Annotated in this window: 93 protein-coding genes, 9 tRNA genes, 7 rRNA genes and 3 riboswitches (1 of these 112 cut by a window edge); of the genes, 69 read left to right on the forward strand and 40 right to left on the reverse strand. The window is 54.9% G+C overall.

Annotated elements, in window-relative coordinates:
• Positions 1 to 256: the 5' portion of a phosphomannomutase/phosphoglucomutase gene (locus ACT3RW_RS02510; protein WP_444612715.1), read on the reverse strand. It extends 1,169 nt beyond the left edge of the window; only the first 256 of its 1,425 coding nucleotides appear in the window; it begins with the start codon at positions 254 to 256; its stop codon lies beyond the left edge, outside the window.
• 175 nt (positions 257 to 431) lie between these two features.
• Here ACT3RW_RS02510 and ACT3RW_RS02515 point away from each other — a divergent pair, with 175 nt between their 5' ends.
• Positions 432 to 2,552 carry a RecQ family ATP-dependent DNA helicase gene (locus ACT3RW_RS02515; protein WP_444612716.1) on the forward strand — a complete coding sequence of 707 codons (2,121 nt, stop codon included), beginning with the start codon at positions 432 to 434 and terminating at the stop codon, positions 2,550 to 2,552.
• A gap of 30 nt (positions 2,553 to 2,582) precedes the next feature.
• Positions 2,583 to 3,497 (forward strand): hypothetical protein, encoded by a 915-nt coding sequence (locus ACT3RW_RS02520; RefSeq protein ID WP_444612717.1) that lies wholly within the window; start codon positions 2,583 to 2,585, stop codon positions 3,495 to 3,497.
• Between the two features lie 154 nt (positions 3,498 to 3,651).
• On the opposite strand, the gene ACT3RW_RS02525 is transcribed toward ACT3RW_RS02520, so the two are convergent.
• Both ACT3RW_RS02525 and ACT3RW_RS02530 read right to left on the reverse strand, forming a co-directional pair.
• Positions 3,652 to 3,743, reverse strand: a tRNA-Ser gene (locus ACT3RW_RS02525).
• A 63-nt stretch (positions 3,744 to 3,806) separates the two neighbouring features.
• Complete coding sequence (locus ACT3RW_RS02530) at positions 3,807 to 5,894, reverse strand: prolyl oligopeptidase family serine peptidase (protein ID WP_444612718.1); 2,088 nt, start codon at positions 5,892 to 5,894, stop codon at positions 3,807 to 3,809.
• A gap of 57 nt (positions 5,895 to 5,951) precedes the next feature.
• On the opposite strand from ACT3RW_RS02530, the gene ACT3RW_RS02535 reads away from it, so the two are divergent.
• Positions 5,952 to 7,967: an FAD/NAD(P)-binding protein gene (locus tag ACT3RW_RS02535; RefSeq protein WP_444612719.1), complete on the forward strand. Its 2,016-nt coding sequence runs from the start codon at positions 5,952 to 5,954 to the stop codon at positions 7,965 to 7,967.
• Between the two features lie 47 nt (positions 7,968 to 8,014).
• Here ACT3RW_RS02535 and ACT3RW_RS02540 read toward each other — a convergent pair.
• Positions 8,015 to 8,102, reverse strand: a tRNA-Ser gene (locus ACT3RW_RS02540).
• 62 nt (positions 8,103 to 8,164) lie between these two features.
• Here ACT3RW_RS02540 and ACT3RW_RS02545 point away from each other — a divergent pair.
• From ACT3RW_RS02545 to ACT3RW_RS02570, 6 genes are all read left to right on the forward strand, one after another.
• Positions 8,165 to 9,142: an NAD(P)H-quinone oxidoreductase gene (locus ACT3RW_RS02545; protein WP_444614604.1), complete on the forward strand. Its 978-nt coding sequence runs from the start codon at positions 8,165 to 8,167 to the stop codon at positions 9,140 to 9,142.
• 101 nt (positions 9,143 to 9,243) lie between these two features.
• The gene (locus ACT3RW_RS02550) at positions 9,244 to 11,487 is read left to right on the forward strand and encodes a carbon starvation CstA family protein (protein ID WP_444612720.1); all 2,244 of its coding nucleotides are present in this window, start codon (positions 9,244 to 9,246) and stop codon (positions 11,485 to 11,487) included.
• 2 nt (positions 11,488 to 11,489) lie between these two features.
• Positions 11,490 to 11,681, forward strand: a complete 192-nt coding sequence (locus tag ACT3RW_RS02555) for a YbdD/YjiX family protein (RefSeq protein ID WP_444612721.1) — start codon at positions 11,490 to 11,492, stop codon at positions 11,679 to 11,681.
• A gap of 147 nt (positions 11,682 to 11,828) precedes the next feature.
• Complete coding sequence (locus tag ACT3RW_RS02560) at positions 11,829 to 12,278, forward strand: hypothetical protein (protein ID WP_131090403.1); 450 nt, start codon at positions 11,829 to 11,831, stop codon at positions 12,276 to 12,278.
• A gap of 68 nt (positions 12,279 to 12,346) precedes the next feature.
• On the forward strand, positions 12,347 to 13,189 hold the full coding sequence (locus ACT3RW_RS02565; protein WP_444612722.1) for an aldo/keto reductase: 843 nt from the start codon (positions 12,347 to 12,349) through the stop codon (positions 13,187 to 13,189).
• Positions 13,190 to 13,288: 99 nt separating this feature from the next.
• The gene (locus tag ACT3RW_RS02570; RefSeq protein WP_444612723.1) at positions 13,289 to 13,609 is read left to right on the forward strand and encodes an EthD family reductase; all 321 of its coding nucleotides are present in this window, start codon (positions 13,289 to 13,291) and stop codon (positions 13,607 to 13,609) included.
• Positions 13,610 to 13,679: 70 nt separating this feature from the next.
• On the opposite strand, the gene ACT3RW_RS02575 is transcribed toward ACT3RW_RS02570, so the two are convergent.
• The 4 genes from ACT3RW_RS02575 to tmk form a co-directional block, all read right to left on the reverse strand.
• A tRNA-Thr gene (locus ACT3RW_RS02575) sits at positions 13,680 to 13,751 on the reverse strand.
• Between the two features lie 82 nt (positions 13,752 to 13,833).
• Positions 13,834 to 15,372: an alpha/beta hydrolase gene (locus ACT3RW_RS02580; RefSeq protein ID WP_444612724.1), complete on the reverse strand. Its 1,539-nt coding sequence runs from the start codon at positions 15,370 to 15,372 to the stop codon at positions 13,834 to 13,836.
• Positions 15,373 to 15,395: 23 nt separating this feature from the next.
• Positions 15,396 to 16,550: a DNA polymerase III subunit delta' gene (locus ACT3RW_RS02585; protein ID WP_262198445.1), complete on the reverse strand. Its 1,155-nt coding sequence runs from the start codon at positions 16,548 to 16,550 to the stop codon at positions 15,396 to 15,398.
• Complete coding sequence (gene tmk / locus ACT3RW_RS02590; protein ID WP_131090399.1) at positions 16,547 to 17,200, reverse strand: dTMP kinase; 654 nt, start codon at positions 17,198 to 17,200, stop codon at positions 16,547 to 16,549. The genes ACT3RW_RS02585 and tmk overlap by 4 nt, the downstream gene beginning before the upstream one ends.
• A gap of 123 nt (positions 17,201 to 17,323) precedes the next feature.
• Between tmk and ACT3RW_RS02595 the strand changes: the two genes are divergently transcribed.
• The 4 genes from ACT3RW_RS02595 to ACT3RW_RS02610 all read left to right on the forward strand — a co-directional run bounded on the left by ACT3RW_RS02595 (position 17,324) and on the right by ACT3RW_RS02610 (position 20,224).
• Complete coding sequence (locus tag ACT3RW_RS02595) at positions 17,324 to 18,481, forward strand: trans-sulfuration enzyme family protein (protein ID WP_444612725.1); 1,158 nt, start codon at positions 17,324 to 17,326, stop codon at positions 18,479 to 18,481.
• 54 nt (positions 18,482 to 18,535) lie between these two features.
• Positions 18,536 to 18,847, forward strand: a complete 312-nt coding sequence (locus tag ACT3RW_RS02600; protein WP_444612726.1) for a DUF2516 family protein — start codon at positions 18,536 to 18,538, stop codon at positions 18,845 to 18,847.
• Positions 18,848 to 18,976: 129 nt separating this feature from the next.
• Positions 18,977 to 19,723, forward strand: a complete 747-nt coding sequence (locus tag ACT3RW_RS02605; protein ID WP_131090396.1) for a phosphoglyceromutase — start codon at positions 18,977 to 18,979, stop codon at positions 19,721 to 19,723.
• Between the two features lie 198 nt (positions 19,724 to 19,921).
• Positions 19,922 to 20,224: a DUF4193 domain-containing protein gene (locus tag ACT3RW_RS02610; RefSeq protein ID WP_131090395.1), complete on the forward strand. Its 303-nt coding sequence runs from the start codon at positions 19,922 to 19,924 to the stop codon at positions 20,222 to 20,224.
• A 93-nt stretch (positions 20,225 to 20,317) separates the two neighbouring features.
• Here the strand turns inward: ACT3RW_RS02610 and phoU are convergent, their stop codons facing one another.
• Positions 20,318 to 20,971, reverse strand: a complete 654-nt coding sequence (gene phoU, locus ACT3RW_RS02615; protein WP_131090394.1) for a phosphate signaling complex protein PhoU — start codon at positions 20,969 to 20,971, stop codon at positions 20,318 to 20,320.
• Positions 20,972 to 21,198: 227 nt separating this feature from the next.
• On the opposite strand from phoU, the gene ACT3RW_RS02620 reads away from it, so the two are divergent.
• Entirely contained in the window at positions 21,199 to 22,413 is a 1,215-nt protein-coding gene (locus tag ACT3RW_RS02620; RefSeq protein ID WP_396268099.1) for a sensor histidine kinase, read from the forward strand.
• A complete protein-coding gene (locus ACT3RW_RS02625; RefSeq protein ID WP_131090393.1) occupies positions 22,410 to 23,090 on the forward strand; it encodes a response regulator transcription factor in 681 nt (226 codons plus the stop codon). The genes ACT3RW_RS02620 and ACT3RW_RS02625 overlap by 4 nt, the downstream gene beginning before the upstream one ends.
• A 90-nt stretch (positions 23,091 to 23,180) precedes the next feature.
• On the opposite strand, the gene ACT3RW_RS02630 is transcribed toward ACT3RW_RS02625, so the two are convergent.
• Complete coding sequence (locus ACT3RW_RS02630; RefSeq protein ID WP_131090392.1) at positions 23,181 to 23,720, reverse strand: DNA modification methylase; 540 nt, start codon at positions 23,718 to 23,720, stop codon at positions 23,181 to 23,183.
• 354 nt (positions 23,721 to 24,074) lie between these two features.
• On the opposite strand from ACT3RW_RS02630, the gene ACT3RW_RS02635 reads away from it, so the two are divergent.
• The 11 genes from ACT3RW_RS02635 to ACT3RW_RS02685 all read left to right on the forward strand — a co-directional run bounded on the left by ACT3RW_RS02635 (position 24,075) and on the right by ACT3RW_RS02685 (position 37,059).
• The gene (locus ACT3RW_RS02635; protein WP_022877089.1) at positions 24,075 to 24,560 is read left to right on the forward strand and encodes a CarD family transcriptional regulator; all 486 of its coding nucleotides are present in this window, start codon (positions 24,075 to 24,077) and stop codon (positions 24,558 to 24,560) included.
• 103 nt (positions 24,561 to 24,663) lie between these two features.
• On the forward strand, positions 24,664 to 25,896 hold the full coding sequence (gene ispD, locus ACT3RW_RS02640; RefSeq protein WP_444612727.1) for a 2-C-methyl-D-erythritol 4-phosphate cytidylyltransferase: 1,233 nt from the start codon (positions 24,664 to 24,666) through the stop codon (positions 25,894 to 25,896).
• Positions 25,897 to 25,989: 93 nt separating this feature from the next.
• Positions 25,990 to 27,441 (forward strand): cysteine--tRNA ligase, encoded by a 1,452-nt coding sequence (cysS, locus tag ACT3RW_RS02645; RefSeq protein WP_444612728.1) that lies wholly within the window; start codon positions 25,990 to 25,992, stop codon positions 27,439 to 27,441.
• Positions 27,442 to 27,486: 45 nt separating this feature from the next.
• Positions 27,487 to 28,434, forward strand: a complete 948-nt coding sequence (gene rlmB, locus ACT3RW_RS02650; RefSeq protein ID WP_131090389.1) for a 23S rRNA (guanosine(2251)-2'-O)-methyltransferase RlmB — start codon at positions 27,487 to 27,489, stop codon at positions 28,432 to 28,434.
• A 561-nt stretch (positions 28,435 to 28,995) separates the two neighbouring features.
• Positions 28,996 to 30,521 (forward strand): 16S ribosomal RNA (locus ACT3RW_RS02655).
• 676 nt (positions 30,522 to 31,197) lie between these two features.
• Positions 31,198 to 34,333, forward strand: a 23S ribosomal RNA gene (locus ACT3RW_RS02660).
• 165 nt (positions 34,334 to 34,498) lie between these two features.
• Positions 34,499 to 34,615 (forward strand): 5S ribosomal RNA (gene rrf, locus ACT3RW_RS02665).
• The 16S, 23S and 5S rRNA genes sit together here, the layout of an rRNA operon.
• Before the next feature lie 441 nt (positions 34,616 to 35,056).
• Entirely contained in the window at positions 35,057 to 36,433 is a 1,377-nt protein-coding gene (locus ACT3RW_RS02670; protein ID WP_444612729.1) for an FAD-binding oxidoreductase, read from the forward strand.
• Positions 36,434 to 36,539: 106 nt separating this feature from the next.
• Positions 36,540 to 36,613, forward strand: a tRNA-Pro gene (locus tag ACT3RW_RS02675).
• A gap of 253 nt (positions 36,614 to 36,866) precedes the next feature.
• A tRNA-Gln gene (locus ACT3RW_RS02680) sits at positions 36,867 to 36,938 on the forward strand.
• A 48-nt stretch (positions 36,939 to 36,986) separates the two neighbouring features.
• Positions 36,987 to 37,059, forward strand: a tRNA-Glu gene (locus ACT3RW_RS02685).
• 141 nt (positions 37,060 to 37,200) lie between these two features.
• On the opposite strand, the gene ACT3RW_RS02690 is transcribed toward ACT3RW_RS02685, so the two are convergent.
• Positions 37,201 to 38,355: an IS1249 family transposase gene (locus ACT3RW_RS02690; protein ID WP_444612730.1), complete on the reverse strand. Its 1,155-nt coding sequence runs from the start codon at positions 38,353 to 38,355 to the stop codon at positions 37,201 to 37,203.
• A 2,082-nt stretch (positions 38,356 to 40,437) separates the two neighbouring features.
• Here ACT3RW_RS02690 and ACT3RW_RS02695 point away from each other — a divergent pair.
• The 4 genes from ACT3RW_RS02695 to rrf (ACT3RW_RS02710) all read left to right on the forward strand — a co-directional run bounded on the left by ACT3RW_RS02695 (position 40,438) and on the right by rrf (ACT3RW_RS02710) (position 47,162).
• A 16S ribosomal RNA gene (locus ACT3RW_RS02695) occupies positions 40,438 to 41,963 on the forward strand.
• Between the two features lie 676 nt (positions 41,964 to 42,639).
• Positions 42,640 to 45,775 (forward strand): 23S ribosomal RNA (locus ACT3RW_RS02700).
• Positions 45,776 to 45,940: 165 nt separating this feature from the next.
• Positions 45,941 to 46,057 (forward strand): 5S ribosomal RNA (gene rrf, locus ACT3RW_RS02705).
• 988 nt (positions 46,058 to 47,045) lie between these two features.
• Positions 47,046 to 47,162 (forward strand): 5S ribosomal RNA (gene rrf / locus ACT3RW_RS02710).
• Between the two features lie 120 nt (positions 47,163 to 47,282).
• Here the strand turns inward: rrf (ACT3RW_RS02710) and ACT3RW_RS02715 are convergent.
• From ACT3RW_RS02715 to ACT3RW_RS02725, 3 genes are all read right to left on the reverse strand, one after another.
• Entirely contained in the window at positions 47,283 to 48,350 is a 1,068-nt protein-coding gene (locus ACT3RW_RS02715; protein WP_131090355.1) for an ABC transporter ATP-binding protein, read from the reverse strand.
• A gap of 65 nt (positions 48,351 to 48,415) precedes the next feature.
• Entirely contained in the window at positions 48,416 to 49,201 is a 786-nt protein-coding gene (gene otsB, locus ACT3RW_RS02720; RefSeq protein ID WP_165477381.1) for a trehalose-phosphatase, read from the reverse strand.
• Positions 49,202 to 49,235: 34 nt separating this feature from the next.
• A complete protein-coding gene (locus ACT3RW_RS02725; protein ID WP_444612731.1) occupies positions 49,236 to 50,699 on the reverse strand; it encodes an alpha,alpha-trehalose-phosphate synthase (UDP-forming) in 1,464 nt (487 codons plus the stop codon).
• A 398-nt stretch (positions 50,700 to 51,097) separates the two neighbouring features.
• Between ACT3RW_RS02725 and ACT3RW_RS02730 the strand changes: the two genes are divergently transcribed.
• The 5 genes from ACT3RW_RS02730 to ACT3RW_RS02750 all read left to right on the forward strand — a co-directional run bounded on the left by ACT3RW_RS02730 (position 51,098) and on the right by ACT3RW_RS02750 (position 55,525).
• Positions 51,098 to 51,964, forward strand: a complete 867-nt coding sequence (locus ACT3RW_RS02730; RefSeq protein WP_444612732.1) for a DsbA family protein — start codon at positions 51,098 to 51,100, stop codon at positions 51,962 to 51,964.
• Between the two features lie 168 nt (positions 51,965 to 52,132).
• Positions 52,133 to 52,206 (forward strand) — tRNA-Thr (locus ACT3RW_RS02735).
• Between the two features lie 265 nt (positions 52,207 to 52,471).
• On the forward strand, positions 52,472 to 52,726 hold the full coding sequence (locus ACT3RW_RS02740) for a helix-turn-helix domain-containing protein (protein ID WP_444612733.1): 255 nt from the start codon (positions 52,472 to 52,474) through the stop codon (positions 52,724 to 52,726).
• Complete coding sequence (locus ACT3RW_RS02745; RefSeq protein WP_444612734.1) at positions 52,726 to 53,958, forward strand: tyrosine-type recombinase/integrase; 1,233 nt, start codon at positions 52,726 to 52,728, stop codon at positions 53,956 to 53,958. The genes ACT3RW_RS02740 and ACT3RW_RS02745 overlap by 1 nt, the downstream gene beginning before the upstream one ends.
• Positions 53,959 to 54,952: 994 nt before the next feature.
• Positions 54,953 to 55,525 carry a S8 family serine peptidase gene (locus ACT3RW_RS02750; RefSeq protein ID WP_165477380.1) on the forward strand — a complete coding sequence of 191 codons (573 nt, stop codon included), beginning with the start codon at positions 54,953 to 54,955 and terminating at the stop codon, positions 55,523 to 55,525.
• Positions 55,526 to 55,546: 21 nt separating this feature from the next.
• Here ACT3RW_RS02750 and ACT3RW_RS02755 read toward each other — a convergent pair whose 3' ends face one another.
• The 4 genes from ACT3RW_RS02755 to ACT3RW_RS02770 form a co-directional block, all read right to left on the reverse strand.
• The gene (locus ACT3RW_RS02755; protein ID WP_444612735.1) at positions 55,547 to 56,155 is read right to left on the reverse strand and encodes a hypothetical protein; all 609 of its coding nucleotides are present in this window, start codon (positions 56,153 to 56,155) and stop codon (positions 55,547 to 55,549) included.
• On the reverse strand, positions 56,152 to 56,709 hold the full coding sequence (locus ACT3RW_RS02760) for a hypothetical protein (RefSeq protein ID WP_131090346.1): 558 nt from the start codon (positions 56,707 to 56,709) through the stop codon (positions 56,152 to 56,154). Before ACT3RW_RS02760 ends, ACT3RW_RS02755 begins: the two co-directional genes overlap by 4 nt.
• Before the next feature lie 73 nt (positions 56,710 to 56,782).
• Positions 56,783 to 57,685, reverse strand: coding sequence for a hypothetical protein (locus tag ACT3RW_RS02765; RefSeq protein WP_131090345.1), 903 nt, complete (start codon positions 57,683 to 57,685; stop codon positions 56,783 to 56,785).
• Between the two features lie 222 nt (positions 57,686 to 57,907).
• Positions 57,908 to 58,354 carry a hypothetical protein gene (locus tag ACT3RW_RS02770; RefSeq protein WP_444612736.1) on the reverse strand — a complete coding sequence of 149 codons (447 nt, stop codon included), beginning with the start codon at positions 58,352 to 58,354 and terminating at the stop codon, positions 57,908 to 57,910.
• Between the two features lie 36 nt (positions 58,355 to 58,390).
• On the opposite strand from ACT3RW_RS02770, the gene ACT3RW_RS02775 reads away from it, so the two are divergent.
• The 4 genes from ACT3RW_RS02775 (at position 58,391) to ACT3RW_RS02790 (ending at position 62,934) form a co-directional block, all read left to right on the forward strand.
• On the forward strand, positions 58,391 to 58,942 hold the full coding sequence (locus ACT3RW_RS02775; protein ID WP_444612737.1) for a helicase associated domain-containing protein: 552 nt from the start codon (positions 58,391 to 58,393) through the stop codon (positions 58,940 to 58,942).
• Between the two features lie 399 nt (positions 58,943 to 59,341).
• Positions 59,342 to 60,292 (forward strand): DUF808 domain-containing protein, encoded by a 951-nt coding sequence (locus ACT3RW_RS02780; protein WP_444612738.1) that lies wholly within the window; start codon positions 59,342 to 59,344, stop codon positions 60,290 to 60,292.
• Between the two features lie 66 nt (positions 60,293 to 60,358).
• On the forward strand, positions 60,359 to 62,005 hold the full coding sequence (locus ACT3RW_RS02785; RefSeq protein ID WP_131090388.1) for an HsdM family class I SAM-dependent methyltransferase: 1,647 nt from the start codon (positions 60,359 to 60,361) through the stop codon (positions 62,003 to 62,005).
• A gap of 2 nt (positions 62,006 to 62,007) precedes the next feature.
• Positions 62,008 to 62,934, forward strand: a complete 927-nt coding sequence (locus ACT3RW_RS02790; RefSeq protein WP_444612739.1) for a hypothetical protein — start codon at positions 62,008 to 62,010, stop codon at positions 62,932 to 62,934.
• Here ACT3RW_RS02790 and ACT3RW_RS02795 read toward each other — a convergent pair.
• Positions 62,828 to 63,454, reverse strand: coding sequence for a GNAT family N-acetyltransferase (locus ACT3RW_RS02795; RefSeq protein ID WP_262198414.1), 627 nt, complete (start codon positions 63,452 to 63,454; stop codon positions 62,828 to 62,830). The genes ACT3RW_RS02790 and ACT3RW_RS02795 overlap by 107 nt on opposite strands.
• A 354-nt stretch (positions 63,455 to 63,808) precedes the next feature.
• Between ACT3RW_RS02795 and ACT3RW_RS02800 the strand changes: the two genes are divergently transcribed.
• Positions 63,809 to 63,882: transfer RNA gene (locus tag ACT3RW_RS02800), tRNA-Val, on the forward strand.
• Positions 63,883 to 63,945: 63 nt separating this feature from the next.
• Here ACT3RW_RS02800 and ACT3RW_RS02805 read toward each other — a convergent pair.
• Positions 63,946 to 64,992, reverse strand: a complete 1,047-nt coding sequence (locus ACT3RW_RS02805; protein WP_444612740.1) for an LLM class flavin-dependent oxidoreductase — start codon at positions 64,990 to 64,992, stop codon at positions 63,946 to 63,948.
• A 201-nt stretch (positions 64,993 to 65,193) separates the two neighbouring features.
• Here ACT3RW_RS02805 and ACT3RW_RS02810 point away from each other — a divergent pair, with 201 nt between their 5' ends.
• Positions 65,194 to 66,864 (forward strand): threonine/serine ThrE exporter family protein, encoded by a 1,671-nt coding sequence (locus ACT3RW_RS02810; RefSeq protein ID WP_444612741.1) that lies wholly within the window; start codon positions 65,194 to 65,196, stop codon positions 66,862 to 66,864.
• On the opposite strand, the gene ACT3RW_RS02815 is transcribed toward ACT3RW_RS02810, so the two are convergent.
• Positions 66,861 to 67,625, reverse strand: coding sequence for a uracil-DNA glycosylase (locus ACT3RW_RS02815; protein WP_444612742.1), 765 nt, complete (start codon positions 67,623 to 67,625; stop codon positions 66,861 to 66,863). The genes ACT3RW_RS02810 and ACT3RW_RS02815 overlap by 4 nt on opposite strands.
• 165 nt (positions 67,626 to 67,790) lie before the next feature.
• Here ACT3RW_RS02815 and ACT3RW_RS02820 point away from each other — a divergent pair, with 165 nt between their 5' ends.
• The 3 genes from ACT3RW_RS02820 to groL all read left to right on the forward strand — a co-directional run bounded on the left by ACT3RW_RS02820 (position 67,791) and on the right by groL (position 70,656).
• Positions 67,791 to 68,081: a DUF3263 domain-containing protein gene (locus ACT3RW_RS02820; RefSeq protein ID WP_444612743.1), complete on the forward strand. Its 291-nt coding sequence runs from the start codon at positions 67,791 to 67,793 to the stop codon at positions 68,079 to 68,081.
• 42 nt (positions 68,082 to 68,123) lie between these two features.
• On the forward strand, positions 68,124 to 68,723 hold the full coding sequence (locus ACT3RW_RS02825; protein ID WP_444612744.1) for a LytR C-terminal domain-containing protein: 600 nt from the start codon (positions 68,124 to 68,126) through the stop codon (positions 68,721 to 68,723).
• Between the two features lie 295 nt (positions 68,724 to 69,018).
• Positions 69,019 to 70,656 carry a chaperonin GroEL gene (groL, locus tag ACT3RW_RS02830; protein WP_131090336.1) on the forward strand — a complete coding sequence of 546 codons (1,638 nt, stop codon included), beginning with the start codon at positions 69,019 to 69,021 and terminating at the stop codon, positions 70,654 to 70,656.
• Between the two features lie 98 nt (positions 70,657 to 70,754).
• Here groL and ACT3RW_RS02835 read toward each other — a convergent pair whose 3' ends face one another.
• The 5 genes from ACT3RW_RS02835 to ACT3RW_RS02855 form a co-directional block, all read right to left on the reverse strand.
• A complete protein-coding gene (locus ACT3RW_RS02835) occupies positions 70,755 to 71,645 on the reverse strand; it encodes a DUF4031 domain-containing protein (protein ID WP_444612745.1) in 891 nt (296 codons plus the stop codon).
• Positions 71,646 to 71,688: 43 nt separating this feature from the next.
• Entirely contained in the window at positions 71,689 to 71,979 is a 291-nt protein-coding gene (locus ACT3RW_RS02840; protein ID WP_444612746.1) for a WXG100 family type VII secretion target, read from the reverse strand.
• Positions 71,980 to 72,095: 116 nt separating this feature from the next.
• The gene (locus ACT3RW_RS02845) at positions 72,096 to 73,598 is read right to left on the reverse strand and encodes an ATP-binding protein (RefSeq protein WP_444612747.1); all 1,503 of its coding nucleotides are present in this window, start codon (positions 73,596 to 73,598) and stop codon (positions 72,096 to 72,098) included.
• Positions 73,599 to 73,674: 76 nt separating this feature from the next.
• Positions 73,675 to 74,382, reverse strand: a complete 708-nt coding sequence (locus ACT3RW_RS02850; protein ID WP_262198406.1) for a response regulator transcription factor — start codon at positions 74,380 to 74,382, stop codon at positions 73,675 to 73,677.
• A 58-nt stretch (positions 74,383 to 74,440) separates the two neighbouring features.
• Positions 74,441 to 74,659 carry a hypothetical protein gene (locus ACT3RW_RS02855; RefSeq protein WP_444612748.1) on the reverse strand — a complete coding sequence of 73 codons (219 nt, stop codon included), beginning with the start codon at positions 74,657 to 74,659 and terminating at the stop codon, positions 74,441 to 74,443.
• Positions 74,660 to 74,910: 251 nt separating this feature from the next.
• Between ACT3RW_RS02855 and ACT3RW_RS02860 the strand changes: the two genes are divergently transcribed.
• Entirely contained in the window at positions 74,911 to 75,294 is a 384-nt protein-coding gene (locus tag ACT3RW_RS02860) for a cold-shock protein (RefSeq protein ID WP_131090330.1), read from the forward strand.
• Between the two features lie 3 nt (positions 75,295 to 75,297).
• Entirely contained in the window at positions 75,298 to 75,903 is a 606-nt protein-coding gene (locus ACT3RW_RS02865) for a DUF3027 domain-containing protein (RefSeq protein WP_444612749.1), read from the forward strand.
• A 78-nt stretch (positions 75,904 to 75,981) separates the two neighbouring features.
• Here the strand turns inward: ACT3RW_RS02865 and serC are convergent, their stop codons facing one another.
• A complete protein-coding gene (gene serC, locus ACT3RW_RS02870; protein WP_131090328.1) occupies positions 75,982 to 77,103 on the reverse strand; it encodes a phosphoserine transaminase in 1,122 nt (373 codons plus the stop codon).
• 260 nt (positions 77,104 to 77,363) lie between these two features.
• Between serC and ACT3RW_RS02875 the strand changes: the two genes are divergently transcribed.
• The 4 genes from ACT3RW_RS02875 to ACT3RW_RS02890 all read left to right on the forward strand — a co-directional run bounded on the left by ACT3RW_RS02875 (position 77,364) and on the right by ACT3RW_RS02890 (position 81,312).
• Complete coding sequence (locus tag ACT3RW_RS02875; protein WP_131090327.1) at positions 77,364 to 78,059, forward strand: metal-dependent transcriptional regulator; 696 nt, start codon at positions 77,364 to 77,366, stop codon at positions 78,057 to 78,059.
• Positions 78,060 to 78,167: 108 nt separating this feature from the next.
• Positions 78,168 to 78,320: riboswitch (cyclic di-AMP (ydaO/yuaA leader) on the forward strand.
• A gap of 4 nt (positions 78,321 to 78,324) precedes the next feature.
• The gene (locus tag ACT3RW_RS02880; protein ID WP_444612750.1) at positions 78,325 to 79,371 is read left to right on the forward strand and encodes a M23 family metallopeptidase; all 1,047 of its coding nucleotides are present in this window, start codon (positions 78,325 to 78,327) and stop codon (positions 79,369 to 79,371) included.
• A 124-nt stretch (positions 79,372 to 79,495) separates the two neighbouring features.
• Positions 79,496 to 79,665: riboswitch (cyclic di-AMP (ydaO/yuaA leader) on the forward strand.
• Between the two features lie 3 nt (positions 79,666 to 79,668).
• Entirely contained in the window at positions 79,669 to 80,589 is a 921-nt protein-coding gene (locus tag ACT3RW_RS02885) for a C40 family peptidase (protein WP_262198397.1), read from the forward strand.
• A 228-nt stretch (positions 80,590 to 80,817) separates the two neighbouring features.
• On the forward strand, positions 80,818 to 81,312 hold the full coding sequence (locus ACT3RW_RS02890) for an HNH endonuclease (protein WP_131090325.1): 495 nt from the start codon (positions 80,818 to 80,820) through the stop codon (positions 81,310 to 81,312).
• Between the two features lie 43 nt (positions 81,313 to 81,355).
• Here ACT3RW_RS02890 and ACT3RW_RS02895 read toward each other — a convergent pair whose 3' ends face one another.
• Positions 81,356 to 81,766 carry an NUDIX hydrolase gene (locus ACT3RW_RS02895; RefSeq protein WP_444612751.1) on the reverse strand — a complete coding sequence of 137 codons (411 nt, stop codon included), beginning with the start codon at positions 81,764 to 81,766 and terminating at the stop codon, positions 81,356 to 81,358.
• Positions 81,767 to 81,952: 186 nt separating this feature from the next.
• Between ACT3RW_RS02895 and ACT3RW_RS02900 the strand changes: the two genes are divergently transcribed.
• Positions 81,953 to 83,182 carry an ROK family transcriptional regulator gene (locus tag ACT3RW_RS02900; RefSeq protein ID WP_262198393.1) on the forward strand — a complete coding sequence of 410 codons (1,230 nt, stop codon included), beginning with the start codon at positions 81,953 to 81,955 and terminating at the stop codon, positions 83,180 to 83,182.
• Positions 83,183 to 83,422: 240 nt separating this feature from the next.
• On the opposite strand, the gene ACT3RW_RS02905 is transcribed toward ACT3RW_RS02900, so the two are convergent.
• Positions 83,423 to 84,673, reverse strand: coding sequence for a tyrosine-type recombinase/integrase (locus ACT3RW_RS02905; RefSeq protein WP_444612752.1), 1,251 nt, complete (start codon positions 84,671 to 84,673; stop codon positions 83,423 to 83,425).
• 844 nt (positions 84,674 to 85,517) lie between these two features.
• Here ACT3RW_RS02905 and ACT3RW_RS02910 point away from each other — a divergent pair.
• The 6 genes from ACT3RW_RS02910 to ACT3RW_RS02935 all read left to right on the forward strand — a co-directional run bounded on the left by ACT3RW_RS02910 (position 85,518) and on the right by ACT3RW_RS02935 (position 89,554).
• Positions 85,518 to 85,760: a helix-turn-helix domain-containing protein gene (locus ACT3RW_RS02910; RefSeq protein ID WP_444612753.1), complete on the forward strand. Its 243-nt coding sequence runs from the start codon at positions 85,518 to 85,520 to the stop codon at positions 85,758 to 85,760.
• A 218-nt stretch (positions 85,761 to 85,978) separates the two neighbouring features.
• On the forward strand, positions 85,979 to 86,170 hold the full coding sequence (locus ACT3RW_RS02915) for a hypothetical protein (RefSeq protein WP_444612754.1): 192 nt from the start codon (positions 85,979 to 85,981) through the stop codon (positions 86,168 to 86,170).
• Between the two features lie 190 nt (positions 86,171 to 86,360).
• Positions 86,361 to 87,068, forward strand: coding sequence for a hypothetical protein (locus ACT3RW_RS02920; RefSeq protein ID WP_444612755.1), 708 nt, complete (start codon positions 86,361 to 86,363; stop codon positions 87,066 to 87,068).
• Between the two features lie 181 nt (positions 87,069 to 87,249).
• Positions 87,250 to 87,738 carry an HNH endonuclease gene (locus ACT3RW_RS02925; RefSeq protein WP_444612756.1) on the forward strand — a complete coding sequence of 163 codons (489 nt, stop codon included), beginning with the start codon at positions 87,250 to 87,252 and terminating at the stop codon, positions 87,736 to 87,738.
• 422 nt (positions 87,739 to 88,160) lie between these two features.
• Positions 88,161 to 88,589, forward strand: a complete 429-nt coding sequence (locus ACT3RW_RS02930) for a hypothetical protein (RefSeq protein WP_444612757.1) — start codon at positions 88,161 to 88,163, stop codon at positions 88,587 to 88,589.
• Positions 88,590 to 88,990: 401 nt separating this feature from the next.
• Positions 88,991 to 89,554 carry a recombinase family protein gene (locus tag ACT3RW_RS02935; RefSeq protein ID WP_444612758.1) on the forward strand — a complete coding sequence of 188 codons (564 nt, stop codon included), beginning with the start codon at positions 88,991 to 88,993 and terminating at the stop codon, positions 89,552 to 89,554.
• A 145-nt stretch (positions 89,555 to 89,699) separates the two neighbouring features.
• On the opposite strand, the gene ACT3RW_RS02940 is transcribed toward ACT3RW_RS02935, so the two are convergent.
• The 4 genes from ACT3RW_RS02940 to ACT3RW_RS02955 all read right to left on the reverse strand — a co-directional run bounded on the left by ACT3RW_RS02940 (position 89,700) and on the right by ACT3RW_RS02955 (position 91,140).
• Positions 89,700 to 89,924: a hypothetical protein gene (locus tag ACT3RW_RS02940; RefSeq protein ID WP_444612759.1), complete on the reverse strand. Its 225-nt coding sequence runs from the start codon at positions 89,922 to 89,924 to the stop codon at positions 89,700 to 89,702.
• 64 nt (positions 89,925 to 89,988) lie between these two features.
• Positions 89,989 to 90,126, reverse strand: a complete 138-nt coding sequence (locus ACT3RW_RS02945; RefSeq protein ID WP_444612760.1) for a hypothetical protein — start codon at positions 90,124 to 90,126, stop codon at positions 89,989 to 89,991.
• A 212-nt stretch (positions 90,127 to 90,338) separates the two neighbouring features.
• Positions 90,339 to 90,412: transfer RNA gene (locus tag ACT3RW_RS02950), tRNA-Arg, on the reverse strand.
• Positions 90,413 to 90,477: 65 nt separating this feature from the next.
• The gene (locus tag ACT3RW_RS02955) at positions 90,478 to 91,140 is read right to left on the reverse strand and encodes a hypothetical protein (RefSeq protein ID WP_131090322.1); all 663 of its coding nucleotides are present in this window, start codon (positions 91,138 to 91,140) and stop codon (positions 90,478 to 90,480) included.
• Between the two features lie 84 nt (positions 91,141 to 91,224).
• Here ACT3RW_RS02955 and pcrA point away from each other — a divergent pair, with 84 nt between their 5' ends.
• From pcrA to sucD, 3 genes are all read left to right on the forward strand, one after another.
• Positions 91,225 to 93,600, forward strand: a complete 2,376-nt coding sequence (gene pcrA, locus ACT3RW_RS02960; RefSeq protein WP_131090321.1) for a DNA helicase PcrA — start codon at positions 91,225 to 91,227, stop codon at positions 93,598 to 93,600.
• Between the two features lie 241 nt (positions 93,601 to 93,841).
• The gene (sucC, locus tag ACT3RW_RS02965; protein WP_131090320.1) at positions 93,842 to 95,014 is read left to right on the forward strand and encodes an ADP-forming succinate--CoA ligase subunit beta; all 1,173 of its coding nucleotides are present in this window, start codon (positions 93,842 to 93,844) and stop codon (positions 95,012 to 95,014) included.
• Between the two features lie 16 nt (positions 95,015 to 95,030).
• The gene (gene sucD, locus ACT3RW_RS02970) at positions 95,031 to 95,933 is read left to right on the forward strand and encodes a succinate--CoA ligase subunit alpha (protein WP_131090319.1); all 903 of its coding nucleotides are present in this window, start codon (positions 95,031 to 95,033) and stop codon (positions 95,931 to 95,933) included.
• 192 nt (positions 95,934 to 96,125) lie between these two features.
• On the opposite strand, the gene ACT3RW_RS02975 is transcribed toward sucD, so the two are convergent.
• From ACT3RW_RS02975 to ACT3RW_RS02985, 3 genes are all read right to left on the reverse strand, one after another.
• On the reverse strand, positions 96,126 to 97,676 hold the full coding sequence (locus tag ACT3RW_RS02975) for an MFS transporter (RefSeq protein ID WP_131090318.1): 1,551 nt from the start codon (positions 97,674 to 97,676) through the stop codon (positions 96,126 to 96,128).
• A gap of 540 nt (positions 97,677 to 98,216) precedes the next feature.
• Positions 98,217 to 98,507, reverse strand: a complete 291-nt coding sequence (locus tag ACT3RW_RS02980) for a hypothetical protein (protein ID WP_444612761.1) — start codon at positions 98,505 to 98,507, stop codon at positions 98,217 to 98,219.
• A 162-nt stretch (positions 98,508 to 98,669) separates the two neighbouring features.
• Positions 98,670 to 102,017 carry a DEAD/DEAH box helicase gene (locus ACT3RW_RS02985; RefSeq protein WP_444612762.1) on the reverse strand — a complete coding sequence of 1,116 codons (3,348 nt, stop codon included), beginning with the start codon at positions 102,015 to 102,017 and terminating at the stop codon, positions 98,670 to 98,672.
• A gap of 86 nt (positions 102,018 to 102,103) precedes the next feature.
• Here ACT3RW_RS02985 and ACT3RW_RS02990 point away from each other — a divergent pair, with 86 nt between their 5' ends.
• Positions 102,104 to 103,282: an LOG family protein gene (locus ACT3RW_RS02990; protein ID WP_444612763.1), complete on the forward strand. Its 1,179-nt coding sequence runs from the start codon at positions 102,104 to 102,106 to the stop codon at positions 103,280 to 103,282.
• 19 nt (positions 103,283 to 103,301) lie between these two features.
• Here the strand turns inward: ACT3RW_RS02990 and ACT3RW_RS02995 are convergent, their stop codons facing one another.
• The 3 genes from ACT3RW_RS02995 to ACT3RW_RS03005 all read right to left on the reverse strand — a co-directional run bounded on the left by ACT3RW_RS02995 (position 103,302) and on the right by ACT3RW_RS03005 (position 105,489).
• Entirely contained in the window at positions 103,302 to 104,405 is a 1,104-nt protein-coding gene (locus ACT3RW_RS02995) for a VIT1/CCC1 transporter family protein (protein ID WP_131090314.1), read from the reverse strand.
• Positions 104,406 to 104,436: 31 nt separating this feature from the next.
• On the reverse strand, positions 104,437 to 104,703 hold the full coding sequence (locus ACT3RW_RS03000; protein WP_262198378.1) for a hypothetical protein: 267 nt from the start codon (positions 104,701 to 104,703) through the stop codon (positions 104,437 to 104,439).
• 13 nt (positions 104,704 to 104,716) lie between these two features.
• Positions 104,717 to 104,830, reverse strand: a riboswitch (SAM riboswitch).
• Positions 104,831 to 104,874: 44 nt separating this feature from the next.
• Positions 104,875 to 105,489, reverse strand: coding sequence for a DinB family protein (locus ACT3RW_RS03005; RefSeq protein WP_444612764.1), 615 nt, complete (start codon positions 105,487 to 105,489; stop codon positions 104,875 to 104,877).
• 173 nt (positions 105,490 to 105,662) lie between these two features.
• On the opposite strand from ACT3RW_RS03005, the gene ACT3RW_RS03010 reads away from it, so the two are divergent.
• The 4 genes from ACT3RW_RS03010 to ACT3RW_RS03025 all read left to right on the forward strand — a co-directional run bounded on the left by ACT3RW_RS03010 (position 105,663) and on the right by ACT3RW_RS03025 (position 109,594).
• Positions 105,663 to 106,226: a helix-turn-helix domain-containing protein gene (locus tag ACT3RW_RS03010; protein WP_131090311.1), complete on the forward strand. Its 564-nt coding sequence runs from the start codon at positions 105,663 to 105,665 to the stop codon at positions 106,224 to 106,226.
• Positions 106,227 to 106,320: 94 nt separating this feature from the next.
• Positions 106,321 to 106,737 carry a hypothetical protein gene (locus ACT3RW_RS03015; protein ID WP_444612765.1) on the forward strand — a complete coding sequence of 139 codons (417 nt, stop codon included), beginning with the start codon at positions 106,321 to 106,323 and terminating at the stop codon, positions 106,735 to 106,737.
• Positions 106,738 to 106,964: 227 nt separating this feature from the next.
• A complete protein-coding gene (gene speB, locus ACT3RW_RS03020; RefSeq protein WP_444612766.1) occupies positions 106,965 to 107,951 on the forward strand; it encodes an agmatinase in 987 nt (328 codons plus the stop codon).
• The gene (locus ACT3RW_RS03025) at positions 107,951 to 109,594 is read left to right on the forward strand and encodes a thiamine pyrophosphate-binding protein (protein WP_131090308.1); all 1,644 of its coding nucleotides are present in this window, start codon (positions 107,951 to 107,953) and stop codon (positions 109,592 to 109,594) included. The genes speB and ACT3RW_RS03025 overlap by 1 nt, the downstream gene beginning before the upstream one ends.
• Before the next feature lie 119 nt (positions 109,595 to 109,713).
• On the opposite strand, the gene ACT3RW_RS03030 is transcribed toward ACT3RW_RS03025, so the two are convergent.
• On the reverse strand, positions 109,714 to 110,580 hold the full coding sequence (locus ACT3RW_RS03030) for an inositol monophosphatase family protein (RefSeq protein WP_444612767.1): 867 nt from the start codon (positions 110,578 to 110,580) through the stop codon (positions 109,714 to 109,716).
• Between the two features lie 80 nt (positions 110,581 to 110,660).
• Between ACT3RW_RS03030 and ACT3RW_RS03035 the strand changes: the two genes are divergently transcribed.
• The 4 genes from ACT3RW_RS03035 (at position 110,661) to ACT3RW_RS03050 (ending at position 115,322) form a co-directional block, all read left to right on the forward strand.
• Positions 110,661 to 111,380, forward strand: coding sequence for a GntR family transcriptional regulator (locus ACT3RW_RS03035; RefSeq protein ID WP_444612768.1), 720 nt, complete (start codon positions 110,661 to 110,663; stop codon positions 111,378 to 111,380).
• 108 nt (positions 111,381 to 111,488) lie between these two features.
• On the forward strand, positions 111,489 to 112,634 hold the full coding sequence (locus tag ACT3RW_RS03040; RefSeq protein WP_444612769.1) for a CaiB/BaiF CoA transferase family protein: 1,146 nt from the start codon (positions 111,489 to 111,491) through the stop codon (positions 112,632 to 112,634).
• 15 nt (positions 112,635 to 112,649) lie between these two features.
• Entirely contained in the window at positions 112,650 to 113,828 is a 1,179-nt protein-coding gene (locus ACT3RW_RS03045; RefSeq protein WP_444612770.1) for an acyl-CoA dehydrogenase family protein, read from the forward strand.
• Positions 113,829 to 113,864: 36 nt separating this feature from the next.
• On the forward strand, positions 113,865 to 115,322 hold the full coding sequence (locus ACT3RW_RS03050; protein ID WP_444612771.1) for an aldehyde dehydrogenase family protein: 1,458 nt from the start codon (positions 113,865 to 113,867) through the stop codon (positions 115,320 to 115,322).
• The last annotated feature ends 21 nt before the right edge of the window (positions 115,323 to 115,343 follow it).

The raw sequence follows: 115,343 nt of genomic DNA on the forward strand, positions 1-115,343 counted from the left end.
GCTCGTCGGTGGAGATCAAGCCGAGCATGATGACATTAGCGCCACGGTAGGTAGCACCACGGGCGAACGCCTGGGCAAATTCTGCAGAGGATGGGCGCATGTCGCCACCCACCAATACGTCCTTGCCCGACAGGGACAAGACATCAACAAAGGCCGCGCCAATAGCTTCGATTGCTTCGGCGTTCAGGCTTTCGCCGACTACGCCGCGGACGTCGTAGGCCTTAAAGCTCTGATTAAGATCAATTTCTTCACTCACATCATTCAGCCTACCGGTTTGACTGATTCAAATCAGCGAGAATGGGGCGATTGTGGATGGGAAATGCCTAACACTTCCGCTAAAACGGGCTCTGGATGCTGTCCAAAACGTTGTTAGTGCACAAATCGCCACGTCTGGATCCTAATTCAGGGGAGGAAACTGAAATACTGAAGTCATGGATGGCTCAATGCAAGTGGATCTGAAAACCCTGGCTCTGCAGAAACTGCGCGCTCTGGTGCAAAACCCCGAGGCACAATTCCACGACGGCCAGTATGAAGCAATCGAAGCTTTGGTGGCCGAACGTCGTCGTGCCCTGGTTGTACAGCGCACCGGTTGGGGAAAGTCAGCGGTCTACTTCATCGCATCACTCCTTTTGCGTGAGCAGGGTTATGGGCCCACCTTGATCGTGTCTCCATTGCTGGCTCTCATGCGTGATCAGGTGGCCGCGGCCGAGCGTGCAGGGGTACGGGCCGCCGCCATCAACTCAGCCAACGTGCTCGAATGGCGCGAGATTCTTGAAAAGCTGCAACGCAACGAACTTGATGTGCTGCTGGTGTCGCCAGAACGCCTGAATAATCCATCATTCCGCGAGCAACAGCTACCAATGCTGATGCAACGACTAGGTCTGCTGGTTATTGACGAAGCCCACTGCATCTCAGACTGGGGCCATGATTTCCGTCCCGACTATCGGCGTATCCGAGACTTGATTGCCAAGTTGCCTAAGGGCCTTCCTGTTCTTGCCACTACCGCAACTGCCAACAGTCGCGTCGTAGAAGATGTGGCTGAACAACTGGCCGGCGGGACCGAGCAAGTTTTCACCTTGCGTGGCACCCTTGCGCGAGATTCACTTCGACTTGGCGTACTGAGATTGCCTTCTCCACGGATGCAATTGGCCTGGTTGCTCAGCCATATCAATGATTTTAACGGCTCAGGCATCATCTACACGCTGACCGTTTCTGCAGCCGAAGATATTGCTCGGCTGTTGCGCGAAGCTGGTCATGAAGTCGCGGCCTATACCGGGCGCACCGACCTAGAGGAACGCGAACGGCTAGAACAAGCACTAAAAAACAATGAGGTTAAGGCGCTGATCGCAACTAGCGCCCTTGGTATGGGCTTTGACAAGCCAGACCTCGGATTTGTGCTGCACATTGGCGCACCCAGCTCTCCGGTGGCCTACTACCAGCAGGTGGGTCGTGCCGGTCGTGGCAGTGTGAATGCGGATGTTCTATTGCTTCCTGGCCCAGATGACTCGGAGATCTGGGAGTACTTTGCGACCAGTTCCATGCCGGACCAAGTCCGTGCCACCCAAGTACTAGAAGCGCTAGCAGGCACCGACGGGGCGATGAGCGTGCCGGCGTTGGAAAGCGCAGTGAATCTGCGCCGTTCTCCTCTGGAGCTGTTGCTCAAGGTACTAGCAGTTGATGGCGCGGTGGAACGTGTTGCAGGCGGATGGATGCGCACCGACATGCCGTGGAGCTACGACGCGGAACGATACAAGCGTGTGGCCCAGAGCCGGGTGCACGAACAAACGCTGATGGTCACCTACGAAAATACTCGTGGGTGCCGCATGCAATTCTTGACCGAAGCCTTGGATGATCCGCGTTCGGTGCCGTGTGGACGCTGCGATAACTGTGCCGGTGTCTGGTTTGACGATCATATTCCTGAAGACTCTAAGGACAGCGCCCAAGCGGCGCTGGGCCGCGTGGGAATCCCGATTGAACCACGTAAGCTCTACCCATCGGGTTTGGACCGCTTGGGATACACGCTCAAGGGAAAAATTCCGGTTGATGAGCAGATCTCCAATGGACGGGCATTGGCTCGTCTTACCGACCTCGGGTGGGGCAATCGACTGCGTCAACTATTTGCCGACCCCACCGATAATCCCATTGATAAGCCAATGTTGGATGCCTGCATCAAGGTACTAGCCGAATGGAATTGGGAAGAACGGCCCGTTGGTGTGGTTGCCATGCCGTCAGATAAGCGGCCACAACTCATTACCTCGTTGGCTCAGAACCTTGCAGAGGTTGGCCGGTTGCGCTATCTAGGTCAGCTTGAGTACCGCGGCTCCGGCCCACAAAATGGCTCCGGAGGTAACTCGGCATTCCGCGTTGCTGCGGTGGCAGATGCCTTTGAACTTCCAGCTGCGTTGGAACAATTGGTTTCGGGTGCGCCGGGTCCGGTTTTGCTCGTGGATGATCTTGTTGATTCGCGCTGGTCGATCGCTATGGCTGGGCGGGCTTTACGAATTGCTGGCGCGCCGGGTGTCCTGCCTTTCACTTTGGGCGTAGCCGGGTAATTGCACAGTTAAAAGAAGTAGTCTGGAGGTATGGAAATTATCATCTGGCTCGTTGTCATCATCGCAGTGATTGCCTTGGGTTACTTCGGTCTGCAGGCATTACGGAAGAAAAACTCTGCGCAGGTTGCGCAAGCTATCTCCCGTGAAGTGGCTGAAGCTGCCAACGCGAAACTAGATGATTCTGCCCGCAATTCCGTCTACCGCAATCTTGCTAAAGGCGACGTGAGGGGGGCCGTGCAAAACTATCGCGCGGCTACCGGTGAATCGGTGAAAGACTGCGTCATCGCGGTTCGCAGCCTCGATAAATACCCTCAGGTTGCCCCTGCTAAGGAGCTACCATCGGACGACGCTGAAATTCAGGCCTTGAGCGACAAGCTGGAAGCTCAGGTTGAACGGGAAGACCGAGAAGCTGCTAGCGGTAATGAGCAAGAGGCCACACTAGGTTCGGACGCTGATACCTGGGTTGTACCTAGCGATTGGAGTGAACAGTTCGGTTCCGAAAACGAGCCAAGTGCGACTCACTTCAAAATGGCCTTCGAATTTGACGGCGAAAGCCGTGAATTCTCCAGCGAACAGCTTCCGCCCAATGAGTATGATCAGCTCTTCTCCATGCTCCGCGATTCAAACTTTGAAGAAGCGGCAAAGATTTTGCACGGCTACACCGGTTTGCCAGTTGATGACTTGGAGCGGATGATAGCGACCTCGCCAATGTCCGGTGCCAGTGCCAACGGCAATGTTGCTGATTTCAAATTCGAAGGACAGGGCCCAGACGGTCCCGTTCACTTTGACGCGGCGGAACTGCCTGAAGCTGACCGTGAAGCCTTATTTGAAGCCATTGCCGATACGGACCTTGATCGCATGTCAGAAATTATCGTCCGTCATACCTCGCTACCTAAGGATATTGTGCAGAACATGCTGCAGACCTTCGTGAAGCGCAATGACTGATTTAGGCACTGGCGGCCGAAGCCGTTAACCCTCAAAGGACGCCTCTGAGCATGATGCTCGGAGGCGTCCTTTTTGGTATCAAGTAATTGTTGGTGCAGGCGCGTATCGCGATGCCCTGCAGAAACAAAAAACCCCTACCTAAGTAGGGGTTTTATGGCGGACACGGGGGGATTTGAACCCCCGGTCGAGTTTTAGCCCGACCCTTCATTAGCAGTGAAGTCCATTCGGCCGCTCTGGCACGTGTCCATCCGCTGTTTCCAGCAGAATCTAGCCTACCTGAAGATAGGCGAGTGTTCCAAAACGAGAGAGCTAATGCACTTTTCGCCACAGGAATTCGTAACTTGTGGCGAGCATTTTCGCCGTTGATTCATTGTCCGTCGAACCTGCATGGCCACCGCCTTCAGGCTCGTGATACCGCACATTTTTGATGCCTAGGTCCATCATCTTGGCGGCCATGATGCGCGCCTGCGAGGGGCCGACCCGGTCATCAGAAGTTGTGGTCCAAATCAAAGTCGCTGGATAGTCATCAACCGGATGTGGTTGGTCACTGAGTCGATGCACCGGGGAGAAAGTACGTAAGAACTCCCAATCCTCGGGTTTCTCTGGATCGCCATATTCAGCGATCCATGAATGACCCGCTGCCAGCTGTGTGTAACGCTTCATATCCAAAAGCGGTACACCGCAAGAAATAGCACCAAATAGTTGCGGGTAGCCAGCAATCATGTTGCCCATCAGCAATCCGCCATTGGAGCGTCCTGTGGCCGATAGATGCTCGCGGCTGGTTACGCCACGTGCCACTAGGTCCTCTGCGATGGCCGCAAAATCTTCATAGGCACGGTGACGCTTTTCCCGAAGAGCCGCACGGTGCCACGTTGGACCGTATTCGCCGCCTCCTCGAATATTGGTCATTACGTAGATCGCACGGCGGTCGGTTTCATTCGTGCGCGAAAGCCAACCTACGCCCATAGCTGCGGCATAACCCGGAGTCATACTGTGTTGGAATCCACCGTAGCCATCCATGAGCACAGGATTTTTCCCGTCAAGAACCAAATTTTCCGGTGCTACCTGGAAATATGGAACCTTTGTCCCGTCCGCCGACGTTGCGAAGTGCTGTGTGACTTCCAGACCTGTTGCATCAAAACGATCAGGCGATCTTTTCACTACGGTGCCGTGGGAGCCCACAGTCCCACGTAACAAGGTGGTGGGAGTGATGAACCCGGTGATGGTCATCCAGTAGTCATCTACGGCGGTCTCATCTTCGTCATCAACGGCTCCAACGGAAATATTGAGCATCGGGTCCGCTAGGGGCATCAGCGTTTCATTGAAATTCTCTGTCAGGCTGATGACTCGAACCTGCGACGCAACATCTTGCAACACAGTAAGCAAAAGGTAATTCGCGGTGAAGCTCAGTCCTTCAAGGGCATTGCTCCCGTCAGGGACGAATAGCACCTTGTCGATGGTTCCGTCTTCAAGAAATGTCTCTAGCCGGGCAATGGCCAACGAACCTGCAACCAAGATCTGGCCTTGGTGCTCCCAATCGGTCTGCGGCGCGAACAGAACCCACTGGCGGTGCAAGCTCACCTGAACATCATCGGGAACCTGAATTACGTGGTGTGCGCCCTCTAGGATGAAACCGGTGCGCGAACGGTAGAAGTCGATGGCGTCGGTGGTGATCACACGCTCAAAACCGGGTGTGGAATCGAAGTAGCCGAACGCCGCAACATGGTCCTTTTTGACCTCGAAAATCACCGGGGCGTCTTCAATTTTTACGCCTCGGCCCACCCGGCGCAGGGTGCTGGCATAAGTGGAGCGGGTAGTGAATTGCTCACTGCCCGCAGAGCCAACAAGCAAGGTATCCCGGTCAATCCAGGAAGCATGAGTTTTGGCCACGGGAAAATCAAACCCGTCTTCAACAAAAGACTTGCTGCTCAAATCGAATTCTCGAATGCGTACCTGGTCGCCGCCGTCGGGGCTCAGACGCAGTAGCGCGCGCTCATAAGGTTCCGCGCCCTGGGGGCGCAGCAATGAGGAACCGGCAAAGTGCCATTCCTGTCCTTCGCTGATCGCCAAGGCGTCAAGATCCAACAAGATTTCCCACTGTGGTTCGTCGCTGAGGTAGGACTGCCAAGTGGTGCGGCGCCACAAGCCCAAGCGGTGTTCTGAAGCGCGCCAAAAGTTGTAATAGTACTCGCCACGCTTGCTCACCATGGGAATGCGGTCCTGAGCGTCGAGCACCGTTTTGATCTGCTGAACCTGCTGATCGAATGAAGTGTCATAGAGTTCAGATTCAGTTCGCGCCGTCTGCTCACGCACCCAACTCAGCGCGGTCTCGTCGTGGATTGCCTCAAGCCAAGAATATGGATCGGTACCGGTTACATCAGAAACTTGGTCAGTCATGGGCACAGTCTATGCGTTAGGGCTCGTGAGCTGCCCTAAAGGTAATAACCTATAGGGGTGAGCACCAAAATGCAGAACCCCAAGAATGAGTACACCCTGGCTGTCGTCGGGGCCGGTCCGCGCGGTACTAGTGTCGTGGAAAGGTTTGCTGACCTGTCCTCGAAGCTAGCGCCCAAAGACGGCAATCTCAAGATCGTGGTTTTGGATCCCTTCCGTCCCGGCTCAGGGCACGTCTGGAATCCGCACCAGTCCGAGAACTTCTGGATGAACACCCCAGCTTCGTTCCCTACGGTGGCTCCAGAACGTACCTCAGTCGAGCCTGGGTTGAGCTTTCAACAGTTTGTGGAACTGCACGGTGACGGACGGAAACTCACCGAAGAGCATGCCAAGAGCATCAAGAACATAGATGCCGGCACTTACCCGTCACGAGCCATCTACGGCGAGTACCTCGAACACGTTTTTGACAGCAGTTGTGCTGCCCTTCAAGCGCACGAGTCGTTCAGCGTAGAACATGTGGCAGCTGAAGTTTTGGCTGTGAGGCCAGAAGGTAGCGGATATCAGCTGGAGTTCCAAAGAACTGCTGGTAGTTCTGAAGTGCAGATGATGGCGGTTGACGCAGTTGTCCTTGCTTTGGGGCACCAAAGTGCTGACCTGAATCCATGGCAGAAGCAGCTGCAAGAAGCAGCAACTACATCCGGGGCTGTATACCTTGGTCCTAATGTTCCTGCCGATATGGACTTTGATCAATTTGCCCCCGGTCAGCCTGCGCTGATCCGCGGATTGGGGTTAAATTTCTTTGACACCATGGCAGAGCTAACGCTGGGGCGCGGTGGGCTTTTCCGTGAGGTTTCCACTGATCCAGGTCACCGGTTGGGATACGTCGCCGCGGGAAGAGAACCAGAACTAATTGTTGCTTCCAGACGTGGCACTCCGTACTGGGGTAAGCCAGTAGTTGATCAGTTCATCCCAGAAGAAATCGAGCTACGGTTCTTTGACGTGCCGGACTTGATCGGTCATCTGGCCGAGCTGAGGTCCACCAATCCGCAGGCCACTTTGGAGTTCTCCCGTCATATCTGGCCCAACCTGCATCGAGATGTGCTCTTTGCCTACTATCAACAGAGCGCCCAAAGTTGTGGAGTCCCTGAGGGTTTCTCGGCCGAAGGATTTATTGAACAAGTAGATAACATCTTGTCTGCCGAACACCGAGAAGGTAGCCAAGTATGGCTGGGAGAATTGCGGAAGTTCATTGCGCAATTCCCCGAAATTCAGTGGTTGGACGTCCCGAAGCTCGCAAAGCCTTTTGAAGAGATCGGGTTTGCCTCCAACGAGGAGTACCAGAAGGCTGTACAAGACTATCTAGTTGACAACGCACAGCACAGCGCCGGAGGACTGGAGGATCCATTGTCGTGCGCGATCATGACAATGAATGCGGGACGAATGCTGGTCAAGGAACTGATCGTCAACGGCGTAGTTGATGAGCAGTCCAGAATTGAAGAAATCCAAGCTCACTTTGAACCGTTGGTGGAGGGGCTGGCCTCCGGCCCACCGCTAGAACGCATTGAACAGTTACTAGCACTCTCACGTGCTGGGGTCGTGACCTTTGTTGGCCCGGAACCTGAATTCACCTTTGACGAAGTTTCTGGCCAATTCACCGCGTCGTCGCCGTGGGTTGATGCCGAAGTGCATACTGCCCGAACCATGTGCGAAGCGATGATGCCAAGCAACAGAGTGTTACAAAACAACACCCCCCTGATTAAACAATTGCTTAGCGATCATGTGGGACGTGTGCACACGTGGCGTAACTCAGAAGGTGAAACCCTTCCGGGGTCCGGCTTTGACGTAGTTGGCGAACCGTACCGTCTGGTCAACTCCGAAGGCCTAGCTCACCGCGGTATTTTTGTGCTGGGCCTGCAATTGTCCTCAGCTCAGTGGGGGACAGCGATTGCTGCTCAAGCAGGAGACCTGAACAATCCCGCAGCTAGAACGCTGAAAGACGCCACCAATGTGGCCAACGAAGTAGCGCGTCTGGCAGGATTCTTGGTAGGAGAAGGCTTGCCGACAGAACGAATTTAAACAGTGAGGCGGGCTGATCCTAAGATCAGCCCGCCTCACTCAATACGCGGATGGTATGGGATTTGAACCCATGAGACGGGGTTACCGCCTACTGGTTTTCAAGACCAGCTCCTTCGGCCGCTCGGACAACCATCCAACCCGAAAAAGTATACGGCATGAACCCCCGATGAAAGGAATTGAGATCCGTGAGTGAATCGATGAAGGCTTATATCTACAACGGTGGTGGCGGACCAGAGGTTATCGAACTCACCGAAAGGTCGATTCCAAAGGTAGGCGCAGGTGAGGTGCTGATCAAGGTTGAAGCATTCGGCCTGAACCGTGCCGACGTGCAACAGCGCAAGGGCGTCTACCCGCCACCTGCCGGGGCTAGTGACATCCCTGGTCTGGAGGTCTCCGGGACGATCGTGGAACTCGGAGAGGGCGTCATCGGCTGGAGCGCAGGAACGCGCGTGGCGGCTTTGTTAGCCGGTGGGGGCTACGCCCAGTACGTCAACGTGCCCGCCGAGCTGCTCATCAATATCCCAGAGAATCTTTCGAGCACCGATGCAGCGGCGCTACCCGAGGTTGCCGCAACGGTAGTTTCTAACCTCTTCATCGAGGGCGGTCTAGCTGAAGGCCAAACCTTGCTGATCCACGGCGGGGCCGGCGGCATTGGTTCCATGGCCATCCAGCTGGCCAAAGCGGCCGGCGCCCGAGTCTTTGTTACCGCATCCTCAGCAGAAAAGCTGGAGTACTGCGCACAGCTTGGAGCGGATGAGGGAATCAATTACCGCGAAGAAGATTTTGAACAGCGGGTCAAAGAACTGACCGACGGGGCAGGTGTGGACCTGATTCTTGACGTTATCGGCGCCAAGTACCTAGAGAGTAATATCAAGGCGCTCGCCGTTGGAGGCAGAGTAGTCGTGATCGGACTTCAGGGTGGTACCAAGGCTGAACTGAATCTGGGGATGATGCTGGCTAAGCGCGCACGGGTGATCGCCACGACGCTTCGCGCTCGACCGCTGGATGAAAAGACTCAGATCATTAAGCAGACCGTCGCACGGGTACTGCCGTTGGTCGAAGCGGACAAACTGTCTATCAACGTCTCCAAGACCTTCGAGTTCTCCGATCTGACCAGTGCACATGAGTATTTCGACTCGGGTGAGCACACCGGAAAAATCGTCGTTAAGGTTTAGCCGAAACTTCCTCAGGCGCGTAAAGTGACACAGTAGTCATAACGGTGTGACCGGTCTGATAAAGGGCAGTCACGCACATCACTTGCTAAGTCTTGAGGAGGATGCTCGCATTGAGTGCCCAAAATACCTTGCCCCCAGCAGGCGTTGATCTCGAAGTTGCCCAACACGAAGAAAAACGTTGGACTCCTTTGCGGATCGCCGTCTGGATCGCTATCGCACTGGTCGGTGGCATCGCCTGGTCAATCCTCGCGTTTTCGCGCGGGGAAACCATCAACGCAATCTGGTTTGTTTTTGCAGCCGTTGCTACCTATTTGATCGCTTACCGTTTTTATTCGAAATTCATCGAGCGCAAGATTACAAAGCCTGATGACTTCCGTGCGACCCCCGCGGAGACCGTAAACAACGGTCGTGACTTTGTGCCAACCGACCGCCGAGTGCTCTTTGGTCACCACTTTGCGGCTATCGCTGGTGCTGGACCACTGGTCGGCCCGATCTTGGCAGCCCAAATGGGCTACCTGCCAGGCACCATCTGGATCATTGTTGGTGTGGTGCTCGCCGGTGCGGTGCAGGACTACCTGGTGATGTTCTTCTCGATGCGTCGCGGTGGACGTTCGCTGGGTCAGATGGCCCGCGAAGAGCTTGGACTAGTTGGTGGCACGGCGGCCTTGATTGCCACCTTGACCATCATGATCATCATTACCGCCATCTTGGCGCTGGTTGTGGTTAATGCACTAGGCGAATCGGCATGGGGCGTTTACTCTGTGGGCCTGACCATCCCGATTGCCCTGTTCATGGGTATTTACCTGCGCTTCATCCGCCCGGGCAAGGTTTTGGAAATCTCCGTCATCGGCTTTGCGCTGTTGATGTTCGCAATCGTCTCCGGTCGCTGGATTGCTGAATCGCCGTGGGGTGCTGAATTCTTCCACTTGGATCGCACCACCATTGCTTGGGCCATCATCATCTACGGTATTATCGCCGCAGTGTTGCCCGTGTGGTTGCTGTTGGCTCCACGCGACTACCTCTCCACCTTCATGAAAATCGGTGTGATTGGTCTGCTGGCTCTGGCCATCATCATTGTTCGCCCTGAAATCTCCGTTCCAGCATTTTCCGAGTACGCCGGACGCGCCGACGGACCGGTGGTTAGCGGACACATCTTCCCATTCCTGTTTGTCACCATCGCCTGTGGTGCTTTGTCTGGCTTCCACGCATTGATCGCCTCGGGAACCACCCCGAAGCTCGTCGAGAAGGAGAAGCAGACCCGCTTCTTGGGCTACGGTGGCATGCTCATGGAATCCATGGTTGCCATCATGGCTCTGGTCGCTGCGATCTCGATTGACCGTGGTGTGTACTTCGCGATGAACTCGTCGGTGGCTGCCACTGGTGGGACCGTGGAAACCGCGGTAGCTTTTGTGAACTCGCTGGGGCTATCCGGCGTCAACCTGCAGCCCAATACGCTGACCGAACTGGCTACCAACGTCGGTGAAACCAACGTGGTTTCGCGTACCGGTGGCGCTCCAACCTTGGCAGTGGGCATTGCGCACATCATGCATCAGTGGTTCGGCGGCACCGCGATGATGGGCTTCTGGTATCACTTCGCAATCATGTTTGAAGCACTGTTCATCCTCACCGCAGTGGATGCTGGTACCCGTGTAGCGCGCTTCATGCTGCAGGACACCATCGGTAACTTCTTCCCTAAGTTCAAGAACACCTCATGGCGTCCCGGGGTGTGGATCTGCACGCTAATCATGGTGGCCGGCTGGGGATACATCCTTATCCTCGGCGTGACCGATCCGCTGGGCGGCATCAATACCTTCTTCCCACTGTTCGGTATCGCTAACCAGCTCCTAGCCGCCATTGCCTTGGCAGTGGTTATGGCGATCATCGCCAAGCAGAACAAATTTAAGTACCTATGGGTTGTTGCTGTTCCGTTGGTCTTCACCGTCGCAGTCACCTTCGTTGCGAGCTGGCAGAAGATCTTCTCGACCAACACCAAGGTGGGCTACTTCGCGAACCACAACGCCTACAAAGAGGCGCTGGCCAACGGCGAAACCTCGCTGGGAACGGCCAAGACTGTTGAAGCCATGGAAGCAGTGGTACGCAACACCGGAGTTCAGGGATGGCTTTCGGTATTGTTCTTGCTGCTCACTGCGATTGTGATCGTTTCTGCGGTTCTCACCACCATCAAGGCAAAGCGCAACGGCGGCGGAAACAATACCGAAGATCGCGCTGTGCCATCGAAGATGTACGCACCAGCTGGTCTGATTTCTTCACCTGCTGAGAAGGAACTGGAGAAGGCTTGGAAGCAAGTTCCGGCCGAAGCTCAAATTCAGCGCGGCGGACACTAGTCATGGCCTCGTTATTGGAGCGATTGGGACAGGCCAAAAGATTTGTTGATGGGGTTCTTGGTGCCGATAAATATCAGCACTACCTGGAGTACCACCAACGTAATCATCCTGATCAGCAACCAATGAACGAGCGCGAGTTCTGGAAGGACTACACCGACTGGCAAGAAAAAAACCCTGAAGGGCGTTGCTGCTAGGTGCACTGCGTGCCGGCCTCGATCTATCTGCATTGGCGGATGGATCGAGGCCGGTTTCGTTTTATGTCGTTTTCACAAGCTTGCTGGTGCTCCGCTCCCGGTAGGCTAGAAGCGTTGATCTTTGTTCATCTCTGGTAGAGAAGTGTCATGGCGTTCTTTTCACGACTTCGCGCGCAGCGCGCAGCCACTCGCGAACTTGGCGAGGGCGTCTGGCGTCGCGCCCACGACCGGTTCCAGCGTTCATTGGATCGGGTCTTCCAAGTGATCGAGGGAATTGCAGATGACCAGGTGTATAACCAGCTGGTGAAAGAGGCCAATGAGATGGCCGACCTGTTGCCAACGGTTCGTCAGATCTGTTCTACCGCTCAGCGAATCACGCCGAGCGACGACGAGCAGATCCCGCAAGCCACCGCAGGCGTTCACCGCAGTCTCACCAAGTCGGCCAACGATTTGGCCACCACCGCACAGGTCATTGCGATGATGAGAATGCAGGCCGAAGCCGGAGGGCAAATTGATATCAACTCGGTGCAACACCGTGCACGGTTGGTTAAGGAAGATGTCAGCCGAGCGGCCCAAATGTTCGCTAATAATGAATAATTGAGAATTACCGATCAGTTCAGCGGTGATCCTAGAATTTGGGTCGATTCGTGAACTAAGTTGGTTGCATGACCCAATCAATACCATCAAGTAAGTTCCTCGACGGAAACACCATCGATCAGCTGGGCTTCGGCGTTTGGCAGGTTGCAGACGAAGAAGCAGAAGTTGCTGTCGGCAAGGCGCTGAAAGCTGGATACCGTCACATCGACACCGCGAAGATCTACGGAAACGAAGCCGGCGTAGGCCGTGCCGTTGCCGCTAGCTCAATTGCTCGTGAAGAACTTTTCATCACCACCAAGGTCTGGAACGCAGATCAGGGATATGACAAGACCATCGCTGCAGCAGACGCATCGCTGGAACGTCTTGGCTTGGAATATGTAGACCTGTACCTGATTCACTGGTTGCAGCCCAAGCGTGGCACTTACGTGGATACTTGGAAGGCACTGATCCAGCTTCAGAAGGACGGCAAGGCCAAGTCCATTGGTGTTTGCAACTTCACCAAGGAAGCACTTGAAGAGCTGTACACCGAAACCGGTGTTCGCCCAGTGATCAACCAGGTTGAAACCCACCCATACTTCCCGCAGGCAGAACTTCGTGCCTACGAAGCAGAGCATGGCATCCTGCACCAGTCGTGGTCCCCGCTGGGCCAGGGCGGAGACCTGCTCAAGGAACCACTGCTTGCCGAGATCGCTAAAAAGCACGAAGCAACGGTGGCACAGGTAGTCATCGCTTGGCACCTGGCATTGGGTAACGTGGTGATCCCTAAGTCGGTGACTGACTCACGCATCGTGGAGAACTTCGAATCTTTGAACGTGAAGCTTGACGCTGAAGATATCGAAGCAATTGCTACCTTGGACCGAGGTGCAGAAGGTCGTATTGCAGCCGATCCAGCAACCGCTGACTTCGAGTAAAGCTCAGTCCTAAGTAACTATGCGGTCCTTGGCTTCATCTGAAGCCAAGGACCACATTTACACCATCGCTCAAACCAGCGCTCATGAGGAGAAAACACCATGCATAAGCTCATCGTTCTATATCCCGAGCCGGTAGATCGCGCCGCGTTCATCGAGTACTACGAGTCGACTCACCTGCCACTAGCTACGAAGCTTCCGGGGTTGCGTTCATGGCGTTACACAACGAATGTTTCGCCAGATGCCAAGGGAAAACCTGCCCCGTACTTCGCTGTTTTTGAGGCCGAGTTTAACGATGTAGATGACTTCCGAGCAGCTATGAGTTCTCCTGAAGGTCAGGCTGTTGCCGCAGACGTTCCCAACTACGCAACCGGTGGAACGATTACGCTCGACTACACTGTTTCTGGCGGTAGCAACGTCTGAGATTGACGTCTTTTAGAAAGCGAAAAACCCGGAATCGTGCACCGCACGATTCCGGGTTTTTCGTCACATGAGCCCCCTGCCGGATTTGAACCGGCGACCTGCTCTTTACGAGGGAGCTGCTCTACCCCTGAGCTAAGGAGGCCTGTACCTGCAAACAGGCACCACGTCACTTTATCCGAGGAATTGTCTGATCGTCAAAACGAGAATGACACGAACATGCCCAATCAGCACTGAGAATTTGCTGCTGGAACCTTCCCATCGATGAGGTAGCCATCAACGGCGTCAGTAATGCAGTCGTTGGACCGACCGTAGGCGGTGTGACCATGACCTTCGTAGGTCAACAACGTCGCATTATCTAGCTGCTTGGCCAACGACTGCGACCACTTATACGGGGTTGCCGGGTCTCCGGTGGTACCAACGACCAGAATCTCATTTGAACCCGGAGCATTCAGCTCTTCAGCATGTCCCGAGGCCTTGTGATCCCACACGTCGCATGCGATTTCACCGTAAGAAAGGTACTTGCCAAGCGTGGGGGCCACGCGCATCAGCTCGGTGGCTTCCTCGCTCATGGCATCGCTATTGGCGTTCATTGGACGGTCCAAGCAATTGATGGCGGTAAAAGCGTCTGAAGAATTTGACGAGTAAGTTCCGTCGATTTGGCGGTCAGCAGCTATATCGGCGAAGCCCAGAATGCTATCAACGTTGCCGTCATTAACAGCCGAAGCCATCGCCTCGGTCAGGTATGGCCAATTTGAATTGTCATAGAGCGGCAAGATGAAACCGTTAACAAAGTCGATGATTGGAACGGTGCGGCCATCGCTGGAGACCATAGGCTGGTTTTCCACCTGAGCGAAGAACTGCTGTAGTTGAACCTTCGCCTCGGCGACGCTTCCACTGAACGGGCAATCCTCCGACTCAACACACTGGGCAAGCCATGCGTCGATCTCGTTTTCAAATCCAACAGCTTGTGCCTTGGTCAGATCAGATGCCTGGCTGGTTGGGTCCATGGCGCCGTCGAGCACAAAGCGTCCAACCTTCTTAGGGAAGAGATCCGCATAGGTTGAGCCCAAGAACGTCCCGTAGGAGAACCCTAGGTAGTCCAGCTGCTTATCACCCAGTGCTGCTCGGATGACGTCCATGTCTTTAGCCGCCGAAACGGTGTCAACATGTCCCAAGAGATCGCCGGTGTTGGCCGTGCAGTCCGCCGCGTAGTCATCGGTTTCTTCGATGATTTGGGTTTGATCCTCGGGCAACCAAGCACGCAAGTTCTCTTGGCGGCCCTGATCAATTTCGGCATCGGTTTGGCAGGTCACCGGGGAGCTCTTACCCACACCACGTGGATCAAATCCGATGATGTTGTAAGCGGCCTGCAGATCCTCACTGAACATGGACTGGACCGAAGATTCGACCATGTCCAAGCCTGAGCCACCAGGGCCACCTGGGTTAATCAGCAAATTCGCCGAGGCGTTTTCTGCGGCGCGACGGTTCAACGAAAGCTCGATGCTCTTGCCCGAGGGGTCGGAGTAATCCAGCGGAACTTTGAGCGTTGCACATTCAAGTACATCTCCGCAGTCTTTCCAGTCGAGCTTCTGGGAGTAGTAGGTTTCCAGCCCCTTGGGGGCCGCTGCGCTACTTGCGCTCGGTGCTGCGTTGGTTTCATCGGCTTCTGGAGCGGATGATCCGGCTGAGCAGCTGGTTAGACCGATCAGGGCGAGAACGGACCCCACGGCTGCTAACTGCATTTTGAGCGAGCGTACAGGCACTTTAAGTGTCTCCTTGAGTGGGGTTAGCGGCGGCCCGGCTGCGGTAGCAACCGGGTCATCAAGGCTTCAAGTGCCATGAGTTGATTAACGTTGGCAGCCAGACGGCTACGCGTCTGATTGATCGCGTCGAGCTGTGCCAATGATTTCTCGGTGTTTTGTCCGCGAGCGTAGTTTTCAAGTTTTTCGCGAAGATGTTCGTTAATCAGCTCAATACCGGTGCCAAGCTGAATGCTCAAGACGTCACGGAAAAACGTAGTTAAGTCGGTCAACGTTCGGTCCAGCGCATCAAAACTGGCACGTCGAGCAAAGCGCTTAGCGTCCTCTTCCAAGGACTTAAACTGGCTACGCAACCCTGGGGGAATGGTCTCTTCAGGACCAATTCCGTTGGCGTGACGAAGCTGTTCAGTTTTGCGTTGCAGATCGGTGCCGGTGATATTTTCGGCACGCTCGGTGGCAAGCTTGGAGATTTCCGCGGCAGCGGCCATTGCCTGAGGCAGGGTGGTGGTGCGCAACGGTAGGGTGACTACCTTTTCGCGCTGGATGCGGGCCTGCTCGTCCCGAGCCAACAACCGGGCAACACCAATATGCGACTGCGAAACCCTGGCGGCAAACATGGCTTGTTGCTCATCGAGCCCATCGCGGCGCACCAAAAGGTCCGCCACATCTTGGGTTGAAGGAACGGAAAGGTTTACCGCACGGCAACGCGACCTGATGGTCACCAGTACGTCAGCCGGGGACGGAGCGCAGAGGATCCAGATCATCCGTGCTGGAGGCTCTTCGATGGCCTTAAGCAGGACGTTGGTGCTTCGTTCAGACATACGATCGGCATCTTCGATGATGATGATTCGCCAGCGTCCGGTGCTAGTGCTTTCCTGCGCCCGGGTGATCAGGTGACGGACATCGGCGATCTGGTACTCGAACTTGTCCGTAGAAATAAAGGACACGTCCGGGTGTCCCGAAGACTGCACTAGTTTGCAGCTTTCGCACTCACCACAACCAGCAGGGCTGTTCGTGCACTGCAGCGCAGCGGCAAAGGCGCGAGCGGCGGTGGTACGGCCTGACCCGGGAGGGCCAGTGACTAGCCAAGCGTGGGTGGGATTACCTCGGTCAACTTCGGCGGTAAGGGTCTGAATAACCCGCTGCTGCCCGGCGAGATCTGCAAATACCGGCCGACTCACAACAGGCTCGCTAAGTACGTGGTGATAGCAAGGTGCAGCTCTTCGACGGTACCGGTGGCATCTAGTACCAGGTAACGATCTGGTTCGCGAGCAGCCAAGTCCAAGAAGGCGTTGCGGATGCGTTCGTGGAAGTCGTCGGGCTCAGCTTCCAGACGGTCCGCGGCCTCCACACCACCACCGGCAGCGACCCGTCGAGCACGACCGTCAGCGGCAGAAATATCCAAAATGATCGTCACATCGGGCTTAAGCCCGTTGGTAGCAAAGTCATTAATCTGGGCCACGGCCTCAAAGCCAAGAGCTCGGCCCATTCCCTGATAAGCCAAGGAAGAATCAACAAAACGGTCGCAAATAACGTGGCTGCCGGCAGTTAGCGCCGGGGTGATCAGCTGTTGTACGTGGGCGGCACGGGCCGCCGAATAAATCAGTGCCTCGGTGCGAGAATCGATCTCACCGTGGCCATGTTCGAGTACCAAAGAGCGCAGTGACTCGCTAATTTGGGTTCCACCTGGCTCACGGGTGGTGATGACCTTTGACCCTCGGGCTTCAAGCCATTGCTGGGCCATGGCCACCTGCGTGGACTTGCCCGCTCCGTCGCCACCTTCAAATACGATGAACAGCCCAGGGGTCGGCGCGCTCGATTTGTTACTCACCCCTCTAGCCTATCCAAGGTCAAGCCAATCATTGACATGCGCCCACATGCTGTGGACGGTAAATCTCGAAATGTAATGAAACCGATCCGTGGACGTGCCCGTGCTGAGCGTAAAGTTTTTCTCATGAACTTCAGCAGCACGCCATCAGCATCCCGCCCAGCGTGGGACCCAAAGACCCTCATCGTTGCAGGTGGCCGACCGGCTCACGCCGTTGACGCCCCGGTGAATTACCCGGTGACTTTCACCTCCACGTATCACTCCCAGGGTCTGGCGGCTGCTGACGAACGTGTTTACGCACGATTCTCCAACCCGAGCTGGGATCCCTTTGAAGAAGTATTGGGTCAGCTGGAAGCTGCCGCGCGACCGGCTCTGGTTTTCTCTTCGGGTATGGCCGCGATCGCTGCCGCCTTGAACTTGGTTCCAGCCGGGGGAGTGCTGGTTATGCCAAAGCACTCCTATAACGGTTCGCTGGCGTTAACCTCCGAGCTGGAGGCCGCTGGTCGTTTGATCGTCCGCCCGGTAGACATCGCCGATACCGACGAGGTCATCGCCGCGCTGGAAGGCGCGCACGTGCTCTGGGTTGAATCGCCGACCAACCCTATGCTTGAAGTTGCAGACCTCCCGGTACTTCTTGCAGAAACCAAGGCGCGTGGAATCTTGTCTATCGTGGACAATACTTTTGCCACCCCACTGTTGCAGCAGCCGTTGACCCAAGGGGCCGATGTAGTAGTCCACTCGGTGACCAAGTACCTCTCGGGCCACTCCGATGTCATCATGGGTGCGGTAGTCACCAGTGATGAAAAGCTGCACAACACCGTGCACGGTTACCGAACCCTGCACGGGTCTATCGCTTCACCGATGGATACCTTCTTAGCCTTGCGTGGTGTGCGCACCATGGCGGTGCGTCTGGATCGTTCACAGAGTAACAGCCAGATCCTTGCCGAACGTTTGAGCGAACACCCCAACGTTCAAGCCGTGCGTTACCCCGGACTTAAACAAGACCCGGGGCACCAACGCGCAGCAAAACTTATGAGTGGCTTTGGTGCGGTCATCGCCTTCCAAGTCGGTGGCAGCGCTGACGGCGCCGACAAGGTCATCGGTGCATTTAAGCTGATCACCGGCGCAACATCGCTGGGCGGGGTGGAGACCCTGGCTGAACGTCGGGCCCGGCACGCCTCAGAACCGGTGAGTGTTCCAGAAAACCTGATCCGACTTTCGGTGGGTATCGAAGATGTTGAGGACCTCTGGGCTGATCTTTCGCAGGCGCTGGAACAGCTCTGAGGTGTGGCAGTGCCCAAAATCGACAAAGGCCAAAGGTAGAGTGAAGGTATGTCAATGATGTTTGTCGCTCAAAGCATTGAGCAGTACCTGATGTTGGCCCTGAGCGTAGTTATTTTAGTCCTTGCGCTGTGGGCGCTCATCGATTGCCTACGCCAAGGTACACAGCGCTTTGCCCAAGAAGGCAAACGAACCAAGGGCTTCTGGACCGGGCTGACCATCGCCAGCGTCGTAGTTTCCTTGCTTGGCGTTTTCAGCGCTGGCGGAATCGGTTTCCTTCAGCTCATCGGTGCCTGCATTGCGTGTGTTTACCTTGCCGATGTAAAGCCTGCCGTGAGTGGCAAAGGCGGCGGCTGGTACAACTACTAGAGCCAGCTGAGTAACCAAAGATTTTTGAAGACCCGTACCCCGTCAAAACGGTGGTGCGGGTCTTCTCAATTATTGAGTAGTCCTTAACCTTGGCGCATCCGGGTACCAGTATTGGCTAGGATAGATTGTATGAGTCACACTTTGATCTTGCTTCGCCACGGGCAGAGCGAATGGAACGAAAAGAATCTATTCACCGGTTGGTACGACGTATCACTGACCGAACAGGGCCGCGCTGAAGCTTCGCGCGGTGGCGAACTACTTGCAGAAGCAGGGTACAAGCCAGAGGTACTGCATACCTCGTTGCTCACCCGCGCAATTGTCACCGCTAACCTTGCGTTGGAAGCTGCTGGCCGTTCCTGGATTCCAGTGAACCGCGACTGGCGCCTGAACGAGCGTCACTACGGTGCGCTGCAGGGTAAGGACAAGGCTCAGACCTTGGCAGAATACGGTGAAGAGCAGTTCATGGAATGGCGTCGTAGCTACGACACCCCACCACCAGTACTTGATGATTCCTCGGAATTCAGCCAGATCAACGATGAGCGTTATGCCGATCTGGGCGATAACGCTCCGCGGACCGAATGCCTCAAGGATGTTCTTGACCGCATGCTTCCTTACTGGGAAGAAAACATCAAGGCTGATCTGAGCGCTGGCAAGACCGTTATGGTCACCGCACACGGCAACTCGCTGCGCGCGCTGGTTAAGCACTTGGACGGCATTAGCGATGCGGATATCGCTGGGCTGAACATCCCAACCGGTATCCCATTGGTTTATGAGTTGGACGACAACTTCAAGCCGGTCACCGCTGGCGGAACCTACCTCGATCCTGCAGCAGCAGCTGACGCCATCAAGGCAGTCGCGAACCAGGGTCGCAAGTAAAACGCACTTTTCGGCGGCACCGAGACTCAAGGGCTTAGGCTTTTGAACTTCGGTGCCGCCGTTCTGACTTTAAGTCGGCAAGAGGTGCGGAACAACGGCTGTGAGCGAAACAACTGCACACGATTGTATTTTTGGCATTAGTATGCTGTAATCTCCTATTTCGAATAGGCTCAATGGCTCACGTTAGGAATGCAATTCGTGGCAACTGATTACGATGAAGTCCGCCCAGACGTTGCTGAGGCACGTAAGGCTTCTCTGGATGCGGTTAAGTCCGCAAACGCACCGGACGCAAAGTCCGTGGTGCGCGAGCTCGACGAAGCCGATCACACTGATGGAATGGATCTGCCAGGTGCAGATTTGTCCAACGAGGAATTGACGGTCACCGTCATTCCACAGAAAGAGGACGAGTTCATTTGTGGCTCGTGCTTCTTAATTCGCCACCGCTCCCAGCTGGTACGCGAAGAAGGCAACGTAGGTTTCTGCGTAGAGTGCGAAGGCTAAAAGCCGCTCTACGCTGGCGCTAATAATGCGCTGGAATGCTAAAGGCAGCCCACCAATTGGTGGGCTGCCTTCGCTTTTAAGCAAATACGCTGTTTAGGCGTCGGACGGATCCCATTCGCCGGTCACCAGGTAGGTGACCTTGCGGGCCACGGAGACACCATGATCGCCGAAGCGCTCTAGATAGCGGCTGGTCAACGAAACATCCACGGTGGTTGGTGCGGTGGCGTCCCAATCATCGGCAGCAATCTGCGTGAAGACGCTGGAGTGCAAACGGTCCACCTCATGGTTCAGCTCAATAATCTTGGCCGCAATGGCCAAATCACGAGTATCAAGAAGCGTGGCAACTTCCTTGGCGATCTGAATATCAATCGCAGCCATCTGAGCAAAGGTTGCAGAAATCTTCTCTGGGATGGCTGGCTGTGGGAAGCGCAAGCGGGCTAGCTGAGCCAAGTGGCGTGCGAGGTCACCCATGCGCTCAAGCGAAGCGCTCATTCGCAGCGAGCCGACGATCATGCGTAGATCGCTGGCTACCGGTCCCTGAAGTGCGAGGGTATCGATGGCACGTTCATCTAGTTGGTTCTGGAGGAAATCAATTTTCGCGTCAGCCGCGATGACTTCCTGGGCTAGATCCACATCGGCATTGGCCAACGAATCCCATGCGTGATCCATAGCGGTAGCGACCTGATTGGCCATCTCAATGAGTTCTTCGCCGATTTGTTGTAGATCTGCCTGAAAAACCTTGCGCATAGCAGTTCCTTTCGAGTGTCGGTCCCATGCCAACCGGTGGCCTGCATGCACGGGCCAACCGCCCCAAAACAGATTTATGGCATGGTGGAGGGTCTTACTCCACCCTGTCAGCGGGTGATTAACGAATATGCCACTAAACGTGAACGTTTGGTGAACAGCGCGCCGATTTGGCCAAAATTGCGTCATTTAGGCGGGAAGGAACCCATAGGTGAAGTTAGGCTAAAAGGGTGAACGATGTGATCTCGACTCTGATAGCCGGTGTCCTCGGTCTTGCCCTAGGAATCGTTGGCGTGATCGCTTTTCGAATTTCCCAACGCAGGACCGCTAGGCTGCCGCAGGTTGACGAGCCTGCACTCCCAGAAGGTGCAGCTGCCGTCTTGTCCGTCATTGGTCGCGCCTTCGTGATCTTGGACGACGTAGATGGCGTTGTGCGGGCCAATCCTGCCTCCTACGCCTATGGGCTGGTGCGCGGGCACACCCTCGTGCACAATGAGCTTCTGGCCTTGGTACGCCAGGTGCGTGCAGACGGCGTGATTGCCGAAAGCCAATATGAATTACAACGCTCCACGCTCGGCGCCGGTCAGCTGATCGTCCATGTGCGAGTGGCCCCACTGGGCGATGAATATATTTTGCTGCTGGCCGATGACCGCACCGAAATCACCCGCACTGAAGCCATGCGAAATGACTTTGTGGCTAACGTATCCCACGAACTGAAAACTCCGGTCGGAGCTATTTCCCTGCTTTCCGAAGCAATCTCCGAAGCAGCAGATGATCCGACCGCGGTGCTTCGATTCTCCACTCGGATGCACAAGGAATCACGCAGGCTTGCCGCGCTGGTCCAGGACATCATTGAGCTCTCCCGGCTTCAGGCCAGCGATGCAATTGTGCAGGGCAAGGAAGTGAACATCGACAGTGTGGTGGCCGAGGCCGTGGACCGCAGTCACCTATTGGCCGAAGAGAAGGGCATCGACATTACCGTCGGCGGCCATCTGAGCGAACCAATTCTTGGCGACCCGGACCTGCTGATGACCGCGGTGCGCAACTTGATCGACAACGCGATTCGCTACTCGCCAGAAAACACCAAAGTGGGCGTTGGTATCCGCCAGCGTGATGGCTACGCGCAGATCTCGGTCACCGACCAAGGCCCAGGCATTTCGGCCGAGGAACAAGAGCGAGTCTTCGAGCGCTTCTACCGCGTCGACTCGGCCCGCTCACGACAAACCGGCGGTACCGGCCTGGGGCTGAGCATCGTCAAGCACGTGCTGGCCAACCATGGCGGCGAAGTATCGCTGTGGTCGCAGCCCGGCCATGGCTCCACATTTACCCTTAGACTTCCCCTAGCGGATGAAGAACCGGCCAGATCTAATGCTCTTGCCGATGAGATGATGAAGGAACAAGCAGTCGAGGCTCGAACCTCAGACCGCAAAGGAGGACGACGATGACCCGCATATTGATCGTAGAGGATGAGGAATCGCTCTCTGACCCGCTGTCTTTCCTCTTGGAACGCGAAGGATTCGAAGTACGAATCGCTGATGACGGACTGGTCGCCGTCACTGAATTTGAACGCCACGGCGCCGATCTGGTGCTGCTGGATTTGATGTTGCCGGGCCAACCGGGCACCGAGGTGATTCGCCAGATTCGCCTGAACTCTCAGGTTCCGGTCATCATGCTCACCGCCAAGGATTCGGAAATCGACAAGGTGGTTGGCCTGGAGCTCGGCGCCGATGACTATGTCACCAAGCCATACTCATCGCGAGAATTACTCGCACGCATCCGTGCGGTACTTCGCCGTCAGGGCGAGGCCGAAGAACTGATCAGCAATGTGGTGACCGCTGGACCGGTGCGCATGGATGTGGAACGGCACATGGTCTCGGTGGATAACACCGAGGTATCGATGCCGCTCAAGGAATTTGAATTGCTAGAAATGCTCCTGCGCAATGCCGGGCGCGTGCTTACCCGTGGCCAGCTGATCGACCGCGTGTGGGGTAGCGACTACGTGGGGGATACCAAGACGTTGGATGTCCACGTGAAGCGTCTTCGTTCAAAGATCGAGCCAGATCCTGCCACGCCAGAGCATCTGGTGACGGTGCGAGGTTTGGGCTACAAGTTCGTGGTCTAGCACTGCTCACCCCGCGCGTAACCGCTTAAAGCGAAAGGGCCTCGGGAAAGAATCCATAGATTCTTTCCCGAGGCCCTTTATCGTTGGTGCTTAGTGCTCCGAGGTCGCGTGGCTCTCGGTTGCCTTCAGGTGTTCGGTTACCTTTGCATCGGAACCGCCTGGTACGAAGTCACGGTATTCGGCAAGGGTGCCGTCTACGACTGGGACGCTGAAGTCCACGGTGTCTCCGTTGGAAGTGAAGGTAGTCTCGGCATGCTCGCCGGCTTTGACACCAAGGCCAGAAATGACCTTCTGGTTAGCGTCATCTTCTAGCTTCAGGGACTTGTCGGTTGGAACCGAGATGGTCACTGGCGTAGCGCTAGCGGCTTTGACGGACAGGGTCAAAGCAGAATCGCTGTCGTTGACCACGGTGCCGATCAGGCGGGCTTTGCTGCCATCGCTGTTGGTAACGAACATCAGGTTACGAACCTGTGCTTTGGCGACGTCGACGTTGATGCCATCGCTGGCAGCGTAGTCGGTGTTGGTGGCCTGCTCGTTGATGGCGCCACAGCTGGTGACACCGAATGCCAGGGCAGCCACAGCGAGGGACGCGGCAATGCGACGTCCAGCGGTCATGCGTGCGGTGATCACGACACTAACTCCTCGGTGAGAATAATGAGTTGCTTCGGTTCATGGTCTACCGAATCGACTCCACCTAGGGTGAGGAGCAACTCGCGAAAAAGACCACGATTACCTCTAAGCCTAGCTGTTTTTCACACAAAGACGCGATTTAGCGACGTGCAACACACGCTTTTCGACAAGAAGTAGAGAACCAAGTTTGGGATAAGAGGTATGGAACTTCGATCGCCGTACTCTCTTCCTACCATGTTTCTCTTGCGAATGGAAGAGGTGATTCCCCGTGAATTCGCGGTTATATCGGGCACAAACGCAAGTTCGTCGAGAGCAAACATGTTAGACTAGTCAATGGGAAAGGGGTTTATCCACATGGTTTTTGAGGTTGGCGAGACTGTTGTCTACCCGCATCACGGCGCCGCAATGATCGAAGAGATCAAAATGCGCAAGATCAAGGGCGAAGAGAAAATGTATCTCAAGCTCAAGGTGGCTCAGGGTGACTTGACCATCGAAGTTCCAGCAGAGAACGTTGATCTTGTTGGCGTACGTGACGTGGTAGGTCAGGAAGGCTTGGACCATGTGTTCGATGTCCTTCGTGCTGAATTTACCGAAGAGCCGACCAACTGGTCGCGCCGCTACAAGGCAAATGTCGAGAAGCTAGCTTCCGGCGATGTCATCAAGGTTGCCGAGGTCGTTCGTGACCTATGGCGTCGAGAAAATGATCGTGGTCTGTCCGCTGGCGAAAAGCGCATGCTGGCTAAGGCTCGTCAGGTATTGATCAGCGAATTGGCTCTGGCCAAGGACCTGGATGAGACCAAGGCCGAAGGCCTGTTGGATGAGGTTTTGGCTTCGGCTTAAACAAAACTCCTACGCGCATCTTGCCGTGAAACGTTTAAACGTTTCACGGCTGTTGCCGTTAAAGCCCCAATGAAGCGCCGATCCACGCGATAAGCTGAGCGGTGTGAAGCAAACACCATCGCATCCTTCGAGCTTGATCTTGGTCGCAGCCGGCATGGGCACACGGCTAGGCGCCGGCATGCCAAAAGCACTGGTTCAAGTAGCCGGCAAATCTTTGGCGGAACATGCCATCGACCGGATCCTGCAAGTGGCGCAGATTAACGAAATCATCGTGGTTACCCCACCAGATGATCAGCGCATGCAATCAGCACTCGCGGGTTATGGAAGCAAACTTCGCACCGTGCCCGGGGGAGCAAGCCGAGCAGACTCGGTGCGCCGCGGCCTTCAACTGGTCAGCGATGAGGCAGCCACCATTCTTGTTCACGATGCCGCCCGAGCCTTCGCGCCGGTGGAACTGTATCAACGTGTGCTTCAAGCGCTGGAAGCGCCCGAGACAAAGGCCGTGATCCCTGCCTTGGCAGTGACCGACACAATCTCTGTTGTTGCCCAACAAGACGGTCATGGCCCCGAATTTATCGAGCAGACTCCCGCACGCTCCACCTTGCGCGCGGTGCAAACGCCCCAGGGATTTGACGCAGAGGTACTGCGCGCAGCTCATGCTCAACTTGATCACTACACCGAAGCCGAGCTGGAGAAAGTCACCGACGACGCTTCGATCGTGCGCGCTTACGGAACAACTGTTCAGGTGGTGGCCGGTGAACAACAGGCCCTGAAAGTCACGCACCCAGAAGATCTAGAAGTGGTCAGCAAACTGGTTACGCCAACAACGCCCGCACTTCACATTGCAAGGGAAGCCATGGATCTGCCACGTATCGGAAATGGTATCGATGTCCACGCGGTCAGCGATGACCCGTCCCGACCCATGTGGTTGGCGGGCCTGCACTTCCCAGATGACATTGGGCTCTCCGGTCACTCAGATGGGGACGCGGTAGCCCACGCAGCCTGCGATGCACTGTTCTCGGCAGCGGGAATCGGAGACTTAGGAACCCACTTTGGGGTGGATCGACCGGAATTTGCTGGGGCCAGTGGTGTGAGCCTGATTGCAGAAGCAGCCCGCTTGGTGCGCGAAGCAGGGTTTGAAATTGGCAACATTGCCGTGCAGTTTGTGGGGCGCCGACCACGCTTTGCAGCACGTCGTGAGGAAGCAAGCCAAGTGCTCAGCGCTGCGGTAGGAGCCCCGGTCAGCGTCATTGCAACCACCAGCGACGGCCTGGGTTACGAGGGTGAAGGCACCGGGTTGACCGCCTACGCCACCGCGCTGGTCTACCCCAGATAGGACGGCGCTGGGTCGGCTTGGTTGACGGGCCATATCACCGAGCGCATCACAAGTGAAATACAAAGGCTGCATCCATCGGATAACCTTAACGACGTGAGCCTGCGATTCTATGACACCAAAACAGCATCTGTACGTGACTTCCAGCCGTTAAACGACGGCGAAGTCAAGCTGTACTACTGTGGCGCCACCGTGCAAGGAATGCCGCACGTGGGCCATGTTCGTAGCGCTATCGTTTTTGATGTTTTGGTCCGCTGGCTTGAATACCGTGGCTTCGCAGTAACCACGGTGCGCAACGTGACCGACATCGACGACAAGATCTTGGAAAAATCGGCGAAGTCTTTTGCCGAGGATTTCCAGGCCGATGAGTACTACCAGCCGCGCGAAGAATGGTTCGCTCTGGCCTACCGCTTTGAACAAGAATTTGCCCGCGCGTACCAAGCGTTGGGTGTACGTCGTCCGACCTATGAGCCACGCGCCACCGGGCACATCACCGAAATGCACGAGCTGATCGCCACGTTGATCGAGCGCGGACATGCTTACCCGGCAACCGATGACTCCGGGGACGTCTATTTTGATGTGCGCTCCTTTGCCCCCTACGGTGCGCTGACTCGTCAGAACATCAACGACATGCAGGGCGCTACCGACGCGGACCCACGTGGCAAAAAGGATGCTCGCGACTTTGCCCTGTGGAAGGGCCATAAAGAGTCCGACCCAGCTACCGCATCCTGGCCAAGTCCATGGGGACGCGGTCGTCCCGGCTGGCACCTAGAGTGCTCGGCGATGGCCGGCAAGTACCTCGGTACCGAATTCGACATCCACGGTGGGGGATTGGATCTACGATTCCCGCACCATGAGAACGAGATGGCGCAGTCCAACGCGGCCGGTCACGGTTTTGCGAACTTCTGGATGCACAACGGCATGGTCACCTACGAGGGTGAAAAGATGTCCAAGTCGATCGGCAACACCATCTCGCCCGAAGAAATGCTGGCCCTGGCCGACGCCCGCGTGGTGCGCTACTTCCTTGGGCAAGCACAGTACCGTTCCATGCTGGACTACCGTCCGGATTCGCTGGCTGAAGCACGGGCCGCGGTGGAACGGATCAATACTTTCATGTCCAATGCACAGTATCGTTTGGGCGCTGGCGCCGATTCGATTCAGGCTACGCAAGTGCCAGCGGCCTTTGGCGCCGCAATGGATGATGACCTCAACGTTCCCATGGCATTAGCCGCACTGCACGAAGCGGTTCGTCAGGGCAACGCATCCCTAGAAGCCCACGACAATGCAGCGACCGAGCAAGCGCTCGGACAGGTGTTGGCCATGACCCAGGTTCTGGGCTTAGACGATGCAGGGAACACCAAAAACTCGCAGGCAAGCGCGGAGCACGAAGCATTGGATCAGTTGATCCAGTCGCAGCTGGCAGAACGTGCGCAGGCTCGCGCGGCCAAGGACTGGTCACGCTCGGACGCTATCCGTGACGCATTGGCCTCCGCTGGCATCATCGTTGCTGACTCAGCAGACGGTGCCCGCTGGACATTAGACAACTAGCCGTTTCAACGGCTGAACCAAAACTCAACTTTAAGGACAAACACCATGAGTAAAAAGGGCCCAACCAAGGGTAGTGGCGGCAAGGGACGCAGTTCCCTAGAGGGTCGCGGCCCAACTCCCAAGGCCGAAGACCGTCCGTACCACAAGGCGTACCGAAGCAAGCAGCTTGCTGAACGTTCGGCCGCTAAGCGCTCCACGGCCAAGCGCACCGACCGCATCAAGGTCAACGCAGAATTTGTCACCGGTCGAAACTCTGTTGTTGAAGCACTGCGCGCTGGCATCCCGGTCAAGGCACTGCACGTGGCGATCCGCATCGAGGTTGATGACCGCGTGCGCGAATCGCTCAAGCTTGCTGCAGCTCAGGGCATTCCCTTGATGGAAGCTTCAAAGCCAGAGCTTGATCGCATGACCGACGGCGCGATCCACCAGGGCATGGCCCTGCAGATCCCTGCCTACGAGTACAAGGACGCCGTTCAGTTGGCAACCAAAACCATCAAGGATTACGACCGTGGCTACACCACGTCGCAGCCACTGTTGCTGGCCTTGGATGGCATCACCGATCCACGTAACCTCGGTGCGATCGTTCGTTCGGCTTCGGCCTTCGGCGCCGACGGTGTCATCATTCCGGAACGCCGAAGTGTTGGCATGACTGCCTCCGCTTGGAAGACCAGTGCGGGTGCTGCAGTTCGCGTACCAGTAGCTAAGTGCACTAATTTGACCAGCGCACTGAAGGAAATCAAGGCCGCTGGTATCTTCGTGATCGGCCTTGACGCCGGCGGAGATATGGATCTGCCTAACTTCGAGTTAGCCACCGGCCCACTGTGCATCGTTGTTGGTTCTGAGGGGAAGGGTCTTTCACGACTGGTCCGCGAGAACTGCGACGCAATCGTTTCCATCCCGATCGATTCGGCCATGGAGTCGTTGAACGCTTCGATGGCCGTAGGCATCTCGCTTTACGAGGTCTCTCGCTTGCGCAAGGCACAAGCGAAGTAGCCTGCCACGATCCTCAATGGGTTGTCACTTGTCCTGGACAAGTGACAACCCATTTTGTGTAGGGTGACCCGCTTCATAACAACAAATTTCAGTTGTTTTTGAGCAGAGTTCACCTCGGAGAGCTCTAAAAGCGCGAAATATCGGCGTTTTTGGGTCCTAAATGGGTTGTACTGGCCGATTTTGCGCCGGGTGGGAATCCGTGTAGAGTCTTATCTCGCGCCGCTGATCCGGACGGGCCGAAAAGGTCTGAAAGAAACAGTGGGGTAAACAAGCTGGAAACGTCGAGTTGACTTTGGTTAGCGCGGTGGTAAGCTTGAAAAGTTGCTCCGGAGCGAAGCAGTCACTGAGAAATGGTGGTTGTGGTGTCGAGAGTGTTTGTTGTTTGAGAACTCAATAGTGTGCCAAGTTTGTTGATACCGAATATTTATTTTATTTGGTGAATACATAACATTTGCTTGAGGCATTGCACCCCCGTGTGATGTTCTTGAGTGTTTTTTATTCGCCAGGACTTCATTGGTTTCGCCCTTATTTTCCGAGGGGTTGCTGATGGCTTTTTATTTTTTTATGGAGAGTTTGATCCTGGCTCAGGATGAACGCTGGCGGCGTGCTTAACACATGCAAGTCGAACGATGACCCCGTGCTTGCACGGGTGATTAGTGGCGAACGGGTGAGTAACACGTGAGTAACCTGCCCCCGACTTTGGGATAAGCCCGGGAAACTGGGTCTAATACCGGATATGACTTCTTACCGCATGGTGGGTTGTTGAAAGATTTATCGGTGGGGGATGGACTCGCGGCCTATCAGCTTGTTGGTGAGGTAATGGCTCACCAAGGCGACGACGGGTAGCCGGCCTGAGAGGGTGACCGGCCACACTGGGACTGAGACACGGCCCAGACTCCTACGGGAGGCAGCAGTGGGGAATATTGCACAATGGGCGAAAGCCTGATGCAGCGACGCCGCGTGAGGGATGACGGCCTTCGGGTTGTAAACCTCTTTCAGTAGGGAAGAAGCGAAAGTGACGGTACCTGCAGAAGAAGCGCCGGCTAACTACGTGCCAGCAGCCGCGGTAATACGTAGGGCGCAAGCGTTATCCGGATTTATTGGGCGTAAAGAGCTCGTAGGCGGTTTGTCGCGTCTGCCGTGAAAGTCCGAGGCTCAACCTCGGATCTGCGGTGGGTACGGGCAGACTAGAGTGATGTAGGGGAGACTGGAATTCCTGGTGTAGCGGTGAAATGCGCAGATATCAGGAGGAACACCGATGGCGAAGGCAGGTCTCTGGGCATTTACTGACGCTGAGGAGCGAAAGCATGGGGAGCGAACAGGATTAGATACCCTGGTAGTCCATGCCGTAAACGTTGGGCACTAGGTGTGGGGGACATTCCACGTTTTCCGCGCCGTAGCTAACGCATTAAGTGCCCCGCCTGGGGAGTACGGCCGCAAGGCTAAAACTCAAAGGAATTGACGGGGGCCCGCACAAGCGGCGGAGCATGCGGATTAATTCGATGCAACGCGAAGAACCTTACCAAGGCTTGACATGTGCCAGACCGCCTCAGAGATGGGGTTTCCCTTCGGGGCTGGTTCACAGGTGGTGCATGGTTGTCGTCAGCTCGTGTCGTGAGATGTTGGGTTAAGTCCCGCAACGAGCGCAACCCTCGTTCCATGTTGCCAGCACGTAGTGGTGGGGACTCATGGGAGACTGCCGGGGTCAACTCGGAGGAAGGTGGGGATGACGTCAAATCATCATGCCCCTTATGTCTTGGGCTTCACGCATGCTACAATGGCCGGTACAATGGGTTGCGATACTGTGAGGTGGAGCTAATCCCTAAAAGCCGGTCTCAGTTCGGATTGGGGTCTGCAACTCGACCCCATGAAGTCGGAGTCGCTAGTAATCGCAGATCAGCAACGCTGCGGTGAATACGTTCCCGGGCCTTGTACACACCGCCCGTCAAGTCACGAAAGTTGGTAACACCCGAAGCCGATGGCCTAACCACCTTGTGTGGGGGGAGTCGTCGAAGGTGGGACTGGCGATTGGGACTAAGTCGTAACAAGGTAGCCGTACCGGAAGGTGCGGCTGGATCACCTCCTTTCTAAGGAGCTAACCATTATTATGGTTGCCCATGTCTGTGCACGAGTGTTGTACGGGTGGGTTGCTCATGGGTGGAATATCAATGAACTCAATACTGGAAAACGTGCGCACGCTGGTCCTCATTATGAGTGGTTGGGGTGTGTGTCGGGGTATTGGCTGTGGCTGTATGGTGTTGGTGCTTGCGAGTACGCATTGTTACTTCACATGAGTGAATCCGTCCTTTTGGGTGGGTTTGTTGGTGTGTGGTGGTGGTGTTGGAATGTGGGTGTTGATGGTGTGTGGTTTGTATGGTTTGGCATGCTGTTGGGTTTTGAGGCAACAAGCCTCCGTCCCTGGTGGATGATTTGATCAAGTGTTGTGGTGCTGGCCTTTTGGGGTTGGTGTTGTGATGGTTGGTTGATTGTCTTCTTGGGTGGCGGGGTTCTTGGTGTTTCGGTGTTTGTCCTGTGTTTGCTGCAGGCATGCTCGGTACGAGCAATAGTCCTTTTGGGTTGTTGTTGGTGGGTGTGTTTGTGGGGGTGTGGGGTTGTTGTTTGGGAACTGTATAGTGAACGCGAGCATCTTGCAGATGAGATGAGTCTTATGACCCTTTTTCCTTGGGTTGTAGGGTGTTTGAGTCTTGTCTGTGTGATTTTGTTAGATTGTTTTATTGCTCAATTCTGAGAACTTTGTTTTGTGTTGAAGTTTTTAAGGGCGCACGGTGGATGCCTTGGCATCAAGAGCCGATGAAGGACGTGGGAATCTGCGATAAGCCTGGTGGAGTCGATAACCGGACGTTGAGACCAGGATTTCCGAATGGGGGAACCCCGCACCATGTTATGTGGTGTGACCTGCAGCTGAATGTATAGGCTGTGTGGAGGGAACGCGGGGAAGTGAAACATCTCAGTACCCGCAGGAAGAGAAAACAATAGTGATTCCGTTAGTAGTGGCGAGCGAACGCGGATGGGGCTAAACCGGTTGGTGTGTGATAGCGGATAGGCGTTGCATCATCGGGGTTGTGGGGTTGACATGTACCAGCGCTATCTTGCTGGTGGGATGAGGTGCAGGCGTATAGGTGAATCGGTTGGAATGCCGGACCATAGAGGGTGATAGTCCCGTAGGTGTAATGCGTGTCTGCCGTTCTAGTGTTGATACCCGAGTAGCACGGGGCCCGTGAAACCTTGTGTGAATCTGCCAGGACCACCTGGTAAGCCTGAATACTACTTGATGACCGATAGTGAATCAGTACCGTGAGGGAATGGTGAAAAGTACCCCGGGAGGGGAGTGAAATAGTACCTGAAACCGTGCGCTTACAATCCGTTAGAGCCTGGGACTTGTTCCTGGGTGATGGCGTGCCTTTTGAAGAATGAGCCTGCGAGTTAGTGTTACGTCGCGAGGTTAACCCGTGTGGGGAAGCCGTAGCGAAAGCGAGTCTGAATAGGGCGTTTGAGTGGCGTGATCTAGACCCGAAGCGAAGTGATCTACCCATGGCCAGGTTGAAGCGCGTGTAAGAGCGTGTGGAGGACCGAACCCACTTCAGTTGAAAATGGAGGGGATGAGCTGTGGGTAGGGGTGAAAGGCCAATCAAACTTCGTGATAGCTGGTTCTCCCCGAAATGCATTTAGGTGCAGCGTTACGTGTTTCTTACCGGAGGTAGAGCTACTGGATAGCTAATGGGCCCTACAAGGTTACTGACGTTAGCCAAACTCCGAATGCCGGTAAGTGAGAGCGTAGCAGTGAGACTGTGGGGGATAAGCTTCATAGTCGAGAGGGAAACAGCCCAGAACGCCAACTAAGGCCCCTAAGCGTGTGCTAAGTGGGAAAGGATGTGGAGTTGCTTTGACAACCAGGAGGTTGGCTTAGAAGCAGCCACCCTTGAAAGAGTGCGTAATAGCTCACTGGTCAAGTGATTCCGCGCCGATAATGTAGCGGGGCTCAAGCACACCGCCGAAGTTGCGTCATTCAAATATTTGCTTGGTCTTCGGATTGGGCGTTTGGATGGGTAGGGGAGCGTCGTATAGCGGGTGAAGTCGCGGTGTAAACCAGCGGTGGACGCTATACGAGTGAGAATGCAGGCATGAGTAGCGAATGACGGGTGAGAAACCCGTCCGCCGAATGATCAAGGGTTCCAGGGTTAAGCTAATCTGCCCTGGGTTAGTCGGGGCCTAAGGCGAGGCCGACAGGCGTAGTCGATGGATAACGGGTTGATATTCCCGTACCGGCGAAGGACCGCCCATACTGAGCTGTTGATGCTAACCATGATGGATTCCAACTGTTGATGCCTTCGGGTGTTTTTGTTGGTTGATGTGGTGGGAACCGATGCAGTGAGGTCAGCGTATTAACAGGTGTGACGCAGGAAGGTAGCCGAGCCAGGCAATGGAATTGACCTGGTCCAAGGGTGTAGGACGAGTCGTAGGTAAATCCGCGGTTCATGATGTCTGAGACCTGATAGGCGCCCACTTTGGTGGGTGATTCGGTGATCCTATGCTGCCTAGAAAAGCATCGGCGCGAGGTCCTAGCCGCCCGTACCCCAAACCGACACAGGTGATCAGGTAGAGAATACTAAGGCGATCGAGAGAATCATGGTTAAGGAACTCGGCAAAATGCCCCCGTAACTTCGGAAGAAGGGGGGCCTGCCCCGTGATCAGCTCTTGCAGTTGTGAGCGGGTGTGGGCCGCAGAGACCAGGGGGAAGCGACTGTTTACTAAAAACACAGGTCCGTGCGAAGTCGCAAGACGATGTATACGGACTGACTCCTGCCCGGTGCTGGAAGGTTAAGAGGACCGGTTAGCAACTTGTTGCGAAGCTGAGAATTTAAGCCCCAGTAAACGGCGGTGGTAACTATAACCATCCTAAGGTAGCGAAATTCCTTGTCGGGTAAGTTCCGACCTGCACGAATGGAGTAACGACTTCCCCGCTGTCTCAACCATGAACTCGGCGAAATTGCAGTACGAGTAAAGATGCTCGTTACGCGCAGCAGGACGGAAAGACCCCGAGACCTTTACTATAGTTTGGTATTGGTGTTCGGTGCAGCTTGTGTAGGATAGGTGGGAGACTGTGAAGCTTGGACGCTAGTTCAGGTGGAGTCATCGTTGAAATACCACTCTGGCTGTACCGGTCACCTAACTTCGGACCATGATCTGGTTCAGGGACAGTGCCTGATGGGTAGTTTAACTGGGGCGGTTGCCTCCTAAAATGTAACGGAGGCGCCCAAAGGTTCCCTCAGCCTGGTTGGCAATCAGGTGTCGAGTGTAAGTGCACAAGGGAGCTTGACTGTGAGAGTGACAGCTCGAGCAGGGACGAAAGTCGGGACTAGTGATCCGGCGGCACCTCGTGGAAGGGCCGTCGCTCAACGGATAAAAGGTACCTCGGGGATAACAGGCTGATCTTGCCCAAGAGTCCATATCGACGGCATGGTTTGGCACCTCGATGTCGGCTCGTCGCATCCTGGGGCTGGAGTAGGTCCCAAGGGTTGGGCTGTTCGCCCATTAAAGCGGTACGCGAGCTGGGTTTAGAACGTCGTGAGACAGTTCGGTCCCTATCCGCTGCGCGCGTTGGAAATTTGAGAAGGGCTGTCCTTAGTACGAGAGGACCGGGACGGACTAACCTCTGGTGTGTCAGTTGTACTGCCAAGTGCATCGCTGATTAGCTACGTTGGGAAGGGATAACCGCTGAAAGCATCTAAGCGGGAAGCCTGCTTCGAGATGAGATTTCCATGCACCTTGAGTGTGTGAGGCCCCCAGCTAGACCACTGGGTTGATAGGCAGGATGTGGAAGCAAGGACTAAAGACTTGTGTAGCTGACCTGTACTAATAGGCCGATGACTTTCAACACACAATATATACAATAATGACTAATAAGATCATTGCTGTTCGCGTTCACTATGCGGTTACGAGACAACAACTCGACAACCGAAACTAAACATGAGACTTGACAAGTAGTTTTTGTCGCATCGTTTCATACAACACCAGAAAATTGGTTTGTGTGCTTCGTGATTGTTACGGCGGTCATAGCGTGGGGGAAACGCCCGGTCCCGTACCGAACCCGGAAGCTAAGGCCCACTGCGCCGATGGTACTGCACTCGTGAGGGTGTGGGAGAGTAGGTCACCGCCGGACTTAACTTAATAAAGATGAATGTTGGTTTGAGGCCCTAACCTTTTGGTTGGGGCCTCACCTGTTTAACCAGCAGAGCTGGTGGGTGGGGGTGAGCTGAAGCTCGACCCCCTTTTTCCTGTTTAACGACTAGATTGGGTTGCCTGCTACCGCAGTCGACCGAGGCTGAGGGGCCGGCAGGCTCAAGGAACCACAGGTCGATTGCAAATGGCGGCTAGTTGACCGGTGCCAGGAAGCAGACGACAGATTTTCCACTCGGTTCCATGAGTGCGCTGCGATTTGCTTTCATCGCGTACGTAACCAGAATGTATGTCTCAATGGATTGATGTCCTGCACTTTCGACAACGGCTAATGCTGACACGTCCAGTCACGAACTTAACGAGCAATTGTCTTTGGCCGTAGCCTCTGGGTAGGTTAGAAACCCCCACTGCTATGGAGACAATGATGTCTGATGTTCAAACGAAATTGATCGAGATGCTACAAACAGCGTTGCCTCCAGGCTTGGTAGTTCTGGACGATGCAGCGCTGCTTGAGAATTCAAGAGACTTCGGACAGCTAGCAGTACAACCAACATTGCCACTAGTCGTTGTTTTCCCTACGGAAGTTTCACACGTTCAGGATGTGATGCGTGTAGCGACAGAGTTGCGCGTTCCAGTCATCAGCCGTGGTGCTGGTACTGGTGTCTCGGGAGGCGTTCATGTTCGTGGGGATGCCATAATTCTGAACCTGGCTCGGATGAACAAGATTATCGAAGTCCGTCCCGACGATGAAGTGGCCATCGTTGAACCTGGTGTTGTCAACCATGAACTGAATTCTGCTGTTGAGCAGTTCGGACTGATGTATGCTCCAGATCCAGCGAGTTACAAGATGTCGACCTTAGGTGGCAACATTGCAACGAATGCTGGCGGTTTGCGGTGCGCTAAGTATGGGGTAACCCGAGACTCGGTTCTTTCCTTAGATATCGTGCTCTCAGACGGACGCCTGATTCGGGTAGGCAAGAATACTTTCAAAGGTGTAGCCGGATATGATCTAACGGCTCTATTTACTGGTTCCGAAGGAACCCTTGGAGTTGTAGTGCGGGCAGTTCTCAGATTGCGCTATCTTCCCGTGGATGAATGCGACATCTCGCTGCTCTTTACAACTCTCGAGGAGGCGGTTCATGGTGTCCAACTCATTGCACGCGCACGGATCCAGCCGGCGATTCTTGAACTGGTAGACAATTCGACTCTTCGAGTACTAGATGAGCAGTATTCAACTGACTATGCGAAGGCCGGCGGGGCGATGGTGCTCGCCCGGCTAGATGGCTACGGTGCTATCCGCGAGGAGGATGCGATCCGTAAGGTGTTCCACGGAAACAACGTCGAGTTGAGCCTTTCGGGTGCGGAGGCAGCTACCAAGCTAATTGAGATGCGTCGAACTAGTCGAGGCGATAATAAGGATGATGCCTACCGTACCGGCGAGGATGTCGCCATTCCAAAGAGCAAGATGGTCGAGTACGTGCACAGATTACAAGCCGTTGCACAGGCCGAACATGTAGATATGCGCATGATTTCTCATGTTGGTGATGGCAATCTGCACCCTACTTTTTCCGTAGACCCCGACGAGGGGGAAAATCCGTTGGAACGTCTTGAACGTGCAGTTGAGAGCTCCGTTCGAATTGCTCTCGAACTTGGCGGCACCATTACCGGTGAGCATGGCATCGGCTTGATCAAGAAAGACTGGCTTCCGTGGGAACAGTCTGCTGAGGTTATCCAGCTACAACGATCGATCAAGGCGCTGTTGGATCCATTGAATATTCTCAATCCAGGCAAGGGGATTTAGTCGCAGTCCTCGATCGAGAATTAGGAGTATATACACCTAGTTTGAACCGCTGAATTGATTATGTGTCCAGGATGCTCGAGGTGTAGAGTAAAAACGATCTTGATCACGGGATATGGCGCAGTTTGGTAGCGCGCGTCGTTCGGGACGACGAGGTCGCAGGTTTAAATCCTGTTATCCCGACTAAAGGCAAGATTGTGGGACCCAGTTCAGTTGAACTGGGTCCCACTGCTCTAGAACGGTGGATCGTCGAGCGAGTGAGCCGCGGATGAAACGGTGGCGCAGGGTAAGTGACAAGCCAACGAGCTGCAGATCACTCGAGGTTGACCCCCTCAGAATGTGCGTTCGTGGAAGTTTTTAGGTATAGTTATATCTCGTGCTAAGGCATTCGTTGTTGGCAGGTATTCCTGATCAACCAACGAAGACTAAAGCGCATTGGGATATGGTGTAATTGGCAACACAGCAGTTTCTGGTTCTGTCGTTCTAGGTTCGAGTCCTGGTATCCCAGCGCTTCACCAAAGCAATTTGGTGAGTTGAAGATGCGTCTTCAGCATACGGCCCCATCGTATAGCGGCCTAGTACTCCGCCCTCTCACGGCGGCAACACGGGTTCAAATCCCGTTGGGGTCACATATCAAATATCGCAGAGCAGATGCTCTGCGATATTTTTGTTTAAGCACTGACGGTTGAGGCATCGGTAACGGGGCCTATAGCCCGACCCAAGGGGGTTATGTGCCAAAAAGTGTGTACAGATGAAGCGCTGAAGTGGAATCATCGACGCCCTCCCCACCCTCTTTGCACTCCATTACCGTCATCCCAACTGAAGTGCCTGTCGTAAAGCACCGGCCCAATAGGCTCATCCTTGATGATCTTCGGCGACGGTTTCTCGGCCCAATGCCGCTGCTGCACGAATGACCACGGATCCTTCGGGGTTTCGACGTGTCGATACAAATACCAGCGCACGAGCGCTATCGAATGCTCCGGCGTCAGCCCTCGATGCAGTCGTAGCTGGTCCTTGATCCCTGCGTTGATACCGCCTTCGAGCGGGCTCGTGGTCCGAGGCAACACCTCGCCTTCTAATGCCAGGTCCAACCACTGAAAAAGTTGACCTTTCTTCAACAGGCTGTCGAAGAGTTTCTCGCCGCGACGCAGATTGATATGGGTGTACCACCATGTTTGATTTGGTCTGACGTACCAAGGCCGAGGCTCAGATTTTCCTTTGGCATAGGTTCGTTCTTTGAGCGTGACTGCGTGCATGGACTGCCACTGATAGAACTGCTCGGTCCAGTGCTCGGCTTGTTCCTTCGTCTCAACCTTCATCAATGCCCGGGTCAAAGTAAGTAGCTGCTGACCTGGGACTGTGCGCGGGTTCAGGGTGAGGTGTTTGATCATGGTTTGACGGATATGGAAGAAGCAACGCTGGATCTTCACCTCTGGCCAGAGTGCGGTGATCACGGATTCCAAGGCGCCGTTCCCGTCGATGACGGCAATTTGTGATGGTGTCATGCGTTGGAGCATGAGGGTCCACGAGGCGACCTTTTCACGGTTGCAGAATTGCCAGTCGATGATGTGTTTTCCGTTGAAAGCGGTCAGGGCGCAGTAGCCGTTGAAGTAGGTGCCATCGAGCATGAGGTATCGATGTTGTTCGCCGGTTTGTTCCAGATGTGGCTGGACTTGCCAGCACCATGCGGTGGTGCGGTGGAAGGTGCGCCGAGGGATTCCCAGTTCGGCGATGCTGTGCTTCCCGGTGGCCCAGTGGTAGAAGCCGGTGAATTGTGCTTTCGCGATGATATCGGGTCGGGAAACAGTGCTGGACGCGCCGCAGTTCTTGCACCGCCAGCGGGTGCGTCCAGCGCCTGTTTTCCCGTTCTTGACCAGCTTGTTTCCGCATACATCACAACGGGGTTGGTTTGCAATTGTTGCCACGGTACATGCTTTCAAAGCATGTGTTCGTGGTGTTATTCCTAGTGATTACATGTTTTGAGTGGTTTCTATACACACTTTTTGGCACTTAACCCACCCAAGGGCCAGATTGGGCGTCTGGCCCGGTAAATCAATGGAGCTACGCTGCCGGTGTAAGCCGTAGAACATGTGTTCGTCGTGTTATTCCTAGTGGTTACATGTTTTAGGTGCTTTCTGTACACCTTTTTGGCACTTAATCAGCCCTTTGGGAAATTGATCCCCACCGTATGGTGCCCCGGCAATGCAGCGCCGCATGAAGGCAACGATGTCGGACACTGATGTGTTTGGCGCTCGTATATAGGTGAAAGCAGACCGGTAGTTCCACCGCAGTCTAGTAGCGGCGAGATGTTTGTCCGGAGAAGCTGAATTTCCTGTGGAAGGCTAGAACGTCGCTAACGTTTATGGCTTGTATCGATGGCAGTGGCTGCCCCCAAGAGGAGCCTCCGTTCATCTTTGAAACGCGGAGGGCCTCGCTACGGGAAAGCTAATACTCTGAGGGGTTTCAGAATCGAAGATACATATCCTGCGTCTAGAGCTTCGCAGCAGAGTGGAAACTATTGCGCCAGATATAGGGTGAAGCGAAGAATGACGACCTTTGCTCCCCAGATTCGTTCTCCTCCCCAGATTCGTTCTCGCTGGCTGTTGCTGAAGAATCAGAATTGTAGATTCGTTGCCCCAGGGCTCTTGCCGTTGATAGCTTGCGCCGTAAGCCGTAAGCCGTAAGCCGTAAGCCGTAAGCCGTAAGCCGTAAGCCGTAAGCCGTAAGCCGTAAGCCGTAAGCCGTAAGCCGTAAGCCGTAAGCCGTAAGCCGTAAGCACTGAAGTGGATCCATACAGGAAAAGTCTGGCGCATAGTTGTCGAGACAGACATCCTGTCTCTGACTCGTTGTCGTGTAAGAACCCTTAGGCACGTGGCACTCTTTTTATGATTACGCTAAGTCGCTGCGCTAGAGAGTATGTGTTTCTCAAGCAGCGGTAAGTGACTCAAGATTGGCTTGACAGGATTTGCGGAACCAAGCAGCCAGTTTGTTGCAGTAGAGAATCTAACTTCAATGGAGTCCTGCTGTTCTAAGTCTGCTTCAACTTCGTTGGGGCAGACCCTCTTACCCAGAAGCACTTGTGGCGCCATGCTCGGGCCGTCGGGTCTATCGGATCGGGCCGCGCTAAGCCGGCGTTTTATGAGTATGGCTAGATCAGATATTCCAGCGGTCGGCCAACCGACAGGTACGCACGTTCTACTCGCTGGGAATTGAATTGATGTGTACGGACCGTAATGCCAGCAGCTGCTGAGACAAGTTGGCCACCGGTGAGCACCACTGTGTGTAGCCCAATTGTCGATGATGGAGCAGGAGCCAGTTGATCCTGATGTCCGCTAAAGAACCGCGCATGTCACTAAACGAGCACTGCGGCAACGAATTAACATCAACTTCTGCTTTTTAGGGATGCCCCTGGTTTGTAGTGAGAGACCATGAGCGAATGAAGCTTCAGCCGTGTTCGCTTTACGTCGACTGCTAGAGGCCGGCTAATAATGACGATCTTTGCGTGCAGTGGCACAAGCTGATGTAGGCACATTTTGCTTCGAAGAAGTATCAAGGGCGGGCAAGTTCGGGTGCGTCAGAAACGGGCAAGAACGGATGTAACCACAGTCACCTTAAAACAAGCCATCCGATTTGTAACCTCTCGGATTCCCGTGTATAGTTTTTATTTGTCGCCGCAACGAGGTCAGCTTCAAAGCTGGTACCGATTCGGGCGACAATCACTCAGAAAAAGCTCAAGTATTTTTGAGCGTCTAATTTCTGAAAAATATAACGCTGGACGATAACATAATCCAATTATGGATTTATGGAGAACCGGTAAGTGTTTGTTGTTTGAGAACTCAATAGTGTGCCAAGTTTGTTGATACCGAATATTTATTTTATTTGGTGAATACATAACATTTGCTTGAGGCATTGCACCCCCGTGTGATGTTCTTGAGTGTTTTTTATTCGCCAGGACTTCATTGGTTTCGCCCTTATTTTCCGAGGGGTTGCTGATGGCTTTTTATTTTTTTATGGAGAGTTTGATCCTGGCTCAGGATGAACGCTGGCGGCGTGCTTAACACATGCAAGTCGAACGATGACCCCGTGCTTGCACGGGTGATTAGTGGCGAACGGGTGAGTAACACGTGAGTAACCTGCCCCCGACTTTGGGATAAGCCCGGGAAACTGGGTCTAATACCGGATATGACTTCTTACCGCATGGTGGGTTGTTGAAAGATTTATCGGTGGGGGATGGACTCGCGGCCTATCAGCTTGTTGGTGAGGTAATGGCTCACCAAGGCGACGACGGGTAGCCGGCCTGAGAGGGTGACCGGCCACACTGGGACTGAGACACGGCCCAGACTCCTACGGGAGGCAGCAGTGGGGAATATTGCACAATGGGCGAAAGCCTGATGCAGCGACGCCGCGTGAGGGATGACGGCCTTCGGGTTGTAAACCTCTTTCAGTAGGGAAGAAGCGAAAGTGACGGTACCTGCAGAAGAAGCGCCGGCTAACTACGTGCCAGCAGCCGCGGTAATACGTAGGGCGCAAGCGTTATCCGGATTTATTGGGCGTAAAGAGCTCGTAGGCGGTTTGTCGCGTCTGCCGTGAAAGTCCGAGGCTCAACCTCGGATCTGCGGTGGGTACGGGCAGACTAGAGTGATGTAGGGGAGACTGGAATTCCTGGTGTAGCGGTGAAATGCGCAGATATCAGGAGGAACACCGATGGCGAAGGCAGGTCTCTGGGCATTTACTGACGCTGAGGAGCGAAAGCATGGGGAGCGAACAGGATTAGATACCCTGGTAGTCCATGCCGTAAACGTTGGGCACTAGGTGTGGGGGACATTCCACGTTTTCCGCGCCGTAGCTAACGCATTAAGTGCCCCGCCTGGGGAGTACGGCCGCAAGGCTAAAACTCAAAGGAATTGACGGGGGCCCGCACAAGCGGCGGAGCATGCGGATTAATTCGATGCAACGCGAAGAACCTTACCAAGGCTTGACATGTGCCAGACCGCCTCAGAGATGGGGTTTCCCTTCGGGGCTGGTTCACAGGTGGTGCATGGTTGTCGTCAGCTCGTGTCGTGAGATGTTGGGTTAAGTCCCGCAACGAGCGCAACCCTCGTTCCATGTTGCCAGCACGTAGTGGTGGGGACTCATGGGAGACTGCCGGGGTCAACTCGGAGGAAGGTGGGGATGACGTCAAATCATCATGCCCCTTATGTCTTGGGCTTCACGCATGCTACAATGGCCGGTACAATGGGTTGCGATACTGTGAGGTGGAGCTAATCCCTAAAAGCCGGTCTCAGTTCGGATTGGGGTCTGCAACTCGACCCCATGAAGTCGGAGTCGCTAGTAATCGCAGATCAGCAACGCTGCGGTGAATACGTTCCCGGGCCTTGTACACACCGCCCGTCAAGTCACGAAAGTTGGTAACACCCGAAGCCGATGGCCTAACCACCTTGTGTGGGGGGAGTCGTCGAAGGTGGGACTGGCGATTGGGACTAAGTCGTAACAAGGTAGCCGTACCGGAAGGTGCGGCTGGATCACCTCCTTTCTAAGGAGCTAACCATTATTATGGTTGCCCATGTCTGTGCACGAGTGTTGTACGGGTGGGTTGCTCATGGGTGGAATATCAATGAACTCAATACTGGAAAACGTGCGCACGCTGGTCCTCATTATGAGTGGTTGGGGTGTGTGTCGGGGTATTGGCTGTGGCTGTATGGTGTTGGTGCTTGCGAGTACGCATTGTTACTTCACATGAGTGAATCCGTCCTTTTGGGTGGGTTTGTTGGTGTGTGGTGGTGGTGTTGGAATGTGGGTGTTGATGGTGTGTGGTTTGTATGGTTTGGCATGCTGTTGGGTTTTGAGGCAACAAGCCTCCGTCCCTGGTGGATGATTTGATCAAGTGTTGTGGTGCTGGCCTTTTGGGGTTGGTGTTGTGATGGTTGGTTGATTGTCTTCTTGGGTGGCGGGGTTCTTGGTGTTTCGGTGTTTGTCCTGTGTTTGCTGCAGGCATGCTCGGTACGAGCAATAGTCCTTTTGGGTTGTTGTTGGTGGGTGTGTTTGTGGGGGTGTGGGGTTGTTGTTTGGGAACTGTATAGTGAACGCGAGCATCTTGCAGATGAGATGAGTCTTATGACCCTTTTTCCTTGGGTTGTAGGGTGTTTGAGTCTTGTCTGTGTGATTTTGTTAGATTGTTTTATTGCTCAATTCTGAGAACTTTGTTTTGTGTTGAAGTTTTTAAGGGCGCACGGTGGATGCCTTGGCATCAAGAGCCGATGAAGGACGTGGGAATCTGCGATAAGCCTGGTGGAGTCGATAACCGGACGTTGAGACCAGGATTTCCGAATGGGGGAACCCCGCACCATGTTATGTGGTGTGACCTGCAGCTGAATGTATAGGCTGTGTGGAGGGAACGCGGGGAAGTGAAACATCTCAGTACCCGCAGGAAGAGAAAACAATAGTGATTCCGTTAGTAGTGGCGAGCGAACGCGGATGGGGCTAAACCGGTTGGTGTGTGATAGCGGATAGGCGTTGCATCATCGGGGTTGTGGGGTTGACATGTACCAGCGCTATCTTGCTGGTGGGATGAGGTGCAGGCGTATAGGTGAATCGGTTGGAATGCCGGACCATAGAGGGTGATAGTCCCGTAGGTGTAATGCGTGTCTGCCGTTCTAGTGTTGATACCCGAGTAGCACGGGGCCCGTGAAACCTTGTGTGAATCTGCCAGGACCACCTGGTAAGCCTGAATACTACTTGATGACCGATAGTGAATCAGTACCGTGAGGGAATGGTGAAAAGTACCCCGGGAGGGGAGTGAAATAGTACCTGAAACCGTGCGCTTACAATCCGTTAGAGCCTGGGACTTGTTCCTGGGTGATGGCGTGCCTTTTGAAGAATGAGCCTGCGAGTTAGTGTTACGTCGCGAGGTTAACCCGTGTGGGGAAGCCGTAGCGAAAGCGAGTCTGAATAGGGCGTTTGAGTGGCGTGATCTAGACCCGAAGCGAAGTGATCTACCCATGGCCAGGTTGAAGCGCGTGTAAGAGCGTGTGGAGGACCGAACCCACTTCAGTTGAAAATGGAGGGGATGAGCTGTGGGTAGGGGTGAAAGGCCAATCAAACTTCGTGATAGCTGGTTCTCCCCGAAATGCATTTAGGTGCAGCGTTACGTGTTTCTTACCGGAGGTAGAGCTACTGGATAGCTAATGGGCCCTACAAGGTTACTGACGTTAGCCAAACTCCGAATGCCGGTAAGTGAGAGCGTAGCAGTGAGACTGTGGGGGATAAGCTTCATAGTCGAGAGGGAAACAGCCCAGAACGCCAACTAAGGCCCCTAAGCGTGTGCTAAGTGGGAAAGGATGTGGAGTTGCTTTGACAACCAGGAGGTTGGCTTAGAAGCAGCCACCCTTGAAAGAGTGCGTAATAGCTCACTGGTCAAGTGATTCCGCGCCGATAATGTAGCGGGGCTCAAGCACACCGCCGAAGTTGCGTCATTCAAATATTTGCTTGGTCTTCGGATTGGGCGTTTGGATGGGTAGGGGAGCGTCGTATAGCGGGTGAAGTCGCGGTGTAAACCAGCGGTGGACGCTATACGAGTGAGAATGCAGGCATGAGTAGCGAATGACGGGTGAGAAACCCGTCCGCCGAATGATCAAGGGTTCCAGGGTTAAGCTAATCTGCCCTGGGTTAGTCGGGGCCTAAGGCGAGGCCGACAGGCGTAGTCGATGGATAACGGGTTGATATTCCCGTACCGGCGAAGGACCGCCCATACTGAGCTGTTGATGCTAACCATGATGGATTCCAACTGTTGATGCCTTCGGGTGTTTTTGTTGGTTGATGTGGTGGGAACCGATGCAGTGAGGTCAGCGTATTAACAGGTGTGACGCAGGAAGGTAGCCGAGCCAGGCAATGGAATTGACCTGGTCCAAGGGTGTAGGACGAGTCGTAGGTAAATCCGCGGTTCATGATGTCTGAGACCTGATAGGCGCCCACTTTGGTGGGTGATTCGGTGATCCTATGCTGCCTAGAAAAGCATCGGCGCGAGGTCCTAGCCGCCCGTACCCCAAACCGACACAGGTGATCAGGTAGAGAATACTAAGGCGATCGAGAGAATCATGGTTAAGGAACTCGGCAAAATGCCCCCGTAACTTCGGAAGAAGGGGGGCCTGCCCCGTGATCAGCTCTTGCAGTTGTGAGCGGGTGTGGGCCGCAGAGACCAGGGGGAAGCGACTGTTTACTAAAAACACAGGTCCGTGCGAAGTCGCAAGACGATGTATACGGACTGACTCCTGCCCGGTGCTGGAAGGTTAAGAGGACCGGTTAGCAACTTGTTGCGAAGCTGAGAATTTAAGCCCCAGTAAACGGCGGTGGTAACTATAACCATCCTAAGGTAGCGAAATTCCTTGTCGGGTAAGTTCCGACCTGCACGAATGGAGTAACGACTTCCCCGCTGTCTCAACCATGAACTCGGCGAAATTGCAGTACGAGTAAAGATGCTCGTTACGCGCAGCAGGACGGAAAGACCCCGAGACCTTTACTATAGTTTGGTATTGGTGTTCGGTGCAGCTTGTGTAGGATAGGTGGGAGACTGTGAAGCTTGGACGCTAGTTCAGGTGGAGTCATCGTTGAAATACCACTCTGGCTGTACCGGTCACCTAACTTCGGACCATGATCTGGTTCAGGGACAGTGCCTGATGGGTAGTTTAACTGGGGCGGTTGCCTCCTAAAATGTAACGGAGGCGCCCAAAGGTTCCCTCAGCCTGGTTGGCAATCAGGTGTCGAGTGTAAGTGCACAAGGGAGCTTGACTGTGAGAGTGACAGCTCGAGCAGGGACGAAAGTCGGGACTAGTGATCCGGCGGCACCTCGTGGAAGGGCCGTCGCTCAACGGATAAAAGGTACCTCGGGGATAACAGGCTGATCTTGCCCAAGAGTCCATATCGACGGCATGGTTTGGCACCTCGATGTCGGCTCGTCGCATCCTGGGGCTGGAGTAGGTCCCAAGGGTTGGGCTGTTCGCCCATTAAAGCGGTACGCGAGCTGGGTTTAGAACGTCGTGAGACAGTTCGGTCCCTATCCGCTGCGCGCGTTGGAAATTTGAGAAGGGCTGTCCTTAGTACGAGAGGACCGGGACGGACTAACCTCTGGTGTGTCAGTTGTACTGCCAAGTGCATCGCTGATTAGCTACGTTGGGAAGGGATAACCGCTGAAAGCATCTAAGCGGGAAGCCTGCTTCGAGATGAGATTTCCATGCACCTTGAGTGTGTGAGGCCCCCAGCTAGACCACTGGGTTGATAGGCAGGATGTGGAAGCAAGGACTAAAGACTTGTGTAGCTGACCTGTACTAATAGGCCGATGACTTTCAACACACAATATATACAATAATGACTAATAAGATCATTGCTGTTCGCGTTCACTATGCGGTTACGAGACAACAACTCGACAACCGAAACTAAACATGAGACTTGACAAGTAGTTTTTGTCGCACTGTTTCATACAACACCAGAAAATTGGTTTGTGTGCTTCGTGATTGTTACGGCGGTCATAGCGTGGGGGAAACGCCCGGTCCCATACCGAACCCGGAAGCTAAGGCCCACTGCGCCGATGGTACTGCACTCGTGAGGGTGTGGGAGAGTAGGTCACCGCCGGACTTAACTTAATAAAGATGAATGTTGGTTTGAGGCCCTAACCTTTTGGTTGGGGCCTCACCTGTTTAACCAGCAGAGCTGGTGGGTGGGGGTGAGCTGAAGCTCGACCCCCTTTTTCCTGTTTAACGACTAGATTGGGTTGCCTGCTACCGCAGTCGACCGAGGCTGAGGGGCATGCACCCACTGCAGACCAGGACGACACAGGCAGCAGGTGGGTATCGTCCCTGTTGCGATCTATCCTCTGCTGGGATCCATGCAGGCAGGCTGTACACGAGCAGAGATGTTGGATGCACCCACATGTCAGGACCTTGCTGGTTTCTGCGCACGAGGCTGGCCGGTACTGCGCACAGTACTTAGCTAAATCAGCCCTTCGGTAGAGTCGACTTCTTCTCTAAGAGCAATCGAGCTGGCTAGTTCCTTCTTGAAGAATCGATGCCGTTACTCTTTCGTTGTTGGCGTGAGCAGCACTTGGAGTGGCTTGCGTACCTTTCCTGACTGCACCTATCATCGCGAGGCTACGGCGCCATGCGTGAGAGCTGCCCTCTGGTGGGTTTCACTGAGGCGTAGGAGCCTGACGGATGCCATAGGTGTCGCGCGGTGGAACGCATGTCTGGCTAACGCTGTTCGTATCAGCTTGCCAATCGCCGCAGGAGCCTCTGGGCAGCCGTAGTCTGGCCCGCCTGTCACCATGTTTGTTGTACGGCACTACAGCTAGACTCCAGAGTCGCTATGGTCGCTCCGGATCTAAATGATGCGTGCTGCTAGTTCGTGATTCTCGGGCTGTCCGCGTAGCTTGGCTGCGTGGAGGGCGTCCGTTCGATGAAGTGTGTACAGAGTGTGAACAAGATGCCTGCGCCGTCCTGTGGTCAAGGCCACCAAGCCAGGACGGCCTTGAATTGGTACTGCGGCAAACCGGCTGATATAGTTATGGAGTTGTCGCAATCGCGGATGACACCGTAGTTTTCCCATGGTTCGCCATGAGGTATAGAGTTACGGCGATCATAGCGTGGGGGAAACGCCCGGTCCCATACCGAACCCGGAAGCTAAGACCCACAGCGCCGATGGTACTGCACTCGGGAGGGTGTGGGAGAGTAGGTCATCGCCGGGCATAATTTGCCGAAGGCCCCGAATTTGATTCGGGGCCTTCGATGTCTGACTTGTGTTTTTGCCCAAAAGAAAAGCAGGCGGTAAGAAAGTTTCCTTTCTTACCGCCTGCTTTTCTGATTCTTTAGGCTTCGTCTAGACGAGCGCCACTCTCGGTATCAAAGAGGTGGATGTGCTGCAGACGTGGAGCGATATTTAGTCGCTGCCCACGTGCTGGGGGAGTACGTCCATCAACACGAACCACGACGATCTGCGTTTCGCCAGCAAGTTCTGCCGAACCGTAGATGTACGCGTCAGCGCCGAGCTCTTCAACAACGTCCACGATGATCTCCACGCCCTCGCCGGCGCCGACAATGTCGATGTCTTCGGGACGGAAGCCCAAGGTGGTGCCGCCGTTTGCACCGGCAACCTGGATCAGCGCGTTGCCAAAAGCAACCTGTCCGTTTACGGCCTCCAACTTGACCAAGTTCATTGCAGGAGAGCCAATGAAACCAGCAACAAAAACGTTGCGTGGGCGGTCGTAGAGTTCGCGAGGAGTGCCAACCTGCTGCAGTTCGCCGTCCTTGAGAACCGCAACGCGGTCACCCATGGTCAAGGCTTCCACCTGATCGTGAGTCACGTATACGGTCGTAACGCCGAGGCGTCGAGTCAAAGAAGCAATCTGTGTACGAGTCTGTACACGCAACTTGGCGTCCAAGTTAGACAGCGGCTCATCCATCAAGAACACCTGCGGTGAACGAACGATAGCGCGGCCCATGGCCACACGCTGACGCTGACCACCGGAGAGTGCCTTTGGCTTACGAGTCAAGTACTGCTCAAGGTCCAGAAGCTTCGCCGCTTCAAGCACGCGACGGTTGCGCTCTTCCTTGTCCACACCGGCGATCTTCAGGGCAAAGCCCATGTTTTCAGCGACGGTCATATGTGGGTACAACGCATAGTTCTGGAAAACCATTGCGATGTCGCGGTCCTTGGGCGGAACGTTGGTAACGTCCTTATCGCCGATGAGAATCCGACCCGAATCCACTTCTTCCAGTCCTGCAAGCATGCGCAGGGTGGTCGACTTACCGCAGCCTGAAGGGCCAACGAGTACGAGGAATTCCCCGTCTTGGATTTCGAGGTCGATTGCATCTACTGAGGGAACTAGCGCGCCTGGGTAGATACGGGTGGCCTTATCAAAGGTCACAGTTGCCATGATGACAATCCTTTCACGGGCAGGTACGTGCCCGACGATCCATAGTGAAAGTGAGTTAGGACACTTTAGTTTCGCATGGAAATCAGAATTTGCAAAAGATGTGGCAAATCTTGGGGCGTGGCTATACGATGTCGGGCCAATGTTTCGCCTGGACCGACCTTAATGCCGAGATCACTGGACGTCAGAACCCTAAACCCGTTTTCGTCGGTCACATCATCACCCACAAAGAGCACGGCGTCGACGTGTAACAATTCTCGAAGCCACGTTAAGCTCTCGCCTTTATCGCCCTGATGCACTGAAGCTTCCAAGACAGATTTGCCCTCAAGGAGCTTGACCCCGGGGATCGAACTCAAGGCCAACTTGGCTTCTGCAATCGCAGCAATGCCCACCTCGGGCTGTGCGCGACGCACATGGAGAACCGTTGCCGAGGGCTTATATTCCAAGGTGACGTCCTTGTGCATTTGGGCGATCGTCTCTAGCGCAGTGCTCAGCTGCTTCAGCCGATCTAGTTGCACGGCGCTAAGCGGTTGCTCCTCCCAGTCCGCGCTGAATTCTTGAGGCACGCGCCGTTCTGCGCCATGGGAACCAATGCAGATCTCGGGCACCGGTTCTGGATACACGGCCGCGAGGGAGGCAAGATTGCGTCCAGAAACCAAAGCTGCGTAGATCCCGGGGCGCTGGCTAAGGCTCTGGAAAGCTAGCGCAGAGTCGGGCAATGGGCGGGCATCTTCGGGCCGGTCTACCAGCGGAGACATGGTTCCGTCGAAGTCCAACGCCACAAGGACGCGTTCATGGGCGGCAAACGCTGCCAGCGCTGCGCGCAGGTCGTTGTCGATCTCAGGCAAGGTCAAGTTCGTTCCTGTGTTCACCGGAGCTAACTCCGGATTAGCGGGTGCCGGCATTGGCAGAGGTGGTGGCGCTGATTTCGGCGAGCTCGGCGAGGAACACCTCGGACCAGCGGGTTACGTCATTAACCTTTAGGTGTCGGTTCATGCGACGCATCCGCTTTTCCTGTTCGGCCTCGTTCATTTTCACTGCGGTGATGATCTTGTCCTTCATGCCGTCGATGTCGTGAGGGTTCACCAGAACAGCCTGCGTGAGCTGGTCTGCGGCGCCGGTGTATTCGGAGAGCACCAGCACACCGCGGCCATCTTGATGCGCTGCGACGTATTCCTTGGCAACCAAGTTCATACCGTCGCGCAGCGCGGTCACGAGCAGAACGTCGGCGGCCAGATACATCGCGATCATTTCGCGCAACGGGTAGGACTGGTGCAAGTAGCGCAGCGTGGTGTGGCTCAGGGTGTCATGCTGACCGGTGATTTGACCGACCATGAGCTCCACCTGATCACGTAACTCCATGTAGGTGTCCACGTTTTCGCGGCTGGGGCTGGCTACCTGAATTAGGCACACGTCGCCTGCGCGCAATTGTTCGTCGGCCAAAAGTTCGCCGTAGGCCTTGAGCCGGTGACGGATGCCCTTGGTGTAGTCGAGTCGGTCCACGCCAAGAATGACAGTCTTCGGGTTGCCCAGTTCATTACGGATCTGGGCGGCCCTGGCAATGATCTGCGGATCACGGGACAGTTTGGCAATTTGCTCGGTATCGATGGAGATCGGGTGTGCCTTGGCCCGGCACAAGTTCTGCATCTGATTGCTCGCTGAAGGGGTAGCAACGTCGCCCTTGGTTGAGTAGTCAGTGAAACGGCGCAGGCAACGAAGGAAGTTTGACGCATCAGTCTCGCGTTGGAAACCCACGAGGTCCGCGCCGGCGAGGCCCTGCAGGATCTGTGTACGCCAAGGCAACTGTGAGAAGAGGCTAGCGGCCGGGAACGGAATGTGCAGGAAGAAGCCGATCTTCAAATCGGGGCGGGCAACGCGGATCATCTGCGGGACCAGCTGCAGCTGGTAATCGTGGACCCAGACGGTGGCGTTAGGCGCGGCAATTTTTAGCACGGCGTCGGCGAACCGCTGATTGATTTTCTTGTAGCGGTCCCACCAGGTGCGGTGGTACTCCGGCGGGACGATGACGTCGTGGTAAAGCGGCCAAAGGGTGGAGTTGGAGAAGCCCTCATAGTAAAGGGTTAGATCGTCTTCACTTAGTGGCACTGGGGCCAGGTGGATGTTGTCCTTGTCGAAGCTATCTAACTCTTCGTCGACTCCACCATGCCAGCCGACCCATGCTCCATCGGAGGCGGCCATGATGGGAGCTAAAGCGGTGACCAAACCACCGGGCGAACGTCTGAAACCTTGTGACCCGTCCGGATTGGTGATCCGGTCTACGGGTAGTCGGTTGGCTACGACCACTAGGTCGTAATTCTGCTCGGTGTTGTGGTTTGGTTCTGCGGTACCCACTTTAAACCTCCTGGTTTGATCAAACTGCGCACCTTGATGGTGCTGACTCGTCGGTTCTGAGTGAATGACTATGTATTCAGTTTTTCATTGCGCTTAGTAACGACCCTAGTGAAAAGTCGGTCTGATGAAAATCATACTGAAGTTTGGTTAGTTATGTGAGGTGACGCACGTTTCGTGACGTGGTGCAGCGAGGCGTAGATAATGCTCGAGCAGTTCCCCAAGTGACTTGGTTGAATGATCAAGTACAGTGTTTGATACTGCTTTGGGTGCTGTATGCGGAAGTTATGTGAGTCCTGTGAAGGGCGAGCAATCTCCTCTATTCAAGGATATTTGCCTGAAGGATTGGCTAAGCTTGATCCAGATGACCGTTCTCCGCTGACTGAGGAACCACCAAATTTATGTCTACTAATAATCCGCGCCCAACAAAAGCGCAGCGCAACGCGAGTGCACGCGAAAAAGCAGCTCAGCTTCGCGTTACCGAAGAGGCAGCTAAAAAGCGCAAATCGCTGATCGTGAAGCTCGGAGTTTTGGCTGCTGTCATTTTGGTGATTGCGCTAGTAGTTACGTTGATCGTGCGCAACAACAACGGCAAAGTCGCAGACGCTGGTTCGACGCCTCAGGGCGCAACTGCTGCTGGTGGCATTGTTGTCACTTCCTCGGATACGGTCGCTAAGAAGACCACTGAAGAAGTGAAGATCGACGAACTGAAGCAGCCTGAGACGGCACCGGAGACCCCAGAGCCACGAGATCTGACCGTGGCCAAGAAGGGTGATCCGATCAATATCACCATGTACGTGGATGCCAACTGTGTTCACTGTGCTGACTTCGAAGCAACCTACGGGGACCAGATCGATGACTGGTTGGCCAGCGGAGATGTAAATATCGAGTACCGCAACGTTGGCTACCTCGATGGTGGATCTCCAACCAACTACTCCTCACGTGGCGCCAACGCCCTAGCTTGTGTTGCTGACGTGAGCCCAACGGCCTACATGAAGTTCGTCAAGGCACTGTGGGGTCACTACCCAGAGGGCGAAATGAAGAACTCCGAGTTGGCTCAGATGGCGATCGACAACGGCGCTGACGAATCGGTGAAAGATTGCATCGACAGCGACAAGTTCCGTCCATTCGTAAAGTACGCGACCACTGCAGGTCAGTACGACGGTGTTAAGGGAACCCCTTCGATTTTCATCCAGGGTAAGGAATTCGTCCTGGGTACCGATGACTTCCCAACCGAGGTCAACGCAGCAATCAAGGCCAACAAGTAATCCCTGTTTGCTCTAGACAACTTGGCGAGATCAGGTAGTATTCGATATTGATCTCGCACCACGATAAAGGGGAAGAAAGCCATAAACGGCTTTCTTCCCCTTTGCGTTGCATCGAGGTAACACCCGATTCGCAGTCCACCGGTGTTTTCGGATATTCTTATCCGGTACGCCCCCTTAGCTCAGCTGGCCAGAGCGTCTGTCTTGTAAACTGAAGGTCACCGGTTCGAATCCGGTAGGGGGCTCGAACAGATCCTCGGAGCACATGGTTTTTCGCCTGTGTTTCCGGGGACTTTCTCTATTAACGTCCAGTCGGTCGATCTAAATCAGATACCGCTTTGTTGCGCAGGGTGTCGTTTAGGTGTCCTTTTGAAATCAAGGTGCCTTTTTAGCGGGTGAAATGAACACCGATTAGCCCGCACGCAGCGGTTGGACCGGCTCGTACTCATGGACGTTCCAGGCGTGAAATTTCCGCCCTGAGCGAACAAGGGTCCGTTTCGGGCATTTTGCGTGAACAGGAAGCATATTAACCTACACCCGGTAAGTATGACCGAAGAAATCATTAGCCTCACGGCGCCTGAAACCGAGCTGCTGCTCACCCGAGCTGAAGCAGCACTGATCCTGCGAACTTCGCCCAAAACACTGGCCAACTGGGCTAGCGCAGGCATCGGGCCACGAAGCCGCAGGTGCGGACGCACTGCCGTGTACCTGCGCAGCGAAATCGAAAGCTACGTCGCCAACCTCTTCGAGAAGGAGGCTGCCTAATGGGACGCCGCCGACTAGAACCAGGCGAGCTGGGAGAGATCTCATACAAGACCGTCACCCGAGCCGACGGTCGATCAATGATCAAAGCACGGAGCCGCTACCGTGATTCGGGTGGCGTTACCAAGCGCCTGAGCGCCGAAGGCAAGACGAGAGCCGCTGCTAAGAATTCACTGAAGCTGAAGCACAAAGATCTGCTGAACAGCGGGGCTGCCCTGGGCGCAGAAGCACCCACCGTTGCCCAAGCAGTGGAAAACTACTTGAGCACCTTGCAGATTCAGGACCTGGAACACAAAGTCCGTGGAGCTCGCTACGTCACTCAAGGCACAATGCGACAATACAATCGATCGGCAGCCATAGCCACCAAAGTCCTTGGCGATGTGCGACTGGGAGACCTGACGGTGCAATATGCGCAGAGGCAGCTTGAAGCCCTTGTGGATCCAGTAACTCTGGAAGGCGCAGCCGCAGCAAAACAGGCCAAGAACCTACTGATGCGTGCAATTGCTGACGCGCAGCGCCTCGGGCACATCGCAGGAAACCCCATTCAGGCGGTACAGTTGCCAACCAAGGGGCGCGCGCCTGTCAATGCTCCGACCTCGGACGACCTTACTGCTTGGCGTGCAGCTTTCGGATGGTACTTCGATGACAAGCAAGGTGCGACGACCAAGCGAATGGATGAGCGCGTGCGCTGGGTAACGGAACTGCTGCTGGCAACGGGCATGCGCATCGGTGAAGCCATGGCCCTGCGCTGGCAAGACATTGATTTCCAGAACCGGCGTGTGAAGATCACGGGCACCCTCGTTGAGAATGGTGCTCTGGCGCGTCAAGGGTATCCGAAAACAGAGTCCTCCACCGGATCTCTAGCCTTGCCCGACAAAACGGTAGGCATGCTGATCAAGCTGCATAGCCGCACGAAGTGGAAGGCTGCCAGTGACCCAGTCTTTGCCACCCGGACAGGCAATTATGCGGCACCCACCTCGATCCGCCGGTCTTTACGCCGGATCAGCGAGCTGTACCCGAAAAACTTGCCGATGCCGGACCTAGCGCCACACGATCTTCGCCGTGCTGTGGCCACGCATATTGCTGAAGTGGCAGGGATTGAGTCCGCCTCAAAGCAGCTTCGACATGCGAGCCAGCGACGACTATTGCACATTATATTAAGCGGGCGGAAGATGTTGCCGACTACACTGGTGCAGTCGAAGGATTGTACGCGAATACAATCGCGGGCGACTTAGCTGACCAAAAGTATGCGTTTCCAAGATTTCATGCGAATACGAGGTTACCAAACTCCGTTAGTGAGCTGCTTTAGCTCATCGTGAGTTTGCGCGGGATTCTCAAGCCCCTCAGGCGAGTGTCGCATTGTACAAGTGATTAATGAGATAACAATAAGGCCAAACGTCTCCGATTGGCCGGGAAAGTTCTTGGAAACGAATTGATGACTCAAGCGAGAGTGAGAGCCGGAGCGCCACTAGACGCAGCTGAAGACAGGGCAAATAAGAAACCTGTTGCTGACGTTGTCAGGCGAATCGAGGACTTTCAGAACCAGTTTCTAGGTGGAACCTTTGGCATGACACGAAAAATCTTGCAGGAATCGCTAGACATGTTAACGCCAGAACTTCTAATATCTGTAGTTGCTGCCGGCTCTGTGCCGAGCATGGAAAAACTTCGTATACGTCTTGCAACCTAGAAGGAAGCTGCAAGGCTATAGGTGTTCCAGCGCCTCATCAAGCGAATCGTGGATGGAGGATATATCGCCAGTTAGGTCAATTAGTCTCACGCGGATCGGATACTCACCAAGGGTGAAGTTGAGATTTCTACCCAGCCCGTCCTCGGTGTGAACGGCAAGCAGAACACCTTTCGGTGCCCAGCTCAGGTTCTTTCGCAGCTGAGCTGTCACACAGTACGAATACAACTGGTCCGGGTTTCGTTTCAGCACCCACCCAATCGCGTGCATTAGAGTTCTAACAGTGCCACTTTCACCGACACACCTTGTAAAAACGGTGAACTTGAAACACACGCCCAACCGACTCTGACCAGACGTTACACGATGGTTGCACCCGAACAGGTAGATTATTGCATTCGATGATGAAGAAAAACGCTGCCATATCAGTTGCGCTGCTGAGTGCCAGCTTCATGCTTACAGGATGCCAGCGGCCTCCCGCGCACATAGACATTGCGCTGATTGACAGCGGACAAACTGTACTCGCGCAATTTTCCAAGTATGACATCGTGAACCACGGAGCAAACACACCCTCCGAGCACGGCACCATGATGATGTCCTCCATCTTGGGTGTAAATTCAGACTCCCAACTGGACCCTGCGTCCCTAACGATGCACTCATATGACATTGGCGACGCTCCAAGCGCCTCAGACATAGCCAATGCTATTGAAGCCGCCGTTGCGGACAACGCGCGAATCATCAACATCAGCCTTGGTGTCAGGCGTCCACACGCTGAAATTGAGAAAGCCCTGAAATCGGCCAAGGATGCCGGAGCATTCGTTGTCGCCGCAACTGGCAACGTGAGATCTCTGGCCCCCGATTACCCGGCACGCTATGACACAGCGCTTTCAGTTGCAGCAACTGACGCCAACGGCGAATGCTGGACGGAAAACCCCTGCGACAAAGCTGACCTCACAGAGGCAGGAGTGGACATTCCAGTGTCCAAATCCAACGGCAAGGTAGTTGAAGAATCGGGATCTTCCATTGCAGCTTCTGAAACGACCAGAAAGATAGTTGAAGGAATACTTTCTGGACGCATTAAGGATGCAAGCAAATTCGAGTCCAGCCAGCTGGACGGCTAAGCCGCAACACATGGGAGCGGGCTACCGCTGAAGAAAAACTTGTAGCCCGCTTCCTCGTGTGAACCCCAGCTTTTCGTATCGCGCCACCATGGTTTCATCCGCAGCTACAGAGGCCACTACGGATTTAGCCGGCAAGCCCAATAGAGCTGAGCGAAGATCTGCTAGCACCCCTGAGCTTGAACCTGGCATTTGAGCAAGAGAAGAAAGAATGTAGAGGTCACCTTCGGGTAGTCCGCGGATGTCCAGAGCTACTTCTCTCTGTCGTGCCACAATTGCCATGCCGGCAGCCAACCAGATCATCAGCAAGGCGCTGATGCCGAATCCGGCAATTTGAACCCAGGCACTCCCAATGTGCAGGTAGCGGACGGCTAGAGCCAGTAAAGCTGGAACGCACAACGCTACAAGGAACAAGCACAAGCGCAGCAGAGTCTGCACCGGCCTGTTACGAAGCAGCACGAAAACACCCAAACGGTTGCCAGTTAGGTGCACGTGACGGGCTCCCGCGGAAACCACTGAGAGCAGTTGCGCAAGGAAAATAACTGCGGCACCAGCCGTGCCCTTGCCGAAGGCACGACTGGTGATGCAAGCAGCTTGGAAAGTGTCTCGGATTGACCCGACAATACTCGTCAATCGATTGGGTCTGGTTCGCAACCTGGCCGTCCCTGCATCGCAAAAGCCTTCTCATACAGAGTGGCGCTCTCATCCGGCCAGCCTGGATCTCGCGGAACGACACCGGTAGCAGCCCAGAGCGTCTCCCTTAGCCACTGTGCGAATCCAGCTACACGGAAGTTGCCTACAGCGCCTGCATCCCCTTCAGCATGCTCAAGCAAGACAATTGCTCGCCTCATCCCACCGAGCTCGTCCTGAATGACGTTCCACAACTCTTCATCCTTAGTGAACACAACGTCGTAGCTGTCTTCATCTTCTTCGGGAGGCCATTCCATCATTTCGCGTTCAACCGGCAATGACCGGGAAGCAAGGAGCTCTGGGTCGGAAATATCGTAGGCTGCAACTACACGTGCCGAGTCTACGTATTCATCGATGAGGTTGCCGGCGAACCTGGAGTAGTCGAAGGTCTTGCCACCCAACGAGGTGAGAAGTGCTGCAGCTTCCGACACGCGTGGAGCAGCGCCAACCCCGTAGTGTGCACGAGCAGCCTGCAAGAGTTCTTGGTAGTCAGTCATAGTTCCTTAATTCAAACACGATTGGTGCCGCCAACAGTAGCTAGCGACACCAATACCTCGTGCAGATTATTTCTTAGGTCATGCTTCCGTAGAAGAGGTGAACGCTAGGTGTCCGATTGTTGGGATGGTAGTGCCACATGTATCCCTTCTTGCCTCCACCACTGATTTCAGGGCCAACAGCCGATTTGCCGTTCTTAATAGAGACAGCTAAGGATTTCGCCTTGCTCTTGGACAAAGCCCAAACGTCATTTCCCTTACCCTTCTTGCCACGAGTTACAGCCTGGGCCTTTGTAAGCCCCTTCGCGCTGATGAACACTTTATTGCTCTTAAGCGTCGCTGGGTAGTAATCGCGCTTCTTCGACTTACTCTTCCTGCTGTTCTCCTTGATGATCTTGGAAATAGCCTTCCCTGCTTCAAGAGCAAGGGCTCCGCCAATCACAATCGCGGCACCGACAGCAAGGTAGTAAAGTGCAGTGCTGATGGAGATTGCGCCAAAAGCAAGAGGTATCACGAAAGCAACTGAAGAAGATGCTTCAGCTGAGTCGTGCTCGTAGATTTCGCCAGTCTTCGGGTTCGTTAGGGTGAAAACTGTGCGCTCAACAGTAGACTCCTGAATGTCGATGTCGTAGGTTTCGGTGACGATTTCACCGTCAATCTTGTCGGTGAAGGTTACTTCGCCACTGGCTTTTCCAGCGTCGAGTTCAAGGGCGAATTCGAATGGATCGTTGGCAGCAGCTGCTTCTGCCTCAATTTCGATTCCCGCGGTGCTGACGTCAACTTGTTCAAGCTCTAAGCCTTCTTCGGCCAGACCTTCTTCGACGATTTCTTCAGAGCTGTATCCAGCATATTGCGCCTGGAGCTCTTGGGTGGTGGAAGCTGTCGGGGCGGCTGCCTCAGTTGCGGGTTCTGGCGGGGATTGTACAGATCCGAGCGAAAGTGCGGATGCAACCGCTATAGCGGTAACTATTTTGATCATGGTCTTCTTTCGAAGTCGGTGCGGATGTGACCATAACCAATGAACCATATCTGAGCAGACACTAAATCATCCTTAAGAGTTATTTAGACTCGATTCACCCTCCGCCTGCGTTACTCTGCACGTATCCAGCTTGCGCGTAAATGAAGAAGCCGAATAAGTGGGAACAAGAAAGAACCCGATGTTACGAACATCGGGTTCTTGTCTCAGAGAGAACTACTTGCGCTAGTATCCCAGGAAACCGCGAGCATCGAACCCGTTGAGAGTCACATAGCGTTGATCCCACCAATTCTGCTGCATGGTTTTTCCGTTGTATCGCACGCCCACATGACCGTAGCTAGACACGATATTTTTGTACGGACCCCAAACTAGGATGTCTTCATCCCTGAAATCCCTGTCCGTGTGCCACTCAAATCCTGCGGCCTTGAGCTTGTTTCCAGCTGTGCCACCTGACTTGTAAGCGATTGCATGTCCCCAATGGTTGGTTCTTAGGCCACGCACTTGCAGCAAGTACTGGGAAACCAGGCTGACGCATTCCCCTCTGCCTGTTCCGTCAGCGTTCACAAGCGAAGTTCCGGCAACCTTGTTGTAGAACTTTGCAATCGATGTTGCTGCCTTTGGTGCGCTGCCGCACTTTTTGGCTACAACTGGATTGTTGCTGCGTGTCGCCATGTCCACATCGGCCGAGTAGGTTCCGTGCGTGGTTTTGTGCCAAAGGCTGTCCCAGTCGCCTCTGATTCCAGGGCTGCCCTGGGGTATGCTCGGGCACGGCGAACTGCCGAAGAAGCTGGCACAAATGTACGATTTGCCGGTCGAGGCCCGGACCGTCCGTCCACAAGATGGAGGTCAAGGCTCGCTGAGGTCAAGCAGTTTGTAGCCGACTACGGCAAGCTGCCTGAATCTAATGGCGACAAAACCGAGGCGTCCTTGCATGGGTGGCTTCTGGAGCAGCGGCGTTCCTATAGGCGACAGCAGATGTCCTACCCGAAGATCGTTCTGCTGGAAGAACTGACCGGATGGAACTGCGACAGTCACCAAGAAAGCCTTGATCGGCAGTGGGAAGACAAGCTCGCCCAGCTGGAAACCTACGTCAACCAGCATGGCGGGATGCCCCGGTATAGGACTTTCGCGTCCGAAGACGAGCGAGCGTTTGGCGTCTGGTTGCATAAGCAACACCAGCGTCGTGCAGAGGGGAAGATCGCCGGGTGGCGGCACGTCGCGCTAGATGGAGCAGTGCTTGGCTGGCGTAGCCGAGCTTAGGCGCCCCGGATCTCTACACCCCTCGGACAGAGTGACTTTTACTTGCCCTTTTCAAAAGGCGACTGCGGGAAAAACCGCGAATCTACGGGAAGTATTAGTCACCCAACAAGACTCCTTACTCCCCAGTAGCGCCCATGTACACGCGAAATTATCAGTGTTTTGCGAAAGTGCCTTGTAAACTGAAGGTCACCGGTTCGAATCCGGTAGGGGGCTCCACTAGATCCTCGGATTGGCGGCAGCTTTGCTGGTGATTCCGAGGATTTTCTGTATCGGGCTATCACTGCTCCTCGCGTCGAGCCTGCAGAAGGCAAATAGCTGTCGCCGGTAGAATTATTGCAAGACCACAATCCATGAGCCGGGGCCAACGGGCCAAGTGCTCAGCTTTTGAAGGAGCCAAAAATGGCCGGAGGCCTTGTAGCACTGTTGGACGACGTAGCTGCGTTGGTGAAAGTCACTGCGGCGTCCATGGATGACATCGCCCTCGGCGCCGCAAAAGCCAGCACCAAGGCCATGGGTGTGGTGGTTGATGACGCGGCGGTCACCCCACAGTATGTGGAAGGCCTGTCTCCCAAACGCGAGCTACCCATCATCTGGAAAATTGCGGTGGGTTCCATCCGCAACAAGTTGCTGTTCATTCTGCCTGTCGCACTTTTGCTTTCGTACTTTGCACCGTGGGCATTGACCCCCATCCTGATGCTCGGCGGCACCTACCTCGTATTCGAAGGTGCAGAGAAACTTCTTGAAGCCCTTGGCTGGATCAAGCACCACGGTTCAGGCGAAGAAGGCAAAGAACGCGATGAAAAAAGCATTATCAGTTCGGCAGTACGCACCGACCTGGTGCTCTCCGCCGAAATCTTGGTGATCTCGCTGAACGAAGTAGCTCACGAGCCAATCCTCACCCGAGCACTGATCCTGATCACCGTGGCCGTGCTGATGACCGTGGTGGTCTACGGAGCGGTCGGGCTCATTGTGAAGATGGATGACATCGGCCTGCATATGGCTGATAAGTCTCGCAAGCTCACCCAGAAAATCGGCCGCGGCCTGGTCAAGGGGATGCCTATTGTCATGTCCGTGCTGGGCAAGGTCGGCGTGGTCGCGATGCTTTGGGTCGGTGGACACCTGATTCTTGTTGGCATGGATGAGCTTGGCTTGCATGCGCCCTACGGCTTTGTGCACCACCTCGAAGAGCAGGTGCATCATGCAACCGGTGCTGCCGGTGCGGTGCTTGGCTGGTGCGTTAATACTGCGCTGTGCTGCGTGGCTGGCTTTATTTTGGGCAGCATCGTCACGGTTATCGTTCTGGGATTCGGAAAGCTTAAAAACAAGGGTAAGACCGAAGCCGCCCACTAGGGCTAGAAATCTCGGTCATTTGCGTCCAGCCAAACTGTCTGGCCGCCATGGAAAGATCAATGCGTGTTGAGTAAAGAAGCAAAAGAACAGGCCACCGCCCGCCATGCGCGCGGTGCCTACTTCACCCCGGAACCTTTGGCTGCATTTATGGCGCACTGGGCGCTAGAGGGCCACGGGACCAGAATTCTGGAGCCCTCCTGCGGCGAGGCGCAATTCCTTGAAACGGCCCACAAAGAACTGGCCGGTACCGGGGCATCGGCGCAGCTCGTAGGTTATGAACTGCACGAACCAACCGTTAAACAGGCTCGGGTACGTCTTGGGGCGCAGGGGATCAATGCCCAGATCGCACAGGCGAACTTTTTTGAGCTAGCTGGCACCAGCGACTTTGACGTGGTGATCGGCAACCCGCCGTACGTCAGATACCAACTGCACCGCGGAGTAGACCGCCAGCGTTCCAGAGCTGCGGCCAAAGAAGCCGGAGTGGAACTGAACGAACTGGCCAGCATCTGGGCGGCCTTTGTGGTTCATGCAACCAGCTTCTTGGCTCAGGGTGGCCGGATGGCGTTTGTGTTGCCTGCTGAGCTGATGTTTGTGAACTATGCCGGGTCGGTGCGCCAGATGTTGCTCGAACGTTTTGCCAACGTACATTTGGTGGTTTTTGAGCAGCGCCTTTTTGCTGACGCGCAAGAAGAAGTAGTGCTGCTGCTGGCCGAGGGGTATCAGCAAGGACCCACAGCTCACTTCAACCTGCATCAATTCCGCAACGCTGAAGACCTGGCGCAGTTGGGCGCCGGAACCCAGCATGCCCCGGTACAAAAAGCGGAGCGCTGGACCGGCTCATTGGTGGGCATCGAAGCCCAATCAATCCTTTCCTCCGCTTTGGCCCACGGGCATTTGTCCACGCTCAAGGCGTGGGGCGAAACCTCACTGGGAGCGGTAACCGGCAATAACAAATGGTTTACCCTGAGCCGTGAACGAGTCCAAGAACTAGGTTTGGCTGAGCAGGATTTGATTCGTATCTCCCCACCAGGTTCCAGGCACTTACGTGGCCTAGAACTTGACGAGGCGATGTGGCAGCGCTTGGGCGAACACGGTTCGGCAACCTATCTCTTTAGGCCGGCAGCTAACCCGAGCACCGCTGGTGAAAGCTTTATCGCCAGTGGTGAATTGGAGGCGGTGGACCAAGCTTACAAATGCCGGGTGCGCTCGCCGTGGTGGCGGGTTCCAGTGCTTTCGGTTCCTGACCTGTTCATGACGTACATGAATGCTGATACACCACGGCTGACAACCAACCAAGCCGGAGTGCACCACATCAACTCAATCCACGGCGTATACCTCGGCGCCGATGTGCGTGAGTTGGGCCGTGAGCTCTTGCCGTTGGCATCGCTAAATACACTGACCATGTTGGGTGCAGAAATCATCGGGCGTTCCTACGGCGGTGGCATTTTGAAGGTTGAACCGCGAGAAGCCGACGTGCTTCCGGTTCCTTCAATCACCATGGTGCAGGCCCACACACACGAATTGCGATCCATCAAAGATACGGTTCGCCAGCTGCTGGCCCAAGGCCACAAACAAGAAGCAACAGACCTGGTTGACCAGATCGTGCTAGGAAGCATGCTTGAGCTGGATAAGGACGCAGTTCAAGCGCTGCGTGCCGCAAGGCAGCACATGCTGGAGCGACGCAAGGCAAGAAGCAAAGCGGTGAAGGGATAAACGTGGCTAATCCGACGGTCGAAAAGACCCTGGCATTTGCGGAGTTTGATACAACGCTGATGTCGGCGGCAAAAGATTCACCGTGGTTGAATAACGGGGCAGTCACCGAAGAATTCAACCCGTCCTACGCCGTACTTGAAAAGCTTTTGAGCATTCCGGTACGGACCAAAGCGGTAACCCGTTCGGGCCGCTTCGCCCAAGGCGTTGACGCCTGGTTGGCGCATGAATTACGTCGCGCCGGATTTGACGCGGACCTCGTCTGGCCGCGGCCCGAAGCACCACGAGTCCTCTCCAGCGATATCTTGGACCTACTTCGCAAGCTGCCTGAACGCCTAGCCGATGAAGTCCACGAATCGATCATGAACGGCAAAGCCGGAAGTACCGACGCGAGAATTTTAGGTCGCGCCTATATGAAGCAGACCGACGTGGTGATGACCCATTGGTCCACCGGACCGGAACTGCTGCTGAGCACCAAGGCCATGGCCTCCTCCTTCGGCAAGAACCTATCTAACCGGTATGAGGAAGCCTATGGTGACGCTGCGAATCTACGGGCCCGTTATCCGTTGGCGGCTGTAGGGTTCTTCTTTGTACAACGGGCAACCATCCTCGAAAGTGAACCGGCAGCCTTCCGTCGAACCGTGGATATGATTCGAAAGCTGCGCGACTTTGGCGACGGCTTTGGGTACACCGCCACCGGCTTGTTGCTGGTGGACTGGGACGATGAGGCACAAGACCCCGAAGTTCGTTGTGTGCACCCGGCGGTGCCCCAAGACATTGCAGCACCACAGTTCCTGAACGCCGTGGTGGACGCGGTACTCAAAGTTACACCCATCGACCTGCATGAAGCAGCTCGCGCTCGCCGAGCGGGTGAAGTGGCTCCGCTGCCAGGGCACGAATGGGTGGATGAGCAACAAGACGCACTGTTCTAGGCCTCGGGGTGTAGCTGAGAATACGTGCCTCACGCTCGGCGGCCTGAGGCAAAGAGTCCACCCACCCGCGCGCAGCTTGCGTTGCCCGGTAGATGAATTTCAGTCGGCCGTCTTGCTCAAAACTACGCTCGCGTTCCCATAAGTCGGAACGCTCATAAAAGGCCCACGAAGCCGGGTTCTGCGCATCGATGACACTGATGGGCGTTTTCCCAGAACGCACCGCAAATTCAAGACGCAGGTTGGTGACATGCTGGCGAATTCCTCTGCGACGGTATTCGGGCCGCACTGCCATACAGCCGAGCTCTACCGCGTCCATGACCTCGGTGGGAGCCAGGATCGAGTCGTGAACTAACCCTGCAGCGATCAAGGTGCCTTGATCGCGCACGGTAACCAGTAGTTCCAGACGATCAAATTTCTGTTGCCAGCGCTGGTCAATGACCGGGTACAGCAGTGCCAGCTCGGCGAGTTGCGCCGAATCGAGGCGCAACGGTGACAAAGAGAAGTTCAGATTTTCAAACACTGGGTGTGGTCCTAGAAGAAAAGAACGAACGAAAAGAAGGCTTTGGCTCAGCGGTCAGTAACCGCTGTGCCGATTCGTTGGCCTTGATAGGACCGATGCCGGTGGCTTCCGGCAACTTCCTTGTAGGGTCCAGTTTGCGCTCGATGAGCTAGGAAAATTATGCGGTCTGAACTGTGCCGTTCACAAGTGCTTTTTGGTACTTTTTTGGTGAAGAGAAAAGAAACGATCTGATGAGTGTTTTTGCTGTGCTTCGTAGCTTGTGATTGGCGCCCGGAGTTGGTGCGCGATTTGGTGCAGGGGTATGAAAAGGCTAAGATCGTTGAGGTGCTTGACCCCGTGGTCAGAGCGCAATATGGATCTTTAGCTCAGTTGGTTAGAGCGTTCGCCTCACACGCGAAAGGTCGCTGGTTCGAGTCCAGTAAGATCCACGAAAAAGCCACCGGTGACGGTGGCTTTTTTGCTGTTCTAGCAGTTGGTGGCGAGGCCCGGGATTAGGCGCTCAGTAATTCATGAACCCGTGGTTTTACTTCTTGGCCCAGGAGCTTGATGCTGTGCATCATCGTTTCATGCGGCAAGGTGCCGGCGGAGTACTTAATGTCTGCGCGCGAGAGTCCCAGAAGTTTTGTTGCCGAGGCGATCTTTGCGGCCACGGTTTCTACGCTTCCGGCCATCATGGCACCACGTGGGCCCATCGCTGCCTGGAGGGTCATCTTGCTTGCCGGTGGCCATCCGCGCTCGGAGCCCAAGCGGTTCATGGTGCGCTGGTAATGCGGCCAGAGTGTTTCAAGTGCTTCTTCATCACTGTCGGCAACAAGTCCGTGGAAATGTGCCGCCACTGGTTGCTCGCTATGGCCGTATTCCTTTAGCGCACGATGGTACAGATCAACCAGACCGGTAAATGCCGCAGGCTGTCCACCGATGATTGCCAAGAATAGCGGTAGGCCATGGCGTGCGGCTCGAACCACCGATTGTGGAGAGCCACCCACACCAACCCAGGTAGTCAGAGGCTTATCTTCCAACAGTGGGTAGACCTGAGTATTGCGCAGAGCGGCGCGATGTTGGCCATGCCAAACCACTGGGTTGCCGTGGCGCAATTTGGCCATGAGATCCAGCTTCTCTTCGAAGAGCTTCTCGTAGTCGTCGAGGTTCAGCCCAAACAGTGGGAAGGATTCAACAAAGGAACCGCGTCCGGCGATGAGCTCGCTGCGTGAATTGGAAATGGCATCAAGAGTGGCAAAACGTTCATAAACTCTGACCGGGTCATCGCTGGAAAGTACGGTCACCGCGGTTCCTAGCTTGATCCGTTCGGTGGTGCTGGCCAGTGCGGCCAGGACGATTTCTGGTGAGGAAACCGCGTAGTCGTCACGGTGGTGTTCGCCAACGCCGAAGAAGTCTAGGTTGGCGGCCTCAGCTGCTTGTCCTTCAGCAATGACATTGCGGATGACCTGTGCGTGGCTGAGCAGGTTGCCTTCGGCGTCCTGAGTAATGTCACCAAAAGTTTCGACGCCGATCTCCGGCAAGAGCAGCTTGTCGCTCATGAGTACCTTTCAAATTGCATGCAAACACATCTAAGTTCATTGTCTCTCAACCACCGCGCGACCGGGGATATTCCGCAGCTAAAAAACAGTGCAAAATGTGTTCGGCGCTACCTAGTGATTTATGCCCGTTCGGCACAACTTATTGCCCATCGGTTGTATCGTAAATTGCATGGGAAATCTTAGGCTGAGGGGGCAAGATTAGTGGCGCATCGATCTGACGAAGAGCACGGCGTACCGTCAGGGCAGATGGGTGATGATCCAGCGCCATCGGCGGCTGCGTTGCCACGGATATCCACCAGTGAAATCAACCTGGGATTCCACCCGGATGAGCCTATCGAAGAACAGCCCACCGCTTCTGAACTACCGCTAAATACGGCGGTTAGTGCCAGCGTTTCGGCAGCTGCCGCTTCAGATATTGAGTGGCGCACCGGTCAGGTGCACACTACCGACGACGGCATTACCTTGATGCCTACCCGTGCCAACCCTGTGGCACGTCGGTTGCTGGCTAAAATGTGGATTTCGGACACACCTCCAACTCAGGCGCTGAACATTGTTGAACGCCTGCAGGGTACGCCCTATGCCAATCCAAAGGTCAACGACCAGCAGGATGCCTCTTCTCGGCGCACCATGGAGTTTGCACTGGACCTCGGGGAGACCCTGATTCGTTATGGTGCCGGTGCCTTGGAAGTGGAGACCAGCATCATCGCGGTCACCGCTGCCCTGGGCCTGAGCCACCTAGACGTTGACATCACCAACCAGTCGCTGCATCTGAACTACAGCCCACCAGACGCCGAAAGTTACTCGGTGCTGCGCGTAGTACGTTCATATACGTCCAATTATGCAGGCTTGGTCTTGGTCCACGAGCTGGTCTCGGACATCATTGCTGGCGGCGTATCGCGTAGCGCTTCGGCCAAGAGGCTGAAGGAAATTACCCGTCGTCCAAAACCGTTCCCACGCTGGATCGTGGCTGGCGGACGCGCGCTGTTCGCGGCAGCATTTGTGCTTTTTATCGGCGGCTCGTGGGCTGGCGCGTTGGTGGCTATCGTGTCATCGAGTGTGGTCACCCAGATCGGTCGTTATGGCTCGCGTTGGCGGGTTCCGGAGTTCTTCACCATCGCAACCTCAACCATGGTGATTACCGGAATCGCGTTGATCGGGTATCAGCTTCATGCGCCGTTGGACCCCGCGCTCGTGGTCTCAGGAGGCATCCTGCTCTTGCTTCCTTCCGGACGGTTTGTCTCGGCACTGCAAGATGCCATCAATGGGTTCCCGGTGACCGCTGTAGGGCGATTGTTCTCAGCAAGTTTGACCTACGGCGCGATTCTTAGCGGAATTGCTGCGGCGTTGGTTGTTTCGGATCTGCTCGGCGGCGAAGAGGTTGACGTACACCAAATTGTCACCACCGAGTATCCAGCCTGGTTATTGCTGCTGCTCGTTGCGGTGGCCATTGTGGCCGGTGCAATTTCTGAACAGAGCGCTGTGCGTCTGCTTTTGCCGACTGCCGGTATTGCTATCGGCGGTTATCTGGTCCAGATGTTGGCTGAGAGCATGGGGCTTGGAGATCGTGCGGTTCCAGCACTCGTGGCCACGGTGGTCGGCTTTGCTGCACGTTTGGCCGCGGACAAGTTGCGTACTCCGCAGCTAGTTCTTGCGGCCCCAGCGGTAATGTTCCTGCTTCCAGGTCTGATGATTTTCCGTGCCATGTACGGCATCGTGATCAATGTTGATGACATGTCCACCGGCCTGGTTGAAATGTTCAACGCCATGGCCATCATGCTTTCCATCGCCGGAGGCGTCGTCTTTGGCGAAACGCTATGTCGCCCACTGACTTCGAACGCTCGTCGTGAGCGTCGGCGAATCCGTCGACGCTAAGCTACCGGCAACGACCAATTAATCGGCTTCTGTCCCTGAAGGGATAGGAGCCGATTGGTTTCTGAAAACGGTTTTGAGCCAAAGAATCCTCGCGAGGCGGACAACGGTGAGGGATGGGCGCTACGCAGTTGGGGAACGTTGGATAGCGACGGGGAGAGCTTCTGCGCGTGGTTGCCCCACAGAATTGCCACCGGAGGATTCGCTCGTTCGTTCAGGGCTGCCAAGATCGCCTCAATAACCGGAGCCCAACCGAGTTTCTGGTGCGCCCCGGCCTGGCCTGCGGACACTGACAGGACCTGATTTAGCAGCAGTACGCCCTGGGACTGCCAGGCGCTTAGGTCCGGATGAGCGACCGGAGCGATACCAAGATCAGCCTGAAGTTCCTTATAGATGTTGCCCAGCGAACGGGGCAATGGGCGGACCGGCTTATTGGCTGCGAAGGCCAGACCATTGGGGTGCCCCGGTGTGGGGTACGGATCTTGGCCAATAATCAGGACTTTGACTTCGGCCAATGGCAATGCCAGTGCGCGAAACATCACCTTAGGCTCGGGCAGGATCACTTCGCCCTGAGCGGAGCGTTCGGCCAATTTGATGGCTAGATCACGAAGAATATTGTCCGTAGCCGATAGCGGTACTACCCAATCAGCGGCGATGAAACCCTGATCTGACATGGATTGAGCTCCGTGGAAAAAGGGGAAATCACCCGGGGCATACACCGCAGCCTGCGGGGGCAGTGGAGCGTCAAAAAGGGCTTGTTGCATTTCATCCATAGGTGCAATTGTGCCGTTTTTCTGGCGTGCCTGTGCCCGGCCACACGGCGATAGGCATGCTGATTGGTTAGAATATCGGTGGTATGTCTACCAACGGTGGAGTACAAGCATGGCCGAGACACATAAAAACTGAGCTGAGGACCGAGGTGAGAACGCATGGCAGAGAACGAGTTATTGGCAGATTTTGTAATGAATCCAGACTCGGAACTTGATGAGCGTTCACAACAGATCCTGAGCTTGGAAAAGTTGTGGTGGAAGTATGCGGGAGCCAAGGAACAAGCGATCACCAAGCAGTTTTCTATGTCTCCAACCAACTACTATCAGCTGCTGAACCAGCTGATAGAAACGGATGCGGCCATGGCCTACGACCCGATGCTGGTAAAGCGACTACGCAGAACACGTTCAACAAAACGTCGTGTGGGCGGTAAGGCCGGCTCGGGGAGATAACCCAGCCTGCCGTGACCAGTTAGACCTCGAGCAAGGACAAGAATGACCAACTACCCGCGTGACGAATTTGATCGCGTACCGGAGTTCAACACCCGTGTGGGTTCACACCACGCACACGGATGGGCGCAGTCTGCTACCTCAAAGTCGACCGGTGGCAAGTTGCTGTGGGTAGTGTTGGCTGCCGTGATCGTGCTGATCATCGGTGCTGCGTCCTTTGTCTTTGCTCCGCAACTCAAGGACAGCATCGCCGGAGCCGGTGGAAGCGAAAGCACTTCGCCCACCGATGAAAATGAATCGCAGGAGCCAAGCGCCAGCGAATCCGCTTCTGAGTCCAGCACCATTGATGACGCAGATGTCCTGTTTGATCAACGCATCGGTGTTTACAACGCCGCCAGTGTTGCTGGGGTAGCCAGTGCTGGCAAAGAAGCCGTGACTGAAGCCGGCTTCACCAACATCGTGACCGACAACTGGAACAAGCCTGCCGAGACTTCGACGGTTTATTACATGTCAGAGGCCGAACGGATCACCGCAGAAAAAGCGGCCGAAGCCCTAAATATTGACGATGTTTTGCAGACCGAGAACATCCCTAATCGAGTCACTGTGGTCATCGGATCCGATGACCCGCTGGAACTGAACAAATAATTCAGTAACAATTCAATTCGCTCAGAGCCGATCGGCTTGCACTCGCCATGCGAGAGTGCCAATATTTGTATTAGCACTCTTGCGTTGCGACTGCTAACGCCGGTCGGCTTTTGCGTTCCTATTGGAATTTTGAAGCCGCGGTCTAGCCAAGTACGGGCAGGGTGCTGAGAATACCTCAGATAGCGAGAGCTGAAACGGTCGCTGGCCAGATGCCGCACCGGAGAACTCGTCCGTCGCGGGCGCTGTCTGTCGGTTGCATTTTCGCAAAATCGTCCCGAAAGGACCGAAAGCCACTATGGCCAAGATGATTGCATTTGACGAGGAAGCACGCCGCGGACTCGAGCGCGGACTGAACACCCTCGCTGACGCGGTAAAGGTAACCCTCGGCCCACGCGGCCGCAACGTCGTATTGGAAAAGAAGTGGGGCGCCCCTACTATCACCAACGACGGTGTGTCCATCGCTAAGGAAATCGATCTCGAAGATCCTTACGAGAAGATCGGCGCAGAGCTGGTCAAGGAAGTTGCCAAGAAGACTGACGATGTTGCCGGTGACGGTACCACCACCGCAACCGTACTTGCTCAGGCACTGGTCAAGGAAGGTCTGCGCAACGTTGCTGCAGGCGCTGACCCAATCGCACTGCGCCGCGGTATCGACAAGGCTGTAGAAGCCGTCACCGCTGAGCTGTTTGCTGCTGCTAAGAAGATCGAGTCCAAGGAGCAGATCGCTGCTACCGCTTCGATCTCCGCAGGCGACACCGAAATCGGTGGCCTGATCGCTGAAGCTCTCGACAAGGTCGGCGAGCAGGGCGTTATCACCGTTGAAGAATCCAACACCTTCGGCCTGGAGCTGGAGTTGGCAGAGGGTATGCGCTTTGACAAGGGCTACATCTCGGCTTACTTCGTCACCGACACCGAGCGCCAGGAGACCGTTCTTGAGGATCCATACATCCTCATCGTGAACTCCAAGATCTCCTCGGTTAAGGACATGGTGACCCTGCTGGAGAAGGTCATGCAGTCGAACAAGTCGCTGCTGATCATCGCCGAAGACGTTGAAGGCGAAGCGCTGGCTACCCTGATCTTGAACAAGATCCGTGGCCTGTTCAAGTCTGTTGCTGTTAAGGCTCCAGGCTTCGGTGACCGCCGCAAGGCAATGCTCACCGACATCGCACTGCTTACCGGTGGCCAGGTTGTTTCCGAGGAAATCGGCCTGTCCCTAGATAACGTAGGCCTCGAAGTTCTAGGTACCGCCCGCAAGGTCGTTATCACCAAGGACGAGACCACCATTGTTGAAGGTGGCGGCGAAGCCGACGCAATCGAAGGCCGCAAGGCTCAGATCGCAGCCGAGATCAAGAACACCGACTCGGACTACGACCGCGAGAAGCTGCAGGAGCGCCACGCAAAGCTCTCCGGCGGTGTTGCTGTGCTGAAGGCCGGCGCTGCAACCGAGGTTGAGCTCAAGGAGCGCAAGCACCGCATCGAAGACGCCGTGCGTAACGCAAAGGCAGCCGTTGAAGAAGGCATCGTCGCCGGTGGTGGCGTTGCATTGATTCAGGCTGGTGCTGCTGCATTCGCCAAGCTTGAGCTGGAAGGCGACGAAGCAACCGGCGCGAACATCGTTCGTGTTGGCATCGAAGCTCCACTGAAGCAGATTGCACTGAACGCTGGCATGGAGCCAGGCGTTGTCGCCGACAAGGTCAAGGGCCTGCCTGCTGGCCACGGCCTGAACGCTGCAACCGGTCAGTACGTGAACCTGCTTGAAGCTGGCGTCAACGACCCAGTGAAGGTAACCCGTTCGGCACTGCAGAACGCTGCTTCTATCGCTGGCCTGTTCCTCACCACCGAAGCTGTTGTTGCAGAGAAGCCAGCACCTGCTGGCTCTGCCCCAGCTGGTGGCGATGACATGGGTGGCATGGGCGGAATGGGCGGCTTCTAATAAGCCCCCTGCTGCAGATGTAGCGCATTAACTAAGCTGATGGCCTGGTACCCACAAGGTACCAGGCCATCAGTTTCTTAACCAGCGCAAAACAAGTGCTAGAGCCAGGTCTGGAGCAAATTCAATTCCCGGTTCAGGTTGGCACGAGCAGCTAATTCCCAACGTTCGCGTCCGTCGTGCGTACCGTAGATTGAAGCCTTGGACACCAGGGCCGAGAGAATCTTGATGCGCCCGGCAGCCAGCACGCTTTGTGGCAGGTGCGCATATTCTTGATAGATCGCCTGAGCATAGCGTTCATAGGCCGGCTGGGGCCGGGCCAAAACTTCTAGATCTGCGTCGCACAGAATCCGTCCCAGGACGTTAGACTCAGCAGGATCATGGCTAGCGGTGAGCATCACCAGTTCGCTGATTCGGGCAACCGAGGCGGATGAGAGTATGCCCTCCAAGAGTTCACGGGCGAGCACCGCAGACTTAAATTCATCTTCGCTTGTGCCGTCGTAAACCGCATCGTGGAACCACGCAGCCAACTGCAGTTGCATCAGTTCTTCACTGTGCACCTTGCCCTTAGCCAGCTGGTCAATGGCTTCGAGCACAGAGAGCAGATGAACGCGGTCGTGATAGTAGCGATGGGCTTGGGACCACATTTTCAGTAGTTCCTTACCCATGCGCGGTTCGGTGGGTAGGGTGTGAGCCCAGCGACGTAGCAAGATACCATCGAGTTTTTCAGGACGATACTTGGCTGGGATGCGTAATCCTGAAGAGACCAGGGCGCGCACTAGCTGGCCACCGCTGACCTCTTGTGCGCCTGCCTGAACCAACTGCGCGTAACATTCCTGAGGAACGTCGTAGTGGTCCTTGTCGAACGCCCTAGAAGAGATTTCTTGGTCTTTGGCGAATTCGTGGAGCTCTTTGAGGGAGCGATCCGAAACCAAATGGGAAAAGAGCGTACCGTGCGCAGGCCAACGCGGCGGGTCGATCAGAATACTCATGGACTAAGCCTACTGATCAACCAGCCGCGATGTTGCCATAGGGCTAGTAGCGGAAGAGCGAGGTGTTGACCTGCTCCACTTCCTCGTACTGCATCGACGCATGATTCAGGGCCGCAGCAATGCTGCTCAGCGCTTCTTCAATTTGCACATGGGTGGAACGCCATTCAGCAACGATGGACTGGAATGATGCGGCAGCAGAACCCTGCCAAGTGCTCTGTAGTTGGTCTAGATTCATTTGCATCGTCGAAACTTCATGACGTAAACGATCAATGGTGTTCATGACCGCCTGCGATTTGACCTGCATCTCACCGGTATTGGTGGAGAACGTGCTCATGGAATTCATCCTTTCCTTGATGGCTGTATCGGTTAGTCGATGCAACCAAACTAGAAAGGATCCTGCCTGCGCTGTGCGGTAGCGGTGCTGAATGTGGATAAACCTAGCCCTGAAGGTTATGAGCCGGTTGAGTTTTCGTCGTCGATCTCTGGTTCAGGGCGTTCAACTACGGGGACGTACGGCATCGAAATCGACATGGTCGCACCGCCACCAGGAGTATCGGAAAGTGCCACAGAGCCACCATGTTGCTGCACGATCGCGGCAACGATGGCTAGACCTAGTCCCGAGCCTCCAGTTTCGCGCTGGCGGGAGCTGTCGGCACGGTAGAAGCGCTCGAAGATGCGCTTGGCATCATCGGGAGGAATGCCCGGTCCGTGATCTCGTACTTCAACTACGGCATCCATGGCTCCAGCTACCAGCGAGCGGACGCCCACGGCAATCTCAATCGGGGTGCCCTCAGGGGTGTAACGCAGCGCGTTGGTGAGCAGGTTGGCGATGATTTGGCGGATTCGTGCGTCATCGCCCAGCGTGCTAGCCGGGCTGGGGCGCTCAGTAGTTAGACCTACGAGCTTCACCGTTCGATCCGGTGCTCTCACCTTGGTGTCTTCCACCGCATCCTGGCCAAGAACCAGCAAGTCCACCGATTGCTTTTCCATGGGGCGCTGCTCATCAAGTCGGGCCAGCATCAACAGGTCTTCGACCAGTCGGGCCATGCGCTTGGATTCAGCTTCAATGCGGCCCATGGCCGAGTCCATCGCCTCAGGATCAGCCAAGCCACCGTAGCGGTAAAACTCGGAGTAGCCCTGAATTGTCACCAGCGGAGTGCGCAACTCATGAGAGGCGTCCTGAATAAATCGACGCATCTTGCGTTCCGAGGCTTCGCGATCCAGGAAGGCCTTTTCAATTTGCGCCAGCATCGCGTTCAGCGAGCGGGAGAGCCGGCCAACTTCGGTTTCCGACGGGTAGTCCTTCACACGCTGGGAGAGATCACCATCGGCAATCATGGAGGCGGTGCGCTCCACATTAATCAGCGGTCGCAGAGATCTGCCGGTGAGCCCGTAGGCGATCATGGACATCAAGAGGGCTGCAAGCATACCGGTTGAAAGCACCAATACGGCGGTTTGCCGCACCGTGGTGTTCACATGATCCAACGGAAGAGCCAAGAATAGGTTCAGATTGCTGCTCTGTAAGGGCACCATCATGGTGCGCCACCCTGCCGAGTTGCGATAGCTACCGGGCACGGTGGAGGGCACCAGAGGATGTTCTGCAAGCTTCTGGATCTCTTGTGGATCCAGTAGCGGTTGATCGGAGCCGTTGGTCGGTGCAACGCGCGATCGAGGCATCACGTACACCAGCGTGCCATCGGCATCGCGGATGTCGGCATATGAGCTATTCAGGCCCATCAAGGTTGGGTCAAAATCGGAGCTTGTACCGTCTTCGTTCAGCGAATGAACGTAGGCCTTGTTAAGCCCGTAGGCCATCGTGGGCCACGAAGCGTTGAGCTGAACGTCGATTTGCTTGGTCATCGAAATCCTCAGCGTGTGTGCTGAGCTCAGCGCGGTGGCAACGATGGCGAAGACCATCAGCCCGAGCATGACGATGACGAGCTTGGTCCTCATTGAGGTACGGCGCCAATGGGCCCGGATCGACTTCATATGCTGACCTTACAAGCCCTCTTTACTACTCGAAGAATTCCTAGCGACGATCTGGGGTGCGCATCAGGTAGCCCACGCCACGCTTGGTCTGAATCAGTGCAGGCCATTCAGGGCGGTCAACCTTGCGACGCAGGTAGGAAATGTAGGATTCAACGATTGATGCGTCTCCGTTGAAGTCGTACTCCCACACATGATCCAGGATCTGTGACTTGGAGAGCACGCGGTTAGGGTTCATCATCAGGTAGCGCAGCAGCTTGAACTCGGTAGGGGAGAGGTCAATAACCTCACCGGCGCGAGTTACCTCATGTGCGTCGTCATCCAGCTCAAGGTCGGCAACCACGATGGTGGCGCTTTCTTCTTCGCCGTTGGAAGTGCGGCGCAGTACCGCACGGATACGCGCCACCACCTCGTCCAGGCTAAATGGCTTGGTGACATAGTCATCGCCGCCAACGGTCAAGCCGGTGACCTTGTCGCTGGTGTCATCACGAGCGGTGAGGAAAAGAACGGGGAAGTGGCGGCCGGCGGCACGCAGCTTGCGGGTGATGGTGAAACCATCCATGTCTGGAAGCATGACATCAAGAACTGCAAGGTCTGGTTCGTCTGCTTCTACGGCAGCTAGTGCCTCGCGACCATTGGCAGCGGCAACAACCTCGAAGCCAGCGAAGCGCAGCGAAGTGGAGAGAAGTTCGCGGATATTTGGTTCGTCGTCAACTACAAGAAGTTTTGCTTCAGTCGGTTTTGCACTCATGAACTCCAGTTTGCACAAGAAGTCTGGGAGCTAGCTGAGCGAGAGCTGATTCTGTTTTTTAGGTGTTGCGTCGTTTGACGATATTGCCTATGACAACAACGATGCCCAGGATAAAGGCCAGCGGAAGGCCCCATACGGCGAAGGCCATCACTAAAGCGGGGATAGCGATGTTCTGAAAATAAAGAACGAGCGTGCCAATCAATGCGAGAGCCGAAAGTACGGCGATGATGATCGCCAAACGTGAAATGACCGTCATAGTTTTGGGTGTAGTGCTCACAACCTCTAGCTTAGCGTCGTTCAGGCACAGGCAACGCGTAAAGCAATCCCAAAGCGCACAAAGATGAATTGTGCGCGGTAGATGACATAATCTTAGATAAAGGACTTGAAGCGATTTCGTAGGTTGAGTACCCGGCAAGAAGCAAAGAAGAATCCCGGCTGTGACTCCGCGAAATCCTACGAATGAAAATGCATAACGTAGGGCAGAGCTCGGTTATGCAACTTAGCTAAGAACGAACGAGGTAAGTGATCATGCCTAGCGGCAAGGTTAAATGGTACGAAAAGGCCAAGGGCTTCGGTTTTATTACCGCAGAGGATGGCAAAGAGATTTACGTCAACGCGGCCGCGTTGCCTGAAGGCGTTCATGATCTGCGCCCCGGTACTCGTTTGGAGTTCGGTGTGGCTGACGGACGGCGTGGCCCGCAGGCACTGAGCTTGCGGTTGCTCGAACAGGCCCCTTCAGTGGCTCGCGCTAAGCGCAAAAAACCGGAAGCTGAAGCCGTCCTCATTGAGGATCTGATCAAGCTGCTCGACAACGTTTCTAATAGCTTGCACAAGGGGCGTTATCCTGAACAGGCATATGGCAAGAAGGTTGCTACCGTACTTCGTGCGGTAGCCGACGATCTGGACGCATAAATAATGGCCCGTAAACCTAAGTTGGACACCATCCTCGCCGACGCAGTAGAACCTGCTCGTGTCGCGCTGGCAGAGATTGCTAGCGCGTCCGAAATCGGCGAATACCTCGGGGTGACCGCCGAAGGCGAGCGACTTGTCACCCATCGATTTGTCTCCTATAAAAAGGGATATCAGGGATGGACTTGGTTCGCTACTGTCGCCCGGGTTCCACGGGCTAAGGCCAAGGACCTCACGGTATGCGAAGTTGGCATTATTGCCGGTGAGGGTTCTTTGTTAGCCCCAGCCTGGGTTCCATGGGCTGACCGCTTGGCTAAGGAAGAAATTGAAGCGGCCAAGGCAGCAGACGCTGCCGAAGTCGCCGGCGAGTCCGCTGAGCAAGTGCCGGCATCGGATTCCGAGGAGCCATCACAGCCGCAGGCGGACAGCGAATCAGGTGACCAGGAACGCGCTGATCAAGAACCAGCTGATGATGACGCGGAACAGAATGATGACGAGCTTCAGCCGCATAAGTCGCCGGCTCGACGTCAGGTTCGTCGTCGCAGGACCGCGCAACGCACCGCGGCACGCCGTCGCGCTGCCCAGCGCAATCGCACGCGCAAAGACAGCTAACACTTAATAAAAGAAGCGGGAGCTTCGAAGAATTGGTCTAAACCGATCCTTCGAAGCTCCCGCTTCTTTGTCTGCTTCTTAGAGCTGCTCGATGACGTAGTCAATGCACTTAAGCAATGCCGCCACGTCACTTGGCTCAATGGCAACAAAGGTTGCGATGCGCAGCTGGTTGCGACCGAGCTTTCGATAAGGCTCAACGTCAACCACACCGTTGGCGCGCAACGCCTTGGCGATAGCCGAAGCATCTACCGAGTCGTCAAAATCAACGGTGGAAATAACGTTCGAACGGTGTTCAGCCTTGGCCACGTAAAGCGAGGCGATCTCTGATGCCTCGGCCCAAGCCTGTATCAAGCCTGCGGATTCTGCGGTGCGCTGCGCGGCCCACTTCAGTCCACCATTGGAGTTGATCCACTTGATCTGTGCGTCAAGACCAACCAGCGTGGTTAGCGACGGGGTGTTGTACGTCTGGTTCTTCAGCGAGTTATCCAACGCGGTCTTCAGATCCAAGAAGTCTGGGATCCAACGATCGGTGGCTGCGATTTCCTCGATGCGGGCGATGGCCGCAGGGGAGACAAAAGCAAGCCACAGTCCGCCGTCTGAAGCGAAGTTCTTCTGTGGCGCGAAGTAGTAAACGTCGGTTTCGGCTAGGTCTACATCCAGGCCTCCCGCGGCGCTGGTGGCGTCAATGACAACCAATGCGTCCTCATTGGCTCCGGCCACGCGCTTGATCGGCGCTGCTGCACCGGTCGAAGTTTCGTTCTGTGGCCATGCGTAAACGTCAACGTCTGCTTCAGCTACTGGCTCAGGAACGGTGCCTGGCTCGCCAACGATGATTGAGGAAGCTGCCAAGAATGGAGCTTTGTCGGTGGCCTTGGCGAATTTGGAACCAAACTCACCGAAAGACAGGTGCTGTGCTTTGTTACGAACCAAGCTGAAGGTTGCGGCGTCCCAGAATGCGGTCGAACCACCTACGCCGAGAAGAACTTCATAGCCTTCAGGGGCACTAAACATCTCCTTGAGCCCGGTCTGAACCGAAGCTACAAGGTTCTTTACCGGTGCCTGGCGGTGGGAAGTTCCCAACAACTTGGACCCGGCGTCGACGATGGCCTGGACCTGTTCTGCGCGAACCTTGGAGGGTCCGGCACCGAATCGACCATCGGCGGGCAGAAGGTTTTGTGGAATTTGGATGTCCGTGCTCATCGCGCTCCTCTTGTAGCGATAGTTTGAAGTGCCTGATAGGCCACCATTACCCAGAATCGGAATATTGAAGGATGGCCTTGGCGTTTCAATAGATATCTTCGCAAATTGCGGGGGCTCGAGGGAAAAGCGAGACGGTCGGTTACGACATCTGCGCGGCGGGTTACATCCGCACACTGTCTGATAGACCAAGTAGAGTGGGCTATTGACGCCACGTAAAAATCGAGCGAACTTAACTGTTGTGACTTCCAGGAGCGGCTACTGTGTCTGATCTTATCGATACAACTGAGATGTATCTTCGCACCATTCTTGAACTTCAAGAAGAAGAGATCGTGGCTTTGCGTGCCCGAATTGCGGAGCGTCTTGGCCACTCAGGACCAACTGTGTCGCAGACTGTTGCCCGCATGGAGCGCGACGGTTTGGTAGTCGTCTCTACTGATCGTCACCTTGCGCTGACTGATAAAGGTCATGAATTAGCAACGGGCGTGATGCGCAAGCACCGCTTGGCTGAGCGTCTACTTTCGGACATGATCGGCTTGGACTGGGAATACGTCCATGACGAAGCTTGCCGCTGGGAACACGTGATGAGTGAACGTGTTGAACGTCGACTCTACGACCTATTGGGTAAGCCAACTGTCTCCCCGTATGGCAACCCAATTCCAGGTCTTGAAGTACTTGGTGGCCCTAGCGTGGCCGAAATCTCGCATGCCGTTCAGAATTTGGATGACGCATTGCTGGCCGGCAACATCGGCCCGATAGCTATCGAGCGTCTAGCTGAGCCGATCCAAACGGACCCAATTCTGCTCGGACAACTGAATGAAGGCGGAATTCGCCCCGGTGCCATTGTCACTTTGGAACGTGCCGACGACTACGTAGTGGTCCGCGTTCAGGGCATCGAAGGCGCACTCGAGCTTCCAGTTGAAGTCAGCGGACACGTGTTTGTTCGGTCTCAAATTTGATAACGAAATTGTAACTTTAGGCGATGCCCGGTAACGTTTATTAGTGGTGTCGTCAATCTGACGTGCATCATCCGCCTCTGTCGCGACCGCCGAGTGTTGCCCTGCGTCAGAAGAAGGTCACGAATATTTGAGGGCAACAACGGGGGACCCAATATTTTGACGTGCAAACGTCTTGGGGTGAAGTTCTGTAATTTACAGGCCGACGCATTTCTCCATAGTCGAACCCGACAGCTAACTTCGTAGGCGTAACAGTGAGAGGAATGTTTTGGTCGAAACCAAGACTGCGGGACGACGTCGCGCTGCGGGTACCGAGATTGACGTGATTGCAGAGATCACCGCTTCGGCCACCGCGCGGCCCAACGGACGCCGCGCATCACGCGCTGCGACAGCAGCTCCCGCTATCAGCCCGGTTAAGCCGGTGCACGCAGACTTTGTGGGTCGTCGCTTCGACTCCAACCAGCGCTACGGTGTAGCACCCAACCAAAAAGACTTTGCTTCAAAGATCGCCGCGAGCAATGTTGTTTCATTGCCACAGCGCACTGAAACTCAGGCAACGAGCTCGGCTCCAGCTGATGCAGATAGCAACGTAGAGTTCATTGCCAGCGTCAAGACCAAGAGCCGTAAGCCAATTCGTGCCGGCTTCAGCCACAAAATCGCTGCAGTCGCTGCGGTTTCAGGTTTGGCTTTGGCAGTAGTTGCCCCACAGCTTTCGGGCAGCACCGGTGAAGAGGACAAGGCAGTTGCCGCCGAACAGCGCACCGCAACTTCAGCTGTAGTCGACGTCAAGGCTCCTGAGAGCACAACGGAGCTTTCCGTTGAACGCGCTGCACTGTCCTCCGAAGTAAATAAGAAGGTCGCCAGTGAAGAGAAGCTCACTGAGATCATGACTGCTTCGGGTGGCGATGTCACCACGCTCAAGGAAACCGCAGGGTTGCTTGATGCACCAGTAGATAGCCAGCGCATCACTTCGACCTTCGGGCACCGAAAGAATCCAACCGGCGCAGGCTTCATGATTCACAGCGGCACCGATTACGGTGTTGGCAGTGGAACCAAGGTTTACGCCGCAGCAGATGGCGTTGTTGAGGTTGCAGGTTGGGCCGGTCATTCAGGTAACCGAGTCACCCTGGATCACGGCAAGGGCCTGGAAACCGGCTACAGCCACAACAGCAAGGTTTTGGTCAAGGTTGGAGACAAGGTGAAGCGCGGCGATCTCATCGCATTGTCGGGCACTACCGGCAACTCAACCGGGCCTCACGTGCACTTCGAAGTGATCGTTGACGGTCAGTTCAAAGACCCTGCAGGTTGGTTATAACGACGTTCGTCACTATTTCGTGATCAAAACGTGACATTTCAAAAATCATCCTATAGGCTTATATCCGTGCCATGGGGAACCCATGGGCATCTTTGCGTGAGAACCGAGCACTGCCAACACGCAATGAGCAGTTATACACAACTCGTACGGCAGTGGCGGGGGAACCAACATCGGGTCATTAGCTTTGGCTAATAACCCTAGGGGTGAAGTGGAAGAGAAGGAAACTTCAAATCCACCGAGGTAACTCCACTTCGAACCCGACAGCTTACCTCGTAGGTATCAAGGAGAGGCAATATTTTGACCAAGAGTCATGCACATGGACGTCGCCGCGCCGACGTTTCACGCACCAATTCGCTACAGGCGATTTCCCAGGCCGTAGCGTCTAACGCAGGCTCGGTGGGTCGTCAGGCTGCCGTAGTTGCAGCAGCATCCGGTTTGATCGTAACCCTGGGTGTTCCAGGCCAGGCATCCGCACCACGCGACGTTTCGGCTTCGCCGGTTGACACTATCAACCCAGAGCGCGTTGCAGTCAAGTCGGTCAGCGTTGCTGCCGACAAGGACGCTTCAGTAAGCATTAAGCGTGCAAGCTTCACTGCAGAAGAGAAGCCAGAGCCAGTTGTTATCGCAGTTGCTGATGACATCGAGCCAACCACCCGCACCAACGAGTCGTCGACTGCTGCTAAGCCAGCAAAGACCACCGTTGCAAGCGCTTCCTCGACTTCTTCCGATTCTTCGGATTCGTTCGCTCCAACGACTCGTCAGAGCCGTAGCACCGGAACCGCAAAGGCAGCAACCGCTGCTCCAAAGGCTGAGGCGAAGACCGAAGCTAAGGCAAAGACCGAAACCAAGGCTGAGACCTCGGTACAGTCTGCTGGCCTGTCCGGCATCGCTGGCACCGCAGCCAAGTACGCTGGCGTTCCATACGTCTGGGGCGGCAACACCCCAAGCGGTTGGGATTGCTCGGGCTTCGTAAAGTATGTTTACGCACAGAACGGCATCAACATCGCTCGCGGAACCTCGGCCATCCTTGGCTCGGGGCAGTTCAAGCGCACCAGCAGCCCTAAGCCTGGCGACTTGGTATTCCAGAACGGTGGCGGCCACGTAGGTATCTACCTCGGCGGTGGCAAGATGATCGGTGCACAGAACCCAAGTGTTGGTACTTTGGTTCACGATGTATCGCGCAACCCACTGTACGGTTACTACACCCTAGCTGGCTAAATTCAGCTTTACGACGGCCATCGGACGATTCAATCGTCCGGTGGCCTTTGCTAGTTTAAATAGAGTGAACGTAGAACATCAAAAAAGTGAAAAACGATTGATTTCTTCTTCAGATACTCCCAAATCGCCTAAATCTTCGCATAGGCTAGCCGTAGAGACACTCCGATAAGGGCGCGAGCTCCATCAATGCCAGATGGTAGCAATCGGTTCAAGAAGGAAGTACGACACATGCGAACACTGGTATTAAACGCAGGATACGAACCCTTAGCGGTCGTGACTTTTAGACGAGCCCTAGTAATGGTTATGGCTGACAAAGCCACCATTGTTCTCCAGGACGACGATTCTCCAGTTCGCAGTTCCCACGGACAGTTACCCAGACCCACGGTCATTGTTCTCAAACGCTATGTAAGACGCCCCTACCGCGACATGCTTCATGTCACGCGTAGGGGTGTTCTGCGTCGGGACGCCTTTACCTGCGCTTATTGCGGTAAGTCTGCGAACACTATCGATCACGTGATCCCCAGAAGTAGGGGAGGGAAGAATACTTGGGAGAATCTTGTGGCAGCTTGTCTGCTGTGCAATAGTCGCAAGGCCGACAAGATGCTTTCGCAACTTGGCTGGCAGCTTCGCACCACACCACACCGACCACGTATGGGAGGACACCTAGTCTCTGGGCTGCAACATATTGATGCAGCGTGGGATGAGTTCCTTCAAGCCAGCTAAACGGTCAGCTAAAGGCCCGTTTTGGGTTGCCGGGACGAATAGGTTATCCGGCGGCGTTGGCAATGGCGTGGGGCAATACGAATTCACGTAGCAGTGGAGCGATGTCCTCGCGAAGCAAAGCGTCTTTTGGTGCGATCCAGAGAAGTTCTTCAAGCTCTGCTAGGGGTACGAGCTTGCCGTCGTAGTGCGCTGAAAATAGCGAGGCGCGGATGGAAGTGTCGTCTTCATTGGCGGCCGCTCCAATCCATTCACCGTCGAACTTGAGTTCGTCGGGCATGAAGGAGATTCCAAGTTCCTCGCGGATTTCTCGAATGACAGTTTGTAACGGGGATTCCCCGATTTCAGGTTTTCCGCCCGGTTGCATGAACTTGATAGTGCCACGTTTGCGCACGAGGAGAATTTCTCCTTGGTTGTTGATTAAACATGCCGCTGAGATCGTCAAATTTTTCTTCACTAAAACACAATATCGCGTGAATCCATACGTTAATGGTGGTAACGTGCTTAATTGGATCTCCAACGTTTTTAGTTGTAACTCATAGCGGTCAAATTACTCGCAGTATACAGACCACGTGCTATTTGTTACCGGGATCGCTGGAACAGAAAGATCGATCCATCTACTTTACAGAACAATGGAGTAAAAATGCGACGGGGTACAAATCTAGGCCGCCTGGGTGACTTTAACCAGGCTGTCATTCTCGAGTCGATTCGACGTGCACCTGATGGCATCAGCCGCGTGGAACTGGCAGGTTCAACTGGCCTTTCGCCACAGACCATTTCAAATGTCGTTCGCCGTTTGCTGGATGACGGAATTGTCCGAGAAGACCGCACGATTGTATCCGGCCCAGGTAAGCCTCGCACCGTTTTGGAGCTTGAAGGCAACCGCTTGGTTTCCATTGGTATCCACCTTGATCCTAGCGTTCTCAGCTTCGTTGCGATGAACCTTCGTGGTGAAGTATTGCGCGAGCGTCGCATCGAAGTTCCTAACTTGGAGGTCGCTAACGAGACGATCCAGCTGATGGCCACCACCGTCAAGGAACTTATCGCTGAAATTCGCATTCCAAAGAAGCACATCGTTGGCGTGGGCATCGCAGTTCCAGGTCCAGTCAACGTTGAAGAGGGTATCGTTCTGAACCCACCACTGCTTGATGGTTGGGCTGATGTTGAGCTGGTCAACCCGCTGCGTAAGCTCTTGCGCTTGCAGGTCATCATCGAAAAGGACACCATCGCCTCCGCCGTTGGCGAGCTGTGGCAGTCCAAGGAAGAAAAGAACAACGACTTCGTATTTGTTTACTGCGGTCACGGCTTCGGTGCCGGCCTAGTGCTCAATAACGATGTTCACCACGGCGCAAGCAACAACGCTGGCGAAATCGGACACTACTCCACCGGGCACAAGTCGATCATTTGTGAAGAATGCGGTGCTGACGACTGCCTCGCAGCAGGTACCTCGTACGAGTACATTTCTGCCCAGGCCAAGGAACGTGGCCTGGAGCTTCCTACCTACGAAATCGTAGGCCCGGAACAGCGTGCAGAGGGTATGAACCGACTCTACGAACTGGCTCATGAAGGCAACAAGGTAGCCAAGGAATTGGTTACCGGATCCATGACCATGGTCGCTGAAGTTGCAGGTCAGCTAGCCAACTCGTTGGACGTCCGCGAAATCATCTTCGGCGGTCCACAGTGGGGCAAGGTTCGCGAGCTGGTAGAAAACGATGTTCGAGAATCAGTTGAACGCCGATTCGCTCTGCGCGGTGTTCACGAAATCGAAACTCGCACCTCCGAACTTGGCGCCAATGTAGGAGCCATCGGTGGCGCCTGCGTAGTCATGGATGCTTCGCTTTCGCCAAAGGCGACCGCACTCCTGCTTCGCTAGTCTCAAACTTTATTCTCAGCTAAGGGCACGTTCATCATGAACGTGCCCTTAGCTGTTGCCGTGATACGAAAAGAGCCTTGCTACCAGCAATATTGCGGTAGCAAAGCTCTTTATCTTGTGCCCCTGAGCGGAATTGAACCGCTGGCCTACCCTTTAGGAGTCGGTAATAAAATCCTTATAAACACTGCTATTCACGGTAGGCAACCCCGCCGAAAACACACGCTATTTCCGGTTACCCGCTCACCATACCTTGCTCAGCTCGGCGTTTAGCCTTGACGCGCTATCGTGCAAATCGTCATCAAACAGACCGGCGTAAGTGTCAAGGGTGAGCGTCGCGCTTGAGTGCCCTGCAATGCGCTGGACAACCTTAATGTTGGCGCCAGCTTTCACGGCCAAGCTCACAGCCGTATGCCTCAAATCATGGAACGTCATCTGCGGGAATGTCGGATCAACCTCACGCGCCAACGTCAAAGCACCCGGCACAACTTCGCCACTCGTGCGCACACGATCCTTAAGCACACTCTTAGAAAACGAGTTGTGTCGAATCACGCCACCACCAACACGCCAAGACCAGACACGTTCATCCGGCGAGCGCCCTTCAACTTCCTTCGCCAACATCTCAGCCACCAACTCAGGTAGCGGTACGTTTCGATCTTCGCCCGTCTTAGTTTCCTTCAGATGAATCGCGCCCCGGTCATCAGTGTTGGCCTTGTTCACATTGATCATGGACTTCTCTCCAAGGCTAAGGTCTGAAATGGTCAAGGCTGTAAGCTCACCAAACCTTAGGCCACCTAACCCGGCGGTCAAGACCATTGATTCATACCCTTCGCAGCAAGATGCCAAGATGCGCAGTTGCCTCATCGACAGGTACACCTTAGGTTTCTTACGCTCAGGGCCTGGGCGGTATCTCACACGTCCAGCAAGATCAAGGGCAGGGTTAGAAGGTATGTAGCCTTCAGCAACCGCATGATCCATGAATGATCTAAAAATTCCAGACGTCTCACGCTTGAGGTAAGCGCTCGCCGGTTCATCCTTAGACGCGTACCTAAGGCCACGAATCCACGAAGCAACATCCTCATGTCGAATGTCAACTAAACGAGTGTCGCCCCATCTTGGTTGAATATAGAGATTGAAGCAGTTGCGATACTTCGTAAGTGTCTTGAAGCTCGCAGGATGATTATTCCCCTTAACGCCATCCTTGATCACGACGTAAAGGAAGGTGCCATCTTCAGGCATACCACCATGAGAGTTCTCGCCCCACAGCTCCGACGCGGTCACACCTACCGGCCTTGAAACTCTTTCGCCACGATCCTTTGCCCGGCGTACTTCAGATTCAAACTTCAGCGCGTCATCTTTAAGATCGAAAGACTTTTCACGGCTTCGACCGTTCTCGTCACGATAGCGAATCGTCCACTTTCGTATGTCCTTACGCTTCTCTTTAGGGACTTTCTCCCAGTTGTTTCTAATCGACATGACCCCATGATCCCACACGGGCACACATAACAGGGTAGGCCAAGGAATTCTTCAGCAAACACTAGAAGCCGTAGAATCCATTCTAAGAGCCTAGAATAGTCTCAGATAAGCAATCATCCACACAATAACTACAGGACGCTTAGAGAGGCGCACAAGGGCTTACAAGAGGTAGTCCGCATCTGCGACCCTCAGGCATTGACCAAAGACTCTTGATTAGATTCTTGATCATTTCGAATCAGCAGCTCAAGCCGTGACTCCGAAAAATCTTTGATCAAATCCTCTGGTGACTCAAATGGGTATACACAAGGTTTATAATGATCCTATGGGGGTAAGGGGGCAAAGAGACGTTAACACTTAAACGTTCTTAAACACTTTAACGTATACCTAAGTGTTCTTAATAACTTCTTAAACACCTTAAGAGTGTTAACGACTTAAACGTATACTCAAGTATTCCTAATAACTTCTTAAAAACCTTAAGAGCTTTAACGTACGTAGACACCCTTAAGGGTTTCCAGTACCAAAAGGATTTCGTAAAGGATTCTTAGGATTCCCTAAAAGTATTCTAAGGATTCCAATAAGATTCTTAGAGGTATTCTTTACAAACCCTAAAAGGCTTTAACGTACGTATACGGATGCTAGGTATCTTCTGTTGGTACTGGCATCTGTTGGTACTGGTCTTGGCTTCTCTTCAGCCCTTGCTCTTCAGGTACTGGTCTTGGTCAAATCCTGTGGTGACTCAAACGCCCCGAAGAGTCGATACAATGGTTACGAGCCATCAGGTTCAACCCATACGAAACGCTTGAGCGCTTCAATAACAATTATCAATTCTGCTTCAGAGTTTCTTCCAGCACAGGAGGAACACTTGGACACCACAGAATTTCTGTCACGGTCAGAAGCTGCCGAATACCTCGGCCTCTCACCGCAGACGCTTGCCAACAATCGGCATACAGGCCCTGCCTATCACAAATTATTTGGCGCTGTACGCTACTCAAAAACAGACCTTGAGTCATGGGCACGTCAGCAACGTGTGACCCCTTCACGAAGCCCTGAGCGTCGTAACGGCCTCCACCTTCTGCGAGCGCCAGCATCCAAACGAGCGGCTTAGCAAGGTTCGTTAGAGACTTCCCCTCACCACAGTATTAGTGCTAGAGCAAAGACATTTCGTCTTCTCGATCATGGGGAATCGTAGCCAGGTTTAAACAACCGGGAACCCGCATTCTTAGCTACGATTCCCCAACCCCTTTTTATTTACCTAAAGAGTTGCATTCAATTGCGTTACTCCCCATCAGCCTCCATCAGCCTCCATCACCCTAAGGAACGCCCTTGCCAGCCCTACACGGTGAGCAGCACTACCGCGCCAAGCTCACAGACAAGACCGTCCACTTGATCAGGAAGACCTACAGCCCCGGTCAAATCGGCTACGCACAACTAGCCGAACGCCACGGTGTAAGCCAGTCCACCATCTCCCGAATCATCACGGGCGCCACATGGAAACACCTCCAGGAGAAGAAGTGAGTCAGCCACCTACAGGACGCACCACTAAGACATGTCCAAGATGTAAAGAAGTCAAACGAGTAAACGAATTCGGTATCAACCGAACGAGAGGCGACGGTCTTCAATCCCACTGTCGGGAATGTAGGAGCGTCAACAAAAACCGTCGGGCACACACCGACGTATCCAACTAGTTCCATAGGAGGAACACCCAATGAACGAAACCATCAACACCCTTCAAGCTGACCTTAATCAAGCCGAAGAATCCTTGGCATCCATCACCGAAGCCATTGATGCCAAGACCAAAGAGCTAGCCACCGAACAAGCTGAAGTTCAACGTCTCGATTCCCTTATTCTGCTCAAGGGCGACAAGCAAGCCATGGTCGATCTGGTTGCAGTTCGCGCCACCATCAACGGCATCAACGAGCACATCCAAGAACTCACTCGTGCACAGTCCGCTGCCAGCGCTCGCCGGGATGAAGCAGAAGCCGAACTCCTACAAGCGCGGATCGAGCATGGAGAAGTGGAAGGGCATCTCACTCCTGAAGAGTTGGCGAAGACGGCCACTGAGCTTCAGGTGAAGCTCGATAAGATCACTCACGCCGCCTTCAAGAAGCTCGAAGCGCACAACAATGCCTGCACGGTACTCACGAATCTCTCCAAGCGTGCCAAGAAACTACGCGGTGAAGAAGTGCGCTGGGATCACGAAGTCGGTGGACGCGTATCCCTCAGCACGATCAGTGACAACACCATCGCCAACAGTCTTGGACGATACGAGGCACCACGACTAGCCAAAGCACACGAAGCAAAGCTCAAGGCCATTCGAGAAGCAGCAGACATTCAACGAGAAGCAGCAGACATTCAACGAGAAGCTGTCGAAATGAGCGGGTTCATGCTCGAACGAAGTGTTCGCGCCTCCTAGAAGTTCCGTAGCAACACCCGTTCACCCAACGGCCATTGAGGGGATACCAAGAATCCTTCAATGGCCGTTGGGTTCATCAACAAACTTACTTAGGAGACACCACAGCATGAGCCAATGCACTGCCGAACTAAACGGCATCCACTGCCAACGCGAAGGGAACAAAGGACGCTCACTCTGCTCCATGCACGCCTACCAAAAGAGCAAGCACGGGACATTCAAGAACATCCACCCAACACCAGGGCGAGAGCACAGAGGACTTCCAGCGTCTAAGCGCTTCGCACTCAAACTCAAAGCCGGAGGACACGACAAGACATGTTGGGAATGGGTAGCAGGAATATCAGACGACGGATACCCAAACTTCCACGACCAAGGAAAAACCTTCAGAGCGCATAGATGGATATGGATGCACCTTGTTAGCGAAGACCTACCCACACACGTAGAGCTAGACCATATCTGCATGAACATTACTTGCGTTCGCCCATCACACCTACAAGCCCTTGACCGATCAAGGCACGTTCAAGTGTCACGGCAGCAGAAAGCCTCACTCAAAGCCAATGAGGATTCAATACTAGTAGGAGGGAACCGGAAGCCCATGAGCATCAAAGAACTCTCATACGGGGTAGAGCACGGACTACCTTCCATCCTTGACGGTGTGAGGGTAGCTCGCTAAGGCTCGCCATCAAGGGCGCGGACGGTGTCTCTCACTAATTATGCTGGGGCGCACCCATCAAGGATTGGGTATAGGGAAAACCCTACAGTTCTAGTGCGGAACAGGGGAGAGCACCCCACAAAAACAGGAATATTTTTACGAGTCAGGAAGAGGTCGAAATAGCTGGTAAGAACGACGGATCATGCAAGATCAAAGACTGCTCCAAGAGGGCACACGCAAAGGGATTATGCTCGACGCACTACGATCAGCAGCGTAGGAAGAACCTCTCTCAAAGATGCGACTATCCGACCTGCCGAAGCACGTTAGCTGAACGTCAAGGGCGCCGATCATTGAACACGAAGTACCGGCGTCTGTGTCGCGTACACGAGTACCATCATCTGATCGAACACAAAGACCCATCGAAAGATGCTGAAGTTGAGCAGATGAATCGTGAGAGCTTAGCAAGGTTCATAACGGTTGACGAAGAGAAGTTCGGTTCTTGCTGGGTCTACGACAACGGCCAGCAAACCAACTCAGGCTATCCGTACATGTTCACCTACCTAGGAGGCCAGTCCAAATGGTTAGCCCATCGTGTTGCGTGGGGGCTACTCATGGGAGGCCACGGTCAACGCCAGCAGTTAGACCACTTGTGCGGTTGCATCGTCGGACCTGGATGCGTCAGCCCGGTACATCTTGAACCTGTCAGTGTGCCAGAGAACAACCGGCGTAAGTTCGCAAGGCAGAAAGTAGTTGAAGGGTTACAGCCTCACCGGGTCAAAGAGTGTGGGCGCCCGTTCAATCGTGAAGCCTTGGGCAGCCCTAAGGTTCAACAGTTCGCCAAGGCTTACGGGCTACCTTTACCGGCCATTTAGGTATTGAGAACCATTCTCAGGACGTCATCAACCCGTACGCAAAGTCGGAGGTATAGCACTGCCGGGGAAGCGCATACGCCTAAAGGGGTCTCCCCCCCACCGTGTCACGTTGGCATCCTGGAGCTTGGGCGCACGCGTGCACGTGTAAGGCTGTGCAAGCCATCGTCAAGGCCGTGGCTCGTTGGCAGCATCCTTAGGTTTGGGCGTCGGCTAGAACGCGTCAAGTGGTGTCCAAACAAACGAAGGAATCTTAAGACTCGTTTGTCATTGAGTCTGACTATCTAAGAACCCCGGAATATCAAGGGGCTTGTATTCTCAGTTGTCGTCTCATATACTTATCTCAGATACACACACTTAGACATGAGTTATTGAGACTCACTACATTGAAGGATCGCGACACCATGGCACTTATCGGATACGCACGAGTCTCCACCGCAGACCAGAATCTTGATGGACAGTTGGACGCACTCGTAGAAGCTGGCGTAAAGACACGGAACATCTACCAAGAGAAGAAGTCAGGGAAGAGTGCCAAGGATCGCCCGGAACTCAATAAGATGCTGGAAGAGCTGGAACCGGGCGACGTTGTAGTTGTGGCCAAGCTCGACCGCTTAGGGCGTTCAATGATTGATTTGGTGAGCACTGTCAAGAAGATTGAAGAGAAGGGCGCACAGTTCCGTGCACTGGACAAGTCCAACATGGATACGACCACACCCGACGGAAAGCTAATCTTTGGCATCTTCGCTACGTTGGCAGAGTATGAGCGCGAGCTAATCGTGGCACGAACTAACGTAGGCCTTGAAGCAGCACGACGTCGTGGTAAGACCGGTGGACGCCCTAAGGTTGATTCAGATAATCCAAAGGTAAAGAAAGCAAAAGAGATGGACGCCAAGAAGGTGGACATTGAAGATATTGCAAAGACCCTCGAAGTCTCACGTGCAACCGTCTACCGCTACTTGAGCATGTAGCCCATGGATGTAGCCTATGGACGTAGCCTACGGATGTAGCAACACCCCTTAAGCCACCAACGCCAGGTACACGCCCCTCTAAGGGGATGTACCGGGCGTTGTCGCATCTAAACGTTATCGTTCGTTAGGGCGGCACACAAGGCTTCTAAGTCAACGTATGACGCGCACCGTCCACTGTGAGCGTGTCGCCTTCAAGCATCACCACACTGTCACCGCCAACGAACCTGAGCGTGTACTCATGCGCCCAACTCTTCGATACGCTTATCAGCTTGCCAGCCAGCTCGTTCACGTTCTCACCTTCCAGGTGTGCAACTACGACGCGTCCAACATGTGAAGCCAGCTCTTCGATACCAAACATCTTGATGCTCATATTCAAATCCCCTTGAGTGGTGTCCTGCGCTCGCCGGAAGGCTTACGTCTTGGATCCACCTTCGCTAGGTTGCTGCCACCAAAGCAAGCCGTTCAAGAGCCAATGAGGTTTGGGGGATAGACATGACTAGCGCCAAGATAGACACCCGATTGACGGCATCCTCAAAGTCACTATGAACCGCTAGGAAAAATGGCGTGGCCATGGGTAGTCATTAATTACGCGACTGTTACGCGCATGGGCTTAGAGTCCTGCCTCGATCGTTACAACCCCACATAAAACACACGCACGTCTCATAATGAGCAGTAAAGCGCGGTACAGCACACTAATAAATACATGTCAACGAACAAACTATTTGAGCAAAGCAAAAGCCCTACATCCCTTATGATTACTGGGATGTAGGGCTTTTCGTCTAGGTGCCCCTGGGCAGAATTGAACTGCCGGCCTACCCTTTAGGAGAGGGTCGCTCTATCCAACTGAGCTACAGAGGCTTGGGCATGAAAACACCAATAACACTATCTTACTAGGATGCTGAGGGTAAATCTCACCCTTGTTCCTACTCAGTACCCTCTCGGATAGCCAAGATCTTACGCTTTAGTGCACGGTTGGCCCTCACCGCTCCGATGCCCAGTACGAGAGCTGCCGTGATGAAGAGTAGAGCCCACCTAACGGTGGTCAAGATGGAAGCTAGAGCCACTAAGCCAGGGCTGAGTTCACCGGTAAACAGGGCATCAATGGCGAAGTTTTCCCAGATATCTATCAGTGCAAAGCCCAATGGGGCAATCCACGCTAACCAACGGGTTTGGCGATTGGGAATCCAACGAATGAACAACAACATCGAGAAGATGGCCGTGAACATCGGGAACAAGAATCCTGCGGTCTTGTGCAGGTAGTTCAACTGTCCGATGGCGTCAGCATTCATCACAGAACGCAGAGCTTCAATATCTGCGACGGTATAGCCAAAGACTCGCTGATCTGGCATGGACAGCGAATCGCTCAAGTCTTTCATCTGCACCATGGTCAGCAGGTGGTAATAGACAAAAAGGGCCAAACAGACAACTAGACCAACGGATATCAGGAGCATCGGATTCGACTGGTTGTCCTGCGAACCGTTCCTTGCCACTCGTGCTGCAGCAGGGTTTGTAGCTCTCTGTTGATCATGAGCATTGAACTGACTCGGTTTGCGATACTCTTTAGTTTTCTTGACGTTCTTTGCCATACAGTCCATTATGCCCGTGCTCTAGCTTGCACTTTTCAACGGCCACCGAAAAGTGTCCTAATCGCCACGTAGACTGGCTACATCATGGATTTTCTTTTTGATGATTTCGCTACGGACACTGCACAACCGGACATGCCTACCGCAGAAGAGCTGTTGGTCGGCATGAATCCCCAGCAGGAGGAAGCCGTACGCTATGCCGGTGGCCCCTTGCTTATTGTGGCTGGTGCAGGTTCAGGTAAGACGCGCGTGCTTACGCACAGAATCGCGTACTTGCTGGCTACCGGCCGCGCGCGCCCTCATGAGATCTTGGCGATTACCTTCACCAACAAAGCAGCCGCCGAAATGCGTGAACGCGCAGCGGAATTGATTGGTCAAGACAAAGCGAAAAAGATGTGGATTTCCACGTTCCACTCCTCGTGCGTGCGTATCTTGCGTCGAGAAGCCGCGGCCATTGGGTTGAAGTCCAACTTCTCAATCTACGATTCAACCGATTCCTTACGGCTGATCACATTAGTGGCCAAGTCATTGGAAATCGATCCGAAGCGTTTCACTCCCAAGGCGATCGCTCATAAAATTTCATCGCTGAAAAATGAGCTCATCGACGATGAGGACTACGCCGCGACCATCAACACCAACGATCCGTTCTCGCGAGCTGTTTCCGAGGTTTACCGTGGATACACCCGCCGTATGCGTTCGGCTAATGCCTTGGACTTTGATGACTTGATTGGTCAAGTTGTCTACATGTTCCGAGCGTTCCCGCGACTAGCTGACAGCTACCGCCGCCGCTTCCGTCATGTACTGATTGATGAGTACCAGGACACCAACCACGCGCAGTACTCACTAATCCGTGAACTCACCGGAATCGAGGGGGAGACCACCCCCGGCGAGTTGACTGTTGTTGGTGACTCCGACCAGTCAATTTATGCTTTCCGTGGTGCTGATATTCGAAACATCATCGAATTTGAGAAGGACTATCCGAGCGCCGCAACGATCAAGTTGGAACAGAACTATCGTTCCACCCAGACGATCCTTTCTGCGGCCAACGAAGTTATCAAGCGCAACCCGGACCGCAACGACAAGCGACTGTGGACCGCCAGCGGCGACGGTGAACTGATCACCGGGTACGTCGGTGAATCTGAATCCGACGAGGCTCGCTGGATTGCCGAAGAAATCTTGCGACTTAACGATGAAAACGACGTGCGTCCCGGAGACGTAGCGATCTTCTATCGCACCAACGCGCAGTCTCGTGCCCTAGAAGAGCAACTGATGCGCTTGGACTTGAAGTACCGCGTAGTCGGCGGAACTCGGTTCTACGACCGCAAGGAAATCAAGGATGCGTTGGCCTACCTGCGTGCCTTGGTGAATCCTGATGATGACATCAACGTCCGTCGTATCCTCAACGAACCAAAGCGAGGCATCGGCGATCGTGCCGAAGGCGCAGTGGCCGCCTTGGCTGATCGAGAACGCATCTCCTTTATGGAAGCGCTGCGCCGTTCCGATGAAGCACCTGGTTTGGGCACCCGCGGAATCAAGATGACCGCAGCCTTTGTTTCCTTGATGGATGATTTGCAAACTGTGGCTGAAGGATCAGGACCAGCCGAAGCGCTTGAAGCAGTACTGGAACAAACCGGCTATCTCGAAATCTTGCGTCTATCTACAGATCCGCAAGATGAATCACGGGTGGAGAACCTGGCTGAACTAGTCGCTGTGGTTCGTGACTTCGTTAACGATGATCCTGAAGGTGGTTTGGCCGGATTCTTAGAACGTGTGGCATTAGTCGCCGACGCCGACCAGATTCCGGAAGCGCCCAGTGATGACGAAGGTGCTGCGATGGCTGCGCAGGAAGGCATGGTCACCTTGATGACCCTGCACACTGCCAAGGGCTTGGAATTCCCAGTAGTCTTCCTGACCGGTATGGAACACGGCGTCTTCCCGCATCAGCGTTCAATGACCGACGAGAAGGAACTGGCAGAGGAGCGTCGTTTGGCCTACGTGGGGCTCACTCGTGCTCGTGAGCGCCTGTATCTTTCGCGTGCTGAACAGCGAAGCCTTTGGGGGCAAGCTCAGTACAACCCAGCGAGCCAGTTCTTGGAAGAAATTCCAGAACAGCTCATCGACTGGAAACGCGAGGGTTCCGGTGGCATGGGCTTCGGCTTTGGTAATTCTGCGGTGAATTTCGCCACGAGCAGATATGACCGTGGAACCCATTGGGGTGCTGGCACTTCGTCATCTGCGCCGGCTCGCGGCATGAATGCTGCTCCAGTCTCCAAGCAACGTGTTGTGCAAAATAAGGACATCACCATTCCCAAGGTCGGGCAATCGGTCAAGCATTCCGCGTTTGGCTTGGGAACTGTTCTCGCTTTGGAAGGTGCTGGCGATAAGACGGTGGCAAAGGTGCAATTCCCAGATTCTGAAAAGAGACTGTTATTGCGTTATGCACCTCTTGAAATAGTCGAATAGCCAACCGAGTAATTTAGTTACCTTCGTCACATTAATTTGGTTCTCGGCGGAATTCCCTAGTTTCTCTACGTGTTGTAAAAGTGGGAACTTTGAGAAAGTCGGGATAGTCTGAGAGGTGCGCACGGGCTACGGCGCCTTATGACGTCCGTTTGTTGCGGTGCGCTCTCTTAGGTATGGCATGGATTTCGGTCCGTGGCCATGCCGCGAGTCAGCATGAACTTCGAACGAAGGACACAAACCCGTGGACCTGTATGAGTACCAGGCGCGCGATCTATTTGAGGCACACGGTGTTCCCGTGCTTGCCGGTATCGTCGCTTACACCCCGGAAGAAGCCAAGGCCGCAGCTGAGAAGATCGGCGGCGTAGTTGTAGTAAAGGCACAGGTCAAGGTCGGTGGCCGCGGTAAGGCTGGCGGCGTTAAGGTCGCTAAGACTGCCGATGAAGCTTTCGAGCACGCATCGGCCATTCTCGGTATGGACATCAAGGGCCACACCGTGAACAAGGTCATGATCGCTCAGGGCGCCGACATCGCTGAGGAGTTCTACTTCTCGGTACTGCTGGACCGCTCGAACCGTAACTACCTGGCCATGTGCTCGGTAGAAGGTGGCATGGAGATCGAGGTGCTCGCAGTTGAGCGCCCAGATGCTTTGGCCAAGGTTGCCGTTGACCCAATCGTTGGCATTGACGCCGCGAAGGCTGCCGAGATCGTGGCAGAAGCAAACTTCCCTGAAGAGTTGCGTGCCAAGGTTGCAGAAACCATCCAGAAGCTCTGGGTTGTTTTCAAGGAAGAAGACGCAACCCTCGTTGAGGTTAACCCACTGGTGAAGACCGGCGCCGGCGACATCGTCGCACTTGACGGCAAGGTCTCCCTGGATGACAACGCCTCTGAGGTTCGTCACCCAGCTCACGAAGAGCTGGAAGACAAGGGTGCAGCGGATCCGCTGGAAGCCAAGGCTAAGGCTTCGGGCCTGAACTACGTCAAGCTGGACGGCGAAGTAGGCATCATCGGTAACGGTGCTGGCCTGGTTATGTCGACCCTGGACGTTGTTGCCTACGCTGGCGAGAACCACGGTTCGGTCAAGCCTGCAAACTTCCTTGATATCGGTGGTGGAGCTTCGGCTGAGGTTATGGCTAACGGCCTTGACGTCATCCTGAACGACCCACAGGTCAAGTCGGTCTTCGTCAACGTCTTCGGTGGCATCACCGCATGTGACGCTGTAGCAAACGGCATCGTTGGCGCGCTGAACACCCTGGGTGATGCAGCGAACAAGCCACTGGTTGTCCGCCTGGACGGCAACAACGTTGAAGAGGGTCGTGCCATCTTGGCCAAGGCTAACCACCCGTTGGTCACCCTGGCAGCAACCATGGATGAGGGCGCCGATAAGGCTGCCGAGCTCGCCAACGCAGCGAAGTAAGAGGGATAAGCGAACAATGAGCATTTACCTGAACAAGGACTCCAAGGTCATCGTCCAGGGCATCACCGGCGGCGAAGGCACCAAGCACACCGCCCTGATGCTCAAGGCTGGCACCAACATTGTTGGCGGCGTGAACGCCCGCAAGGCTGGTACCACCGTGACCCATGGTGACCAGGACATCAAGGTTTACGGCACCGTGGCTGAGGCCAAGGCCGAGACCGGCGCTGACGTATCAATCGTCTTCGTGCCACCTAAGTTCACCAAGGACGCAGTCGTTGAAGCTATCGAGGCCGAGGTTGGCCTTGTTGTAGTTATCACCGAAGGTGTTCCAGTACAGGACTCCGCTGAGTTCTGGGCTCTGGCACAGTCGAAGGTTGACGCCGACGGCAACCAGATCACCCGCATCATCGGCCCTAACTGCCCAGGCATCATCACCCCAGGTGAAGCACTGGTTGGTATCACCCCGAACAACATCACTGGCAAGGGCCCAATCGGCTTGGTTTCCAAGTCGGGTACCTTGACCTACCAGATGATGTACGAACTGCGCGATCTGGGCTTCTCGACCGCAATCGGCATCGGCGGCGACCCAGTCATCGGTACCACCCACATTGATGCTCTGGCTGCTTTTGAAGCTGACCCAGAGACCAAGGCCATCGTTATGATCGGTGAGATCGGTGGCGACGCTGAAGAGCGCGCAGCTGATTACATCAAGGCCAACGTCACCAAGCCAGTTGTTGGCTACGTGGCTGGCTTCACCGCTCCTGAGGGCAAGACCATGGGCCACGCGGGCGCCATCGTTTCCGGCTCGGCTGGCACCGCCCAGGCCAAGAAGGAAGCACTGGAAGCTGCTGGCGTAAAGGTTGGCAAGACTCCTTCGGAGACCGCTGTATTGCTGCGCGAAGTTTTCGCAGCTCTCTAAGCTAACGTTTCCAAGACTAATGCCCCGGATCCTCACGGATCCGGGGCATTAGTTTTTTGAGGCCAAGATCGGCCAAATCCAAGAGATGCGTTGAAGCAAAGAGGAGAAGGCTGCGAATGATTTCGCAGCCTTCTCCTCTTTGCTATTCAGTTATTGATCTGGCTACTGCTCGCAGCTGCAGCCAGGGGCAAGCTATGGCTGTGGAGTCATGTCCTTACCGGACGGATTACCATCGGCGATTTCCTGCTGGTAGCTTTCCTCCAAAGCAGGAACCTGCTCGAAGAGTTCCTCAACGTCAAGGTCAGGGTTTTCTTCCTGAGTCTTGACCAGCTCGATAGCTTCCTCTTCGGTCGCAACCGAAGGAAGCGAGCCAGGCAGTGGCTTACGTGCTGATTCCTTCAGGAAGCAGACGGCGATAAAGCCAGCTACCGACGTACCCATCACCCAGAACGCTGGTGCCAGCGATGACTGGGTCATGGTGACCAGTGCCTGCATGATAAATGGTGCGAAGCCACCGAAGATCGCTACCGCAAAGTTGTAGGAGATACCCATGCCACCGTAACGCGAGGCAGTAGGGAACAATGCTGGCAAAGACGAAGCCAGGTTGGCGACGTAGAAGGTCACTGGGAAGGCCAACAGGGCCAAGCCCACCAAGGTTGACCAGACAGCGCCGTGCATCATGAACAAGAACGCAGGAATAGCCAGAAGAATTGCGGACACCGAACCGATGAACAGCACCTTACGACGACCAATGGTGTCTGAGAGCTTGCCACCCAGCGGGATGCACAAAGACATACCAACAAGGATCGGTAGGGTCAGCAGGTTACCATGGACCGGGTCATAGTGCAGGGTCTCGGTCAGGTAGGTCGGCATGTAGCTGGTCAGCGCGTAACCAGCAGTGTTAGCGGCGGACACGAGGACGAACCCAGTGAGCAGTTCACGCCAGTAGCTCTTGACCAGGTCAATAACACCCTTAGGCGCATCCGCCGAGTTCTTAGCGTCCTCGCTCGCGCGGTTGGCAGCCTCCTGGGCTTCTTGGAACGCTGGAGTATCTTCAATTTTTGAACGGAACCACAAAGCGATCACACCCAGTGGCAGCGCCACCAGGAATGGTATACGCCAAGCGAAACCTTCCATGACATCTTCAGTCAGGGTCAGCTGGAGGATCGAAACAAAGGCAGCACCAATGGCGAAGCCCATGTAGGAACCGAGGTCCAGCAATGAGGCGTAGAAGCCACGGCGCTTATCTGGTGCGTACTCGGTAATGAACGTAGTAGCACCTGCATACTCGCCACCGGTGGAGAAGCCCTGGATGAGCTTCAAAACAACCAGCAGGATTGGTGCTGCTACACCCCATACCGTGTAATCCGGGAGGATACCGATGCCGAAGGTGGCTAGTGCCATCATCAGTAGGGTGAAGACAAGAATCTTCTGGCGACCAACGCGGTCACCCATCTGCCCCAGAATTACACCGCCCAGCGGGCGGGCCACGAATGTCACGGCGAAGACGCCGAGGCTGAACAAAGTCTGAATTGCTGGGTCGACGGTGTCCGGCATGAACAACTTGCCGATGATCACGGCCAGGTAGCCGTAGACACCAACGTCGTACCATTCCATGAGGTTACCGACGACGGTACCGCCGATGGCCTTCTTAAGCATTGAGTCGTCAACAACGTTGACATCTTCTACTTTTAGACGACGTTTTCTAAAAAACCGTTGCTTGCGTGGATTAGCGGCTTCCATAGCTTCACTCCTCGTATCTTTCTTGATCTTGTCGTTCAGCCGGCGTCTGGGACACTTCGTCAGTGAGTAAAAAATTACTCCGTGCAGTCACAAACAGACACCGGGCGACTCATCGAAATCGATAGATTTCTACTCGAAAAACCGACTAATCCGGGGCTTCGAGTGATGAAACGCTTTAGCGGATAGTTATCTACACTACCAAGTAACCTAATATTTCCCCGAATCGGAGCGTGTCCCACGTCTCATCGACTGAGCCTAATGCGGGACTTGGCACAGCTGACAGACAGGCGAAAACCGTTGAAGGTAATAGGCATGTAAGCGAATTGGGCCGGGACGCACACTGCGGTCTCTTTGCGCCGAAAGTGTGGTGAAGGCCTCTAGATGACACGCCGCGAAAAATCGGCGAAGATTGCTTGATTTGGCTTGTGGCAGCACCTTTTGAGGGCGACCCGGACAGTCCGGGACAGCGGTGTGTTTCTGTGGATACAAGAATGCCCCAAGTGCACCGATTGGGTGTCTTGGGGCAGACAGTGACGATTCTTAGCCTCGTAGGCCAACAGTCGCTTGAGCGTCAGCATCGATTCGTAGGAACGAGGAACCGACAACCGCGAACGCTCCAGGAATCAATAGCATCCTGTGCTTAGGGTTGTAAAAAATCTCTTCGAGCGGAGAAGCTAAAACCTGATGGACTTTTTCCAACAGGCGATCGTTTTCCAAGAACAAACGTTCCTGTCCTGCCTCGATAACCACACGATCTTTTTCAGTACTGACTGATGCGCGCATCCAGTCATCATCGGGGGTACTGATCGTCTCCGATTTAATCAGGGACACGGTTATTACCGCCTTCATCGTTCGTTTCGCCTGAACGAGGAGCCGCTCAGGCCAGTAACCGCTGGGTGCACTATGTGTGGAATAACGCACATCAACCGTCATAACGAATATATCGTGTCTGGCTAGCAGTCGGCCCCTATTCCCAGAGATTTAATCAACCTGTTACTCGAGCAGCCCTCTAATGTCCTGAGCGGTCAGTGCTTTAGAGAACCCATCGGCTTCATCCATCACTGTTGAGATGAGCTTGCGCTTGCTTTCCTGCAGAGCGACAACCTTCTCTTCGATGGTGCCTTGGGAAATCATCCGGTAGACCATCACTTGGCGGGTTTGGCCAATACGGTGAGTACGGTCAATCGCCTGAGCTTCAACCGCAGGATTCCACCATGGGTCAAGCAAGAAGCAGTAGTCAGCCTCGGTGAGGTTCAAACCGAAACCACCGGCCTTGAGCGAAATCAAGAACAGTGGCGCTTCGCCTTCCTTGAACTGATCAATGACCTTGGAGCGATTGCGCGTATTTCCATCGAGATACACAAAGTTCACGCCACGCTCAGTGAGCTTCTCGGCCAACACCTTCAGGTAGGAAGTGAACTGGCTGAAGACCAAGGCGCGGTGTCCTTCGCCGAGTACATCGTCAAGCTGATCAAAGAGTGCCTCCAGCTTGGATCCGGGGACATCGGCAAGCTCGGGATCAACCAGCGATGGTTCAAGTGCCAACATACGAAGATGGGTCAACGACTGGAAAATGGTGAACCGGTTGCGATCCAGATCCTCAACCAGGTGCAGAATCTTCTGACGCTCACGGTTTAAGTGGGTGTCGTAAACGTGCTGGTGCTCGTCGGAGAGACGAACCAACAGCTGCTGCTCCTGTTTAGGAGGCAGATCCAGGACCACAGATTCCTTGGTGCGGCGCAACATGAACGGCTTGATACGACGCTGTAGCAGCACCAAGGTGTCCTTATCGCCCAGGACCTCGATTGGACGGGCAAACTGACGGTTAAACCGACTGGTGTTCAAGAACAGCGCCGGAGCTACCAAAGACAACAACGCGCCAAGCTCGGAGAGGTTGTTTTCCATCGGGGTACCGGTGACAGCTAACTTAAAATTAGTCTGGAGGTTGACCGCGGTGCGGTGAGCCTTGGTGGAGCGGTTTTTTACGAACTGGGCCTCATCAAGAATCAACCCGGCGAAGCGCTGGCCCTCGTAGATCTCATCGTTGAGGCGCAGCAACGTGTAGGTCGTGAGAATGACGTCGTAGTTTTGAGCCAAGTCGCGCAGCTGATGCGGTGAGCTCATAGTTCCTTCGATGCTCACCACACGCAAGCTCGGAGCGAACCTGTTGATTTCGGTTTCCCAGTTAGAGACCACCGAGCTCGGAGCAACAACCAAGAACGGTGCACGCTCGCGCTGCGCTGCCGGCAACTGGGCGCACGCTTGCTCATCGTCCCACAAACCGTGCGCGTGCAAGATCAGGGCGATGGTCTGAAGGGTTTTACCCAAACCCATGTCATCGGCCAGGATCCCGCCGAAACCGCCTTCATACAGGCGACTGAGCCAGCGGAAGCCTTCAACCTGATAAGGGCGCAGCTGCGCATTAAGCGACTGAGGGACCTCAGCTTGATCTCCCTCGGCAACCCTGAGCAGGGATCGCATGCGCGCAATGAACATGTCTGCGCCATCGATACCTTCGGCGAGCTCATCAAGTTCTTCAAAGATGGAGATCTGGAAGACAGTAAGCTTCAGGTCGCCTTCTTTTGGCTTGTCGTTCAGGGCCTGCGCCTCATCGACTAATGCCTTGAGCTTAGCGAAGAGCGGTTGGTCCAAGGAGAACCACGTGTTATCGGGCAGCTTGATCTTCATCTGGCCGTTGCTCATCGCTTCGACGATCTGCGAGAAAGGAACTGCGTGGTCACCAACGGTGATCAGCAGGCCTAAATCCAGCCAGTCGGTGCGCTCATGATTTACCGCATTGATTTTCAGCTGGGGGAGTTCACGCAGCTGACGGAAGACTGGGCGTGTTCCCTTCTCAAGCAGCTTGAGCATTGGAAGTTGTTCGATGGCAGGCAGAATTTCGGAGACAAAGGTAATGACCGATTCACCCGAGTAGAACTTGGGTGCAAGATCAGGATTGCCGTTTCCTGTATACTCCTGGAAGACTTCATCCACGGCTGCTCGAAGTTCTTCTTCGGCTTCAAAATCATAAACTTCGTGATGATCCGGTACACCCGGGTAGCGGACCTGGAAATCCAGGGTCGCCGAATCATTTGGCTCACCCTTCTCATTCAGATCGCGTTTGTAGGTGACGGTGGCCTGAACAAAAGGTGGCTTCAACGCAGGAAGTTGCAACTCTTCACTGGCGCTGCGTAGGTCAAAACGACGTGCCAAACGAGGGTAGGCCGATTCGAAGAAGTCATTAATCTCTGCGACTGGAACAGCAACCTGCCGGCGGTCTGCGTACCAGCGGCGGTGAGCCTCGGCGATGGGTTCAGTGCTTGGGGCCAGCCAAATTTCATCTGGCTGCCCAAGCTGAGCGTAAAAACCGTGATCAGCAATGACGCCGCTAGGGGAGTCGGCATCCAGAAGTAGATCCTGACCGTCGATGTGCAGGACACCACCGAGCTGCAACTGTTTTTCGTCCAGTGAGGCTCGCATGCTAAATGCGGCAGGGTCGACGATGCGAATGCGCTGTTCGTTGCGTGTTGAGATCAAAGGGATGCCAAGTTCTTGTGCTTGGTCAAGCAAAGGCCACAACAGGTCGGAGGCGTATTCGTCCATGAATAGCCAATCTTCATCAACCTTAAACTGCAGCTGGGTGTCGCTGCGGGCCATGGAAGCAAAACGAGTGAACCAGTGATGCTGTGAGCGCAAGAGATTCCAGCCGTAGGTTTTGAAACCTAGGGTGGTCCAGCGCAACTGGCCGCGAACCCAGCGGCCTTCGGTATTGCGCACCATGGGGCGTACCCCCAAACGGAAACGCTTGTTGCGCGTGGGATGCGGAATGGTTCCAGTAGGCATCCACTGCTGTTGCTGGGTGGTGTTCTTCGAGTCAAAGAGCATGAACTGAAGACCCATGGCCACTACTGGATCATGTTGAGAACCGAGCAATCCGTCAGCTGGACCGGGCTCTGACTCTTCAAACCAAGACCCGATTTGCTGAGACCAAGCAGCCGAGCTTTTTTCTTCGGCAACAGGAACCAGGCGTGGCATGGAAGCAATCTTGTTCGACACAATCGCTAGCGCTGCGATGTGTGCACAGATGCCTGGCTTGTCACAGGAGCATTCGCACAGTTCGATCTTCCATTCATCATCGACCTGCTGCACTTGGATCATCGGCGAGAACTCTTCATCGGCGGCTCGTACGGTGCCCTCGATCTGTCCAGTCGTCTCGTCGAATTCCACGTCAACCACGGAATTTTCTTCAGCGGCTAAGTTCTTTCCGTAAAAGAAAGGAACATCGCCCAAGAAGGCCAACAAGTGGCGGGCGTCTATGGTTGGTGGAACAGAGTTACTCATCCTCTCATCGTTTCACGTTCCGGCCCGTGGTGAAAGTTGAAGCGCCCCTGTGTGAATAATCCCTATGTATGACGTAGCGTTGTCGCATGTCCCATATCTGGCCTTTTCTTCCGGCGCGCGCGGTGAACATCACTTCACTGATCGAATTTGACCGATTAGCTGCTGAAGCTTTGGCTAATCCCCATGCCCGAGGATACGGGTGGCGGGTGCATCGACTAGATCTGCGTGAGCGCGATTCCATACTGCGTTCGCTGGACCTGTCCGAGGCGATATTTATTGATTGCCAGTATTCACCCGCGGGACGTGAACTGGTTCAGGCCACCGGCGGACTGTGCATGTCTTCAGGCACGCAACTACCTTTTCAGACCAGTGAGCGGGACCTATATACGGCCGCCGAAATATACGCAGGCATTGATGACAAGCCCTATGAGCAAGTTCCGGACGCACTGATCTACGCCTACTCTCAGCAACACAGCACACCTGAAGTCACCGATAACGACAGTGCCATGGCGACCACCTTGCATGATTACCAGATCTCTCAAGCTCTGGTATCCGAAGTTTACGATGGGGCCTTTAAAGACTCACCGCTGATTGGTGTGATGGGTGGGCACGCGATGACCCGCGGATCTGAGCACTACGCGCAGACCGTGGAACTGGGCCAACTGATTACTCGGGCAGGATGTGCCGTTGCTACCGGCGGGGGACCGGGGGCGATGGAAGCGGCCAACCTCGGTGCTTGGTTGGCTGATTATGATCCACAAGATGTCGACGCTGCGTTGCAGATGCTCGCCACGGCTCCAGATGCGATTCACCAGCGCACACAGTGGGCTCGCACTGCGCTCGCCGTTCGTGATCGATTCCCGAGCACCCACCAGTCATTAGGTGTGCCGACGTGGTTCTATGGCCATGAGCCACCGAATTTGTTTGCAACAAAGATCGCAAAATTTTTCACCAACTCTATTCGCGAAGCGATTTTGTTGGAGCAGGCTAACGGGGGACTAATTGTTCTGCCGGGTGCTGCAGGTACGGTGCAGGAAATCTTCCAAGACGCCTGCGAAAACTACTACGCCACCGGCGCGCGCGTGGTGCCCATGGTCTTGCTAGGACGCGAGTACTGGACTGAAACTATGCCAGCTTGGCCTTTGCTCAAGGCGTTGGCCGCAGGCCGGGTCATGGAAGAGAAAATTGCGCTGGTAGATACTGCCGAAGAAGCGATGGAATTTATTGGTTCTATGAGCACGCTACGCCGGCGTACCCGCTGGTGAGACAAATAATTCCTTGGCTCTAGCCCAGCTGTACGTCGAAGATGAGTCCCAAGCAGTAGGTCACTGCCGCAGCTCCCCAGCCGATGGCTAGTTGGCGCAGCCCACGCTTCATCGGGGACGCTCCGGAGAGGAGACCTACGATAGCGCCGGTGAGCATCAAAGCAATTCCGACTAGGGCCACCGAGAGGATCACGGCAGGCAGGCCGCTCATGCCGAAGATATACGGCAGGATCGGGATGACCGCACCGGAAGCGAAGAGCAGGAACGAGGTGCCGGCGGCGCCGGTGGCCGAGCCGAGCTCCTCATGTTCATTTTCCAGCTCTTCGGACCGTTCTTCCGGGTTCAGCGAGAAGGCTGGGTTGCAATCACAGGTGAAGAGGCCCATGCGTTCGGCAGCGCGATGCTCAGCATCTTCATCGTTCATTCCGCGAGCCTTGTAAATCAGTACCAACTCGTTGGCATCCAGATTCAGATCGGGGGCCGCGGTGAGCGTGACCTGGGTAGGCCGGGATGCGGTGAGTAACTCTCGTTGAGAACGCACGGAAACAAATTCGCCAGCGGCCATCGATAATGCTCCGGCCAGCAGCCCGGCAATGCCGGAGAACAAGACAAAAGTGGAAGAAACGCCGGTGGCGCCAATACCCATGATGAGCGCCAAGTTGGAGACTAGACCGTCATTGGCGCCAAATACGGCGGCGCGGAAGTTGCCCGAAAGCTGAGCGCGACCGGCGGTGGCCAAAGCACGCACTACCTCTTCGTGGACCTCTTCGTCGGCGGCCATTTGCGCGGTCGCGTCCTGATCATCGCGGTAGGGGGAGCTGCTCTCAGAGCGCTGTGCCATAGCCAAAACGAACACCGAACCGAAGCTAAGCGCCAAAAAACGCAAGATGGTGCGCCTCAAGGAGGGGCGGACCGTCTTGGCGTGGACACCTAGTTTTTGTCGCCAGTGTTCCTCATGGCGTGCTTCGGCCGCGGCCAGACCTAGAAGGATTTGCTTCTCTTGCCCAGTTTTCTTTTGGGCTAGGGTCCGATAGATGGCACCTTCAGCGACCTCGTCGGCCAGATACTTGCGCCAACGTTGGATTTGGGCGCGGGTAGGTTCGGTTGCTGACTGGTTCGGCATCACGAATACAGCTCTCTTGGCAGATAACGGATCAGCTACCCAGTTTAGACAGCGGTCTCAGACTTGGGAATTTGGCAAGACTAAAAGCGATGCTCTGCCCCTCGGGCTGACCGGAGCTAGCAATGGAAAGTACTAGCTGCGAGGTCGCCGGTTCAAAGATCGGGCGGCGCGCGGATCGGGCGATGAGCAATTCTAAGCGAGCTGGATCGCACACGTATCGAATGTGCCATTGGCCCTGGACCTTGAACTGAACTTGTCCGGTTTGGCGGTCGATGATGGGCAGGACGGAATATGCCATGGGATGCGCTCTCACTGAGTTCTTGCCCGGCCACAAAATTGTGAACGGACCGCTTCGTCATCCGAACCACCCATGAATCTGGGGTTGGTGCACGGCAAGTCGGAGCTTTACGCCGTGTCTCGTGAAGCAACACTTGCGATGCTACTCCCGTGCAAGTAAGCCAGTGAAGTCCTAGCCTGAAATATTTCCTTCATCCGCGCTGGACCCAGCGTCTAGCGTCTGGGACAGCTGGTTGATCTTCGTGTACTGCTGTTCCCACTGGGTTGTGGAATACGGGGGAAGGTTGGGAGCTTCGGGGCGAAGACCGGTGAAGCCATCAAGCTGTTCGCGCACGATATCAAGGTGCCCGGCGTGCCGGGAGGTTTCAGCGATCATATGAATCATGAGCTGTTCCAAGGTGGTGTGCCGGCGGCGAATCCACCATGGCACTTCGGCCGGTGCATCCAATGGCAGGGACGCGATGCTCTGTTCGCAGAATGCGACCGCCTGTTGATAAAAATCAATGATGTCGCCGGCGGTGAAGTGTGCCGGCGGTAAAAAGTCGGCTTGCGGATCGTCGGAGTCCGTGAGTTCTTGCACATAGGGGTTGTTGATTTCTCGGCCCAGGCACTGGCCGAAGTATCCGTATTCGGTGATGGCCAAGTGATGTACTACGCCAAGAACATGCGTGCCGGTGGGCGTCAGTGGCTTGCGGGCCAAGTGATCGCTCAGTCCCTGAGCTTTATAGATCACCGCGTTGCGGGCGTCGTTGAGGTATTCACGCAAAAGCTCTTTGCTGTTCATCATATGCCGAGTGTAATCAGCCGGCTGCTCAGCGAACAGCAGTTGTTGTGGTGTGCGACATATTTGACGCACCCCAGCTAGGGTCTGTTTACTATTGGTAAACCTGCCTGCTGACTTAGGCAAATGGCAGGAAGACGCCTAGTGCGTCGGAACAACAGAGGCGATGGAGCAAAAATATGAAGACCCTGCCCGTGGAATCAACCGGTGCTGCAATCAATATTGGTTCACGGCTACGCGGGGTGCGCCAAAGGCAGCGGATGACCATCGACCAGGTTGCTGAACTGTCCGGATTGACCAAGGGCTTTCTCTCGCGTGTTGAGCGAGATCTGACCAGCCCTTCGGTTTCAACGCTGCTGAAACTATGCGAAGTGCTGGGCATTGAAGTGGGAACGCTATTTGAAGTGCCTGAAACGATGTTGGTGCGATTGGCCGAAGCGCCACGGGTGTCCCTAGGCGGAGAAGGAATCACTGAGCAATTGGTGACACCGCGTAGCGAAAGGCGGGTTCAGATGATTCGCGCTGAAATCGCGCCCAAGGGTGTTGGTGAAGCCGAACTGTATTCGGTGGACTGTGAACTGGAAGTTTTGCATGTGATCTCGGGGAGGTTCACTTTAGTGTTGCCGGATCAACGCGTTGAACTCCAAGCCGGAGACACTATGACCTTCCCAGGGCGCGAGCCGCATAGCTGGGAAAATGAAGCCGATGAAGTGGCCTTGGTGACGTGGACCTTGATCCTCTAACCGGGGAGCCTTACTCGTGCCGATGCGTTCAAGCGCGTATTCTAAAAAGGTGTGTTCACCGTACGCACATGGTGCGGCGAGCGATAGGAGTGGCGTGAGTACTAGCGAAACAACTGGCACCCAGAACCAGCTACGCTCTATCGGCTGGTGGGCTTCGGTGTTCCTTGGTTTACTCGCGGGCACCACCTTGACGTGGATTCGTACCCAGCGCAACTTCTTTTTCATCGGCGCGGTCATCATCGCTGTGGTGATTGTGATAATCGGAATGCGCACCATCCGGCGGCGTGCACGCTTCCCTCAAATGGCTCAAGCCCATACTTCTTGGCCATATGCCGTCTGGACGATGGTTCTTCTCGTTCTTGTGGGTCCAATTCAGCTGGTTTACGTGGCCGATGATCCCGGTGAACTTATGCTCAAATCTATCATTCTTTCCACCGGCTTTTGCGTGGCAATCCACGAGCTGGATCGAGCAATGATCAAAGCCACCAGGAAGTACCTTCGCCAAGAATAGAATTTTTAGACGTTCTGCCTTCAGTGCTCAGGATCGTCAAATGCTGCCGTAGCCCCTTGTAGGGCTACGGCTTTTGTTGTCTTTTGCCCCGGAATTCACGTCATAGTCACTATTTTGGTGCTCTGAGTCTTGACGTGACCTCGCCAACAAAATAGCATAATGGGAAACGTAAGTTTCATATTAGGCAACTATGGCAGTTGCCGAATAAGTGCCAGGAGGGCAAGAGCATGAAAGAAGTTCGCATCGAGGAAAACGGCAAGCTGGGGCCAATCAATGCAGCGATGATCCCTCGCTACGCCGGCGCCGGTACCTACGCCCGTCTGCCGCGTCTGGACCAGGTCCAGAGCGCTGACATCAAGATCATTGGTGTGCCTTTTGATACCGGTGTTTCCTACCGTCCAGGTGCACGCTTTGGTGCCAACCACGTCCGTGAATCCTCGCGCCTGATCCGCCCTTACAACCCAGCCACCGACACCTCGCCTTTTGCTCAGAGCCAGGTAGTTGACGCCGGTGACCTCGCGGTAAACCCGTTCAACATCAATGAAGCTATCGAAACGATTCAGGAAGAAGCCTTGGAGCTAACTTCTGACGGTTCAACCCTGGTCACCATCGGTGGCGACCACACCATCGCACTGCCACTGCTGCGCGCTGCATCCGAGCATGCCGGTGCACCGGTGGCCATGTTGCACTTCGACGCTCACCTGGATACCTGGGACACCTACTTTGGTGCCGAGTACACCCACGGCACCCCATTCCGCCGTGCGGTAGAAGAAGGCATTCTGGATACCGAAGCCATCTGCCACGTGGGTACTCGCGGCCCGCTGTACGGCAAGAAGGACCTGGAGGATGACAAGCGCTTCGGCTTTGGCATCGTGACCAGCTCGGACGTGTACTACCAGGGTGTGCGTGAAATCGTTGAGAAGCTGCGTGCGCGCATCGGCAACCGCCCGCTGTACATCTCGGTGGACATCGACGTACTTGACCCAGCCCACGCACCAGGCACCGGAACCCCGGAAGCCGGCGGCATCACCAGCCGTGAGCTACTGGAAATCCTGCGCGGGTTGCGCGGACTGAAGATCGTCGGCGCCGACATTGTTGAGGTCGCCCCAGCTTACGACCACGCCGAACTGACCGGTGTGGCCGCCAGCCACGTCACCTACGACCTAATCAGCCTGATCAGCGACTTCCGCGCCAACCAGGGATTGAACAAGTAATGACAACACAGCCCCAACGTAACGGCGGCGACCTGGTCATTGAGACCCTCACCGCGCTGGGAGCTAAAACCGTGTTCGGCATCCCCGGACAGCACGCCTTGGGGCTGTTCGACGCGCTCTCCCGCTCAAACCTGGAATTTGTCTCCTCTCGAGTGGAGAACAACTCGGCCTTTGCAGCCGACGGCTATTCCCGCGCTACCGGTGAGGTGGGCGTACTGTTCCTCTCCACCGGCCCCGGCGCGCTAACCTCGCTGGCTGGACTGCAGGAAGCCTATGCCACCGGTGTGCCGATGGTTGTTGTGGCCAGCCAGATCCCACTGGATGGACTGGGTGCACGACGCAAGGGCATGCTGCACCAGCTCGATGACCAGAAAGCTTCGGCGGCCAACGTCACCAAGTTCCAGCAGACCGTACATCACGCCTCTGGCATCCCTTCGGCCATTCAGGATGCTTGGGCGCGTGCGATCACTGTGCCCATGGGGCCGGTGTGGGTTGAAGTTCCCCAGGACGTGCTGCTCGCTGAAGTGATGGTGCCACCGGTGCAGGATGCTTTGGCTGAAGCCTATGAGCACCCACCGCGTGAAGAGTTGATCCGCGAAGCAATTAACTGGCTCTCCGATGCACAACGTCCGGCCATTATCGCCGGAGGTGGTGTGCGCCGTGCCGGTGCGCAGGCCGAACTGTTGGCCGTGGCGCAAGCCTTGCAGGCGCCGGTGCTTTCCAGCCCGGGCGGTAACGGGGCTTTCCCGTGGAATCATGAACTGTCCTTGCAGTCATGGGTTGAAGACCGTCACGCCACCGAGGTTATGGAAGATGCCGACGTATTGTTGGTCATCGGCTCGGCCCTAGGCGAAGTGACCAGTAATTACTTCACCCTTGAACCGCGCGGCAAGATGATTCAGATTGACGCTGAACCACGAGTTCTGGAGTCCAATACTCCTGCGCTTGGTATTCGCGCCGACGCCCGCGAAGCGCTGAAGTTCCTGGACCGGGGATTGAAGGATGCCGGGTACACCTCGCGCGCTTCATGGCATGGACAGCGACCACAGCAGGTGGTCGCGCAGACCCTAGAAAAAATCCAGGCACGCCTGGATGCTCAGGATCTGGGCAAAGAACAAAAATTCATGGAAGACATCCGTGCCGCAGTTCCGGCATCGATGCAGACCTTCTGGGATATGACCATTGCAGCCTACTGGGGCTGGAGCTGCTGGGATGCCAAGGATGGCCAGTTCCATTCGGCACAGGGTGCCGGCGGTCTGGGCTTCGGTTTCCCTTCGGCCATTGGTGGCGCGATTGGTACCGGGCAACGAGTACTGGCTGTCAGCGGTGACGGTTCCTCGATGTACTCCATCGCTGAGCTAGCAACCGCCAAACAACACCAGGCCCCAGTGACCTGGTTGATTGTTGATGACGGTGGCTACGGCATCTTGCGTGAGTACATGGAAGGCGCTTTTGGTAAGGCTACGGCCACCGAGCTGGTCCGGCCCGACTTTGTCGCACTGGCTCAGTCCTTCGGTGTTCCGGCGCGTGAGGTCGAAGTTGATCAGATCGGTGACGCGCTCAAGCAGGCGCTTACCGAAGAGGGACCAAACGTCATCGTGGTCAAAACTCTGCTGAAGATGTTCGCCCCGACTCACCTCTAAACAGCATCGGCCAGGGAGTAGTACTGGCAATCAAGTGGTGGCCTAGAACCCGTAGCAAAAGCTACCGGTTGTAGGCCACCACTTTTGTTTTGTGCACCGCTTGGCGCCGCTGAAAATTTTTAGTGCACCGTGCTGGCGCGCAACTGATGAATCTGCTGTGCTGCCGAATTTAGCGAAGGGTAGTTGGCGCCCGGTCCTTGGGCGATAAAACCGGGACACTCGTGATCGGCTAACCCGGTTTCACCGTAGGCCAACCCACGGAAAGTTCCGTGTGTCATGCGCACCAAGTGTGCTCCGGCGGCCACGTCCCAAACTTTGGTATCAAAGCCGATGGTCGCATCAGACCAGCCGGCGGCAACGTGAGCCAAGGCTAGAGCGGCGCTGACCTTTCGGCGCACGGTGGCAAAATCTTGAATCCACTGACCCAACAGTTGCAAGGCGATGTCGCCATCCTTAGTCAGTGACTCTGCCCCGGGATAGTCGGTCATCAGATTGGCGCGAGATTGTTCCGGGCGGGTGCCCGGACGTAGCGGAACGTCGTTGAGCATCGCAGCATCCGAGTTCGCGCTGAACTCGTCGCCGGTGACTGGATCGATGATCACCGCGGCCACCAGCTGGCCGTCAAGGGCAGCTGCGATGGAAATGCAGAAGAACGCTACGCCGTGAACAAAATTGCTGGTCCCATCGATGGGATCCACGATCCACTGCACCTTGCCTGCGGCTTTATGGCCGGAGGTGGTAGTTAGTTTCTCTTCGCCAAGCACCCACGAATCGGGTACCGCAGCTAACAATGAATCGGTGATGAGCTGTTGGCTTCGGCGGTCAATGTCGGTGACCAGATCATGGGTGCTGGTTTTGTGCTCAACATTTACTGCGGTGCGAAAGGAAGAAGACAGTAGGGGAGCTGCGCTACGTGCTGCATCCAGCGCAGCCAGGCGCAGGTCTTCGGCCAAAAAATTCTCAGGGATCGATTGTTGCTCACTCACTGTGTCAGCTTATCGTGCCCGTGGAAACGTTCAGATAGTAGATGGTCAGGATCAAGACGAATCAAGATAAGCTTCTGCTCATGAGTAGCATGCAACCGATTGCCCCTAAAGCCTCGCTGACCGAACAGGTCACCACAATGATCCGGGCGGCCATCGTTGCAGGGGAGATGGCCCCTGATCAGCACTATTCGGCCATTGGCATTTCCGAGAAGCTCGGGGTCTCACGCACTCCGGTGCGTGAAGCTTTGCAGCTCTTGGAAAAAGAAGGCATTGTGACTGTGGCAAAAAACCGCGGGGTGCGGGTCAACCAGATCTCCTTGGAAGATATCGTTGAGGTCTTCCAATTGCGGTTGGCCATTGAACCGGCAGCTGCCGCGCGCGGTGTGCTCAACGCTACTGACGCTGACCGTGCCCGGCTCACCGAACTGCACGAGCAGATGATCAAGGTTGGGCAGAGCGGTGACGGGAGGGCCACCCTAGAGGCCGATAAAGAATTCCACCTGTACCTGCTGGGATTAGCCAGCAACAAAAAACTGGACAGTGTGGTGGGGCAGTTGCGCAACTTAGTGCTTGCTCATGGGCAAACTACCGTGCCCTATGCTCGCAGCAGTCAGGAGTTAGCGGGGGATCGTGAGCAGGTTATGGCTGCGATCCTTGCTAAGGATGCCCCGGCCGCTGCCGAAGAAGTGCGTGGACACATCATGCGTACCGCGCAAATGCTGATCCGTTCGATTTGTTCGCGGACTCCGGGCCTTGAAGCTCAGCCATTTTTGGACCGTCTTGAAGATCTAATTTCCTAGCTGCACCTAGCAAAGTTCCATTAAGTCTTGCCATGAGTGAGCTACGCAACATAGAGTAGCATGCAACATGTAACAACCATCAACTTAGCGGAGCCGGAGGTGAAAGTGGTGAGTCAACCGCTTGAGGGAGTCAAGGTCGTTGACCTCTCGCGCATTCTTGCCGGGCCATTGTGCACGATGACATTAGGTGACTTCGGCGCCGACGTCCTCAAGGTTGAAAGCATCGCGGGCGATGAAACCCGCGGATGGATTCCACCGGTCAACGCCCAGGGCATCAGCACCTACTACTGGTCGGTGAATCGCAACAAACAAGCAGTCATTGTCGACTTTGCCAACACCGCTGCGCTAGATCGACTGCTGGCACTCATCGCGGAAGCCGATGTCCTAGTGGAGAACTTCCGCCCCGGAGTACTGGCCAAATTCGGCCTGGACTACGACAGGCTCAAAGCACTGAACCCGTCACTGATTTACTGCTCAATTTCTGGATTCGGTGAAAAACAAGGTGCCACACTGCCCGGATTTGATCTTCTGGTCCAAGCCGTCGGTGGGCTGATGAGTATCACCGGAGAACCAGATGCCACGCCTAGCAAGGTAGGAGTAGCGCTGGTAGACGTGCTGGCAGCACAGAACGCTGTCACCGGAATACTGCTGGCCTTACGCGAACGTGAGAGTAGTGGACAAGGGCAGCGAGTAAGCATCAACTTGCTCTCATCATTGCTCGCCGGACTGACCAACCAGTCAAGCAGCACACTGGCCACCGGCCAAGCGCCAGCACGTATGGGCAACGCGCACCCCAGCATTGCGCCCTATGAAACCTTCAACACCAGTGATGGGGTAGTAGCCATAGCGGTGGGTAATGACCGGCAATTTGCTGCACTGTGTCAACAACTCGGAGATCCGGCGCTCGCCGAGGATCCACGGTTCTTCACCAACTCAGCCAGGGTGGCCAATCGTGGGGTGCTCAAAACCCTCATAGAAGAAGTCACCAGTACAAGAAACGCAGCAAGCTGGGCCGCCAGCCTGATGAATGCCGGGGTACCAGCAGGAAAGGTCAACTCCGTTGCTGAAGCCATTGACTTCGCTAAAGAGCTGGGCCTAGATCCGGTGACAGTCATCAAGGATGAAGTCACCGGAGAAGGGACTACTCAGATATCCAGCCCCATCGGTCTCTCGCGCTCCGCAGCCCAATACCGCAGACTTCCGCCAACCCACGGCCAACACCAAGAACTCTTTGACCAACCTACTCATGCTTAGCTCCGAGGAGAGAAAATGACCACCACAGAACATATCCTTGATCCGGCAGATTTGATCAACTTTGATTCCTTGCTCTCCACTGAAGAGCTGGCCCTTCGAGATACGGTGCGCGGCTTCGTCAAAGAGCACATCAAACCTAATATTGCCCAGTGGTACAACGACGCGGTCTTCCCAGTGGAAATCATTCCAGAAATGGCCAAACTGGGACTGCTTGGAATGCATCTACAAGGTTATGGCTGCGCCGGCCGGTCAGCGGTGGAGTATGGCATCGCCGGGGCAGAACTGGAAGCAGGTGACTCGGGACTGCGCACCTTTGTTTCGGTTCAGGGTTCGCTAGCGATGAGTGCCATCTACAAGCATGGATCGGAAGAGCAGAAGCAAGAGTGGCTGCCAGCGATGGCTGCCGGTGAAGCCATCGGTTGCTTCGGGTTGACTGAACCGACCGCTGGATCAGACCCTTCAAACATGCAAACTTTTGCGCGCCGCGATGGAGACGACTGGGTGATCAACGGGCCCAAGCGGTGGATTGGTCTGGCGAATATAGCCCACGTCGCGGTGATCTGGGCACAGACCGAGGAAGGGATCCGAGGCTTTGTGGTTCCTACCAACACCCCAGGCTTCACTGCGACACCTATTGAACAAAAACTCTCCATGCGTGCTTCGATCCAGTGCGAAATCGACCTTGTTGATGTGCGTTTGCCCAGCTCTGCAGTGTTGCCAAACGTCAAAGGATTAAAGGGCCCGTTCTCCTGCCTGAACGAGGCACGCTATGGAATTCTTTGGGGATCCATGGGCGCTGCACGTGACGCATTTGAAGACGCTTTGGCATACTCGCGGCAGCGAATGCAGTTTGACAAACCGCTGGCCGGATACCAAATGACCCAGCAGAAGCTGGTGGATATGGCCTTGGAAATAAACAAAGGCTTCTTGCTGGCTCTTCACATTGGACGACTCAAAGACGCAGGAAACTTGGATCTTCATATGATCTCGGTGGGCAAATTGAACAACTGTCGCGAAGCCATCAAGATCTGTCGCGAAGCTCGCACCATTCTTGGCGGGAACGGCATCACCTTGGACTACTCGCCGTTGCGTCATGCCAACAATTTGGAATCGGTACGTACCTACGAAGGTACCGATGAGGTTCACACGCTGATCTTGGGCAACAAACTCACCGGCGTTCCGGCTTTCCGCTAAACCGAGCTCTGAAAAAGAATCTAGAGGAATGTGACTATGGAATTAACTTCCACCCCGGTGTCCTTGTACCAGTATCTCAATGGCACTTGGGTTGAGGGCAAGGGACGAGAAATTGTTTCGTCCGCTGCTGCTGATAACTCGCAGGTACTCGCCAAAGGCAGTGCAGCCAGTGAAGAACAAGTTGATGAAGCTTTTACAGCCGCTCACCAAGCGAAGAAAAGCTGGGCACGAACCCCGATGGCTACGCGTGCGGCCTTCCTCACCGCGGCTGCGCGCTACCTCAAGGAGCATGCCGAGCAATTCGGCGAGGAACTGGCCAGCGAAGAAGGCAAAACTCGGGCCGAAGGTATCGGCGAAGTACTGCGCGCAGCCCAAATTTTCACCTATTACTCGGGTGAGGCCGAACGCGTTGCCGGGACTGTTTTCCAATCGCCGCGCCCAGGGGAACAGATCTTGGTGACCAACAAGCCACTGGGCGTGGTGGGCATTATTACCCCATTCAACTTTCCTATCGGTATTCCAGCTTGGAAAATCGCGCCTGCACTCGTCTTTGGCAATACGGTTGTGTTTAAACCTGCCAGCCTTGTGCCGATTTTGGCGTTGCGCCTGGCCCAAGCTTTGGATTATGCAGGGCTGCCAGCAGGAGTACTGAACCTGCTCATTGGTCCCGGTGCGTTGGGGGACCGAATTATTGCCAACGAGCACCTCAATGGTTTGTCCTTCACCGGATCAACTGCTGTAGGTCGCCGGCTCTGTGCCGCCGGCGCCTCGCGCGGCATCCCGGTTCAGGCCGAGATGGGAGGCAAGAATGCCTCGGTGGTACTTGCCGATGCTGATCTTGATCTAGCCTGCGAAGAAGTGCTCTTCGGGGCTTTCCGCTCTACAGGACAGAAATGCACTGCGACCAGTCGCCTCATTCTGGATGAAGCTATTGCCGAATCATTCATGTCAAAGCTCACCACTCGCTTGGAACAGTGGAATACCGGTGACCCTATGGACCCTAATGTTCATATGGGGCCACTGGTTGATGCCAAAGCTGCGAGTTCGGCGCGTGAGGGGATCCACCGCGCTCTGAGCCAAGGCGCGATCCTGCGGTTCCAAGGCAAAGCGCCAAAAACTGGTAATTATCTGGCACCTACCATCTTGGAGCTACCGGACGGTGAAGCAGGCCGGACGAACTGTAGTTGGCGCGAGGAATTTTTTGCCCCGGTTCTCGCGGTGCGCAAGGTCAGCGGCGCAGAGCAGGTATTCGAAGCGGCCGAGGATTCAGAATTTGGGCTGAGCTTGGCGCTGTTCACAAGTAATCTTGCGTTGGCCCTGACTGCTCAACAGACACTGGATGTTGGTATATTGCATGTAAATTCGGAGTCAGCAGGCGCAGATCCCCACGTTCCATTTGGTGGAGCCAAGTCATCAGGATACGGACCGAAAGAACAAGGAACGGCAGCTCGCGAATTTTACACGCACACGACCACCACATATCTGCGGGGCTGACAGTCGCCGCTGAAGTGCCGA

The organism is Glutamicibacter sp. AOP5-A2-18, assembly GCF_052446055.1.
Lineage (GTDB): Bacteria > Actinomycetota > Actinomycetes > Actinomycetales > Micrococcaceae > Glutamicibacter.

Bases quoted from the DNA above. Each gene is read 5' to 3' on its own strand.
- ACT3RW_RS02515 (WP_444612716.1), top strand. From the start codon at position 432: ATGGATGGCTCAATGCAAGTGGATCTGAAAACCCTGGCTCTGCAGAAA.
- ACT3RW_RS02520 (WP_444612717.1), top strand. From the start codon at position 2,583: ATGGAAATTATCATCTGGCTCGTTGTCATCATCGCAGTGATTGCCTTG.
- ACT3RW_RS02530 (WP_444612718.1), bottom strand. From the start codon at position 5,894: ATGACTGACCAAGTTTCTGATGTAACCGGTACCGATCCATATTCTTGG.
- ACT3RW_RS02545 (WP_444614604.1), top strand. From the start codon at position 8,165: ATGAAGGCTTATATCTACAACGGTGGTGGCGGACCAGAGGTTATCGAA.
- ACT3RW_RS02550 (WP_444612720.1), top strand. From the start codon at position 9,244: ATGCTCGCATTGAGTGCCCAAAATACCTTGCCCCCAGCAGGCGTTGAT.
- ACT3RW_RS02555 (WP_444612721.1), top strand. From the start codon at position 11,490: ATGGCCTCGTTATTGGAGCGATTGGGACAGGCCAAAAGATTTGTTGAT.
- ACT3RW_RS02560 (WP_131090403.1), top strand. From the start codon at position 11,829: ATGGCGTTCTTTTCACGACTTCGCGCGCAGCGCGCAGCCACTCGCGAA.
- ACT3RW_RS02565 (WP_444612722.1), top strand. From the start codon at position 12,347: ATGACCCAATCAATACCATCAAGTAAGTTCCTCGACGGAAACACCATC.
- ACT3RW_RS02570 (WP_444612723.1), top strand. From the start codon at position 13,289: ATGCATAAGCTCATCGTTCTATATCCCGAGCCGGTAGATCGCGCCGCG.
- ACT3RW_RS02595 (WP_444612725.1), top strand. From the start codon at position 17,324: ATGAACTTCAGCAGCACGCCATCAGCATCCCGCCCAGCGTGGGACCCA.
- ACT3RW_RS02600 (WP_444612726.1), top strand. From the start codon at position 18,536: ATGATGTTTGTCGCTCAAAGCATTGAGCAGTACCTGATGTTGGCCCTG.
- ACT3RW_RS02605 (WP_131090396.1), top strand. From the start codon at position 18,977: ATGAGTCACACTTTGATCTTGCTTCGCCACGGGCAGAGCGAATGGAAC.
- phoU (WP_131090394.1), bottom strand. From the start codon at position 20,971: ATGCGCAAGGTTTTTCAGGCAGATCTACAACAAATCGGCGAAGAACTC.
- ACT3RW_RS02625 (WP_131090393.1), top strand. From the start codon at position 22,410: ATGACCCGCATATTGATCGTAGAGGATGAGGAATCGCTCTCTGACCCG.
- ACT3RW_RS02635 (WP_022877089.1), top strand. From the start codon at position 24,075: ATGGTTTTTGAGGTTGGCGAGACTGTTGTCTACCCGCATCACGGCGCC.
- rlmB (WP_131090389.1), top strand. From the start codon at position 27,487: ATGAGTAAAAAGGGCCCAACCAAGGGTAGTGGCGGCAAGGGACGCAGT.
- ACT3RW_RS02670 (WP_444612729.1), top strand. From the start codon at position 35,057: ATGTCTGATGTTCAAACGAAATTGATCGAGATGCTACAAACAGCGTTG.
- ACT3RW_RS02715 (WP_131090355.1), bottom strand. From the start codon at position 48,350: ATGGCAACTGTGACCTTTGATAAGGCCACCCGTATCTACCCAGGCGCG.
- ACT3RW_RS02730 (WP_444612732.1), top strand. From the start codon at position 51,098: ATGTCTACTAATAATCCGCGCCCAACAAAAGCGCAGCGCAACGCGAGT.
- ACT3RW_RS02745 (WP_444612734.1), top strand. From the start codon at position 52,726: ATGGGACGCCGCCGACTAGAACCAGGCGAGCTGGGAGAGATCTCATAC.
- ACT3RW_RS02760 (WP_131090346.1), bottom strand. From the start codon at position 56,709: ATGACTGACTACCAAGAACTCTTGCAGGCTGCTCGTGCACACTACGGG.
- ACT3RW_RS02765 (WP_131090345.1), bottom strand. From the start codon at position 57,685: ATGATCAAAATAGTTACCGCTATAGCGGTTGCATCCGCACTTTCGCTC.
- ACT3RW_RS02770 (WP_444612736.1), bottom strand. From the start codon at position 58,354: ATGGCGACACGCAGCAACAATCCAGTTGTAGCCAAAAAGTGCGGCAGC.
- ACT3RW_RS02780 (WP_444612738.1), top strand. From the start codon at position 59,342: ATGGCCGGAGGCCTTGTAGCACTGTTGGACGACGTAGCTGCGTTGGTG.
- ACT3RW_RS02805 (WP_444612740.1), bottom strand. From the start codon at position 64,992: ATGAGCGACAAGCTGCTCTTGCCGGAGATCGGCGTCGAAACTTTTGGT.
- ACT3RW_RS02815 (WP_444612742.1), bottom strand. From the start codon at position 67,625: ATGCAACAAGCCCTTTTTGACGCTCCACTGCCCCCGCAGGCTGCGGTG.
- ACT3RW_RS02820 (WP_444612743.1), top strand. From the start codon at position 67,791: ATGGCAGAGAACGAGTTATTGGCAGATTTTGTAATGAATCCAGACTCG.
- ACT3RW_RS02825 (WP_444612744.1), top strand. From the start codon at position 68,124: ATGACCAACTACCCGCGTGACGAATTTGATCGCGTACCGGAGTTCAAC.
- groL (WP_131090336.1), top strand. From the start codon at position 69,019: ATGGCCAAGATGATTGCATTTGACGAGGAAGCACGCCGCGGACTCGAG.
- ACT3RW_RS02835 (WP_444612745.1), bottom strand. From the start codon at position 71,645: ATGAGTATTCTGATCGACCCGCCGCGTTGGCCTGCGCACGGTACGCTC.
- ACT3RW_RS02840 (WP_444612746.1), bottom strand. From the start codon at position 71,979: ATGAGCACGTTCTCCACCAATACCGGTGAGATGCAGGTCAAATCGCAG.
- ACT3RW_RS02845 (WP_444612747.1), bottom strand. From the start codon at position 73,598: ATGAGGACCAAGCTCGTCATCGTCATGCTCGGGCTGATGGTCTTCGCC.
- ACT3RW_RS02850 (WP_262198406.1), bottom strand. From the start codon at position 74,382: ATGAGTGCAAAACCGACTGAAGCAAAACTTCTTGTAGTTGACGACGAA.
- ACT3RW_RS02860 (WP_131090330.1), top strand. From the start codon at position 74,911: ATGCCTAGCGGCAAGGTTAAATGGTACGAAAAGGCCAAGGGCTTCGGT.
- ACT3RW_RS02865 (WP_444612749.1), top strand. From the start codon at position 75,298: ATGGCCCGTAAACCTAAGTTGGACACCATCCTCGCCGACGCAGTAGAA.
- serC (WP_131090328.1), bottom strand. From the start codon at position 77,103: ATGAGCACGGACATCCAAATTCCACAAAACCTTCTGCCCGCCGATGGT.
- ACT3RW_RS02890 (WP_131090325.1), top strand. From the start codon at position 80,818: ATGCGAACACTGGTATTAAACGCAGGATACGAACCCTTAGCGGTCGTG.
- ACT3RW_RS02900 (WP_262198393.1), top strand. From the start codon at position 81,953: ATGCGACGGGGTACAAATCTAGGCCGCCTGGGTGACTTTAACCAGGCT.
- ACT3RW_RS02920 (WP_444612755.1), top strand. From the start codon at position 86,361: ATGAACGAAACCATCAACACCCTTCAAGCTGACCTTAATCAAGCCGAA.
- ACT3RW_RS02925 (WP_444612756.1), top strand. From the start codon at position 87,250: ATGCACGCCTACCAAAAGAGCAAGCACGGGACATTCAAGAACATCCAC.
- ACT3RW_RS02930 (WP_444612757.1), top strand. From the start codon at position 88,161: ATGAATCGTGAGAGCTTAGCAAGGTTCATAACGGTTGACGAAGAGAAG.
- ACT3RW_RS02935 (WP_444612758.1), top strand. From the start codon at position 88,991: ATGGCACTTATCGGATACGCACGAGTCTCCACCGCAGACCAGAATCTT.
- ACT3RW_RS02940 (WP_444612759.1), bottom strand. From the start codon at position 89,924: ATGAGCATCAAGATGTTTGGTATCGAAGAGCTGGCTTCACATGTTGGA.
- ACT3RW_RS02945 (WP_444612760.1), bottom strand. From the start codon at position 90,126: ATGGCCACGCCATTTTTCCTAGCGGTTCATAGTGACTTTGAGGATGCC.
- ACT3RW_RS02955 (WP_131090322.1), bottom strand. From the start codon at position 91,140: ATGGCAAAGAACGTCAAGAAAACTAAAGAGTATCGCAAACCGAGTCAG.
- pcrA (WP_131090321.1), top strand. From the start codon at position 91,225: ATGGATTTTCTTTTTGATGATTTCGCTACGGACACTGCACAACCGGAC.
- sucD (WP_131090319.1), top strand. From the start codon at position 95,031: ATGAGCATTTACCTGAACAAGGACTCCAAGGTCATCGTCCAGGGCATC.
- ACT3RW_RS02975 (WP_131090318.1), bottom strand. From the start codon at position 97,676: ATGGAAGCCGCTAATCCACGCAAGCAACGGTTTTTTAGAAAACGTCGT.
- ACT3RW_RS02985 (WP_444612762.1), bottom strand. From the start codon at position 102,017: ATGAGTAACTCTGTTCCACCAACCATAGACGCCCGCCACTTGTTGGCC.
- ACT3RW_RS02990 (WP_444612763.1), top strand. From the start codon at position 102,104: ATGTCCCATATCTGGCCTTTTCTTCCGGCGCGCGCGGTGAACATCACT.
- ACT3RW_RS02995 (WP_131090314.1), bottom strand. From the start codon at position 104,405: ATGCCGAACCAGTCAGCAACCGAACCTACCCGCGCCCAAATCCAACGT.
- ACT3RW_RS03000 (WP_262198378.1), bottom strand. From the start codon at position 104,703: ATGGCATATTCCGTCCTGCCCATCATCGACCGCCAAACCGGACAAGTT.
- ACT3RW_RS03005 (WP_444612764.1), bottom strand. From the start codon at position 105,489: ATGATGAACAGCAAAGAGCTTTTGCGTGAATACCTCAACGACGCCCGC.
- ACT3RW_RS03010 (WP_131090311.1), top strand. From the start codon at position 105,663: ATGAAGACCCTGCCCGTGGAATCAACCGGTGCTGCAATCAATATTGGT.
- speB (WP_444612766.1), top strand. From the start codon at position 106,965: ATGAAAGAAGTTCGCATCGAGGAAAACGGCAAGCTGGGGCCAATCAAT.
- ACT3RW_RS03025 (WP_131090308.1), top strand. From the start codon at position 107,951: ATGACAACACAGCCCCAACGTAACGGCGGCGACCTGGTCATTGAGACC.
- ACT3RW_RS03035 (WP_444612768.1), top strand. From the start codon at position 110,661: ATGAGTAGCATGCAACCGATTGCCCCTAAAGCCTCGCTGACCGAACAG.
- ACT3RW_RS03045 (WP_444612770.1), top strand. From the start codon at position 112,650: ATGACCACCACAGAACATATCCTTGATCCGGCAGATTTGATCAACTTT.
- ACT3RW_RS03050 (WP_444612771.1), top strand. From the start codon at position 113,865: ATGGAATTAACTTCCACCCCGGTGTCCTTGTACCAGTATCTCAATGGC.